This is a genomic window from Vagococcus jeotgali, assembly GCF_035918315.1.
GTDB classification, from domain to species: Bacteria; Bacillota; Bacilli; order Lactobacillales; family Vagococcaceae; genus Vagococcus; species Vagococcus jeotgali.
Genome location: NZ_CP142146.1, coordinates 634,388 through 749,730, shown reverse-complemented (window position 1 = coordinate 749,730; position 115,343 = coordinate 634,388). Strand labels below are relative to the sequence as shown.

General features: G+C 33.7%; 104 protein-coding genes, 13 tRNA genes, 3 rRNA genes and 8 pseudogenes (2 of these 128 running past the window's edge). 36 read left to right on the top strand and 92 right to left on the bottom strand.

The features are described from left to right. The 6 genes from atpE to secG form a co-directional block, all read right to left on the bottom strand. Positions 1 to 44: the 5' portion of an ATP synthase F0 subunit C gene (atpE, locus tag VSF34_RS03900; protein ID WP_326717748.1), read on the bottom strand. 169 nt of this gene lie to the left of the window's left edge; the window shows 44 of its 213 coding nt (coding positions 1–44); its start codon is at positions 42 to 44; the stop codon falls past the left edge of the window. A 46-nt stretch (positions 45 to 90) separates the two neighbouring features. Beyond that, on the bottom strand, positions 91 to 813 hold the full coding sequence (gene atpB, locus VSF34_RS03895) for a F0F1 ATP synthase subunit A (RefSeq protein ID WP_326717747.1): 723 nt from the start codon (positions 811 to 813) through the stop codon (positions 91 to 93). Positions 814 to 1,058: 245 nt separating this feature from the next. Beyond that, on the bottom strand, positions 1,059 to 1,523 hold the full coding sequence (smpB, locus tag VSF34_RS03890; RefSeq protein ID WP_326717746.1) for an SsrA-binding protein SmpB: 465 nt from the start codon (positions 1,521 to 1,523) through the stop codon (positions 1,059 to 1,061). 12 nt (positions 1,524 to 1,535) lie between these two features. Further along, positions 1,536 to 3,893: a ribonuclease R gene (rnr, locus tag VSF34_RS03885; protein WP_326717745.1), complete on the bottom strand. Its 2,358-nt coding sequence runs from the start codon at positions 3,891 to 3,893 to the stop codon at positions 1,536 to 1,538. 9 nt (positions 3,894 to 3,902) lie between these two features. Further along, positions 3,903 to 4,649, bottom strand: coding sequence for an alpha/beta hydrolase (locus VSF34_RS03880; RefSeq protein ID WP_326717744.1), 747 nt, complete (start codon positions 4,647 to 4,649; stop codon positions 3,903 to 3,905). Positions 4,650 to 4,719: 70 nt separating this feature from the next. Next, positions 4,720 to 4,956, bottom strand: coding sequence for a preprotein translocase subunit SecG (gene secG, locus VSF34_RS03875; protein ID WP_326717743.1), 237 nt, complete (start codon positions 4,954 to 4,956; stop codon positions 4,720 to 4,722). A gap of 159 nt (positions 4,957 to 5,115) precedes the next feature. Here secG and VSF34_RS03870 point away from each other — a divergent pair, with 159 nt between their 5' ends. Together VSF34_RS03870 and VSF34_RS03865 are read left to right on the top strand one after the other, a co-directional pair. Beyond that, the gene (locus VSF34_RS03870) at positions 5,116 to 6,501 is read left to right on the top strand and encodes an ISNCY family transposase (protein WP_326716316.1); all 1,386 of its coding nucleotides are present in this window, start codon (positions 5,116 to 5,118) and stop codon (positions 6,499 to 6,501) included. A 211-nt stretch (positions 6,502 to 6,712) separates the two neighbouring features. Beyond that, positions 6,713 to 8,022, top strand: a pseudogene (locus VSF34_RS03865) (ISNCY family transposase). A 145-nt stretch (positions 8,023 to 8,167) separates the two neighbouring features. Here VSF34_RS03865 and VSF34_RS03860 read toward each other — a convergent pair. Further along, positions 8,168 to 9,792: pseudogene (locus VSF34_RS03860) on the bottom strand (glycoside hydrolase family 13 protein). A gap of 300 nt (positions 9,793 to 10,092) precedes the next feature. Between VSF34_RS03860 and VSF34_RS03855 the strand changes: the two are divergent. After that, positions 10,093 to 11,325: an ISL3 family transposase gene (locus VSF34_RS03855; protein WP_326718014.1), complete on the top strand. Its 1,233-nt coding sequence runs from the start codon at positions 10,093 to 10,095 to the stop codon at positions 11,323 to 11,325. A gap of 508 nt (positions 11,326 to 11,833) precedes the next feature. Continuing rightward, complete coding sequence (locus tag VSF34_RS03850) at positions 11,834 to 12,892, top strand: IS30 family transposase (RefSeq protein ID WP_326716671.1); 1,059 nt, start codon at positions 11,834 to 11,836, stop codon at positions 12,890 to 12,892. A 76-nt stretch (positions 12,893 to 12,968) separates the two neighbouring features. Here the strand turns inward: VSF34_RS03850 and VSF34_RS03845 are convergent. The 4 genes and pseudogenes from VSF34_RS03845 to VSF34_RS03830 all read right to left on the bottom strand — a co-directional run. After that, positions 12,969 to 13,715, bottom strand: a pseudogene (locus VSF34_RS03845) (PBSX family phage terminase large subunit); the annotation flags it as partial. Then, the gene (locus VSF34_RS03840; protein WP_326717742.1) at positions 13,705 to 14,130 is read right to left on the bottom strand and encodes a terminase small subunit; all 426 of its coding nucleotides are present in this window, start codon (positions 14,128 to 14,130) and stop codon (positions 13,705 to 13,707) included. The gene VSF34_RS03840 and the pseudogene VSF34_RS03845, both read right to left, overlap by 11 nt. Before the next feature lie 657 nt (positions 14,131 to 14,787). Continuing rightward, complete coding sequence (locus VSF34_RS03835; protein ID WP_326717741.1) at positions 14,788 to 14,970, bottom strand: hypothetical protein; 183 nt, start codon at positions 14,968 to 14,970, stop codon at positions 14,788 to 14,790. 11 nt (positions 14,971 to 14,981) lie between these two features. After that, the gene (locus VSF34_RS03830) at positions 14,982 to 15,173 is read right to left on the bottom strand and encodes a hypothetical protein (protein WP_326717740.1); all 192 of its coding nucleotides are present in this window, start codon (positions 15,171 to 15,173) and stop codon (positions 14,982 to 14,984) included. Positions 15,174 to 15,465: 292 nt separating this feature from the next. Between VSF34_RS03830 and VSF34_RS03825 the strand changes: the two genes are divergently transcribed. From VSF34_RS03825 to VSF34_RS03800, 6 genes are all read left to right on the top strand, one after another. After that, positions 15,466 to 15,786: a helix-turn-helix domain-containing protein gene (locus tag VSF34_RS03825; RefSeq protein ID WP_326717739.1), complete on the top strand. Its 321-nt coding sequence runs from the start codon at positions 15,466 to 15,468 to the stop codon at positions 15,784 to 15,786. 11 nt (positions 15,787 to 15,797) lie between these two features. Beyond that, positions 15,798 to 16,151, top strand: a complete 354-nt coding sequence (locus tag VSF34_RS03820; protein WP_326717738.1) for an ImmA/IrrE family metallo-endopeptidase — start codon at positions 15,798 to 15,800, stop codon at positions 16,149 to 16,151. A 14-nt stretch (positions 16,152 to 16,165) separates the two neighbouring features. Continuing rightward, positions 16,166 to 16,330: a hypothetical protein gene (locus tag VSF34_RS03815; protein ID WP_326717737.1), complete on the top strand. Its 165-nt coding sequence runs from the start codon at positions 16,166 to 16,168 to the stop codon at positions 16,328 to 16,330. Between the two features lie 92 nt (positions 16,331 to 16,422). Next, positions 16,423 to 16,773 carry a hypothetical protein gene (locus tag VSF34_RS03810; protein ID WP_326717736.1) on the top strand — a complete coding sequence of 117 codons (351 nt, stop codon included), beginning with the start codon at positions 16,423 to 16,425 and terminating at the stop codon, positions 16,771 to 16,773. Positions 16,774 to 16,788: 15 nt separating this feature from the next. After that, the gene (locus VSF34_RS03805; RefSeq protein ID WP_326717735.1) at positions 16,789 to 17,031 is read left to right on the top strand and encodes a DUF5652 family protein; all 243 of its coding nucleotides are present in this window, start codon (positions 16,789 to 16,791) and stop codon (positions 17,029 to 17,031) included. Between the two features lie 84 nt (positions 17,032 to 17,115). Continuing rightward, on the top strand, positions 17,116 to 17,808 hold the full coding sequence (locus VSF34_RS03800; protein WP_326717734.1) for a hypothetical protein: 693 nt from the start codon (positions 17,116 to 17,118) through the stop codon (positions 17,806 to 17,808). A gap of 263 nt (positions 17,809 to 18,071) precedes the next feature. Here the strand turns inward: VSF34_RS03800 and VSF34_RS03795 are convergent, their stop codons facing one another. After that, positions 18,072 to 19,130, bottom strand: a complete 1,059-nt coding sequence (locus VSF34_RS03795; protein WP_326716671.1) for an IS30 family transposase — start codon at positions 19,128 to 19,130, stop codon at positions 18,072 to 18,074. A 126-nt stretch (positions 19,131 to 19,256) separates the two neighbouring features. After that, on the bottom strand, positions 19,257 to 20,042 hold the full coding sequence (locus tag VSF34_RS03790; RefSeq protein WP_326717733.1) for a DUF4393 domain-containing protein: 786 nt from the start codon (positions 20,040 to 20,042) through the stop codon (positions 19,257 to 19,259). Positions 20,043 to 20,110: 68 nt separating this feature from the next. Here VSF34_RS03790 and VSF34_RS03785 point away from each other — a divergent pair. Continuing rightward, positions 20,111 to 20,317 (top strand): annotated as a pseudogene (locus tag VSF34_RS03785) (hypothetical protein); the annotation flags it as partial. Positions 20,318 to 20,438: 121 nt separating this feature from the next. Next, positions 20,439 to 21,680, top strand: coding sequence for an IS256 family transposase (locus VSF34_RS03780; RefSeq protein ID WP_326717732.1), 1,242 nt, complete (start codon positions 20,439 to 20,441; stop codon positions 21,678 to 21,680). A 313-nt stretch (positions 21,681 to 21,993) separates the two neighbouring features. Here the strand turns inward: VSF34_RS03780 and rplS are convergent, their stop codons facing one another. The 15 genes and pseudogenes from rplS to nadE form a co-directional block, all read right to left on the bottom strand. Continuing rightward, positions 21,994 to 22,341, bottom strand: coding sequence for a 50S ribosomal protein L19 (rplS, locus tag VSF34_RS03775; protein ID WP_326717731.1), 348 nt, complete (start codon positions 22,339 to 22,341; stop codon positions 21,994 to 21,996). 115 nt (positions 22,342 to 22,456) lie between these two features. Beyond that, positions 22,457 to 23,200, bottom strand: coding sequence for a tRNA (guanosine(37)-N1)-methyltransferase TrmD (trmD, locus tag VSF34_RS03770; RefSeq protein WP_326717730.1), 744 nt, complete (start codon positions 23,198 to 23,200; stop codon positions 22,457 to 22,459). After that, positions 23,200 to 23,721, bottom strand: a complete 522-nt coding sequence (gene rimM, locus VSF34_RS03765; RefSeq protein ID WP_326718013.1) for a ribosome maturation factor RimM — start codon at positions 23,719 to 23,721, stop codon at positions 23,200 to 23,202. The genes trmD and rimM overlap by 1 nt, the downstream gene beginning before the upstream one ends. 100 nt (positions 23,722 to 23,821) lie before the next feature. Further along, a complete protein-coding gene (locus tag VSF34_RS03760) occupies positions 23,822 to 24,268 on the bottom strand; it encodes a hypothetical protein (protein ID WP_326717729.1) in 447 nt (148 codons plus the stop codon). A 257-nt stretch (positions 24,269 to 24,525) separates the two neighbouring features. Beyond that, positions 24,526 to 25,584: an IS30 family transposase gene (locus VSF34_RS03755; protein ID WP_326717113.1), complete on the bottom strand. Its 1,059-nt coding sequence runs from the start codon at positions 25,582 to 25,584 to the stop codon at positions 24,526 to 24,528. Between the two features lie 70 nt (positions 25,585 to 25,654). Next, positions 25,655 to 26,485, bottom strand: a complete 831-nt coding sequence (locus VSF34_RS03750) for an energy-coupling factor transporter transmembrane component T family protein (protein ID WP_326717728.1) — start codon at positions 26,483 to 26,485, stop codon at positions 25,655 to 25,657. Beyond that, positions 26,482 to 28,187, bottom strand: a pseudogene (locus tag VSF34_RS03745) (ABC transporter ATP-binding protein). Before VSF34_RS03745 ends, VSF34_RS03750 begins: the two are co-directional and overlap by 4 nt. Positions 28,188 to 28,271: 84 nt before the next feature. Then, positions 28,272 to 28,823, bottom strand: a complete 552-nt coding sequence (locus tag VSF34_RS03740; protein WP_326717727.1) for an ECF-type riboflavin transporter substrate-binding protein — start codon at positions 28,821 to 28,823, stop codon at positions 28,272 to 28,274. Positions 28,824 to 28,834: 11 nt separating this feature from the next. After that, positions 28,835 to 29,632: an SAM hydrolase/SAM-dependent halogenase family protein gene (locus VSF34_RS03735; protein WP_326717726.1), complete on the bottom strand. Its 798-nt coding sequence runs from the start codon at positions 29,630 to 29,632 to the stop codon at positions 28,835 to 28,837. A gap of 171 nt (positions 29,633 to 29,803) precedes the next feature. Continuing rightward, on the bottom strand, positions 29,804 to 32,140 hold the full coding sequence (locus VSF34_RS03730; RefSeq protein ID WP_326717725.1) for an HAD-IC family P-type ATPase: 2,337 nt from the start codon (positions 32,138 to 32,140) through the stop codon (positions 29,804 to 29,806). 29 nt (positions 32,141 to 32,169) lie between these two features. Continuing rightward, positions 32,170 to 32,682 carry a GNAT family N-acetyltransferase gene (locus tag VSF34_RS03725; RefSeq protein ID WP_326717724.1) on the bottom strand — a complete coding sequence of 171 codons (513 nt, stop codon included), beginning with the start codon at positions 32,680 to 32,682 and terminating at the stop codon, positions 32,170 to 32,172. Positions 32,683 to 32,750: 68 nt separating this feature from the next. Next, positions 32,751 to 33,191 (bottom strand): hypothetical protein, encoded by a 441-nt coding sequence (locus VSF34_RS03720; protein ID WP_326717723.1) that lies wholly within the window; start codon positions 33,189 to 33,191, stop codon positions 32,751 to 32,753. A gap of 181 nt (positions 33,192 to 33,372) precedes the next feature. Beyond that, positions 33,373 to 36,051: a cation-translocating P-type ATPase gene (locus VSF34_RS03715; RefSeq protein WP_326717722.1), complete on the bottom strand. Its 2,679-nt coding sequence runs from the start codon at positions 36,049 to 36,051 to the stop codon at positions 33,373 to 33,375. A gap of 235 nt (positions 36,052 to 36,286) precedes the next feature. Next, positions 36,287 to 38,023 (bottom strand): LTA synthase family protein, encoded by a 1,737-nt coding sequence (locus VSF34_RS03710; protein ID WP_370659278.1) that lies wholly within the window; start codon positions 38,021 to 38,023, stop codon positions 36,287 to 36,289. A 104-nt stretch (positions 38,024 to 38,127) separates the two neighbouring features. Further along, a complete protein-coding gene (gene nadE, locus VSF34_RS03705; RefSeq protein WP_326717720.1) occupies positions 38,128 to 38,958 on the bottom strand; it encodes an NAD(+) synthase in 831 nt (276 codons plus the stop codon). A gap of 431 nt (positions 38,959 to 39,389) precedes the next feature. On the opposite strand from nadE, the gene VSF34_RS03700 reads away from it, so the two are divergent. The 3 genes from VSF34_RS03700 to VSF34_RS03690 all read left to right on the top strand — a co-directional run bounded on the left by VSF34_RS03700 (position 39,390) and on the right by VSF34_RS03690 (position 42,209). After that, the gene (locus tag VSF34_RS03700; RefSeq protein WP_326717719.1) at positions 39,390 to 39,623 is read left to right on the top strand and encodes a hypothetical protein; all 234 of its coding nucleotides are present in this window, start codon (positions 39,390 to 39,392) and stop codon (positions 39,621 to 39,623) included. A 70-nt stretch (positions 39,624 to 39,693) separates the two neighbouring features. Continuing rightward, positions 39,694 to 40,752, top strand: coding sequence for an IS30 family transposase (locus VSF34_RS03695; protein ID WP_326717718.1), 1,059 nt, complete (start codon positions 39,694 to 39,696; stop codon positions 40,750 to 40,752). Positions 40,753 to 40,967: 215 nt separating this feature from the next. Continuing rightward, positions 40,968 to 42,209, top strand: a complete 1,242-nt coding sequence (locus tag VSF34_RS03690) for an IS256 family transposase (protein WP_326717717.1) — start codon at positions 40,968 to 40,970, stop codon at positions 42,207 to 42,209. Between the two features lie 294 nt (positions 42,210 to 42,503). On the opposite strand, the gene VSF34_RS03685 is transcribed toward VSF34_RS03690, so the two are convergent. The 10 genes from VSF34_RS03685 to VSF34_RS03640 form a co-directional block, all read right to left on the bottom strand. Further along, positions 42,504 to 42,749 (bottom strand): hypothetical protein, encoded by a 246-nt coding sequence (locus VSF34_RS03685; protein WP_326717716.1) that lies wholly within the window; start codon positions 42,747 to 42,749, stop codon positions 42,504 to 42,506. Beyond that, a complete protein-coding gene (locus VSF34_RS03680; protein ID WP_326717715.1) occupies positions 42,709 to 43,110 on the bottom strand; it encodes a helix-turn-helix transcriptional regulator in 402 nt (133 codons plus the stop codon). The genes VSF34_RS03685 and VSF34_RS03680 overlap by 41 nt, the downstream gene beginning before the upstream one ends. Before the next feature lie 284 nt (positions 43,111 to 43,394). Then, positions 43,395 to 43,658 carry a type B 50S ribosomal protein L31 gene (locus VSF34_RS03675; RefSeq protein ID WP_326717714.1) on the bottom strand — a complete coding sequence of 88 codons (264 nt, stop codon included), beginning with the start codon at positions 43,656 to 43,658 and terminating at the stop codon, positions 43,395 to 43,397. Between the two features lie 90 nt (positions 43,659 to 43,748). Continuing rightward, positions 43,749 to 45,020, bottom strand: coding sequence for a transcription termination factor Rho (rho, locus tag VSF34_RS03670; RefSeq protein ID WP_326717713.1), 1,272 nt, complete (start codon positions 45,018 to 45,020; stop codon positions 43,749 to 43,751). 3 nt (positions 45,021 to 45,023) lie between these two features. Further along, positions 45,024 to 46,301 carry a UDP-N-acetylglucosamine 1-carboxyvinyltransferase gene (gene murA, locus VSF34_RS03665; RefSeq protein WP_326717712.1) on the bottom strand — a complete coding sequence of 426 codons (1,278 nt, stop codon included), beginning with the start codon at positions 46,299 to 46,301 and terminating at the stop codon, positions 45,024 to 45,026. A 182-nt stretch (positions 46,302 to 46,483) separates the two neighbouring features. Next, positions 46,484 to 47,350, bottom strand: a complete 867-nt coding sequence (locus VSF34_RS03660) for a class II fructose-bisphosphate aldolase (protein ID WP_326717711.1) — start codon at positions 47,348 to 47,350, stop codon at positions 46,484 to 46,486. Positions 47,351 to 47,500: 150 nt separating this feature from the next. After that, positions 47,501 to 48,976, bottom strand: coding sequence for an aldehyde dehydrogenase family protein (locus VSF34_RS03655; protein WP_326717710.1), 1,476 nt, complete (start codon positions 48,974 to 48,976; stop codon positions 47,501 to 47,503). A 129-nt stretch (positions 48,977 to 49,105) separates the two neighbouring features. After that, positions 49,106 to 49,471, bottom strand: coding sequence for a DUF1622 domain-containing protein (locus VSF34_RS03650; protein WP_326717709.1), 366 nt, complete (start codon positions 49,469 to 49,471; stop codon positions 49,106 to 49,108). 65 nt (positions 49,472 to 49,536) lie between these two features. Continuing rightward, the gene (gene rpoE / locus VSF34_RS03645) at positions 49,537 to 50,118 is read right to left on the bottom strand and encodes a DNA-directed RNA polymerase subunit delta (protein ID WP_326717708.1); all 582 of its coding nucleotides are present in this window, start codon (positions 50,116 to 50,118) and stop codon (positions 49,537 to 49,539) included. A gap of 86 nt (positions 50,119 to 50,204) precedes the next feature. Continuing rightward, a complete protein-coding gene (locus VSF34_RS03640; RefSeq protein ID WP_326717707.1) occupies positions 50,205 to 50,642 on the bottom strand; it encodes a YwiB family protein in 438 nt (145 codons plus the stop codon). A gap of 141 nt (positions 50,643 to 50,783) precedes the next feature. On the opposite strand from VSF34_RS03640, the gene VSF34_RS03635 reads away from it, so the two are divergent. The 4 genes from VSF34_RS03635 to VSF34_RS03620 all read left to right on the top strand — a co-directional run bounded on the left by VSF34_RS03635 (position 50,784) and on the right by VSF34_RS03620 (position 55,163). Next, positions 50,784 to 51,620, top strand: coding sequence for a lipoate--protein ligase family protein (locus VSF34_RS03635; protein ID WP_326717706.1), 837 nt, complete (start codon positions 50,784 to 50,786; stop codon positions 51,618 to 51,620). 17 nt (positions 51,621 to 51,637) lie between these two features. Beyond that, positions 51,638 to 53,005 carry an HD domain-containing protein gene (locus VSF34_RS03630; protein ID WP_326717705.1) on the top strand — a complete coding sequence of 456 codons (1,368 nt, stop codon included), beginning with the start codon at positions 51,638 to 51,640 and terminating at the stop codon, positions 53,003 to 53,005. Further along, entirely contained in the window at positions 52,995 to 53,807 is an 813-nt protein-coding gene (gene yidA, locus VSF34_RS03625) for a sugar-phosphatase (protein ID WP_326717704.1), read from the top strand. Before VSF34_RS03630 ends, yidA begins: the two co-directional genes overlap by 11 nt. 114 nt (positions 53,808 to 53,921) lie before the next feature. After that, on the top strand, positions 53,922 to 55,163 hold the full coding sequence (locus tag VSF34_RS03620) for an IS256 family transposase (protein ID WP_227258472.1): 1,242 nt from the start codon (positions 53,922 to 53,924) through the stop codon (positions 55,161 to 55,163). A 238-nt stretch (positions 55,164 to 55,401) separates the two neighbouring features. Here VSF34_RS03620 and guaC read toward each other — a convergent pair whose 3' ends face one another. Next, complete coding sequence (gene guaC, locus VSF34_RS03615) at positions 55,402 to 56,379, bottom strand: GMP reductase (RefSeq protein ID WP_326717703.1); 978 nt, start codon at positions 56,377 to 56,379, stop codon at positions 55,402 to 55,404. A 157-nt stretch (positions 56,380 to 56,536) separates the two neighbouring features. Next, positions 56,537 to 56,920 (bottom strand): annotated as a pseudogene (locus tag VSF34_RS03610) (IS30 family transposase); the annotation flags it as partial. Positions 56,921 to 57,021: 101 nt separating this feature from the next. Between VSF34_RS03610 and VSF34_RS03605 the strand changes: the two are divergent. Further along, entirely contained in the window at positions 57,022 to 58,191 is a 1,170-nt protein-coding gene (locus VSF34_RS03605) for an IS256 family transposase (protein WP_326716335.1), read from the top strand. Between the two features lie 191 nt (positions 58,192 to 58,382). Here VSF34_RS03605 and VSF34_RS03600 read toward each other — a convergent pair whose 3' ends face one another. The 10 genes from VSF34_RS03600 to VSF34_RS03555 form a co-directional block, all read right to left on the bottom strand. Continuing rightward, positions 58,383 to 59,624, bottom strand: coding sequence for an IS256 family transposase (locus VSF34_RS03600; protein WP_227258472.1), 1,242 nt, complete (start codon positions 59,622 to 59,624; stop codon positions 58,383 to 58,385). Positions 59,625 to 59,743: 119 nt separating this feature from the next. Next, a complete protein-coding gene (locus VSF34_RS03595) occupies positions 59,744 to 60,829 on the bottom strand; it encodes a DUF871 domain-containing protein (RefSeq protein WP_326717702.1) in 1,086 nt (361 codons plus the stop codon). A 109-nt stretch (positions 60,830 to 60,938) separates the two neighbouring features. Then, entirely contained in the window at positions 60,939 to 61,328 is a 390-nt protein-coding gene (locus tag VSF34_RS03590) for a DUF956 family protein (protein ID WP_326717701.1), read from the bottom strand. Positions 61,329 to 61,389: 61 nt separating this feature from the next. Next, positions 61,390 to 62,301, bottom strand: coding sequence for a PTS system mannose/fructose/sorbose family transporter subunit IID (locus VSF34_RS03585; protein WP_326717700.1), 912 nt, complete (start codon positions 62,299 to 62,301; stop codon positions 61,390 to 61,392). Positions 62,302 to 62,322: 21 nt separating this feature from the next. Beyond that, entirely contained in the window at positions 62,323 to 63,141 is an 819-nt protein-coding gene (locus VSF34_RS03580) for a PTS mannose/fructose/sorbose transporter subunit IIC (protein ID WP_326717699.1), read from the bottom strand. 27 nt (positions 63,142 to 63,168) lie between these two features. After that, positions 63,169 to 64,158: a mannose/fructose/sorbose PTS transporter subunit IIA gene (locus tag VSF34_RS03575; protein ID WP_326717698.1), complete on the bottom strand. Its 990-nt coding sequence runs from the start codon at positions 64,156 to 64,158 to the stop codon at positions 63,169 to 63,171. A gap of 33 nt (positions 64,159 to 64,191) precedes the next feature. After that, on the bottom strand, positions 64,192 to 64,698 hold the full coding sequence (locus VSF34_RS03570; RefSeq protein WP_326718012.1) for a PTS sugar transporter subunit IIB: 507 nt from the start codon (positions 64,696 to 64,698) through the stop codon (positions 64,192 to 64,194). Between the two features lie 138 nt (positions 64,699 to 64,836). Continuing rightward, the gene (locus tag VSF34_RS03565) at positions 64,837 to 67,677 is read right to left on the bottom strand and encodes a sigma-54-dependent transcriptional regulator (protein WP_326717697.1); all 2,841 of its coding nucleotides are present in this window, start codon (positions 67,675 to 67,677) and stop codon (positions 64,837 to 64,839) included. Positions 67,678 to 67,745: 68 nt separating this feature from the next. Next, positions 67,746 to 68,612, bottom strand: a complete 867-nt coding sequence (locus VSF34_RS03560; RefSeq protein ID WP_326717696.1) for an ROK family protein — start codon at positions 68,610 to 68,612, stop codon at positions 67,746 to 67,748. A 77-nt stretch (positions 68,613 to 68,689) separates the two neighbouring features. Beyond that, complete coding sequence (locus tag VSF34_RS03555) at positions 68,690 to 70,201, bottom strand: flavocytochrome c (protein ID WP_326717695.1); 1,512 nt, start codon at positions 70,199 to 70,201, stop codon at positions 68,690 to 68,692. A 61-nt stretch (positions 70,202 to 70,262) separates the two neighbouring features. Here VSF34_RS03555 and VSF34_RS03550 point away from each other — a divergent pair, with 61 nt between their 5' ends. The 5 genes from VSF34_RS03550 to VSF34_RS03530 all read left to right on the top strand — a co-directional run bounded on the left by VSF34_RS03550 (position 70,263) and on the right by VSF34_RS03530 (position 75,150). Continuing rightward, positions 70,263 to 71,267: an ISL3 family transposase gene (locus tag VSF34_RS03550; protein ID WP_326717694.1), complete on the top strand. Its 1,005-nt coding sequence runs from the start codon at positions 70,263 to 70,265 to the stop codon at positions 71,265 to 71,267. 230 nt (positions 71,268 to 71,497) lie between these two features. Further along, the gene (locus VSF34_RS03545; protein WP_326716316.1) at positions 71,498 to 72,883 is read left to right on the top strand and encodes an ISNCY family transposase; all 1,386 of its coding nucleotides are present in this window, start codon (positions 71,498 to 71,500) and stop codon (positions 72,881 to 72,883) included. Positions 72,884 to 73,092: 209 nt separating this feature from the next. Next, entirely contained in the window at positions 73,093 to 73,719 is a 627-nt protein-coding gene (locus tag VSF34_RS03540) for a histidine phosphatase family protein (RefSeq protein WP_326717693.1), read from the top strand. 70 nt (positions 73,720 to 73,789) lie between these two features. Beyond that, entirely contained in the window at positions 73,790 to 74,371 is a 582-nt protein-coding gene (locus VSF34_RS03535; RefSeq protein ID WP_326717692.1) for a DUF308 domain-containing protein, read from the top strand. 149 nt (positions 74,372 to 74,520) lie between these two features. Beyond that, on the top strand, positions 74,521 to 75,150 hold the full coding sequence (locus VSF34_RS03530) for an MBL fold metallo-hydrolase (protein WP_326717691.1): 630 nt from the start codon (positions 74,521 to 74,523) through the stop codon (positions 75,148 to 75,150). A 103-nt stretch (positions 75,151 to 75,253) separates the two neighbouring features. On the opposite strand, the gene VSF34_RS03525 is transcribed toward VSF34_RS03530, so the two are convergent. Further along, entirely contained in the window at positions 75,254 to 75,709 is a 456-nt protein-coding gene (locus tag VSF34_RS03525) for a PrsW family glutamic-type intramembrane protease (protein WP_326717690.1), read from the bottom strand. A gap of 254 nt (positions 75,710 to 75,963) precedes the next feature. Beyond that, complete coding sequence (locus VSF34_RS03520; protein WP_326716335.1) at positions 75,964 to 77,133, bottom strand: IS256 family transposase; 1,170 nt, start codon at positions 77,131 to 77,133, stop codon at positions 75,964 to 75,966. Between the two features lie 275 nt (positions 77,134 to 77,408). On the opposite strand from VSF34_RS03520, the pseudogene VSF34_RS03515 reads away from it, so the two are divergent. From VSF34_RS03515 to rpsT, 5 genes and pseudogenes are all read left to right on the top strand, one after another. Further along, positions 77,409 to 78,237 (top strand): annotated as a pseudogene (locus VSF34_RS03515) (undecaprenyl-diphosphate phosphatase). A gap of 146 nt (positions 78,238 to 78,383) precedes the next feature. After that, positions 78,384 to 80,267, top strand: a complete 1,884-nt coding sequence (locus VSF34_RS03510) for a heavy metal translocating P-type ATPase (protein WP_326717689.1) — start codon at positions 78,384 to 78,386, stop codon at positions 80,265 to 80,267. Positions 80,268 to 80,404: 137 nt separating this feature from the next. Then, a complete protein-coding gene (locus VSF34_RS03505) occupies positions 80,405 to 80,944 on the top strand; it encodes a DUF1836 domain-containing protein (protein ID WP_326717688.1) in 540 nt (179 codons plus the stop codon). 3 nt (positions 80,945 to 80,947) lie between these two features. Beyond that, positions 80,948 to 81,802 (top strand): DegV family protein, encoded by an 855-nt coding sequence (locus VSF34_RS03500; protein WP_326717687.1) that lies wholly within the window; start codon positions 80,948 to 80,950, stop codon positions 81,800 to 81,802. Between the two features lie 105 nt (positions 81,803 to 81,907). Further along, a complete protein-coding gene (rpsT, locus tag VSF34_RS03495) occupies positions 81,908 to 82,162 on the top strand; it encodes a 30S ribosomal protein S20 (protein WP_326717686.1) in 255 nt (84 codons plus the stop codon). 55 nt (positions 82,163 to 82,217) lie between these two features. On the opposite strand, the gene holA is transcribed toward rpsT, so the two are convergent. The 13 genes from holA to VSF34_RS03430 form a co-directional block, all read right to left on the bottom strand. After that, positions 82,218 to 83,237 (bottom strand): DNA polymerase III subunit delta, encoded by a 1,020-nt coding sequence (holA, locus tag VSF34_RS03490; RefSeq protein ID WP_326717685.1) that lies wholly within the window; start codon positions 83,235 to 83,237, stop codon positions 82,218 to 82,220. Positions 83,238 to 83,296: 59 nt separating this feature from the next. Then, a complete protein-coding gene (locus tag VSF34_RS03485) occupies positions 83,297 to 85,597 on the bottom strand; it encodes a DNA internalization-related competence protein ComEC/Rec2 (RefSeq protein ID WP_326717684.1) in 2,301 nt (766 codons plus the stop codon). Next, positions 85,587 to 86,066: a ComE operon protein 2 gene (locus VSF34_RS03480; RefSeq protein ID WP_326717683.1), complete on the bottom strand. Its 480-nt coding sequence runs from the start codon at positions 86,064 to 86,066 to the stop codon at positions 85,587 to 85,589. Before VSF34_RS03480 ends, VSF34_RS03485 begins: the two co-directional genes overlap by 11 nt. A gap of 23 nt (positions 86,067 to 86,089) precedes the next feature. Then, positions 86,090 to 86,713, bottom strand: a complete 624-nt coding sequence (locus VSF34_RS03475; protein WP_326717682.1) for a helix-hairpin-helix domain-containing protein — start codon at positions 86,711 to 86,713, stop codon at positions 86,090 to 86,092. Between the two features lie 45 nt (positions 86,714 to 86,758). Further along, the gene (locus tag VSF34_RS03470) at positions 86,759 to 87,811 is read right to left on the bottom strand and encodes a SepM family pheromone-processing serine protease (RefSeq protein WP_326717681.1); all 1,053 of its coding nucleotides are present in this window, start codon (positions 87,809 to 87,811) and stop codon (positions 86,759 to 86,761) included. A 5-nt stretch (positions 87,812 to 87,816) separates the two neighbouring features. Further along, on the bottom strand, positions 87,817 to 88,311 hold the full coding sequence (gene coaD / locus VSF34_RS03465; RefSeq protein ID WP_326717680.1) for a pantetheine-phosphate adenylyltransferase: 495 nt from the start codon (positions 88,309 to 88,311) through the stop codon (positions 87,817 to 87,819). A gap of 2 nt (positions 88,312 to 88,313) precedes the next feature. Then, a complete protein-coding gene (gene rsmD / locus VSF34_RS03460; protein ID WP_326717679.1) occupies positions 88,314 to 88,874 on the bottom strand; it encodes a 16S rRNA (guanine(966)-N(2))-methyltransferase RsmD in 561 nt (186 codons plus the stop codon). A 100-nt stretch (positions 88,875 to 88,974) separates the two neighbouring features. Further along, positions 88,975 to 89,307 carry a YlbG family protein gene (locus VSF34_RS03455; RefSeq protein ID WP_326717678.1) on the bottom strand — a complete coding sequence of 111 codons (333 nt, stop codon included), beginning with the start codon at positions 89,305 to 89,307 and terminating at the stop codon, positions 88,975 to 88,977. Then, entirely contained in the window at positions 89,297 to 89,725 is a 429-nt protein-coding gene (locus tag VSF34_RS03450; protein ID WP_326717677.1) for a YlbF/YmcA family competence regulator, read from the bottom strand. Before VSF34_RS03450 ends, VSF34_RS03455 begins: the two co-directional genes overlap by 11 nt. After that, positions 89,722 to 90,861: a CAP-associated domain-containing protein gene (locus VSF34_RS03445; RefSeq protein ID WP_326717676.1), complete on the bottom strand. Its 1,140-nt coding sequence runs from the start codon at positions 90,859 to 90,861 to the stop codon at positions 89,722 to 89,724. Before VSF34_RS03445 ends, VSF34_RS03450 begins: the two co-directional genes overlap by 4 nt. Positions 90,862 to 90,873: 12 nt before the next feature. Continuing rightward, positions 90,874 to 94,299, bottom strand: coding sequence for a pyruvate carboxylase (locus tag VSF34_RS03440; RefSeq protein WP_326717675.1), 3,426 nt, complete (start codon positions 94,297 to 94,299; stop codon positions 90,874 to 90,876). Between the two features lie 50 nt (positions 94,300 to 94,349). Next, positions 94,350 to 94,634, bottom strand: coding sequence for a DUF1507 family protein (locus VSF34_RS03435; protein ID WP_326717674.1), 285 nt, complete (start codon positions 94,632 to 94,634; stop codon positions 94,350 to 94,352). A gap of 184 nt (positions 94,635 to 94,818) precedes the next feature. Further along, the gene (locus tag VSF34_RS03430; protein WP_326717673.1) at positions 94,819 to 95,430 is read right to left on the bottom strand and encodes a superoxide dismutase; all 612 of its coding nucleotides are present in this window, start codon (positions 95,428 to 95,430) and stop codon (positions 94,819 to 94,821) included. Between the two features lie 177 nt (positions 95,431 to 95,607). Between VSF34_RS03430 and VSF34_RS03425 the strand changes: the two genes are divergently transcribed. Beyond that, complete coding sequence (locus tag VSF34_RS03425; RefSeq protein WP_326717672.1) at positions 95,608 to 96,414, top strand: DUF1189 domain-containing protein; 807 nt, start codon at positions 95,608 to 95,610, stop codon at positions 96,412 to 96,414. Between the two features lie 339 nt (positions 96,415 to 96,753). Here VSF34_RS03425 and VSF34_RS03420 read toward each other — a convergent pair whose 3' ends face one another. From VSF34_RS03420 to mltG, 7 genes are all read right to left on the bottom strand, one after another. Next, positions 96,754 to 97,044: a HesB/YadR/YfhF family protein gene (locus VSF34_RS03420; protein ID WP_326717671.1), complete on the bottom strand. Its 291-nt coding sequence runs from the start codon at positions 97,042 to 97,044 to the stop codon at positions 96,754 to 96,756. A gap of 74 nt (positions 97,045 to 97,118) precedes the next feature. After that, complete coding sequence (locus tag VSF34_RS03415) at positions 97,119 to 97,781, bottom strand: potassium channel family protein (RefSeq protein ID WP_326717670.1); 663 nt, start codon at positions 97,779 to 97,781, stop codon at positions 97,119 to 97,121. Between the two features lie 18 nt (positions 97,782 to 97,799). Further along, a complete protein-coding gene (locus VSF34_RS03410; protein ID WP_326717669.1) occupies positions 97,800 to 98,432 on the bottom strand; it encodes a response regulator in 633 nt (210 codons plus the stop codon). Further along, complete coding sequence (locus VSF34_RS03405; protein WP_326717668.1) at positions 98,425 to 99,498, bottom strand: sensor histidine kinase; 1,074 nt, start codon at positions 99,496 to 99,498, stop codon at positions 98,425 to 98,427. The genes VSF34_RS03410 and VSF34_RS03405 overlap by 8 nt, the downstream gene beginning before the upstream one ends. Beyond that, complete coding sequence (gene liaF, locus VSF34_RS03400) at positions 99,495 to 100,226, bottom strand: cell wall-active antibiotics response protein LiaF (RefSeq protein ID WP_326717667.1); 732 nt, start codon at positions 100,224 to 100,226, stop codon at positions 99,495 to 99,497. The genes VSF34_RS03405 and liaF overlap by 4 nt, the downstream gene beginning before the upstream one ends. A 149-nt stretch (positions 100,227 to 100,375) precedes the next feature. Continuing rightward, positions 100,376 to 100,846 (bottom strand): transcription elongation factor GreA, encoded by a 471-nt coding sequence (greA, locus tag VSF34_RS03395; protein ID WP_326717666.1) that lies wholly within the window; start codon positions 100,844 to 100,846, stop codon positions 100,376 to 100,378. Positions 100,847 to 101,028: 182 nt separating this feature from the next. Beyond that, a complete protein-coding gene (gene mltG, locus VSF34_RS03390; protein ID WP_326717665.1) occupies positions 101,029 to 102,270 on the bottom strand; it encodes an endolytic transglycosylase MltG in 1,242 nt (413 codons plus the stop codon). A gap of 204 nt (positions 102,271 to 102,474) precedes the next feature. Here mltG and VSF34_RS03385 point away from each other — a divergent pair, with 204 nt between their 5' ends. Both VSF34_RS03385 and VSF34_RS03380 read left to right on the top strand, forming a co-directional pair. Further along, on the top strand, positions 102,475 to 102,810 hold the full coding sequence (locus tag VSF34_RS03385; protein ID WP_326717664.1) for a zinc ribbon domain-containing protein YjdM: 336 nt from the start codon (positions 102,475 to 102,477) through the stop codon (positions 102,808 to 102,810). A gap of 28 nt (positions 102,811 to 102,838) precedes the next feature. Next, positions 102,839 to 103,312: a hypothetical protein gene (locus VSF34_RS03380; protein WP_326717663.1), complete on the top strand. Its 474-nt coding sequence runs from the start codon at positions 102,839 to 102,841 to the stop codon at positions 103,310 to 103,312. Between the two features lie 42 nt (positions 103,313 to 103,354). Here VSF34_RS03380 and VSF34_RS03375 read toward each other — a convergent pair. Beyond that, positions 103,355 to 103,427 (bottom strand) — tRNA-Thr (locus VSF34_RS03375). Positions 103,428 to 103,629: 202 nt separating this feature from the next. Between VSF34_RS03375 and VSF34_RS03370 the strand changes: the two genes are divergently transcribed. After that, positions 103,630 to 104,181, top strand: coding sequence for a P-loop NTPase family protein (locus VSF34_RS03370; RefSeq protein WP_326717662.1), 552 nt, complete (start codon positions 103,630 to 103,632; stop codon positions 104,179 to 104,181). A 92-nt stretch (positions 104,182 to 104,273) separates the two neighbouring features. On the opposite strand, the gene VSF34_RS03365 is transcribed toward VSF34_RS03370, so the two are convergent. Further along, a complete protein-coding gene (locus VSF34_RS03365; protein WP_326717661.1) occupies positions 104,274 to 104,786 on the bottom strand; it encodes an adenine phosphoribosyltransferase in 513 nt (170 codons plus the stop codon). Continuing rightward, entirely contained in the window at positions 104,783 to 107,104 is a 2,322-nt protein-coding gene (recJ, locus tag VSF34_RS03360; RefSeq protein WP_326717660.1) for a single-stranded-DNA-specific exonuclease RecJ, read from the bottom strand. Before recJ ends, VSF34_RS03365 begins: the two co-directional genes overlap by 4 nt. 139 nt (positions 107,105 to 107,243) lie before the next feature. Between recJ and VSF34_RS03355 the strand changes: the two genes are divergently transcribed. Further along, complete coding sequence (locus tag VSF34_RS03355; protein WP_326717659.1) at positions 107,244 to 108,122, top strand: polysaccharide deacetylase family protein; 879 nt, start codon at positions 107,244 to 107,246, stop codon at positions 108,120 to 108,122. 114 nt (positions 108,123 to 108,236) lie between these two features. Here VSF34_RS03355 and VSF34_RS03350 read toward each other — a convergent pair whose 3' ends face one another. Then, the gene (locus VSF34_RS03350; protein WP_326717658.1) at positions 108,237 to 108,857 is read right to left on the bottom strand and encodes a lysozyme family protein; all 621 of its coding nucleotides are present in this window, start codon (positions 108,855 to 108,857) and stop codon (positions 108,237 to 108,239) included. A gap of 175 nt (positions 108,858 to 109,032) precedes the next feature. Further along, positions 109,033 to 110,202, bottom strand: coding sequence for an IS256 family transposase (locus tag VSF34_RS03345; protein ID WP_326716335.1), 1,170 nt, complete (start codon positions 110,200 to 110,202; stop codon positions 109,033 to 109,035). 321 nt (positions 110,203 to 110,523) lie between these two features. Between VSF34_RS03345 and VSF34_RS03340 the strand changes: the two are divergent. After that, positions 110,524 to 110,709: pseudogene (locus tag VSF34_RS03340) on the top strand (transposase); the annotation flags it as partial. A gap of 143 nt (positions 110,710 to 110,852) precedes the next feature. Here VSF34_RS03340 and VSF34_RS03335 read toward each other — a convergent pair. From VSF34_RS03335 to VSF34_RS03265, 15 genes are all read right to left on the bottom strand, one after another. Next, positions 110,853 to 110,936, bottom strand: a tRNA-Leu gene (locus VSF34_RS03335). A 5-nt stretch (positions 110,937 to 110,941) separates the two neighbouring features. After that, positions 110,942 to 111,012, bottom strand: a tRNA-Cys gene (locus tag VSF34_RS03330). A 15-nt stretch (positions 111,013 to 111,027) separates the two neighbouring features. Beyond that, a tRNA-Gln gene (locus tag VSF34_RS03325) sits at positions 111,028 to 111,099 on the bottom strand. 21 nt (positions 111,100 to 111,120) lie between these two features. After that, positions 111,121 to 111,193: transfer RNA gene (locus tag VSF34_RS03320), tRNA-His, on the bottom strand. A 14-nt stretch (positions 111,194 to 111,207) separates the two neighbouring features. Next, a tRNA-Trp gene (locus VSF34_RS03315) sits at positions 111,208 to 111,278 on the bottom strand. Positions 111,279 to 111,285: 7 nt separating this feature from the next. Further along, a tRNA-Tyr gene (locus VSF34_RS03310) sits at positions 111,286 to 111,366 on the bottom strand. Between the two features lie 3 nt (positions 111,367 to 111,369). Beyond that, positions 111,370 to 111,442: transfer RNA gene (locus VSF34_RS03305), tRNA-Phe, on the bottom strand. Between the two features lie 5 nt (positions 111,443 to 111,447). Next, positions 111,448 to 111,520: transfer RNA gene (locus VSF34_RS03300), tRNA-Asp, on the bottom strand. Between the two features lie 33 nt (positions 111,521 to 111,553). Next, positions 111,554 to 111,625, bottom strand: a tRNA-Glu gene (locus VSF34_RS03295). Between the two features lie 25 nt (positions 111,626 to 111,650). Then, positions 111,651 to 111,740 (bottom strand) — tRNA-Ser (locus VSF34_RS03290). Between the two features lie 28 nt (positions 111,741 to 111,768). Further along, positions 111,769 to 111,842 (bottom strand) — tRNA-Asn (locus tag VSF34_RS03285). A gap of 10 nt (positions 111,843 to 111,852) precedes the next feature. Next, positions 111,853 to 111,968, bottom strand: a 5S ribosomal RNA gene (gene rrf / locus VSF34_RS03280). A 77-nt stretch (positions 111,969 to 112,045) separates the two neighbouring features. Continuing rightward, a 23S ribosomal RNA gene (locus VSF34_RS03275) occupies positions 112,046 to 114,962 on the bottom strand. A gap of 184 nt (positions 114,963 to 115,146) precedes the next feature. Continuing rightward, positions 115,147 to 115,219 (bottom strand) — tRNA-Ala (locus VSF34_RS03270). A gap of 71 nt (positions 115,220 to 115,290) precedes the next feature. Continuing rightward, positions 115,291 to 115,343: ribosomal RNA gene (locus tag VSF34_RS03265) — 16S ribosomal RNA — on the bottom strand; it runs 1,512 nt beyond the window's last position. The 16S, 23S and 5S rRNA genes sit together here with 12 tRNA genes alongside, the layout of an rRNA operon.

Here is a 115,343-nt window from a genome sequence, read left to right as displayed (position 1 = left end):
ATTGAAGCTCCAAATACTGCGATTGCTGCTGCAAGGTATTGCATGTTGTTTTCCTCCTAGAATATAAAACTTATTTGTTTGATATGTTTGTTAATGTTCTTCTGTCTCAACTTTATGTGAAATGTAAACCATCATTAAAGTTACAAAGATAAATGCTTGAACAGCCCCAATAAATAATGAGAAGGTCTGCCAAATGACTTCAAGCGGTAAAGCTAAGATAAATTTCGTAGGGCTACTTGCTCCTAGATTTGCAATCAAGGATAGTAAAACCTCTCCAGCAAAAATATTACCGTATAAACGAAGTCCTAACGTTAAAACGTTTGTAAATTCTTCAATTAGCTTAATCGGTAATAAAATTGCAGTCGGTTTCATAAAACTATTCACAAAATAATTTTTGATACCTTGTTTTCTAATACCGTAGTAGTTAGATAACACGATGGCAGTTAGCGCAAGTGTTAAAGTCACCAAAGGATCTGCCGTTGGACTTTTCCATAACGTCACATCGTCTGGTAAAATTGTTATTTTAATCACTAAACCTAAAAGGTTAGAAACTAAAATAAACATAAAGAATGTAAAAGCTAACAAATGATATTGTGCTACTTCTTTCTTCTGAACGTTATCTGAAACAATTCCTCTTACAAAATCAATAATGTACTCTAAGACATTTTGTTTCCCCTTAGGTTTCATCTGTAAGTTACGACTGCAAAAATAGACAATGGCAAATACTAATAAACATGTTAATACAGTCATTATCACAACAGTACCGTCAAAGGTTATCCCACCAATGGTAAATAGCCAGGATTGTTCTTCCACTTATTTCACCCCTTTTCCTTTCTAAAATCGACCTAATAAGAAGAATAACTCTTCTGTATTATAAACAAATAGACCAGTTGCCTGGTATATTTATTTATTGGATTCAAAAATCTTCTCCAACGAAACTATAATAACACCAAATGATTAATAACACAAAAAAATTTCCAAAGGTTTTACTAAGTTTTAAATTGATCATTAAATGAAAAAAAGACAATTTTACAACTGTCTTTTCCTTCATTATTTTACTATTTTTGCCTCTCACGCATCATTCGATTGATTTCACGATTCATATCTTTACGCTTTAAATCTTCCCGCTTATCATACTGTTTTTTACCTTTAGCAAGACCAAGTAACACTTTGGCAAAACCATCTTTTATATAAACTTTAAGAGGAATTAGTGTTATTCCTGTATTTTTCATTTCATTATTTATCTTCATAATTTGTTTTTTATGAAGCAATAATTTTCTTGTGCGCAGAGGATCATGGTTGAAGATATTCCCTTGTTCATAGGGACTTATATGAACATTCATTAAATAAAGTTCCCCGTCCCTAACTCTTGCAAAACCATCTTTCAAGTTTATTTTACGTTGTCTAATAGATTTTATTTCTGTACCTTTTAGTACAATACCTGCCTCAAACGTCTCTAATATAGCATAATCATGACTCGCTTTACGATTTTGGGCAATTAAATTTCCGTCACCTTTAGGCACTGATATTCACCTCTATTTTTTTCTATCTTTTGATTTATTTTTCTTTTTTGCCGATTTATAGAATGGTTTTTTCCCTTTTTTATTGGAGTTTTTATCTTCTCTTTCTTTATTTCCTTGATTAGAAGTTTTTCCTTTTCTTCTTGGAGAACTTTCTCTTGTTTTTCTTTTTCTATCTCTCGTTGGTACCTCGATTGAATCAGTTAACGTTTCAGAAGATAACAGTTCAAAATCAATTTCTCTTGTTTCTGCATCAGCTTTAATAACTTTAATTCTTACCTTTTGTCCAAGTTTATAAACTTTACCAGTTCGCTCCCCAACTAAAGCCATATGATTTTCAATAAAATGATAATAGTCATCAGTTAATTGGTTCACATGAATCAAGCCCTCGACAGTATTAGCTAACTCAACAAACATTCCAAATTTGGTAATTGCCGTAATAATACCATCAAATTCTTCTCCAACTTTATCTTCCATAAATTCAGCTTTTTTAAGTTTATCTGTTTCTCTTTCAGCCTCAACAGCCCGACGCTCCATTTTCGAGCTGTGATCAGCAATCTCAGGAATAGTATCTTCCCACTTTTGTTTTAACTTATCAGATACTTTTTTACCTTGATAAGATTTAATCAATCTATGAACAATTAAATCTGGGTAACGTCTAATAGGAGAAGTAAAATGAGTATAATCCTCAGCTGCTAGACCATAATGACCACTTGGGTCTTCAGAATACTTAGCTTGTTGCATACTACGAAGTAACATCATGCTCACAACTGGCTCTTCTGGTTTTCCTTGGACACTATCTAGTACTCTTTGTAATTCCTTTGGAGAGACTTGTTCCTTACTACCTTTGACCATAATACCAAAATGAGTCATAAATTCTAAAAATCGTTGGATTTTTTCTTCTTTTGGATGTTCATGGATTCGGTAAATAAAAGGTAACTCTAAATCGGTATAAGTTTTAGCTACTGTTTCATTGGCTGCTAACATGAATGATTCAATCAAACGCTCAGCTACTTTTCTTGTTCTCAGTTTGATATCAACTGGTCGTCCTTCTTCATCAACAACAATGTAGGCTTCTCTATCTTCAAAAGCAATCGCACCACGTTTCATACGCATCTCTTCTAGGATATGATGTAATTCAGCCATATCATGATACATTGGAACAAATTCTTGATACTTCGCAATTGTCTCTTCATTAGTTCCTTCAATAATTTCATTAACTTCATCATAAGTCATTCGAGCTTTTGAGTGAATCACAGTTTCAAAAATATCATGAGAAACTACGTGTCCTTCTTGGTTAATTTCCATTTCACAAGCCATAGCAAGTCTATCCACGTTAGGGTTTAGTGAACAAATACCATTAGATAATTTTCTTGGTAACATTGGAATAACTCTATCTGTTAAGTACACACTTGTTGCTCTATCACTTGCTTCTTGATCAAGCGACGTTCCTTCAGTAACATAATGGGTCACATCTGCAATGTAGACACCTAGGAAGTAATTACCATTATCTAGTTTTTTAACTGTTACGGCATCATCTAAATCTTTCGCATCAGCCCCGTCAATAGTAATAATCATCTTATCACGTAAATCAACGCGACCTTCCATATCTTCTGCTCGCACAACATCTGGCAACTTTTCTGCTTCTTGTATTGTCTCATTATCAAATTCTGTTGGTATCCCTAATTGTAAAACGATTGATAAAATATCCATACCTGGATCATTTTTATGACCGATCACTTGTTTAATTAGACCTTCAAAACTGTTAGTATACCCTTCTTCTGGGTAATGCGTCACTTCCACAGCCACCACACTACCATCATCTGGTAAAATACCACCTGGAGCGGTAAACACTTTGTAATTTCCTAGTTTTTTATCTTTAGGAGTCACAACACCTGATAGGCCTGTTTCTTGTTGTTCACTTTCAGTAAACAAGGTAAATATGCCAACAATCTGAGTGAATCCTCGTTCAATAATACGTGTGACTCTACCTTCTGGCCCCTTATCTTCTACCGGATTGCCAGGATTTAATATCTCCACTTCAACTGTGTCACCATTTAAAGCATAAGCGGTATTTTCCTTACTAACAAAGACATCTGATTCCTCACCTTCAATGGCAATGAAACCAAACCCACGCTCATTGGCTAAAAATGTCCCCGTTAAAGCTTCTTTTTTAGCTACTAATTTTACTTTGCCTTTTTGACTAAAGGCAACTAATTTCTCACGCTCCATTTGAGCAATAATTTGTACTAATTCTCTGAAATCATCACTTTTTTGTAGTCCTAACATCTCTGATAGTTCTTCAATTGAAAATGACTTCTTTTTACTTGAAGCCATTGCCTCAATAATATTTGTTTTAATTGTTTTTTCCATAGTTTTCTCCTACTTCCAAGGTAACTGATGAATAAAATGAATGACATCTTTTTCAAATTTAAACTTATCTTTACTTATTGTAATCACATGTGTACTATTTGGATACCAATGTGTTTCAACTAATGCGTGAGTCAATTTACTTGCTGCTTTATAAACAGCTTGAGCATTAATTAACTCATCTTTTCCAGATTGAGCTAGAAAAATTGGTTTTTCCACATAATGTAAAGATAGTTCTACCGTTTCTGTTACCTGATTTATCTCTTTCATCTGTTTTTTTAATGGTTCTTTTATGTTTTCTATTTTGTTAGCTAGCTCAATACCAGCTAAGCCTGATTGACCATAAAGGTACTCACAATATTTTAAAAAGCTTGGGTAAATATTAATCATCTCATCTGGGACTAAAGGAGAAGAAAATGATCCTCCCCCAACAAAAATATCAGGGTAAGATTCTATTAATTTCATCGCATACACACCACCCATGGATAAACCAAATACTGCAATGTCATCATGACCTTCACTCACTAAGAAATTCATCGCTTCATGAGCATCACTTAGCCAGTCATCTCCAGTTTGGTTCAAAATATTCATAGGGTCTTGTGTTCCGTGTCCTGAAAACATGGGTGTATATATTGAGTAGCCTTCTCGCTCGATTTTCCTAGCTAGAGACCTAACATCATTGGGGCTACCTGTATAAGCATGAAAGATTAATACTGCTTTATTGCTTTTTTTGATATATAAAGATTCTGGTTTCAACATCATCTTCCTCTCTTTTTATATCATTGTACCAATAAAAAAGTCCCCTGTCATAACAGGAGACTACATGATATTATTTTGAGGATAAAAAGGCTAAACCAATAGCCACTGCTACCCAAGCAACACCTAATACCGTTGTTGCTCTTTTCATAAATGCTTCAAATCCACGTGCTTTTGCTTTACCGAACAATTCACTTGCCCCACCTGAAAAGGCACTAGCAGCGCTGTTTTGTTTACTTGGTTGCATGATAACTGCAATAATAATTAATACGGATAAAATTAACATTACAGTCAGTAAGAATTGATACATAATAACTCTCCTCATCTTGGTCATATAATTATCTATTCATTATATCATACTTTTTTTTATTTGCCAATTATCATTCGAAAGTGATAATGTCCTAAGTAGGTCGAAAGACAAAATGTCCCAAAATGATAAAATAACTTTATGAAAAGGATAAATCTAACAATGAATGAAACCAAAAAGTATCAAGTTATTAAAGCTGTCGCTGAAAATAAAAAACAAAAAAAGAGAGCTAGTGTTGAACTTAATTTATCTATACGACAAATTAACCGTTTAGTGAAATCATACAGGGAAAATGGTAAATCAGCATTTGTCCATAAAAATCGAGGGAGAAAAAATAAGCACTCTGTGCCTGAAAAAGTAAAACAACAAATAATCACTAGTTATCAATCGTTTAGTATTAAACCAAATATTAGGCATTTTACTGAAATACTGAAAAACGACCATCATATCTGTTATACAGATACTACAATTAGAAGCATCCTGTACAAAGCAAAAATACTTTCACCAAAGGCTCAAAAAAAGACAAAAAGAAGACTCAAACAATTAATAAAGCAAGAAGGTCAACAAACCAAACAATCAGAGAACCTATTGGTTCCAAGAGCTGAAGACTACCTAGAACTCCCTGAAAAGACCCATCCTAGTCGACCTAGAAAAAAATACAAAGGAGAATTAATTCAATTAGATGCTAGTTCATATAATTGGTTTGGAAATCAAATAACTCATCTTCATTTAGCTATTGACGACGCATCAGGTAATATTGTTGGCGCTTATTTTGACCAACAGGAAACGCTCAATGGTTATTACCATGTTCTTCATCAAATTCTGACAAAACAAGGGATTCCTGCCACTTTTCTAACAGATAAACGAACCGTCTTTGAGTACAACAGAAAATCAACAAAAGCTGTAGAAGAAGATACGTTCACGCAGTTTGGGTTTGCTTGTCATCAATTAGGTATTGACATAAAAACATCCTCTATTCCTCAAGCGAAAGGTCGTGTAGAACGTTTAAATGGGACAGTGCAATCAAGATTGCCTGTTGATCTTGAGATAGCAAATATACATTCTATAGAGGAGGCTAATCAATTTCTATCTGTATGGATTCGAAAGTTTAATCGACAATTTGGTCACAAAACTGCAGAAAGTGTTTATGAAACTTCTCCTACAACAGCTGAAATTAATTTATTACTAGCTACTGTCTCTCATCGTATAGTCGATAATGGCCATCATATTAAGTATCAAAATAAATTTTATCTTCCAATGGAAGGTAGTAGCGACAAATATTTTACAAGAAAAACAAAAGCATTAATTATAAAAGCTTTTAACGGGGAGATTTATGTTAATATAGCAGAAAAAATTTATCCTACTAGACGATTAAAAACCCACGAGACCTATTCAAAAGAGTTTGATGGGGTTTCTTCAGATATAAAAAAAGAAAGACGCAAGTACATTCCACCACAGTCACATCCGTGGAAACTTGAGTCTTTCAAAAGGTATCTTCAAAGTATTGACCGTACTATCGAAGAATATGAGGCTGAAAAAACAGCCTGAAACAAAAAGTACCTTATTTTACCAATAATGGTCACATTAGTGCAAGTTTTACGCAGTAAAGATTGCGCTAATGTGAGCCCTCATTTTGGGACATTTTTATGTTCGATTGACATATTTCGATTAAACAAATATACAATCCTATATCATTCGAAAGTGATAATGTCCTAAGTAGGTCGAAAGACAAAATGTCCCAAAATGATAAAATAACTTTATGAAAAGGATAAATCTAACAAGGAATGAAACCAAAAAGTATCAAGTTATTAAAGCTGTCGCTGAAAATAAAAAACAAAAAAAAGAGAGCTAGTGTTGAACTTAATTTATCTATACGACAAATTAACCGTTTAGTGAAATCATACAGGGAAAATGGTAAATCAGCATTTGTCCATAAAAATCGAGGGAGAAAAAATAAGCACTCTGTGCCTGAAAAAAGTAAAACAACAAATAATCACTAGTTATCAATCGTTTAGTATTAAACCAAATATTAGGCATTTTACTGAAATACTGAAAAACGACCATCATATCTGTTATACAGATACTACAATTAGAAGCATCCTGTACAAAGCAAAAATACTTTCACCAAAAGCTCAAAAAAAGACAAAAAGAAGACTCAAACAATTAATAAAGCAAGAAGGTCAACAAACCAAACAATCAGAAAACCTATTGGTTCCAAGAGCTGAAGACTACCTAGAACTCCCTGAAAAGACCCATCCTAGTCGACCTAGAAAAAAATACAAAGGAGAATTAATTCAATTAGATGCTAGTTCATATAATTGGTTTGGAAATCAAATAACTCATCTTCATTTAGCTATTGACGACGCATCAGGTAATATTGTTGGCGCTTATTTTGACCAACAGGAAACGCTCAATGGTTATTACCATGTTCTTCATCAAATTCTGACAAAACAAGGGATTCCTGCCACTTTTCTAACAGATAAACGAACCGTCTTTTAGTACAACAAAAAATCAACAAAAGCTGTAGAAGAAGATACGTTCACGCAGTTTGGGTTTGCTTGTCATCAATTAGGTATTGACATAAAAACATCCTCTATTCCTCAAGCAAAAGGTCGTGTAGAACGTTTAAATGAGACAGTGTAGTCAAGATTGCCTGTTGATCTTGAGATAGCAAATATACATTCTATAGAGGAGGCTAATCAATTTCTATCTACTGTCTCTCATCGTATCGTCGATAATGGCCATCATATTAAGTATCAAAATAAATGTTATCTTCCAACGGAAGGTAGTAGCGACAAATATTTTACAAGGAAAACAAAAGCATTAATTATAAAAGCTTTTAACGGGGAGATTTATGTTAATATAGCAGAAAAAATTTATCCTACTAGACGATTAAAAACCCATGAGACCTATTCAAAAGAGTTTGATGGGGTTTCTTCAGATATAAAAAAAGAAAGACGCAAGTACATTCCACCACAGTCACATCCGTGGAAACTTGAGTCTTTCAAAAGGTATCTTCAAAGTATTGACCGTACTATCGAAGAATATGAGGCTGAAAAAACAGCCTGAAACAAAAAGTACCTTATTTTACCAATAATGGTCACATTAGTGCAAGTTTTACGCAGTAAAGATTGCGCTAATGTGAGCCCTCATTTTGGGACATTTTTATGTTCGATTGACAATTTCGATTAAACAAATATACAATCCTACTATTTTAGTCTAAAATAGTAGCAGCAAAAGCTTGCCAAGGCTGAAGAGTCATCTGTTTAAGATTATTAGGAGTTGGCATGTTTTCGATTAACGTCTCATCCACGACCATATCTATTTGACACTCCGTCACCTCATCAGACAAATTGACTACAACTAAATAGTGTCACCTAAATATGTTCTTGTATAAGCAAATACGTTATCAGGTGTATCTTCAATTAAAGAGTATTCTCCTCGTACAATGACTGGATTGTCCTTTCTTAACTGGATTAACGTTTTATATGTATAAAATATAGAATCAGCATCATGTAATGCTTGCTCTACGTTGATCTTAGAGTAATTGGGATTAACATGTAACCAAGGTGTCCCTGTTGTAAATCCACCATTTAAAGTAGCATCCCACTGAATAGGTGTTCTAGCATTATCTCTTCCCTTAGCATTAATAGATTTCATTATTTCCTCTTTGCTGTATCCCTTCTTCAAGCGATCAGCATACATATTACGGCTTTCAATGTCTTCAACTTCTTCTATTGAAGAAATAGGATAGTTAGTCATCCCGATTTCTTCACCTTGATAAATATAAGGTGTTCCTTTCATCATATGAAGTAAAATAGCAAAGGCCTTAGCACTTTCTACTCGCCACGTATCATCATTTCCCCAGCGTGAGACAATTCTAGGTAAGTCATGATTGTTCCAAAACAAACTGTTCCAACCTTCATCTCCAAGAGAGGTTTGCCATTTAGATAAGACTTCTTTCAACTCTTTTATCTCTAGAGGTCTTAAGTCCCATTTATCTTTCCCATCTTGTTGATCAAGACCTACATGCTCAAACTGAAACACCATAGACAACTCTTCTCTACTTGGATTAGAATATAATTTGGCAATTTCAGGAGTGGCACCCCAAGTTTCACCAACAGTCATCACATCATGCTGACCAAAACTTGCTTGATTCATCTCTTTTAAATAATCATGAAGTTTCGGTCCATTACCTGTAATTAATTCATCTGGTAATTTACCAACTAAATCAATCACATCCATTCGAAAACCACCGACACCTTTATCTAACCAAAAGTTCATCATATTATAAACACTTTGTCTTACCTTCTCATTTTCCCAATTTAAATCTGGTTGACGCTTACTAAATAAATGTAGAAAATACTGCCCACTTGCTTCATCAAACTCCCAAGCGCTCCCACTAAACGTTGAACCAAGCTCATTAGGGACATCACCATCAACTGGATCACGCCAAATATAATAATCACGATAAGAATTCTCTTTACTTGATTTTGCTTCAATAAACCAAGGGTGCTCATCTGAGGTGTGATTAACAACTAAATCCATAATAATACGTATGTTTCGTTTCCTTGCTTCATCAATTAACTCTTCCATATCAGCCATTGAGCCAAACTCTTCCATAATATCTTGATAATCACTAATATCATAGCCGTTATCGTCATTAGGAGATTTATAAACTGGACTCAGCCAAATAGCAGTAATTCCCAAATTTTCTAAATAGTCTAAACGAGAAATTATCCCTTTTAAATCACCAATTCCGTCACCATTTGAATCTTGAAAACTTCTTGGATAAATTTGATACACGACAGCTTCTTGCCACCAATTCGTCTTTTCCACTATGCATCTACCCCTTTTAATATAATCAACCAACTTGTGAACAACCGATTGTCTATTTTTATTTTAAAATATATCATTATTATTAAGATTAAACAAGATTATTAAGGGAATCGGTTGCAAAAAAATGGATCTATAATAAATCGTGTTGATGGATAGTTTCCATTAATACGATTTTTTGTTTTTAAATACAAAAAGGAACATCCAAACATGATAAAATAAAGTCGCCAAAAACCAAATGATCAGGAGGATGTTCCCATGGATAATCATACTAGAAAATGACTTAATTTAACAGACAAATCTATTATTTTTGAAAAAGATTGGTTAACTGAGGCTACTATTAGAGGTAGACGCTCAAATATAATAAGGGGAAGACTAACGTCTCCAGACAGAATATGCCCCTCTTGTCATCAGAATACGTGTGTTAAAAATGGTACTTATACTACTAAAACACAACTACCGGAGTTTAATAGGGTCACAACTTATTTAGAACTTAAAAGAGAACGATATCTATGTAAAGAATGCCATACAACATTCAGTGCTGATACTGCGTTAGTCGATGACTATTGTCATATATCGAAAACATTAAAGTATCAAATCGCCTTAGATTTGAAAGAAGATCGTTCAAGAAAAGAGATTGCTAGATTTCATCATGTTTCTGATAACACGGTACAACGTGTTTTATACGACTTTACCAACCACTGTCTAACCAACTTTCAACATCTACCAAAAGTACTATGTGTCGATGAATTTAAATCAACTAAGTCATGTCAATCTGGTATGAGCTTTATTTGTGCTGATGCTGAAAGTAAAAAGATTATTGATATTTTACCAGATAGACGCCTCTTCTCTCTTATTAAGTACTTCCTGAAATACTCCAGAAAAGAGCGGTTAAAAGTGAAGTTTCTCGTCATGGATATGAATGCCAACTACGGTGGCCTTCTTAAAACTATATTTCCACATGCAGAGATTGTGACAGATAGATTCCATATCATTCAGCATATCAATCGTTCTTTTAATCAACTAAGAATAAAAGAAATGAATCAATTAAAACGTTATGATAATGAAGAAGCAAAACAATACCGGAGAATAAAAAAATATTGGAAACTATTTTTAAAAGACTCTAGTCAATTAAGTGCCACTACATATAGTAATTATCCTCTTTTCAATAAAAGTATGACACAAGTTGGTGTCATTGAAGAACTTCTTTCCTATAACTCAACTATAAAAATCGCATATGATTATATACAAGAGTTAAAATATGCTTATGAAACAAAGGATTCAGACTTATTTTTAGAATTAACCCATTCTATCTCTAATGAGCTTCCTAAGGAATTTAAAGCCAAATTCAAAACATTCCGAACCTTCAGGCAGGGTGTTACCAATGCTTTAAATCATTCTTATTCAAATGGTTTTTTAGAAGGAATTAACAACCGAATCAAAGCTATCAAACGAACAGCCTATGGTTACCGAAATTTCTTAACTTTTAAGCGACGGATTTTCCTTATTCAAGGCCAATCATTTCAATTTAATTAAAAAGAAGAAGGAGGAAAAATCCCCCTTCTTCTAATGCCCTTATTTTATCAATTTTTAAATATCAACACGATTTGACGAAGAGCCTCATTAATAACGAATTATTAACGACGGATTTCTTTGATTCTTGCAGCTTTACCGTGTAATGCACGGTAATAACCCATTAATTTTTTCATTATTCAAAAACTGTCCAAACAGTTGTCATATAAAGGTTTATAGCTATTTTTAAAGTCTATTAACTTTCAACTATATTTCAATTATGTTTACTTTTCTGCCCCTTATTTGCCCCTTTTTAGAAGTTAGTAGTTTGAAGCAGATATTTTAGATGAAATGTACGAATATAATTCTATTATTTAACCAAAAAAATAAGGCTAATCTCAATTAAGAGACTAGCCTTTTAATTTGCTTAGTTGTAAAATCAAGTTAGCCACTCTAAAATAATAAAAAAACACCATGGTAAAAATTCGTGTATCATTAAAGTAACTACCCAACAACGAAAGGAATTTTTATCATGGTGAAAATTAAGAATAACACAAAGACATCTAGTTATAAACATCTTTCCTTAAAGGAAAGGCAGCTTATTGAAGTTTGGCATAATATGGGAGACTCTAATAGAGAAATTGGTAGACGATTAGGCCGACACCATCAAACAATAAGTAATGAGCTTAAACGAGGAACGACCACGCAAATCAAAGAAAATAAGAAACCTAAACAACTCTATTTTGCTGATACGGGGCAAGCTAAATACATAGAAAACAGGAAACGCTGTGGTTCGAAATCTAAGCTAGTTAGTGCTGTTGATTTTATTAATTATGCTTGTAAACAAATGATAGACTTTAATTGGTCACCAGATGCAATTGTTGGCTTTATCAAGTCTTTAGGGACTTGGGATAAACCTATTGTTTCTACTAAGACACTTTATAACTATATTGATAAAGGTTTTTTACCAGTCAGAAATCATCATCTCAAGATGAAAGTTAGACTATCACCTAAAAAGAAAAGAAGTCGTCAGCATAAAAAAGCTCTTGGAAAATCAATTGATGAACGACCTAGCAAAATTGATTCTAGACAAGAGTTTGGTCATTGGGAAATAGACAGTGTCATTGGTTCAAAATCTAAAGATGATAATGCTCTACTTACACTTGTTGAAAGAAAAACTCGCTACATGATTACTGTTGTTCTAGATGATCATACTGAAGAGTCTGTTAGTTACGCTATTAAACAGTTAAAATATGAGTTTGGAAGAGCCCGATTTAGTAGCATATTTCAATCGATTACTGCTGATAATGGCAGTGAATTTAGCTCACTTGATGATACTCTGCAACAAATGACTGATATCTACTTTGCTCACCCTTATTCATCTTGGGAACGAGGAACAAACGAAAGACATAATGGTTTATTACGGCAATTTGTTCCGAAAGGAACGCCTATCTGTCACTACTCAAAGCAGTTCATACAACTGGCTACTGAAAAAGTTAATCTTTTGCCGCGTAAAATTTTAGACTATAGACAACCAGCAACATTATTTTTAGAAGAAATTCAAAATCTAAAGATCAAAACATGTTGGTAAGTAAGGGGTTCAATAAAATAACACTGATATTTAGATATTTTTACCAGAGTGGCTAACTTAATGTTGCAATTTAGAATTTCTTTTCGTATGTAGGAAACACTAGCTTATCTAAAGTAGCAAACTCACCAAGCGCATATATTCGGTAGTATGCCGGGTTGCGTTCTGCTAATTCTTCTATCGTTTGCCTAACTTCCTCGTCTAGAAAGTGATTATTCTTATAACTCGTATGATAGATAACAACTCGATTGGGATCTAACTTCACGCCTTTTTCAAAAAAATGTTTATATACCCAATTCGTTTTTGATACTGGGTTGAACATCAAATATATTTGTCTTTGTTTATGCTTTTTCTCACGTAAACGTAAAGTTAATTGTGTGTAGTCTTCTAAAGTAAACTCAGTTGCCTCTTCCATTACAACGTCAGACACACCTTTAATAGATTTAATCTCCTCTGGGTCATCCATGCCTTTAAAAAGAAACGTTGCGCCGTTTGGAAGCTCTATTCTATAATCAGTCATATTAACCTTGCATTTATCTAAAATCTTTAAATCTGCAAGGCATGACTTCACATCTTCAAATATAGAATCTTTAATCGTTGAGCCTACTTTTCTTAAGAAGAGAACTTTTCTAGGGTAGTTCCATTCTTTGCAAGCTTTAATAACTACCTTTTGAACAACTCCGTGTGACTTTCCACTTGAAGCTCCACCGTAATGAATTTCAGTAAACTTCGAATAATCAAAAAGCACGTTGTAAATATCTTTATTGAATACCTCAGCTGGTTTAGGAAACTCTAGGATTATTTTAGGTTTGTGTTTAATCGCCATCCCACTCACCAACCTTAATAACGATATCCCCTTGTTGTAAATCAACTTTATCGGTGAACAATGCGTAACGTTTCCCAATATCCACTGCTGCTGCTCGTCTTGTTTGTACACTAGGTTTTAAGTCAACTACTTTTTGATAACCGTCACCATCTAAAATGCTGACTGGCTCAGTCACTTCACCACGCATCACGCTAGTTAGAAATTCCATAACTTCTTGAGCGTCTGCGGTGCGTTCGTTTTTTATTTCTTCTAGCCTTTCATCGATATAAAATTTTATGTGAGGTTTTGTGAGGTTTTCGTAGCCTGTTTCTTTCGCTGTTTTTTTACTATAACCAGCTTTTATTGCTGCTTCTTTCGCATTACCTGACTGAATATAATAATCACAAAACTTCTGCTGTTTTTGAGTTAGCTTCACATCATTCACCACCTTTCTAAAATAAAAACACACTAACCTTTGACAGTTAATGCGCTTAAGATATTGATATGTCGTAGGTAAGGATTTGAACCTTACATAGAATAGATTTTCTAATCAACGGGCAGCAGCCTAACTGACTTCCCCTAACGGTTCCCCTGGATACAATATATCTCGCCGAGTCGTACTATCCCTTATGTCTAAGCGTCTACCCATTCCGCCACTACGACTTGCTAACCTGTCCGAATGACTATAAACCTAGTCGTAACTCCTAGTGGGCTGATTGCCACAATTATAGCCGATTAGCAAAATACACTCGCGCCGAACGGGATATTCCCATTCCTATTGTGTGCATTGTCCATAATCGGTGCGCTAAACCACACTGACCTTTGATAATCAGCGTGGTAAAGGTATTTATATGAAAAAAGTAAGAGCTAACAAGCTCAGTTGACAAGACTATATTTAATCTAATCAACTCAACTTGTTAGTTGAGCGTCACTCCTTTCCTTTTTAGTTGATCAAGCTAGAAAAAGTGAATGACTGAACGTGAGCAGTTAAGTAACTAACTAATGATTTATATTTTTGTTACAATATCATAATAAACGATTTTTAGTCGGACAGGTGAGAGTGAAGATTTCTATAAGCTTTTAACAATTTCTACTACATTGTTCCTAGCTGGAATAACATACATCCGACAACAATACCGAGAATAAAAACCAAAGCCGAATCTTTGATTATTTCGATTGTATTATATTTATTAATCTCATTAGCCTTATTAACTTCTGCCAAAGTTTTAAGGCTTTTTGATATTTCTTTGAGAACATCTAACGGTTCTTCGTCCATCTCTACACCTCCTACCTGATTTTGTAATATTCTATAATTGCTGTTAACGTGTCGTGAGCTTTCTTACTTTTGTTTTTTCCTGTTAGATAATCGTTTAAATCTTGCTTAGGAATATCAAAATAAGTTGCTACAGTTACAAGTGATATATCTCTTTCATCAAAATATTTACGAATTTTATCTCTAGCTGTTGATGTGTCCGGCATTTACATAACCCTCCTTTTATATATTTGTAAGTTAAAACGATAGAAAATATGTATATATTCGTTGACTATTTTTATACAATCGTATACTATATATGTATAGTTAAATAAGCCTTTAAACCCTTTGTTAATGCCTAAAACTTCCGCCAAGACGTTTTATAGTAAGGTGTTTTTAGTTTGCTTTTTTTCTATCAAATTAACTTACAAACTTATAATAATACGTTCAGATACTTTTGTCAACACAAAAATACTTGTTTGTATACTTTTTGTTTGTAGAAGGATGGGGAGTATTGATATGACGCTGTTTGAGAGAATAAAACAATTGTCAGAAAAACGAAATAAAAATGTAAAAGAAGTAGCTATAGATTTAGGATTTAGCGAAAATCTATTTTATAAATGGAAAACCAGTGATCCAAAGGCTGTAGATTTAGAAAAAGTAGCCGACTACTTCGGTGTTTCAGTAGACTACTTGCTGGGACGTGAAACAGAAGTAAAAACAGAAAAAGACCTAGACGACATGATAGACAATGCCATGTTCTACGATGGTAAACCTCTGTCTGACACAGATAGAGAAATTGTTAAAGCTTATTTAGAGGGAAAATTCGGAAGCAAGTAGAGGTGTTTTCATTGAAGAAACTAATCAAATGGCTGGGAACAGAAAATATCCACGTTGATTTTTTGGACATGGATAAAGCCGGAATGTGTGTCATAGACGAAAGAATGATACTTGTTAGCTCCAAAATCTCCGAATTCGAACAAATCAAAATCATCTATCACGAATTGAAGCATTTTGAACATAAAGATTATAAAGAATTATATAAAAAATTTGTTTATCATTCAAAACTAGAGTATGAAACCGAAGATAATGTTGTGAAACACTTTATAGAAGATTCTGGTCATGAGTACAATTATTCACTGTTATTGGAAGAGTTTGATATTGGTATGGGTTATGATACTAAATACCAAAGATTCGCAAGATAAAGGAGGATATTGTGATGGAAGAAGAAGTGAATTTTGATTCTATGAATGATATTGAAAAAGCACTAGATAGTATTATTACATATCATGGTGATCCTATATCCGAACAAGAGAGAAATATGATTAAGGTTTACCTATCAAAGAAATATCTTAAACAACAGGAGGATAAAAATGACTTTTAAAGAAGATTTTTTAGAAAACATGAACGATAGCATATCAGAGCTAGAGTTTGAATGATAGAGACAATTATATGAAAAAGATATTTAATTTATCCATGCTCACACTATTGTTTATAGGATTGGTTGGTTGTACTAATCTTGAATTTTTACACAAGAATGAAACACCACCTATATCAATTACCAAAGCAGAAGTTACAGGTAATCAATTGGAGATTGTTTACCAATGGAATGATAAAGATACTAAGCAACCAGACCTATCTTTTACCGCAACACAAAATAAAACAGCATTAGAACAAGTTGAAAATAAAAAATATAACTTATCAAACGAATCTAAGGGCGACTCAATCATTTTCAATTTAAAAAATCATAACGATCCAGTTGTAATTAAGTCATTTACTATTGATGGTCCTATACCAAACGGAGAGTCCACAATAGATTTAAATTAAAAGGAGAATAAAACAATGGAAACAATCACAGCGGTTTTCAACCCAAATAACCCATTATTATATATCGTGCTTATCTGGTCACTTGCATGGAAAGGGACTGCTTTATGGAAAGCTTCAAGGAATAATCAAAATATTTGGTTTATTTGTTTATTCATAATTAACACAGTCGGTATATTAGAGATTATCTATATACTATTTTTCCAACGTAATAAAAATATTGATAGAAGTTCTCGCCGACTTAAAAATAGAAACAAATAAAAAAACACGCCACCCTCCGACCAGAGAACATGACGTGCTGAAGTATAAACTCCAAAAACATTATAACATTTTGGAGGGGTAGAAATGAAAAAAATATTAATTAGTTTAGGATTTTTGAGTATTTTTTTAGTAGGTTGTTCTAAGTCTGAAATCACCGAATCTAAAATTATCCAAAGTGACGGTATATACAATTACTATAAAGGGCAAGCTAATGAAAAAATTGAGTCTATAACTTTGACGACTCAAAATGGGACAGTTATAGATGGACAAGTTAATGGTACTGAGTTTATGACTAGTTCTCCTGCTTTATTAACTAACGAAAAAACTCTAGTTGTTATTAATTTTGAAAATGGGGATATTCTTGAAGAGAATATTGATTTTCCAAAAAGAAAATCGATAGATAATTATAAAGATTTCGCTATGAAGATGAATCTTTTTATTTCTGAAATTAACGAAAATGCAAAAACAAGATTTCCTGAATCTCAATCTGATGGAACTTCTATAATTTCATTAGAAAACAACGTCACTACTAATGTAAATATACAAGACGGTCAAATTATTGGTGTCAATTTATCAACAACGGGAGATGCTAATAAAGAGATGGCTACTATATTAGCGGCGTTTCAAACTATATATCAATCTAATAATGATGGAGTTGCAGAAGCATATAATAATACGCTCGAAACGAAGCGAACCAACTCTTTTTCTTCTGGCGGGTTCCTATTCACATTTAGTTACAATGGTGAAAACTTATTTGCTGACATAATAAAAGAATAAAAAATAAGCACTCCCTCAAGTTTGGCGACCGGAGGAGTGCTTAACCAAAAAACTCTATCTAAGATAGGTCTCTTTAATATACCTATTCTAGCATAGAAAGGAGGTGATGAACAAGCTCTCAGTCTATCAGTGTTGTTGACCGCAGCGAAAGGTAGATTAAAATGGCAAAACCAATAAAACAAAAAAGTTCTAAATTGCAACATTAAGTTAGCCACTCTGGTAAAAATATCTAAATATCAGTGTTATTTTATTGAACCCCTTACTTACCAACATGTTTTGATCTTTAGATTTTGAATTTCTTCTAAAAATAATGTTGCTGGTTGTCTATAGTCTAAAATTTTACGCGGCAAAAGATTAACTTTTTCAGTAGCCAGTTGTATGAACTGCTTTGAGTAGTGACAGATAGGCGTTCCTTTCGGAACAAATTGCCGTAATAAACCATTATGTCTTTCGTTTGTTCCTCGTTCCCAAGATGAATAAGGGTGAGCAAAGTAGATATCAGTCATTTGTTGCAGAGTATCATCAAGTGAGCTAAATTCACTGCCATTATCAGCAGTAATCGATTGAAATATGCTACTAAATCGGGCTCTTCCAAACTCATATTTTAACTGTTTAATAGCGTAACTAACAGACTCTTCAGTATGATCATCTAGAACAACAGTAATCATGTAGCGAGTTTTTCTTTCAACAAGTGTAAGTAGAGCATTATCATCTTTAGATTTTGAACCAATGACACTGTCTATTTCCCAATGACCAAACTCTTGTCTAGAATCAATTTTGCTAGGTCGTTCATCAATTGATTTTCCAAGAGCTTTTTTATGCTGACGACTTCTTTTCTTTTTAGGTGATAGTCTAACTTTCATCTTGAGATGATGATTTCTGACTGGTAAAAAACCTTTATCAATATAGTTATAAAGTGTCTTAGTAGAAACAATAGGTTTATCCCAAGTCCCTAAAGACTTGATAAAGCCAACAATTGCATCTGGTGACCAATTAAAGTCTATCATTTGTTTACAAGCATAATTAATAAAATCAACAGCACTAACTAGCTTAGATTTCGAACCACAGCGTTTCCTGTTTTCTATGTATTTAGCTTGCCCCGTATCAGCAAAATAGAGTTGTTTAGGTTTCTTATTTTCTTTGATTTGCGTGGTCGTTCCTCGTTTAAGCTCATTACTTATTGTTTGATGGTGTCGGCCTAATCGTCTACCAATTTCTCTATTAGAGTCTCCCATATTATGCCAAACTTCAATAAGCTGCCTTTCCTTTAAGGAAAGATGTTTATAACTAGATGTCTTTGTGTTATTCTTAATTTTCACCATGATAAAAATTCCTTTCGTTGTTGGGTAGTTACTTCAATGATACACGAATTTTTACCATGGTGTTTTTTTATTATTTTAGAGTGGCTAACTTGATTTTACAACTAAGCAGATAGAATTGATAAAAAATTAAGGAAATAAAAGTTTAGCCAATTCTAGACCTAAGTGAGTAAGTTCTAAAGAATGTTTATTGACAATAGCTTTCTCTTCATCAAAATTGGGATCATTAAAACTATCTAAATTTACTTTCTCATTTTCAACGTAGTCATACAAGGAAATAAAATGAGGGGCTGCCCAATGTTTTCCTTCATTGATACGAATAAGGTTAGAAGCTTCCAATAAAGATAGTGATAATTGTTCATCTTGAAGTATTCGTTTATCATTTAAAATTAATATGTAATCTGCAGCTCTCCTAGAAGAACGGGTATTTATATTTTCAATATCTACTGATATAACAGGTACCCTTCCTAGATTATTTTGGTAAATAGTTTGGAAGAGTTTCGCTTCATTTGAACTCATATTTGCTAAAATATCAGAATATTTTGGAGAAATAAGCGAATTTGTTCTTGAATCCAAACTGTTTGAAATTAAATTAGAGAAAGCTTCTCTCATAATATCTTCATTAAGCTGATATTTTGAATCTTCTAGAGCTTTAAAGGTTATACCTATTTTTGAATCATCTCTGTTTTCTTCAGGAATATCATTAATTTTACTATTTAGTTGTTCTTCGAAGTCTTTTAGTTCTTTTTCTTTAACTAAATTAAATTTTCTGAGAGGACCAAGAGTTGCATGACCTAAAGCTTCAATGACATCTTTAAAAGCAGAACCTATAGATGTTGCACCAGGTGTTAATAATGCATCAGTTGTTTTTTCAGGCAAAACATTAATTTTAATAATCGACTTCTCATCAGTCATAAAAAACACTCCTTTACGTTTTTAAGTTAATCATATCATAAATAAATAATAAGAAAGTAGGAAAATAAATGACAGAACAAGTAAGTTTTAGCCCAGAGGTTAAGAAAGTAACCAATAAATCAAACGGAAATATAGAGGTGTTATTAGTCGTCAGCAACTCATCATTAAAAGGTAAGGCTGATGACTTAAATGAATTTTTAGGCAAGACAGTCAATATCGTGATTGTCCCTGAAAGTTACAGTTACACAGTACCTTTTGATAATTCAAAAAGCAATTTCCTAATAATTAGTGGCATCTGAGAGTGTAATATAAACCGTGTAAGTAACCTACCATCCTAGGTAGTGGGTTGCTTCGCGGTTTTTCTTTTTTTACAATAGATTAAAGGAGTGGTAAGTCATGACAAAAAAGAAAAAAGATCAAAAATCAGCGAAGTTAGCTCAATCAATTATTGATGCCTATCAACCAGAATCGGTTGAAGACATGCAAGAAGCCCTAAAAGATATTTTTGGACCGATGTTTGAAGCAATGCTTCGTGGAGAATTAGATAATCATTTAGGTTATGAGAATCAGTCAAAACAAGAAAAAGAAACTCAAAACAGACGGAATGGATATGGAAATAAAAAATTAAAAACAAGTTTTGGTGAATTAGACATTCAGGTTCCTAGAGATAGAGACGCTTCTTTTGAGCCAGAAATTATTCCTAAAAGAAGCAGAGACGTTTCAAGTATTGAAGGAAAAGTTCTTTCTATGTATGCCAAAGGCATGAGTCAACGAGATATTGCCTCGACAATTGAAGATATTTATGGTTTTACTATTTCTCATGATATGGTGTCGGATATCACAGATCAAATATTACCAGAACTTGAGGAATGGCAAATCAGACCTCTGGCCAAATGCTATGCCTTCTTGTTTGTCGATTGTATGTATGTCACTCTAAGAGAAAATTATGAAGTGAAAGAATGTGCGGTGTATACAATTCTTGGTTATGATTTAAAAGGAAATAAAGAAATTCTAGGTCTTTGGCTAAATCAAACAGAATCGAAAAATAGATGGATGCAGATTTTTGATGAGATTAAAGAGCGTGGCGTTGAAGATATTTTGTTTATTTCAATGGATGGTGTATCAGGGCTTGAAAATGGAGCCAAAGCTATTTTCCCAGGTGTTGTCGTTCAACGTTGTCTGGTCCATTTAGTTAGAAATGCCCTTCGTTATGTGCCAAGTAAAAGTTATAAAGAGGTTTGTAAGGATATGAAGTCTTTTTACAGTGCCTCCTCTTTAAAAGCGGCTCAAACAGCTTTTGATACCTTTCAAACAAAGTGGGCAGTCTATCCTGGAGCTATTGATGTTTGGAAAAGAAATTTCCACCATGTCGAACAATTATTTGATTACGGCTCAGCTATTCGAAAAATAATGTACACGACAAATGCTGTAGAAAGTGTTCACTCTAGTTTCCGCAAGGTAACTAAAAAAGGAGCTTTCCCTAATGAGAATGCCCTTCTTAAGCTATTATATCTTCGAGTGAAAGAACTTCAAAGTAAATGGGAAGGTGGGCATGTTCATAATTGGGCTATGGTGCTTAACCAATTAACGGTCAACGACTCTTTTTCAAAACGTGTCGAAAAATATAATCGTTACTAATCAAAATAAGTGAGACATATAAAATTTGACAACGAGTCTCTCGTCCTGCGATTTTTTATCGGGACAAGAGGTTTATTAAAAATACCCTCTTATTCCTAGAGATTATCACAGGACGACTCATTGTCAAATTGAGTTTCTATTTTTATTTTTAAGGAATTTACACACTTAACTTGACAAACCCCTATTGCCCCTTTTCTGCCCCTTAGCCTTTTTTAATAGAGTATTACCAATTTTTATACTGCCGATTAAATAACAAACAAAACAAAAAAGAAGCCTATATTTCAAGGCTTCTTCATTCATTAATAACGAATTATTAACGACGGATTTCTTTGATTCTTGCAGCTTTACCGTGTAATGCACGTAAGTAATAAAGTTTAGCACGACGAACTTTACCATGACGAACAACTTCGATTTCAGCAACACGTGGTGTATGTAATGGGAATGTACGCTCAACGCCAACCCCACCAGAAATTTTACGAACTGTATAAGTTTCGCTAATTCCAGCGCCACGACGTTTGATAACAACGCCTTCAAACATCTGAATACGTTCACGAGTACCCTCTACAACTTTAGCATGAACACGTACAGTGTCCCCTGGTCTAAAGTTTGGGATGTCAGTGCGTAACTGTTCACTTGTAATTTCTTGAATTAATGGATTCATTCTATTTTCTCCTTATTCTTAAATATTCATATGAGTCTATCACAGCGGAATATTTTGATAGATGAGCTGATGCTCACTAAAACATGATATCATACTTCATAATCTTCGTAAAGCTTTATTTCATATTTTCTTCGTTTTTAATTTCCTCTAATAACCTAGACATCTCTTTAGTTAACTCTATTTTTTCTAGCATATCAGGTCGTCTTAATAAAGTTCTACGTAGGGACTCTTTTAACTGCCACTCTTCAATTAATTTATGATTACCATTGGTTAAAACATGAGGAACTTCCATACCTTCATAAACAGCTGGACGAGTATATTGAGGGTGCTCTAAAAGCCCTGTTGAGTGGGAATCTGTTTTAGCAGAATTTTCATTCCCTAATACTTCTGGTAATAACCTTATTGTTGCATCAATCATCACCATAGCACCTAACTCTCCCCCAGTTAAGACGTAATCCCCAAGTGATACCTCATCTGTTACAAGAGACCTAATACGCTCATCATAACCTTCATAATGGCCACAAATAAATACTAAATGATCTTCACGAGAAAATTCTTCAGCCATATTTTGATCAAAAGGCTTACCTGCTGGATCAAGTAAAATCACTCTTGGTTTACTACTTACTGCTTCTTCTTTAATAACAGTTAATCCATCATGAATTGGCTGTACTTTTAAAAGCATACCAGCCCCACCACCATAAGGGTAATCATCAACTTGCTGATGTTTATTTGTTGAGAAATCTCTAAAATTTCTTACTTTAATATCTAGTAAGTTTTTTCCAATTGCTTTTCCAATAATCGACTCACTTAACAGACCGTCAAACATTCTTGGAAACAAAGTTAATACATCAATCCTCATTAATCCACTAACCCTTCTGGTATTTCAACAATAACTTTTTTATTTTCTTTATCAACCGCTAATACAACTGATTCGATATAAGGAATTAAGATATCTTTTTTACCTGGTTGGTTTTGTTTAATCACCCAAACATCATTAGCTCCAGGTGATAGAATTTCTTTAATCACGCCTATCTTATCTCCAGCTTCATCAAAAACTTCTGAACCGATAATTTCATGATAATAAAAAGCATTATCTTCTAACTCCCCAATTTCTTCCACGCTAATTTTTAAGATACCATCACGATATTTCTCAACATCATTAATTGATGGATGATCTTCAAAGCTAACTACATCAAATGATTTATGCTTTCTATGACTTTTAATGACTAGCTCAATCGGAGCTAAACCTTCTTGAAATAGATATAATACATTTCCTTTTTTATAACGCTCTTCAGCAAAATCTGTTTGTGACACCACACGAACTTCACCTTTTAGCCCTTGTGTATTAACAATCTTACCTACATTTAAATATTCCATTATCAAATTACCTCGCTTTTTATCATTTCATTCATTATAACATTTATCTCTTATTTATGTTGCTCGCAGCATAAAAAGAGTACTGGCCAATATGACCAATACTCTAATTTAATAACTCAATTGATTCTATAGAATCTCCAGGTATTTGTGGAGGAATAGAAAAAGTCATAGCTGGCTGAGGTTTTAGTATAAACTCTACCATTGAACCTTTTCTTATCTCGTCAGAATTTTTTACCTTATCAAACATCTCTTTTGATACATTTAATACAACACCATTTGAGTTAATAATATCTTGAATATTTTCTGGATCATTAATCACATCAACTGTCTCAAATGATAACGTAACAGTATCATCAGAAGTTGTTGGATTTGCTAATAATTTACCTTTAAAAGCTGGATCTTTGGATTTCACATTGGCCTTTTTTGAATCAGACACGATTTCCCCTGTTTTCTTTGTATTATGGTTTCCTGATTCTTGATTAGAAGCAGCGCACCCTCCAATAATCATTAAACATGAGGCTAAAACCACACCTAGTGCTCTTTTTTTCATGAAATTTCCTCCCGTCATCCGTTTCCTTATCTGTTATTCTAATGGTTAAATATTACTTTTTTATGACCAAACTTTAGTATTTTATATAAATTTACCTATTATTTTTGTTATTATATATATTTGGGTTAGATACTAAAACGGATTATAAAATCTTCCTTGATTAACTTTAACTAAATATAAACTCTAAATTGCAACATTAAGTTAGCCACTCTGGTAAAAATATCTAAATATCAGTGTTATTTTATTGAAACCCTTACTTACCAACATGTTTTGATCTTAAGATTTTGAATTTCTTCTAAAAACAATGTTGCTGGTTGTCTATAGTTTAAAATTTTACGCGGCAAAAGATTAACCTTTTCAGTAGCCAGTTGTATGAACTGCTTCGAATAGTGACAGATAGGAGTTCCTTTCGGAACAAATTGCCGTAATAAACCATTATGTCTTTCGTTTGTTCCTCGTTCCCAAGATGAATAAGGGTGAGCAAAGTAGATATCAGTCATTTGTTGCAGAGTATCATCAAGTGAGCTAAATTCACTGCCATTATCAGCAGTAATCGATTGAAATATGCTACTAAATCGGGCTCTTCCAAACTCATATTTTAACTGTTTAATAGCGTAACTAACAGACTCTTCAGTATGATCATCTAGAACAACAGTAATCATGTAGCGAGTTTTTCTTTCAACAAGTGTAAGTAGAGCATTATCATCTTTAGATTTTGAACCAATGACACTGTCTATTTCCCAATGACCAAACTCTTGTCTAGAATCAATTTTGCTAGGTCGTTCATCAATTGATTTTCCAAGAGCTTTTTTATGCTGACGACTTCTTTTCTTTTTAGGTGATAGTCTAACTTTCATCTTGAGATGATGATTTCTGACTGGTAAAAAACCTTTATCAATATAGTTATAAAGTGTCTTAGTAGAAACAATAGGTTTATCCCAAGTCCCTAAAGACTTGATAAAGCCAACAATTGCATCTGGTGACCAATTAAAGTCTATCATTTGTTTACAAGCATAATTAATAAAATCAACAGCACTAACTAGCTTAGATTTCGAACCACAGCGTTTCCTGTTTTCTATGTATTTAGCTTGCCCCGTATCAGCAAAATAGAGTTGTTTAGGTTTCTTATTTTCTTTGATTTGCGTGGTCGTTCCTCGTTTAAGCTCATTACTTATTGTTTGATGGTGTCGGCCTAATCGTCTACCAATTTCTCTATTAGAGTCTCCCATATTATGCCAAACTTCAATAAGCTGCCTTTCCTTTAAGGAAAGATGTTTATAACTAGATGTCTTTGTGTTATTCTTAATTTTCACCATGATAAAAATTCCTTTCGTTGTTGAGTAGTTACTTCAATGATACACGAATTTTTACCATGGTGTTTTTTTATTATTTTAGAGTGGCTAACTTGATTTTACAACTAAGCACTAAATATAAACTAATAATCAATAGTATAATAGATAAAATTACTGCAATAACGTCAGATTTATGAAAAGATTCTCCAGCATACCAAGTTTTTTTCTTTTTTTGACCAAAACGTCTTAACTCCATCGCCGTACTAACGACTTCAATTCGATCTAAACTAGATAATATTAAAGGAAATACAATTTGTAAAGCGCCTTTTAACCGCTGATGTAGGGAAGCTTTTTTACTCATTTCAAAGCCTCTTGCTTGTTGTGAGGCAGAAATTTCAAAATAAGAGTCTTGAATGTCTGGAATATAGCGTATAGCTAGAGAAACCGCATAGCTTGCCTTATAACTAATTCCTAGTTTATTTAAACTTGCTGCAAAAGAACTGGGATTAGTAGTTAATATAAAAATAAGAACAAAAGGAACCGTACTAACATATTTTAACAATAAGTTTAATTCATAAAATAATTGTTGCTTAGTTAAAGTAAAACGCCCAAATCCTTCCCAAACCATATCGCGCCCTCCGTAGATACTAACACCATACTCTGGTGAAAATAAATACACAGCAATTAAATTTAAAATTGAAAATAAGGCAATAAATTTAACAATAAATGAAATATCTTGCCACTTTATTTTAGATATTTTAAACAAAATAACTGATAATAAACTCATTCCTATTAGAAATCTTGTATCGTATGTTGTCATGGAAGCAATCGATACTAAAATAAGCATGATAAGTTTTGTAGTACCATTTAGTCTATGAATCACGGTGTCACCTGGAATATAACCTAACACTTGATGCTCATTCATATGCCTCTTACCTCCCGGTCATACATAGTAAACTGCTCAACAAATATGTCTGGATGCTCAAGATCCATCTGTTTGGCTAAGGTGTATAAACTAGTTTCTTTTAAAGAAGCCTTATCTACCTCATCAGATGAAGTCAAAAGTTTAGTTGGGGTCGTATCTTTAAATATTTTCCCATCATGCAGTACTACTGAGCGATTAGTATACTCTAACATCAAATGCATGTCATGGGTAATCATGACAATAGTTGTTCCATTTTTGTTTAATGCTTCTAAAAATGCCATCATCTCAGTATAATGTTTCAAATCTTGACCTGCTGTAGGTTCATTTAAAATAATCATTTCAGGTTCTAAGACCAATATAGCTGCAATAGTAACTCTTTTTTTCTGACCATAACTTAGAGCTGAGATTGGCCAATTTCTAAAAGGATATAAACCACAAATTTTTAACACATCATCCACCCGTTGATTAATTTGCTCCTCAGGTACTCCTCGCAATACTAAACCTAAACTAACTTCTTCACGAATTAGTTTTTTAGAGATCATTTGGTTAGGATTTTGCATCACAAAACCTACTTTATCAGCCCTCTCCTTGATTGATAAAGTTTGAAAATTTTCACCTTTCCAAGTCATCTTACCTTCTGCTAAAACAAACCCACAAATAGCTTTGGCTAAAGTAGACTTACCTGCGCCATTTTTTCCAACTAAACTAATCATTTCACCTTGGTAAATATTTAAGTTGACATCATTTAACAGGGGAGCAGCTTGCTGATGATAAGTGTAATTCAAATCACTTAATGATAGTAATAAATCTTGTTTTTCCTGTCTGTCTGTCTTTTTTTGCTCTTTAGACCATTTTTTCAAATAAGGTGCTACTACTTGTTTATCCAAGTCAACGACTGATGATAAGTCAGCAACATCCTCAAGAGGAACTTTAGCATATTTTAATGCTGTCACATACAAAGGTTCTCTAATAACTTGTTTCTCTAAAACATCACTATGTAATAACTCATTAGTTGTCATGTTTGCCACAATCCGGCCTTCGTTAAAGCAAATCACTCGGTCAACTGGACGATATAACACATCCTCTACTCTGTGTTCAATAATAATGGTTGTATTGTTCGTAAGCGAGTGAATATTGTCAATCATCTCAATAGCTTCTAAGCCGGATTTTGGGTCTAGGTTAGCTAATGGCTCGTCAAACAACAGGATGGGGATTCGTCGACTAAAACTCCAGCCATAGAGACACGCTGCTTTTGTCCACCAGATAAATCTTGTGGTTTGTGTTTACCAAAACCACTTAAATCTACAGCATCCATCCATTTAGCTACTATTTTATGCATCTCTTTTTGATTAACAGCATCATTTTCCAAAGAAAAAGCAATATCCTCTCCTACAGTCATACCAATAAACTGGCCATCGGTATCTTGTAACACAGTCCCCACGTCAAATGAAAGATCAAAGAGTGACTGATTTAAAATATTTTTCCCATTAATCAGTACCTCACCTGTTAACTCCCCTTTATAAATATTTGGAATTAAGCCATTTAGACAATGTCCAAAAGTAGATTTTCCACTACCACTTGCACCAATAACTAACACTTTCTCACCAGGAAATATTTCCACATTAAGGTCAAAGAGAGTTGGTTCTGATTGGCTATGATATTTAAATGTTACATCCTTAAATGAAATAATTGGTTTCTCCATATCTCTTCTCCTAAACTGAAAGAAAGAGGTTGGCTAAAAAGCCCCCCTCAATTTTGATTTTTATTAGTTAAATCCATTTTATTACTAGTCTTTTGAAAGACTACCTTTTTTAGTTCGGCTGGCAGCGTAAGCTTTCATCAATAATGTTCCTACAACACCAACGGCAATAGTATTAACAAAAAAGCTTAATACACCTTGAGTGAATACTTTATTAGCTGGCTCTGCGTAAATTAAAATATCCAAGACTGGAGCAATACCAATCCAAATAATAGCATTTGCTACCACTTGCCAAATATTAAAATGAATCATTTGTTTTTTACTTAATTCGCCTTCTTCTAGGTTTATTTTACGTCCAATAATCCCTAGAGCATAACCTAGGATACCTGAGCAGATAATCCAAGACCACCAAGCACTACCATAAGTTGTAAAATCCTTAATTGTGTGGCCAATAAATCCAATTAAAAAACCAGCAACAGGCCCGTACAAAACACTCATTAAAGCCAAAAATCCATAAGCTACTTGAATTTCAGTATTTGGAATACCTGTTGGAATAGCGATAAATTTAAATAAGATGACAAATACTGCTGTACCAATACCAACTGCTACAATATCCTTTACTTCTAAACTTTTTTTCATTTATGATACTCCTATTCAAAAATAATTTTTGGTGCTTTTCTAATTTCAATTAACCAGTCATTTCCTGTACCGATATTATATAAGTCTGAGAATGAGTCTTGATTGATAGCTATTCCTAAATTCACAAGTGAATTAACATAAACTAAAAGCTCTCCAATATTGACATCAGCAAATGAACGAGTGAACTTCATGATATTTTGATAAACTTTTTTATTTTCATGATAAATCGTCACCTGTAGATTATCACCACAATTAATATTTAAATCTTTTAAAAAATGTGATGGGATATTCGTCCATAAAGAGCCAAATCTCACATCTAAAACATCAATACTACCTTTAATAATTGTTCCATCAATGACTGATTCCATAATTGGCATAGCTTCAATGTCAGCTACATCAATGATTTGACCTAATTCTTCAAAAATTACTTGCCCACAAGCAAGTCTTGCTCCGTTATATGTATAAACATCTCTACCATGAAAAGTGTGACTCTCTTCTGAACGAGGTAATCTAGAGCTTATTTCATCAATCACTCTGACTTCTTTAATCCCGTCATAATGAATGATGTGAGTTAGAGAGCCATTGTCTGGTGTGATAATATAGTGACCTGACAAAGTTTCTACGGCTATACTTTTTCGTGTGCTTCCAACTCCTGGATCCACCACTGAGACAAATACACTACCTTGTGCCCAATATTTAACAGTCTGATACAATCTATATGATGCTACCCAAATATCATAAGGAGGGATGTCATGTGTCAAATCTTGCACAACCACATCCTTACTTACTGTATGAGCTACCCCGTACATAGCACTTACTGCTCCATCAACTAAACCAAAATCTGTTTATAACACTAAATAATTCCCCATTATCGTACCCACCATTTCTTTAATATAGAAACTATTCTAACGATGAATGTTCATTTTTTTAACAAAAAAATTCTATTTAATATGGTTTTTTTATGAATAGTTCGCCTTTATCTATTTTTTATCAAACAACCAGGTAACACCTTTTTTTATTGTGTAAAAAATAGGAACGGCTATGATCATTAACGGAACATAGACAAGGGCAAACTTAATCGTAAATAGATCTACTAAAGAGAATATTCGCCCAAAGAAAATAAAAATACTGATAAATAAAACAAAAAGAACACTAATCATAGTTTTAATTTTCCAAGTTAATGGCTTAGCTATTTCACGTAACACTATAAACCCAACAAACCCTGTTAGCCATACGGTAACAGTTGATTTTTCTGGGTATGTCCAGTGAAATATATTACCCCAGACTTCAATAGTCAATGTCATAATAACAACTGTGATACCACTAGAAATAGGTGGAATTAAGACATTCCTTAAAAATTTACCCTTAATAGGTGACGTATTAGGTCTTAGAGCTAGGAAAAACGATGGGATACCTACTGTTAAAGCATTAATCGGACTTAGTTGAATAGGTTGAAATGGATAAGCAGAACTTAGAAAAATATAAACAGCAGCCAATAATAAAGAATAAACAGTTTTAGTTAGATAAAGAGAAGCTACCCGTTGAATGTTATTAATGACTTGTCTTCCTTCTGAAACAACACCAATTAAAGAATCAAAGTTTGAATCCAGCAACACAAAATCTGCAATCCCTTTAGCTGCATCACTTCCATTAGACATAACAATACTACAATCAGATTGTTTCAATGCTAGAATATCATTGACCCCGTCTCCTGTCATCCCCACAACATGTGACTCATCTTGTAAGGCAATCACTAGCTTTTTCTTCTGCTCTGGAGAAACTCGACCAAAAATTCGGTAATCTTTAACAATTTGAGGAATATCTTGATCTGTTACCTGACTCATATCAATGGCCACACCAGTCTTATCAACTCCAGCTCGTTTAGCTATTTGTGAGACAGTTTCTGGATGATCTCCTGAAATAATACAAATATCAACTTTCTCACGTCTAAAATAAGCTAGTGTTGCAGGGGCTTCTTTTCTAATTTCATCTTCTAAATAAATAAAACCTAATAATTCTAAATCCTCTGGTAGTTCCTGACTTAATTCAAATTGTTTACTTTTAGCAACTGCCAAAATCCGAAGCCCTTGAGCCATTGCTTCTTTCATTTTAATTTGTTGAGCATCTGTAAAGGATTTAAACAAGTACTCCGGGGCACCAATATAAAAAGATTCACCTACATTATTTTTAATTGCACTCCATTTTCTAGCTGAAGAGAAAGGAATTTGACTAACAACAATAAATCCTTCTTCTTCTTCTCTAAAATACTGCATTAAAGCTGTTCCTGTAGCATTGTCTTCTTTAAGCCCATGCACAATAGAGCTGACTAATTTAGAAAACTCTGTTAAAGAATGATCACTTTGATTAATCACTTCTGCTTCGACCACTTTCAAATTTCCACTTGTCAGTGTGCCTGTTTTGTCTAGACAAAGTACATCCACTCTAGCTAATGTCTCAATAGCTCCCATAGTCTGTACTAAAACTTGTTGCCTACTTAACTTTATAACACCAACAGCCAAGGCTACAGTTGTCAAAAGGATTAACCCTTCTGGAATCATTCCAATAATAGCAGCAGTGCTTCCTAAAATAGCCTCATCTAATAAAGCACCACTAGTGATGCTTGTAAACATCAACAAAGCCCCAAGAGGAATAATAATAACTGTTAAAATACGAATCAAGCGTTTCATCATAAAAATTAATTCACTATATAACCCCTTTGACTGCTTAGCTTCAATACTTAGTTTGTAACTGTAGCTCTTCTCACCAACACTTACTGCTTGGATGATACCATGACCACTTATTATAAAACTTCCTGACAAAATATCAGAACCATTAACTTTAATAATTGGATCAGATTCACCAGTTAACTGTGATTCATCACACTCCATACCTTCTGTTTCAATTACCACACCATCAACAACTACTTGCTGACCACGTCTTAGCATAATTAAATCATCTTTAACAACCTCATTTTGAGGAATATCTTGGTACTCATACTCCCTAATAACAGTTACCTTTGCTTCATTTAATAAGCTAAGTTTATCAATATTTTTTTTAGCACGCATTTCTTGATAAATACCAACTGCAGTATTAGTAATAATAACACCAAGAAATAATAAATTTTTATAACTACCTGTATAAATAATAAAACCTGCTATAACCAAGTTAATAAAATTAAACAAAGTCACACTATTATCAAAAAATATTTGTTTTAAGGAGCGTGTTGTCGAAGGAATTGATTGATTTACCTCACCCCGTGCTACTCTATCCAATACTTCTTCTTCTGTTAACCCTGGTAACATTTTCTTTTGACTCATACTATGAGCCTCCTCACTGGTTTTGCAATTTAAGGAAATCTATATAAATTAAATAGCTCCTTATTAAACTCATCATTTGTAACAGGGACACTGGCTATAAATTCAAACCCTACTCGCTCGTAAAGTTTAGATAGCATTTCCTTTTGAGCCATACAATCTAAACAAATGACTTGATTGTTATTATGAACATATGTCATGGTTTGATGAAGAAATTCATCAGCAACTCCTTTACCAACAGCTTCATTAGATAAAGCTAGTTTATGTAGGTAACAAGCACCTGGTATAAGTTCTTGATTCTCCCAAAGCATTCTATCCCAAGTATTTGGTGTGTCATATAAATATAATAAACCTAATATAGTCTCATTCTCCTCAATCACCCAGACATGCCCTTGTTCTACTTGTTTCTTTAAATTAGCTTTTTCTTCACCAAGTAAAACAGTAGCCCACTGGGTTGATCCTGTTTCTTTTATGCGATTAGCAGCTTCATATTGAATCATATTTAATCTATCTAAATCAGATATTATTGCTAGACGTGTCTTCATCACTATCTCCTCTTTAACTTAAAAAAATTTGAAAAAAAAGAGATGACTAATCATCTCTCTTCTGGTTATTAGCCCTTCATAACAAGTTGTGTGATACGTTGAATACAGAATGAAATCACATCAGTTGACTCATCTTGTTTTAGTTCTGATTCATTAAACATGTCAATGTCAACACTTGCACCTTCTGCATCAATTGAGTCCACCATTAATTGACAAGCATTAACATATTCTTCATATGCTTTTTCTAATTTTCTGTGGATACCCATTACTTGAATAGGTGCTTTTGAGTGCGTTAATCTATTTGCAACAACACGATACTCCTCAGTTCCCTCAGCAAAAGCAGCTTTAACTTTTGTTAATTCTTCTGAAGTTAAGTCTGATAATGTATTGTTATCAATAGCATTTCTTACAGCCTCAAAAGAGTCATTTGTTTTTTCTCCAACACTTTCTGATTCTGTCACAACATCATTAATGATTTGTAAATATTCTCTTACGTTTACTTTTTTCAAAATAATCCCTCGCTTTTCGTCATTCCCTATCATTCTACCTGTTTTATTTATAAATTTAAAGTAAAAAACGATAATTTCACAAATATTTATGTCATTTTTCACCTAATAGTAAATTAATCAAAAAAACTACCTAAGAAATGAATAATACATCACCTCTTAGGTAGTTATCTTTTACTTTGATTTAAGCATCTTTATAAATTGTTTTTCTTTGGACCCATTTTACGATTTCAACAATTGGAATAATCGCAAATGAACCAATTAAGACTACCAACCACTGTGCACCATCTAAATGAGCTACTTTAAATAAATCATTAAATCCTGGAATAACAATGGTCGAAGCAAGTAGGACAAATGATAAAAGAATCGCATAGTTGAAGATTTTATTTTTAAATACCCCAACAGTAAAGATTGATTTATGAACAGATTTCACGTTAAATGCATGGAATAACTGAATCAAGCCTAGTGTTGCATAAGACATTGTCAACGCATCAGCATGAATCGCATCATATCCTGTATGGACTGGAAACTCAATAGCATACCAATAAACACCTAACGTTAATGCTGCCTCTAAAATACCTTGATAGATAATACTACTCAACACACCACCAGAGAATAAATCAGAATCACGTCCACGAGGTTTTAACTTCATTAAACCTTTTTCAGCTGGCTCAAGACCTAGAGCAATTGCTGGGAATGTATCTGTTACTACGTTAATCCATAATAAATGAACTGGCAGTAGCGTATCCCACCCCATCATCGTTGCAATAAATAACGTTAATACTTCACCTAAGTTGGCTGCAAGTAAATACTGTACAGTTTTTTGGATATTTGAGAAAACTTTACGACCTTCTTCAACAGCCACAATAATAGTTGAGAAATTGTCATCAGCCAGTACCATATCACTGGCACCTTTTGAGACTTCAGTTCCTGTAATTCCCATACCAATACCAATATCAGCAGTTTTAAGAGCAGGAGCATCATTAACTCCGTCACCTGTCATAGCTACAACTTTGCCATCTTTTTGCCATGCTTTTACAATTCTTACCTTGTGCTCTGGTGACACCCTAGCATAAACGGAATATTGTTCAATAGCACTTGCTAACTGCTCGTCACTCATCTCGTTTAGCTCGCCACCTGTAATCACTGCATTGTGTTGCCCTTCTTTTAAAATACCTAAACGTACTGCAATTGCTTCTGCTGTATCGCGGTGGTCACCTGTAATCATAATCGGTCTAATACCAGCTTCTTTAGCAACACGCACTGCTTCTGCGGCTTCTTTTCTCTCAGGATCAATCATCCCAACTAAGCCAGAGAAAATCAGATCTGTTTCAACACTCTCACTTGACAACTCATTTGGAATCTCGTCAACAATCTTATAAGCCATAGCTAACACACGTAAAGCTTGTTTAGCTAAACCTGTATTAGTTTGTAAAATCAAATCTTCCTCAGCCTTGTCCATTGGCTGAATCACACCATTCACATCATATGACACACAGCGTTTTAATAATTCATCAGGAGCACCTTTAACAGCTACAAAGTAACGTCCATCATCCAGTTTATGGAACGTTGACATTAATTTACGTTCAGAATCAAATGGTACTTCAGCTAAACGTGGCTCTTTAGTTAATTGCTTCTGAACATCAAACCCATGATCCATACCGTATTTCACTAAAGCAGTCTCTGTTGGATCCCCAATTAAAACGTCTCCATCAGAAATTTTAGTATCATTACAGTAAGTCATAATTTTAAGTGTTGTATTATCAACCGGCATTGTTTCTGATACTTCAATCACACCATTATTTGTAAAAACAGCCTCAACTGTCATTTGGTTAAGTGTTAATGTTCCAGTTTTATCAGAACAAATAATATCAGTACTACCTAACGTCTCAACAGCAGGTAACTTTCTAACTAAAGCATTTCGTTTTGCCATTTTTTGAGTACCTAAAGCTAGGATAATCGTTACAATAGCAGGTAATCCTTCTGGAATTGCTGCTACAGCTAAAGATACAGATGTTAATAACATTTCCATCCAATCATGCCCACCACGTAACATACCAACTGCAAACATGATAATACAGATAATAATAATCACAATAGATAATACTTTACCTAATTTATTTAGATTCTCTTTTAACGGAGTATTAGTCTCATCAGACTGAGCTAACATGCTAGCAATTTTACCAACCTCAGTATTCATTCCAGTTCCTGTAACAACACCAATACCACGACCATAAGTTACATTACTGTTCATATAAGCCATATTAATACGATCACCAATACCGATATCTTGTTTTTCTAAAGTAATCGCTTCTTTTTCAACAGGCACAGACTCACCTGTAAGCGCTGCTTCTTCTATCTTTAATGATGCCACTTCAATTAGACGCATATCAGCAGGGATCACATCCCCTGCCTCAAGTAAGACAATATCTCCAGGAACTAAATCTGTACTCTTAATTGTTTTTGTTGTATCATCACGTCTTACATTAGCATTTGGTGTGGACATATCTTTTAGTGCTTCAATTGCTTCTTCGGCTTTTGCTTCTTGTACCACTCCAAAAATTGCCATAATGAACACAACAACTATAATCATAATCGCCTCAACTTGATCCCCCATAAAGAAAGATAATACAGCTGCAGCTAATAAAATCAATATCATAAAATCTTTAAACTGATCTAAAAATTTACTAAATAAGCTCTTTTTCTTCCCCTCATATAGTTGGTTATGTCCGTACTCTCTTAATCGTTTTTCAGCTTCTTTCGTTGATAGTCCCTTAGAGCTAGTATCTAATTTGTCTAAGACGACCTCTTCTGATTCAATGTAGAATGGATCATTTAGCTGCTTTTTTCTTTGTTCTGACATCTTGTTTTCCCCTTTCCTTTTAAGCATACATAAATTCAATAAAAAGAGACTTATGTATGTGTTATACATACATAAGTCTCACCAATTAAGACAACACCAGAAGTAGTCTCTTACTCCAGAATGGTGGCGTTGTCGCAGTATGTATACTGCCAGTTACTCCCTTATGAATAATTCTCATAAAGTATATCATGAGTTTTTGAAAGTTTCAATCATAACGTATTGTTTAAAATAACAATTAATTTACTACATCAAACAGCTGATTCCCATATCTTTCACCACTTATAGTGTCATACATGACAAGCCTATAATCTTCTAACACTCCATTTTCCTTTTCAGGTAAGTTGATGTCTTCTTGCCATTTATTATCGTATAAATACATCCTCTTCTCAAATGCTGGCATAATATGATATAGCTCTAACATCAAAGCATTAAAGCCTGTTTGCTTCATTCCAGGAGCTTGAGTCATAAGACTAGAAAAATAAAATGGGCTTAATGTTTCTACTTGAGGTGATATTTTCTGTTTCGTATCATAAATAAAGTATTCAGTTAAATGAGTCTTAATTGGTTCATTTTCTTTAACAATCTCTTCTGGATAAATAGAAGGTAAATGATCTCCCCAGAATACTAGAATCGTTCGTCTATCTAACTGATTCAAGTCCTCAACTAACTTACCTAAAGCCTCTGAAGTATAGGCAATATCTTGTGCATAATTTGTAATAGACGGATCATTCCATCCATCTTTCAATTCATAATCAGAGTGAGTATACTTAGTATTATAAGGCATGTGAGTCTGCATCGTCACCAAATGAGTAAACACTGGTTTGTCAGATGTGGATAAAATATCCAGTACATCATTAAAAGCTGATTCATCTGAAATATAACCATTAGGACTTAATTTTTCTTGATGGGTCATGGTTGATTCATCTAAAAATCTGTTAAACCCTAAAACATTATAAACATCCTTTCGCTTATACATAGATGTATTATAAGGATGTATAGCTACCGTTTCATACCCTTGATTAGAAAGGTTAGATACAACAGAGGGAAATGATTTTTGTTTAGGTAACATCATCGTATAAGGTGTGGTCATTTGAGAATTTAGTACTTCCATGGAAAAACCAGTTAGAGCTTCAAATTCAATGTTAGCTGTACCACCACCATAGTTTTGTGACAACATCTCTCCAGAATACAAAGACTGACTAGCAATCTCTTGAAAAGGTTTGATTGGATTTTTATTTAAATCAATACCTGCTAAATTATTTGGATCTGAAAAACTCTCTGACATTAAGAAAATGATATTAGGTTGTTCACTATTTGGTGTCAGTTCATTTGCCTCATTTGCCTGCTTATTATATTTATCTACTATGGCCTCCATTTTTTCTTTTGAATAGTCCTCTGGCTTATCCATGGCTTCTACTGATAAATTATATAAAAACCCCCCCATAAATCCTGTGTTATAATAATTCATCTTTTGACTATAAGGTATCCATAAAGCCGTTTTATCATAGGCTTTTCTAAGTAAATTATTCGGTTTATTGAAATTATCAATGTAAATAAGTGAAGAAAAGGATAAAGTAAAAATAATTAATCTCACAATTTGGGTGTTTTTAGATAATTTTCTTGATTTATAAATCGAATAAGCAAAAAGAGCGATTATAGCAAAAATCAAAATCATAGCAATCACAAAATAAAAGGTTCCTATCATATCTTTTAACATCGTCCACTCAATGATCATTTTTAAATCATCTGGATAAATCGGCTCCATTCGCTTACTCATTTTTTCAAAATTAGCGATTCCCAGAAGTAGGATGGATAAACCATAAAAGCTATTTCCTACTAAAAAGGATCCACTAAATGCAATCAAAAAAGCATCTAGTATCAGTAAGACCAGTGTTCCTAATAAAAATTTCTCTACATGCCAACTTGTAGCAAATTTGTAGGCTAAATGCATATCCCAGTTATTTTGACTCATTTGTAAGTAAAAATTACTTATATAAACCAAAATTAAAGTAAATACTACTTTAGTCACAGGATGTTTTAGAACTTTTAACGTTGTTTGAAACCATTTTTCTTGTTTTATTTTTTCCAAAACGTATCTCCTAAAGTAATTGGTAAATGACGTTTATGCTCAGCTTTTTTATACCATGATTCAATGATTATTTTATCCTTAGATGATACTTCTTTTCCTTCTAAATAATCATCAATCGCCTCGTAAGTCACACCAAGAGCATCCTCATCAGCAATCATTGGTTTATTTTCTTCAAGATCTGCTGTTGGAATTTTTTCATATAATGCTTTAGGTGCTGACAATTCTTTTAGCAAGGCTCTACCTTGACGTTTATTTAGACCATATAAAGGTAAGATATCAGCAGCACCATCACCAAATTTTGTAAAAAATCCTGTTAAATTTTCAGCTGCATGATCTGTTCCAATAACAGCTCCCTTAAATTGACCTGCAATAGCAAACTGAGTCACCATACGCTCCCGAGCCTTGATATTTCCTTTATTAAAATCTGTCATATCTTCACCTGTTGCCACTTTCAACTCATTAGCTAAGGCATCGACACTTGATTTAATATTCACTACAAAAGACTCATCTGGATTAATAAACCTAATCGCACTCTTGGCATCCTCTTCATCATTTTGTAAGCCGTATGGTAACCTAATAGCGATAAATTTATACGCCTCATCTTTAGTTTCTTCACGTATTTCAGTAATCGCCATTTGACTGATTTTTCCAGCCAAAGTCGAATCTTGACCGCCACTAATTCCTAAAACAAAAGACTTTAAAAAGGGATGTTTCTTTAAATATTCTTTTAAAAAATCCACACGTTCTCTTATTTCTTCTTTAGGATTAATGTTTGATTTGACTTGTAGTTCTTCTTTGATTTTACTTTGTAATGTCACAATTAATCACACTCCTTAATTATAAAATATATTATAGCATAAAGGATTTTAAACAGGACTGAGATCACAAAAAAATCAAAAAAAGGAGGTATTATCCTCTAAAATGAATAACTGTCTTACTTTTTCTTTTGCATGATGAGAGCTAGCACTAGTGGTATCAATGTCACAACATGTAAAAGTAATGGCGTACCTACTAGCCACATGATAAAAGCACTACTCTGACTATCAGCAAAAGTTTGGATACTAGAGCTTAACACTGAAATGAATAGAAAGATAAGAAACAGAACGAAAAAAACGAGAGATGACTGATTATACTTCATATAAAAGACTCCTTTTAAAAATTATTTTCTTAACTATAACCACTAATTAGTGAATTGACAAACTATTTTTATAAGGATATGATGAGTTAAAAATTAGAAAAGAGTGAGATTGTGAGAGAAAAAGATAAATCAGAAGCTTTTATAAAGGATCGCTTGGGATTAAAGGGTAAATTAGTCGTCATCTTTTGCTTGTTTTTCTTATGGTTAAGATACAGCCATAATCTAGGTGTGATGATTAAGTTTTTTGATATTATGATTGTGATTTCTATTGCAACTATTATTTATGAGTTAATTAACTATAAAAAATTGCTTAGTTGTAAAATCAAGTTAGCCACTCTAAAATAATAAAAAAACACCATGGTAAAAATTCGTGTATCATTGAAGTAACTACCCAACAACGAAAGGAATTTTTATCATGGTGAAAATTAAGAATAACACAAAGACATCTAGTTATAAACATCTTTCCTTAAAGGAAAGGCAGCTTATTGAAGTTTGGCATAATATGGGAGACTCTAATAGAGAAATTGGTAGACGATTAGGCCGACACCATCAAACAATAAGTAATGAGCTTAAACGAGGAACGACCACGCAAATCAAAGAAAATAAGAAACCTAAACAACTCTATTTTGCTGATACGGGGCAAGCTAAATACATAGAAAACAGGAAACGCTGTGGTTCGAAATCTAAGCTAGTTAGTGCTGTTGATTTTATTAATTATGCCTGTAAACAAATGATAGACTTTAATTGGTCACCAGATGCAATTGTTGGTTTTATCAAGTCTTTAGGGACTTGGGATAAACCTCTTGTTTCTACTAAGACACTTTATAATTATATTGATAAAGGATTTTTACCGGTCAGAAATCATCACCTCAAGATGAAAGTCAGATTATCACCTAAAAAGAAAAGAAGTCATAAGCATAAAAAAGCTCTTGGAAAGTCAATTGATGAACGCCCTAGCAGAATTGATTCTAGAAAAGAGTTTGGTCATTGGGAAATAGATAGTGTCATTGGTTCAAAATCTAAAGATGATAATGCTCTACTTACACTTGTTGAAAGAAAAACTCGCTATATGATCACTGTTGTTCTAGATGATCATACTGAAGAGTCAGTTAGTTACGCTATTAAACAGTTAAAATATGAGTTTGGAAGAGCCCGATTTAGTAGCATATTTCAATCGATTACTGCTGATAATGGCAGTGAATTTAGCTCACTTGATGATACTCTGCAACAAATGACTGATATCTACTTTGCTCACCCTTATTCATCTTGGGAACGAGGAACAAACGAAAGACATAATGGTTTATTACGACAATTTGTTCCGAAAGGAACGCCTATCTGTCACTACTCAAAGCAGTTCATACAACTGGCTACTGAAAAAGTTAATCTTTTGCCGCGTAAAATTTTAAACTATAGACAACCAGCAACATTGTTTTTAGAAGAAATTCAAAATCTTAAGATCAAAACATGTTGGTAAGTAAGGGGTTCAATAAAATAACACTGATATTTAGATATTTTTACCAGAGTGGCTAACTTAATGTTGCAATTTAGAAACTATAAAAAATTTATAAAGAGTAAAAAAACAATAAGAGAGAGAGTGTAATATAAACCGTGTAAGTAACCTACCATCCTAGGTAGTGGGTTGCTTCGCGGTTTTTCTTTTTTTACAATAGATTAAAGGAGTGGTAAGTCATGACAAAAAAGAAAAAAGATCAAAAATCAGCGAAGTTAGCTCAATCAATTATTGATGCCTATCAACCAGAATCGGTTGAAGACATGCAAGAAGCCCTAAAAGATATTTTTGGACCGATGTTTGAAGCAATGCTTCGTGGAGAATTAGATAATCATTTAGGTTATGAGAATCAGTCAAGACAAGAAAAAGAAACTCAAAACAGACGGAATGGATATGGAAATAAAAAATTAAAAACAAGTTTTGGTGAATTAGACATTCAGGTTCCTAGAGATAGAGACGCTTCTTTTGAGCCAGAAATTATTCCTAAAAGAAGCAGAGACGTTTCAAGTATTGAAGGAAAAGTTCTTTCTATGTATGCCAAAGGCATGAGTCAACGAGATATTGCCTCGACAATTGAAGATATTTATGGTTTTACTATTTCTCATGATATGGTGTCGGATATCACAGATCAAATATTACCAGAACTTGAGGAATGGCAAATCAGACCTCTGGCCAAATGCTATGCCTTCTTGTTTGTCGATTGTATGTATGTCACTCTAAGAGAAAATTATGAAGTGAAAGAATGTGCGGTGTATACAATTCTTGGTTATGATTTAAAAGGAAATAAAGAAATTCTAGGTCTTTGGCTAAATCAAACAGAATCGAAAAATAGATGGATGCAGATTTTTGATGAGATTAAAGAGCGTGGCGTTGAAGATATTTTGTTTATTTCAATGGATGGTGTATCAGGGCTTGAAAATGGAGCCAAAGCTATTTTCCCAGGTGTTGTCGTTCAACGTTGTCTGGTCCATTTAGTTAGAAATGCCCTTCGTTATGTGCCAAGTAAAAGTTATAAAGAGGTTTGTAAGGATATGAAGTCTTTTTACAGTGCCTCCTCTTTAAAAGCGGCTCAAACAGCTTTTGATACCTTTCAAACAAAGTGGGCAGTCTATCCTGGAGCTATTGATGTTTGGAAAAGAAATTTCCACCATGTCGAACAATTATTTGATTACGGCTCAGCTATTCGAAAAATAATGTACACGACAAATGCTGTAGAAAGTGTTCACTCTAGTTTCCGCAAGGTAACTAAAAAAGGAGCTTTCCCTAATGAGAATGCCCTTCTTAAGCTATTATATCTTCGAGTGAAAGAACTTCAAAGTAAATGGGAAGGTGGGCATGTTCATAATTGGGCTATGGTGCTTAACCAATTAACGGTCAACGACTCTTTTTCAAAACGTGTCGAAAAATATAATCGTTACTAATCAAAATAAGTGAGACATATAAAATTTGACAACGAGTCTCTCGTCCTGCGATTTTTTATCGGGACAAGAGGTTTATTAAAAATACCCTCTTATTCCTAGAGATTATCACAGGACGACTCATTGTCAAATTGAGTTTCTATTTTTATTTTTAAGGAATTTACACACTTAACTTGACAAACCCATAAGAGACTGATCAAAAGTCAGACTCTTATTGTTTTATCTTTTCCATATCTCTTTTCGTGGGAAGTCTTCTGTCAACTGCCTTTTATCATACCCATTTAGTAATGTTGTATCTCAATAAGTGAATACTACTTCATTTATATCAGCTATAGTAGTGTTACGATTTTTAAATTCATCATTCAAATCAATGGTAAAAGCTGATTTTTTGGATATTAATTTTGGTTCTTTATAAATCATTAAATATAAAACATTATTTTCCACCACAGCATCAACAAAATCAATAGACTCAAATTTACCTATGGATATCTCACCAGTTATTTTAGTTGTCCCAGTTAATTGTGCCGTTATCTGACATTTCAATATTTGAAATGTCAGATAACGGCACAATAGTCTTATGACTACCTTTGTAAGTTACCCATGACAAACAAATAATAATGATGATCAAAGGTAATATCACCAATGCAAGAATTTTCTTTAAATTTCTACCCTTCTTAATATCTTTATCCATACTTTTCACCATATCTGATCCCTCCAATAATAAATTATCTAGAGATAGGTCAAATAACTTAGCTAGGAGTATAAGACTTTCAATATCTGGTTTGGTTTTTCCTGTTTCCCAATTTGAAATCGTTTTATTAGATACATATATTTTTTCTGCTAGCTGCTCTTGTGTTAATTGATATTCTTTCCTTTTCGCTTTTAGCATGTGACTTATTATCATCTGCCTTCACCTTCTTTCCCTCGTAATCTATCATTTCTTGGTATATTATTCCTCCTAAAGTCTGTCATAATATCAATAAATACCATTAGAAAATAATTTCAATTCCTTATTTAACAGCATTTCTAGCTTTATACACTTTTTTATCATAGACATTACATCTATTTTATCCCTCTACAATCATTTGAATTTCACAATCACTTACACTTATTTAAAACAAAAAAGAGGATATCCAAAATGGATAACCTCTATAAATATTGGCATAAAAAATTGGAAACGACTGCTGATTACTCTGCAGCGTTTTCGTCTTTGAGACCGTATTTTTTGTTGAAACGATCCACACGTCCGTCTGCTTGTGTAAATTTTTGACGTCCAGTATAGAACGGGTGAGAATCAGATGTAACCTCTACACGGATTACTGGGTAAGTGTTGCCATCTTCCCATACAACTGTTTCTTCAGATGTTTTTGTTGAACCAGATAAGAATTTGAACCCTGTTTGAGTGTCCATGAATACTACTGGTTGGTAATTTGGATGAATGTCTTGTTTCATTAATTTTCTCTCCTTCGCCCTGAATCATTTGCTGAGACAGAGTTATTTAATAACGGTACTATATTAACATGTTACTATTCATTTAGCAAATCATTTTTTAGAAAATGAAACATCTTTAAATGATTCAAAAAACTCGGCATTGTTTTTTGTTTTTTTCATAAAGGTTAACAATTGATTCGTTGAATTTATCGAATCGCCCTTCATATTACGTCTTAATTTCCAAATCTCTTCTAAATGTTTTGGTGACATCAAGAGCTCTTCACGCCTTGTACCTGAGCGCTTAATATCAATCGCAGGAAATACTCGCCTTTCGGATAATTCGCGAGATAAATGAAGCTCCATATTACCTGTTCCTTTAAATTCTTCGTAAATAATATCATCCATCCGGCTTCCCGTATCAACTAAAGCCGTTGCTAAAATCGTTAAACTTCCACCTTCTTCAATATTTCTTGCGGCACCAAAGAATCGTTTAGGTTTGTAAAAGGCAGCAGGGTCAATTCCTCCGCTTAGTGTTCTACCACTTGGAGGAATCACTAAGTTATAAGCTCTAGCAAGACGGGTAATACTATCCATTAAAATAATCACATCACGCTTATCTTCTACTAAACGCAAAGCTCTATCTAAAACAAGCTCAGCGACACGTGTATGATTTTCTGGTTTTTGATCGAAAGTAGAAGACACAACATCTCCCTTGACGCTTCTCTCAATATCAGTAACTTCTTCTGGACGTTCATCAATGAGTAAAACAATTAATTCAGCATCAGGATGATTCGTTGCAATGCCATTTGCAATATCTTTTATAATACTTGTTTTACCCGCTTTTGGTGGAGCAACAATTAACCCACGCTGACCAAAACCAACTGGAGAAAAAACATCTATCATACGAGTAGATAGTTCTTTTTGTGTTGTCTCAAGAACGAGCTGTTTATCAGGATAAAGAGCCGTTAGTGCTGGAAAATGAGGACGCTCTTTTGCATCTTCTGGATTCTTACCATTCACTGTCTCAACATGCATTAAACCATAATAGCGTTCAGACTCTTTTGGTGGACGAGCTTTTCCGGCCACTTTGTCACCATTTCTAAGGCCAAAACGTCTAATTTGAGAAGATGAGATATAAATATCTTCCTTACTAGAAGTATAGTTAATTGGTCTTAAAAAACCATACCCATCACTTGAGACAATATCTAATACACCTTCTACCATAAAAAATCCTTGTTTTTCAGCTTGAGCACGAATAACGGCTAAAGATAGTTCTTTTTTATTCATTTGGCTATAATATGGAATTTTAAAATCCTTTGCATAAGTGTAGATCTCTTTTAGGGTTTTTTGTTCAAGTTCGCCCATTGTTAGGTAATCACGCATTTTCTATCCCTCTTTGTCTATATCTTCTTCCATGTAAATATCAGCACCAAGACCTGTTAGCTTTTCAATAATATTATCATAACCACGTAAAATGTTTTCAACATTTGAAATCTTTGTCGTCCCATCTGCCATAATACCAGCAATCACAAGACAAGCTCCAGCTCTTAAATCACTAGCTGTCACTTCTGTTCCTGAGAGTTTAATGTCATTATGACCATTAATGACAATCATTTTCCCTTCAACAGTAGCATCAGCACCCATACGAGCAAGCTCTGGAATATGATTGACACGCGCTTCATAAATAGTATCTGTTACCATACTTTGTCCATTGGCACGTAACAATAGTGGTGTTAATGGTTGTTGTAGGTCGGTTGCAAACCCTGGATAAGGTACAGTTGTTACATTAATTGGTTTCAAATCATTGGTAGGCTCAACGATGATGCTATCTTCTGTGATTGTCATAGGAACACCCATCTCTTCCAATTTAGAAATAAAGCTCTCTAGATGCTCATGAATCACGTTTTGAACGACAACGCCATCGCCATATGCTGCAGCAAGAGACAGATAAGTACCAGCCTCAATACGGTCAGGAATCATTGAATGACGACAACCTTTTAATTCTTTTACACCATCAATTCGAATTTCATTTGTACCAGCACCACGAATTTTAGCTCCCATGTTATTCAACAGTGTTGCTACATCAATAATTTCAGGTTCTCTTGCAGCATTTTCAATCACTGTACGTCCTTCAGCTTTAACAGCCGCTAACATCACGTTAATCGTTGCTCCGATTGAAACCATGTCCATATAGATTCTAGTACCTTTTAACCCATTTGGAGAATCTAAATAAGTAGCCCCGTGTTCTGTCTTGACTGTTGCACCTAATGACTCAAATCCTTTAACGTGTAAATCAATAGGACGAGGCCCTAAATAACAACCGCCTGGAAGACCAACAACAGCCTCACCAAACTTACCCAATAATGCGCCCATAAAATAATAAGATGCTCTTAAACTATTGATTTTTCCACTTGGCATTGGAATAGATACCATGTTAGTTGGATCAATCACCATACGATTATTCTCAAAAGTTACCTGAACACCCATTATCTCTAAAATCTCTTTTAGTGAGTGAACATCTTGAATATCTGGTACACCTTCTAAAACAACAGGAGAGTCAGCCAAAATGGCTGCTGGGATTAATGCTACAGCACTATTTTTAGCTCCACTAATAGTTACTGTTCCCTTTAATTTTTTTCCACCATTTACCACTAATTTTTTCATATTTAATTGATTTCCTCACTTTATTCTTGAAAAAAGCCGCTTAAATTAAGCAGCTGTCTAATCGATTATTCTATTAACTTATTGTATTCTATCATAAGATGGGCATTAAAAAAAGACATTGATAGTTTCTTGAAAGTAAAAAAGCAATTGATTAAAAAATCAATTGCTTTTTTTAATAGTTATTAAGCTTTATCTTTAGAACCAAACCACTCAATACGTTGTTTAACTAACTCAGTGATTGCTTGAGTTCCAGGAGCTAAGATTTTACGAGGGTCAAAACCTTTACCTTCTAAATCTTTTCCTTCTTCAATATATTTACGTGTTACTGCTGCAAACACTTCTTGACATTCAGTGTTAACATTAATTTTAGAAACACCTAATTCAATAGCTTTTTGAATTTGGTCTAAAGGAATACCTGATCCACCATGTAATACCATTGGTTTGCCATCGATTACAGCACCAATTTCAGCTAAACGTTCAAAGTTTAAGCCTGTCCAGTTTTCTGGATAAGAACCATGAATGTTACCAATACCTGCTGCTAAGAAATCAATACCAGTATCTGACATTGCTTTACATTCTGCAGGATCTGCTAATTCACCAGAACCAATAATTCCGTCTTCTTCTCCGCCAATACTTCCAACTTCACACTCAACAGAAACGCCTTTTGCATGAGCTTTAGCGACAACTTCTTTAGCTTTTTCAATGTTTTCTTCAAATGGTAAGTGAGATCCATCAAACATAACTGAAGTATATCCAATTTCGATACATTCTAGAGCATCTTCATATTCACCATGATCTAAATGTAGTGCAACTGGTACAGTAATTCCCATTGAATCGATTAAGTCTTTCACGATATCGTAACAAACTTTGTATCCACCCATGTATTTTGCTGCACCCATAGAAGTTTGAATCATTACTGGAGAATTAGATTCTTGTGCGCCTTTTAAAATAGCTTGAGTCCACTCTAAGTTATTTGTATTAAAAGCACCTACTGCATATTGACCTTCTCTAGCTTCTTTTAACATATCTGCTGCTGATACTAATGCCATAATTAAATTCCTCCTAATTATATAGTCACCATAATTACTTATGTGTGACAGTTAACTAACAACAATATTTTAACATTGTTCCTGTGATTATGCCAGTGTAATCACAATCTTTTCTAAACTTTCAGAAAATTTCCTTTAAAAAAGAAGAATTTAATATAACCCAAATCCAGCTTCACTTGTATCAATATAAATATTTTTAAATTGGCTATATGAATCTAAAATAGCTTTATGAGTTTCTCGTCCAATACCTGATTTTTTATACCCACCAAATGGTGATCCAGCTGGAATTTGATTGTAAGTATTCACCCAAATACGTCCAGTTTCAATTTGACGACTCACATTTAATGCGGTGTTTATATTTTCAGTCCAAACACCACCACCAAGACCGTAATCAGAATCATTAGCTAATTTAATTACTTCATCAATAGTCTTAAATTTAACAACAACGGCTACAGGACCAAATATCTCCTTACGAGCTACTTCCATATCGTTTGTCACATCTGTTAAAAGAGTCGGCGCTATATAGCAGCCCCGTTCTAGCTCACCATCTAACTTTTTACCACCAGTTAAAATTGTTGCCCCTTCTTTTCGTCCAACTTCAACAGCCTCTAATATTTTTTCCACTTGTCGCTCGTTAACTTGAGCTCCCATTTGTGTGTCTTTATCTAGTGGGTTACCTACAACAACAGCTTCAAATTTCTCTTTTAAGGCACCAACAAATTTGTCATAGATTCCTTCTTGAACAAATATTCTAGATCCTGCACAACACACTTGACCTTGATTAAATAAGATACCTAACTGAGCTCCTTCAACTGCTCTATCAAAAGGCATATCGTCAAAGAAAATATTAGCAGACTTACCACCTAACTCTAGAGTTGCTGGAATTAATTTATCTGCAGCTGCTCTTGCTACTTTATAACCTACTTCTGTAGAACCTGTAAAGGCTAATTTATTAAAGCCTTCATGCTGAAGCATGTAATCACCAGATTTAGATCCTTTTCCTGTGATAACATTTAGTACACCTTTTGGTAACAGTGGACCAATTAGTTTTGTTAATTCTAATAAACTTAGCGATGTAGACGAAGATGGATGAATCACAATCGTGTTTCCTGCAGCTAGTGCTGGAGCAATTTTCCATGCCCCCATTAATAGCGGGAAATTCCACGGGATAATTTGTCCAACAACTCCAATTGGTTCACGTAAGACGATACTTAACGTGTTTTTATCAAATGCCTGAGCTGATCCTTCCTCACTACGAATCACTCCTGCAAAATATCTGAAATGATCAGCACTTAACGGAACATCTATCGACCTAGTTTCTCTTAATGGTTTTCCATTATCTAAAGACTCAATTCTTGCTAAGTACTCCGTGTGCTCATCAATAACATCAGCAATTTTTAATAAGACATTACTCCTATCTACTAAAGACCAATCTCGCCATTCAGGTAAGGCTTTTGTTGCTGCCTCAACAGCCATATCGACATCTTTATCAACAGCATCTACAAAAGTCCCTATCTTTTCTCCATTAACCGGGGAATAACTGTCTAAAAAGTTATTTCCAGCACCATCTGTCCATTTGCCATCAATATATAACTTATGCTCTTGGTATACATCTGAAAAACTCATCTTATCATAACCCCTTTGATTAATTTTATATTTGGTATAGTTAGAATTGTATAGGCTTCCAAAAATTGAGTCAACCCTTTTGATCAACAAAAAAAACAGCCTAAGCTGTTTTTGTTTATTATTTACTTTTCAGCTGCTTTTATTAGAAGCTTTTTCAGCAGTCTTAGCCTCAGCTTCTTCCATTTCTTTTCCTAAGAAGTAAGAAATAGCTGTTCTAATAACAACTACTCCACCAAGTATCAACATATCATCAACTGATGGATTTAAAATTGTCTCAATAATATCAGAGGCAATTAAAACCTCTAAACTAAGTAGAATATAAGATCCTAAATATAGCTTAATTTTATTATGTTTCATAGAAATCTCTTGAGTACTTCCTGAGCTGAACTCATTTTTAAAGAAATCAAAAGCTGCCTTCACAACCCCAACTAACAAAATTAATACTGAGAAGGAATTTAAAATTAAAATAATTTTTGCAACAATTTCATGTAACATGTTTATTCTCCCTTTTTAGTTATTTAAATAAAAAAGAGTACCCTGAGATACCCTTTTATATAAAATTATAACTCGTCTTCGTCGTCCTCATCTTCATCTATAATCGTTAAGTCTTCTTCAACGCTTTCTGGTACATCATCATCCACATCATTGTCAGCACCGATTTCAGATAAGTCTGTTGTATATTGCTTAATCTCTTCAGTCTCATCTTCTTTAGCTTCATAAAGATCATCTTCATCTTCATCACCTAAATCAGAATCTTCTGGGTCGTCATCGTTATAATCAATAGCATCCTCATCTGTTACGATAAAGGCATTAACTTTTTTACGTTTTTTACGACGCGGTGTTTCTTCTTCATCTTCTTCAACACCTGTTACTTCCTCATCAATCGAGTCAATTGGATACCAGCTACGTAAGCCCCATCTGTTATCTCCTAGTGAAATAAAACTACCATCAATATTTAAATCTGTATAAAATTGTGGTAAGACATCTCTAATTTCGCTATCTGCTTTTCCTAAATAATTTTGAATTTGGTTTACTAAATCAGAAAAATCCATGATGTCTCCGCGTTGCGCTAAAATAGCATGAGCTACTTCAATCATTGATAATTCATTTTTGTTTACGTCCTTGAAAGTTTCTATTTCCAACTGACACACGTCCTTTCACAGTCTACTATTCATCATACAATAAGTGGACTTTCATTGCAATTTAAAATTTATAAATCCTGATTATTTTAAGCTGTAAAAGCAATATTCAAATGATATACACCTATTTTTTCAGTACCAGCAAATAAATCATAATCACAAGTGATATCACCAGAATACGGGTTGTCTTTTAGACTAACATGCATTTTATTGGTAAAAGTTGAGATCATCATAGTCCCGTAAGGTGTGTTATACTGACAATCCTTTTGCTCTTGATAAGCAAAATGAAGCTTCATTCTAACCTCACCTGCACGGATTAACGTCACGTCTCCTGTTGGTAATAATTTAATAGTCACAGGTACTTTTTTCTCAACTCCCTCCATCTCTTCTTCATATCTTAAATACAAGACCTCGCCAATTCTAACTAATTGTCCCTCCACTTCGACTAAAAATTCTTTAAATTCGTTATGCTGAAAGACTTCTGTTTTTATCTTAATTGCAATGGGTGTTGATTTTCTATTTTCCATAAAGCACCTCTTTTTATTTCTTCACATTATTGTGGTATGTTTTTTCATTTTTGTCAAACAATTAAATACTTTCATTATACTTTAAGTTATCCCTTCAAATAGGTATAATACTATACATAAGCACAAAAGGAGTGATGTTTTATGGGTGATAAAATAAAAGCAGTTCAACTGACACAACTAGGATTAGGAAATTCTAAACGTTTTGACCCCTTTATATACACAGATATTTTAGCTGAGTACACTAGTCAAACAAAGACGCCTATTTTTCATTTTTGGACAATGAAAAATCAGGCTATATTAGGGATGCAAGATACAAGACTACCTCACTTAGAGGATGCTTTAAAAGTCATTCATCAATATGACTACTTTCCTGTTGTGAGAAATTCGGGTGGACTGGCTGTTGTGAGTGATGCTGGTATTTTAAATTTTTCTATTATTATGCCACAACCTACAGATAAAGATAAAACGATTAATGAAGGCTATGAGGATATGAAACGTATTATCTCAAGTTTATTTGAATCATTTGGTGTAACGGTTGATTCCTATGAAGTAGTTGATTCTTATTGTCCTGGAGAATATGATTTAAGTATCAAAGGAAAAAAAATAGCTGGAATTGCTCAGCGCCGTATTAAAAAGGGATTAGCTATTATGATTTATTTAAGTATTTCGGGTGACCAACATGCTAGAGGACAAATGATTCAAGACTTTTATAAAAAGGGCTTAAAGGATAAGTTCGCTCAAGAAGGATTTCCTCCAGTCAATCCTGATTCTATGGCTAATATTAACGATTTACTTCAGACTGATTTTTCAGTTTCTGATATCAAAGAAGATATTTTAACAATATTAAGTCAAACATTTGATTTTGACAAAAATTCTCAACAGGCTTTTGACGATTTTCTACTATCAGAAGACTTTCAAATAAGCTATAATAAACAATCTCAACGAATGACACAACGAAATGAAAAAATTATTTTTTAACTAGAAAGGAGCCTGTAATGAATGAGACAATGATGTTTGAAAAAGTTTTTCGTGATCCTATCCATCATGACATCCAAGTAGAACACCCAATTATATTAGAGCTAATCAACTCTAAAGAATTTCAACGCCTAAGAAGAATCAAACAACTTGGAACGACATCTTTAATTTTCCATACAGCAGAACACTCACGTTTTGGGCATTCCTTAGGTGTTTACGAGATAACAAGACAAATTCTCAACTTCTTTACAAGACAATATCCAAAAGATCTTTTAGGAGATTATGGTTGGGATGACACAGAAAGACTTGTCACTCTATGTGCTGCACTACTTCATGATGTGGGACATGGTCCTTATTCTCACACTTTTGAATCAATTTTTAAAACGAATCATGAATTATTAACAATCGATATTATTACTAATGAAGAAACAGAAATTAACCAAATACTTAAAAAAGTTTCCTCGACTTTTCCATTTGAGGTCGCTAGTGTGATTCAAAAAAATTATCCAAATCAACAAGTTGTCCAACTGATTTCTAGTCAAATTGATGCTGATCGAATGGATTATTTGCTTAGAGATGCTTATTTTACAGGGACTGAGTACGGTACTTTCGACCTCTCCCGTATACTTAGAGTAATCAGACCACATAAAGATGGTATTACATTCAATGCTAGTGGGATGCATGCTGTTGAGGATTATATTGTGAGCCGATATCAAATGTATATGCAAGTTTATTTTCATCCTGTGTCTAGAGGGATGGAGGTTATTTTAGATAAATTACTAAAGCGTGCTAAGGAGCTTTATTTAATTAGACCAAACTATTTTGAAAAATCCTCACCTTTAATGGTTCCTTTTCTAAAAAACAACTTTAACCTTGAAGATTATCTTGATTTAGATGATGGGGTGTTGACAACAAGTTTTCACATGTGGAGTAAATCATATGATCCTGTATTAAGTGATTTAGCTAAACGCTTTTTAAACCGGAAGCCGTTTAAGTCAGTTGCTTATACAGATGAAACAAAAAAAGAATTGGATTTAATGCGAGAATTGATTGAGCAACAAGGCTACAATACAGACTATTATACAGCGGAACAGTCAAGCTTTGACTTACCCTATGACTTTTATAAACCAAGCAAAGAAAATAACAAAACACAAATTGAATTAATTCAGCCAGATGGTTCTCTTATAGAATTATCAAGAACTAGTGATTTAGTCGCCTCACTTGCCGGTGAGAATAAGGGAGATCAACGCTTTTATTTCCCAAGTGAGATGTTAGCTATAAAAAGTGATACCTATACGCTATTTGAAGATGATATGGAAACATTTAATAACATGATTCAAAATGGTGCAATAAAAAAGACAAAGGAAGTAAACACTCATGACAATTAAATTAATAACAATCGATATTGACGGAACTTTATTAAACTCAAAAAAAGAATTAACTTTTGAAGTGAAAGAAGCGATAAAAAAAGCTAAACAACAAGGAGTACACGTTGTATTAGCTACTGGTAGACCGACTGTGGGAGTGATGGCGTTTGTTGAGGAACTAGGATTAAACCAAGATGATAACTATGTCATCACTTATAACGGAGCCTTGATTCAAAATGTTGGCACTAAAGAAATACTAAAAAAACATCCATTAACTCATGATGATTATTTAGACATTGAATTAATGTCTAGAAAACTTGGGGTACATTTACATGTTCAAGATAATGATACGATGTATACTGCTAACACAGACATTAGTAAATACACTATTGTCGAAGCGACATTAACTACTATCCCCCTTGAATATAAGCCAGTTTATTTAATGACTGATAAGATTGATATTATTAAAGCTATGATGGTTGAAGATGAAGAACAGCTAGATGAAGCCATTGAACGTCTTCCGCAAGAATTTAAAGAACGTTTTTCTGTTGTAAAAAGTGCCCCATATTATTTAGAAATTCTAAATAAGGAAGCAACAAAAGGAGATGCTGTGAAAGAGCTAGCTGAGTTGCTTAACATTAAACAAGAAGAAATCATGGCTATTGGTGATAATGAAAATGATTTAACTATGATTGAGTATGCCGGTATGGGTGTTGCAATGGATAATGCTGTTGGGTTTGTAAAAGATGTGGCCACTCATGTAACAAAATCTCACGATGAACACGGCGTGGCACATGCCATTAACACTTGGGTTTTAAAATAAATACATACAAAAAAAGAGAGTGTAATATAAACCGTGTAAGTAACCTACCATCCTAGGTAGTGGGTTGCTTCGCGGTTTTTCTTTTTTTACAATAGATTAAAGGAGTGGTAAGTCATGACAAAAAAGAAAAAAGATCAAAAATCAGCGAAGTTAGCTCAATCAATTATTGATGCCTATCAACCAGAATCGGTTGAAGACATGCAAGAAGCCCTAAAAGATGTTTTTGGACCGATGTTTGAAGCAATGCTTCGTGGAGAATTAGATAATCATTTAGGTTATGAGAATCAGTCAAGACAAGAAAAAGAAACTCAAAACAGACGGAATGGATATGGAAATAAAAAATTAAAAACAAGTTTTGGTGAATTAGACATTCAGGTTCCTAGAGATAGAGACGCTTCTTTTGAGCCAGAAATTATTCCTAAAAGAAGCAGAGACGTTTCAAGTATTGAAGGAAAAGTTCTTTCTATGTATGCCAAAGGCATGAGTCAACGAGATATTGCCTCGACAATTGAAGATATTTATGGTTTTACTATTTCTCATGATATGGTGTCGGATATCACAGATCAAATATTACCAGAACTTGAGGAATGGCAAATCAGACCTCTGGCCAAATGCTATGCCTTCTTGTTTGTCGATTGTATGTATGTCACTCTAAGAGAAAATTATGAAGTGAAAGAATGTGCGGTGTATACAATTCTTGGTTATGATTTAAAAGGAAATAAAGAAATTCTAGGTCTTTGGCTAAATCAAACAGAATCGAAAAATAGATGGATGCAGATTTTTGATGAGATTAAAGAGCGTGGCGTTGAAGATATTTTGTTTATTTCAATGGATGGTGTATCAGGGCTTGAAAATGGAGCCAAAGCTATTTTCCCAGGTGTTGTCGTTCAACGTTGTCTGGTCCATTTAGTTAGAAATGCCCTTCGTTATGTGCCAAGTAAAAGTTATAAAGAGGTTTGTAAGGATATGAAGTCTTTTTACAGTGCCTCCTCTTTAAAAGCGGCTCAAACAGCTTTTGATACCTTTCAAACAAAGTGGGCAGTCTATCCTGGAGCTATTGATGTTTGGAAAAGAAATTTCCACCATGTCGAACAATTATTTGATTACGGCTCAGCTATTCGAAAAATAATGTACACGACAAATGCTGTAGAAAGTGTTCACTCTAGTTTCCGCAAGGTAACTAAAAAAGGAGCTTTCCCTAATGAGAATGCCCTTCTTAAGCTATTATATCTTCGAGTGAAAGAACTTCAAAGTAAATGGGAAGGTGGGCATGTTCATAATTGGGCTATGGTGCTTAACCAATTAACGGTCAACGACTCTTTTTCAAAACGTGTCGAAAAATATAATCGTTACTAATCAAAATAAGTGAGACATATAAAATTTGACAACGAGTCTCTCGTCCTGCGATTTTTTATCGGGACAAGAGGTTTATTAAAAATACCCTCTTATTCCTAGAGATTATCACAGGACGACTCATTGTCAAATTGAGTTTCTATTTTTATTTTTAAGGAATTTACACACTTAACTTGACAAACCCCAAAAAAACTTATCAAGGTTTGGGTTTCCCATCCTCTTGATAAGTTTTTTAGCTTTTTTAAAAAATATCTCCATTAAAAATCGAGTTCTTTACAACAACATAATCTACTTTACGAATAGCATCCACATCTTTACCACCGGCATAAGAAATTGACGATTGTAAATCTTGTTGCATCTCCATTAATGTATCATCTAATTTACCTTTGTATTTGATCCAGATTTTTTTACCTTCAACATTTTTGTGCTCACCTTTTTGATGTTCTGAAGCTGATCCGAAGTATTCTTTGTATAATATGCCATCTTCTTCTTTCATCTCACCAGGAGATTCCTCATGTCCTGCAAACAGTGATCCAATCATCACCATTGTAGCACCAAAACGAATTGATTTTGCAATATCACCATGAGTACGGATACCACCATCAGCAATCAGTGGTTTTCTAGCTGCTTTACTACAACGTCTTAACACTGACAATTGCCATCCACCTGTACCAAAACCTGTTTTAAGTTTTGTGATACACACTTTACCTGGACCAATCCCAACTTTAGTCGCATCAGCCCCAGCATTTTCTAGCTCTCTAACAGCTTCTGGTGTTCCAACATTTCCTGCAATAACAAAAGTTTCCGGTAAATATTTTTTCAAATGTTTAATCATATTAATCACAGCATCTGAATGACCATGAGCAATATCAATTGTCACATATTCAGGAATTAAGTTTTCTTCTTTTAATTCTTTTACAAAATCATATTCATTATCCTTTACACCCACACTGATTGAAGCAAATAAACCTTTATCATGCATGTCCTTAATAAAATCTTTACGACCTGCTTCATCAAAACGGTGCATAATATAAAAATAATCATTCTCAGCTAAATGCTCTGCCACACTCTCATCAATAATAGTTTGCATATTGGCAGGAACAACTGGCATCTTAAATGTTCTATTACCTAAAGTGACACTTGTATCACACTCTGATCTACTCTTTACAATACACTTGTTTGGTACTAATTGAATGTCCTCATAATCGAAAATTTTCATTTTCATCCTCCTAAATTTTAAACCAATTTATTTTGGGAATAAAAGACGATCATTGATTAACAAAAATAGTATAATGTTTCTCATTCCTCTGATAATCTACATGAATTATTTATCTAATGCAAGAGATATCGTCTGTTTTTTTATTATTTTTCATTTGTCAAATTAAGCTAGACAAAATGTCATTGTCTACATAGCTCAAAAATACTTCTAATGGTGTTTTATAGTTTAATGATTTTCTAGGAATATTATTTCTTTTGGATGCAACAGATTGAATGAAAGATTCATCAACTTCGTTGAAATCCATTTTCTTAGGCAATCCATCCTTACGCAATAGCCCATTAGAATTTTCATTTAAACCTCGTTGTGAAGGTGTACCAGGGTCAGCAAAGTAGATATCAATATCATTTAAGTTACTGATAGATTTCCAGTTAGAAAATTCTTTGCCACAATCAAATGTGATAGATTTAAACAAGTGATTAGGGCATTTTTTTAACCATTCATTTAAGCTATTCTCAATATCTATAGCGTGTCTCCCGATAGGGTAAAATATTTTGTGTAAATAGAAATTTAGGGTAGAAAAAGAGAAAGTCCATTCTGTAAAATTAAAGTTACGACACAGAAATTTTATAGGAGGACTTTCTCATGACTCATTTTACTACAGAAATAATGGAAACACTAATTAATAAAGGTGATTTAGATGATTTATTTCGTCGTCATTTAGAACTCGCTATCAACTCATTATTACAGGCTGAATTAACAGCGTTTCTTGACTACGAAAAGTATGATAGAGCTGGATTTAATTCAGGTAATTCCCGCAATGGGAATTACTCACGTTCATTTAAAACAGAATATGGAGAATTAAATTTGGTGATTCCTAGAGATAGAAATGGAGAATTTTCCCAACAAACATTACCAGCCTATAAAAGAACCAATGATTCCTTAGAAACTACTATTATTCAGCTATTTAAAAAAGGGATCACTATGTCTGAAATCTCTGATCTAATTGAAAAAATGTATGGTCATTATTACACACCACAAACTATTTCAAACATGAGTAAAATCGTATCTGAAGATGTTTTGGCTTTTAAAGAAAGAACTTTAGAAGCTAAATACTCAGTCATTTTTATGGATGCTACTCATATTCCTTTAAAGAGACAAACCGTATCAAAAGAAGCCGTTTATATTGTGATAGGCATTCGATTGGATGGAACCAAAGAGGTTCTAGGATTTACTATTGCTCCAACCGAATCTGCTTATGTTTGGAAAGAGATACTTCAAGATTTAAAAGATCGTGGTTTAGAAGAGGTTTTATTAGTTGTAACTGATGGTTTAAGTGGTATTCACGATAGTATCCATAGTGTCTATCCAAATGCTCAATTTCAACAATGTTGTGTCCATATCTCTAGAAATATTGCTCATAAGGTTCGTGTTAGTGATCGACAAGAAGTCTGTAATGATTTCAAATTGGTTTATCAAGCAGCTTCAAAAGAAGAAGCTATGAATCAAATAAGTTTTATGATAGATAAATGGAAAAAGCAGTATCCACGAGTAGTTAAATTACTCTTGAATCCTGCTATATTAACTTTCTATAACTTCCCACCATCAATCAGAAGAACTATCTACTCAACTAACTTGATTGAGGGATTTAATAAACAGTTAAAAAAATATACAAAGAGAAAAGAACAATTTCCTAATGAAGAATCTCTGGAGAGATTCCTTGTTTCTCAGTTCAATGAATATAACCAAAAATTTTTAGGCAGAGTACATAAAGGATTTAAGGAAATACAAGATACATTAGAATCAATGTTTTAACTTAAAAAAAGGGTTTGTCAAGTTAAGTGTGTAAATTCCTTAAAAATAAAAATAGAAACTCAATTTGACAATGAGTCGTCCTGTGATAATCTCTAGGAATAAGAGGGTATTTTTAATAAACCTCTTGTCCCGATAAAAAATCGCAGGACGAGAGACTCGTTGTCAAATTTTATATGTCTCACTTATTTTGATTAGTAACGATTATATTTTTCGACACGTTTTGAAAAAGAGTCGTTGACCGTTAATTGGTTAAGCACCATAGCCCAATTATGAACATGCCCACCTTCCCATTTACTTTGAAGTTCTTTCACTCGAAGATATAATAGCTTAAGAAGGGCATTCTCATTAGGGAAAGCTCCTTTTTTAGTTACCTTGCGGAAACTAGAGTGAACACTTTCTACAGCATTTGTCGTGTACATTATTTTTCGAATAGCTGAGCCGTAATCAAATAATTGTTCGACATGGTGGAAATTTCTTTTCCAAACATCAATAGCTCCAGGATAGACTGCCCACTTTGTTTGAAAGGTATCAAAAGCTGTTTGAGCCGCTTTTAAAGAGGAGGCACTGTAAAAAGACTTCATATCCTTACAAACCTCTTTATAACTTTTACTTGGCACATAACGAAGGGCATTTCTAACTAAATGGACCAGACAACGTTGAACGACAACACCTGGGAAAATAGCTTTGGCTCCATTTTCAAGCCCTGATACACCATCCATTGAAATAAACAAAATATCTTCAACGCCACGCTCTTTAATCTCATCAAAAATCTGCATCCATCTATTTTTCGATTCTGTTTGATTTAGCCAAAGACCTAGAATTTCTTTATTTCCTTTTAAATCATAACCAAGAATTGTATACACCGCACATTCTTTCACTTCATAATTTTCTCTTAGAGTGACATACATACAATCGACAAACAAGAAGGCATAGCATTTGGCCAGAGGTCTGATTTGCCATTCCTCAAGTTCTGGTAATATTTGATCTGTGATATCCGACACCATATCATGAGAAATAGTAAAACCATAAATATCTTCAATTGTCGAGGCAATATCTCGTTGACTCATGCCTTTGGCATACATAGAAAGAACTTTTCCTTCAATACTTGAAACGTCTCTGCTTCTTTTAGGAATAATTTCTGGCTCAAAAGAAGCGTCTCTATCTCTAGGAACCTGAATGTCTAATTCACCAAAACTTGTTTTTAATTTTTTATTTCCATATCCATTCCGTCTGTTTTGAGTTTCTTTTTCTTGTCTTGACTGATTCTCATAACCTAAATGATTATCTAATTCTCCACGAAGCATTGCTTCAAACATCGGTCCAAAAACATCTTTTAGGGCTTCTTGCATGTCTTCAACCGATTCTGGTTGATAGGCATCAATAATTGATTGAGCTAACTTCGCTGATTTTTGATCTTTTTTCTTTTTTGTCATGACTTACCACTCCTTTAATCTATTGTAAAAAAAGAAAAACCGCGAAGCAACCCACTACCTAGGATGGTAGGTTACTTACACGGTTTATATTACACTCTCTCTTTTTAGTTTATTCTACTTTATTCATATTCAAACTTGAATTTACTCCAAGGTTTCACGTAATCAAGTAAAAACTGTTCTTGTAACTTAATACGTCCAACCTTATTCTTTCTTTCATCAGAGTGATCCAATAGAGCAATTTGTAACTCATTGTTATATTGTCCAAATAACTTATTACCAATTAAGATGTCTCCTAAAACAAATTCTTCACCATTATCATGTTCACGATTTAACTCTTTATATTTCACTCGAACGTTAGTCGAACGAATAACTAAATCAGTAATATCACCTCGTCTAAAATGTTGATTATCAAATAATATTTCCTTTTCCAGCTCCTGAGTATCTTCCAATAATTCAACATTAAAAATTAATTGATATTTATTCACTTCACTCATTTTCTTTAATTCTTCATCAGTTGCATAAGCATTTCCAATAATGACATCATCTATTAAACCCGTCGCAAATAAGTGTTTCGTTTGGATATCAATCGGTAAATAACGATGCATTTCAAGAGTTGGTAAGCCATCTGTCACTTCCCAAGGACCCATTTTTCCCGATTGAGAAGTAACAAAAGCTGCTGTTCTAATTCCTTGGTTTTTAAACCGCTTAGAACAGGAATTAAAAAAATCTAAAGGAAGAGCTGATCCTTTTTGAGGATAAAAATTATGACAACCATAAATAAATGGTTTATTAGCTTCATAACTTAAAATATTCTCTAAATAGGCTACATCATTACTCATATTCAGTTCTATTATTAAACCATAAGGATTATAAGATAATAAAGCTTCCCGACTTCCATTGAATCCAACATCAAGCCTTAACCCATCTGCTCCTAGCTCACTAAAAAAACTTAAATCTTGATAAGAAATACCTAGATCATCAAATATATTAGGTGCAATATCTAACATGACTTCAAAGCCCAGTTCCCTTGCTTTTTGAATAATATCATAGAATTTATGAAAAGTTTTCTCCCTGCCACCTTCAACTTCTAACATTGACATAAACACACGCTCAAAACCATATGAAGCAGCTCGTCTTAAATAATTAACATCGGTTTTAAAATCACTATGGTCTGGATAAATTGACACACCCAATCTTCTTTTCACTCTCATCAACCTCTCTAACATAATATATAGTCATCTTTCACCATTTTCCTCTAAAAGACAATATGTTATTTTTGTTCAAGGGAATCAAAAAACTCATCAAACTAATTTCTTAATCTGATGAGTTTTTATTCTTGCCAAATTTTGACTGATACGCACGTTTTATAACATCGAAAAACCCTAATGATTGAACCATTCTTTCAGCTGGTACATAAGGTTGTATAGCTCGCAGTAACTCTTTAGGTTTCCTTGATGAAAAAGAGTATGTCCCATTTTGCTTTGTTTGAATGGCATATCTTGGAATCCACTTTCCTTTAAACATCACTGAAGCTAGGACATAATCTACCTCGTCCCATGGAATTTGAATAAATTTACGAGGGTCTCTGTCGTGATAAAATTCAAACCCTTTATCACCAATCATGACCTTACCATAATCAGTCAAACCAGTAAAAGCTGTTGATTCCATAACTAAGTCAATTCGAGTATTAATTGATTGAACCATGTTTCCATCTCCATTTATATCATTTTAAAAAAAGAGGCCGTTTAAACGACCTCAATCTTTTTTATAGTAATCCAATAACGTGTCCTAAGATACCAACGGCGAATAAACCGATGATAATAACAATTGGACTAACTTTTTTCTTAAGTAACCACATACAGAAGAATGTTAATAATAGCGGTACTAAACCAGGAATTAAATCATCTAAGTTTTGTTGTAGTGTTACTGTTTTAATATCAGTTAAAGCTTTACCACTTGCCACTTCTTGGAAGGCCATTTTGATTCCTTCAGCACCTGCAGGTAGTTGGTCCCACTCTACATAAGCACCTTTATCAAGAGGAACACGTGACACGATTGGTTTGAAACTTATTGATACCCAACGCTGAACAAGTGCTGCTAAAACGAACATCCCTAAAATCGAAGCACCTTTAGTGATATCTTGTAGTACACCACCAGATAAATCTTCAGTAATTTTAGAACCTGCTTTGTAACCAAACTCTTGCGTATACCACATAAATGCCCAACGAATTAAGTTCCAAGCCACAAAGAAAATAATTGGTCCTAAGATACTACCACCCATTGCTAAACTAGCACCAAGAGCTCCTAACATCGGACGAACAGTAAACCAGAACACCGGATCACCAACACCAGCTAAAGGTCCCATCATACCAACCTTCACACCCTGGATAGCAACATCATCAACTTCTGATCCATTAGCACGGTCTTCTTCTAAGGCAAGTGTTACACCTAAAATTGGAGAAGCCACATATGGATGTGTATTAAAGAATTCTAAATGGCGTTTTAAAGCTGCTGATTGATCTTCTTTTGTTTTATATAATTTCTTGATAGCTGGAATCATTGAGTAACACCAACCACCATTTTGCATACGCTCATAGTTCCAAGACCCTTGAATAAATGTTGAACGCCAAGCAACGCTCATACGGTCTTTTTTAGTTAATTCTATTCTTTCTGTCATCTCGTCAAGTCCTCCTATTGATTAATAATCGTTCAGAATATCACCTAATGGGTCGCCACTATTGCTACCACCACCACTAGATGATGAACCACCCATTTTAGATAAGTTAATATAAATTAATGCTAATGCTACACCCAATACCCCTAAACCAATTAAAGTGATTTGAGTTAGTGCTGCGACAACAAAACCAATAGCAAAGAATGGCCATACTTCTTTAGTTGCCATCATGTTAATAACCATTGCATAACCAACAGCTACAACCATTCCCCCACCAATAGCCATACCATCATTTAACCATGCTGGCATTGACTCTAAGAAATTTTGAACAATATCAGCTGGGATAAATAGTAAAGCAATAGCTGGGATCATAATACGCACACCTTGCATACAGATAGCAATGATTTGTAAGACTTCGATTTTACGAATATCACCTTTTCCAGCTGCTGAATCCATCATATGTACAATTGGCACAGCTAATGTACGAACAATCATTGTTAAGAAAAGGCCAGCAACAGCTAAAGGAATAGCAATTGCGATTGATGAAGAAATAGCATCCTTCATTGCAATATTGTCAGAACCTAAAGCTTTAACTAAAATAATTGAAGATGCTACAGATGCAAGTGCTGCATCAGGTGCTATTGCTGCCCCAACGTTTGCCCATCCAAGAGCTAACATTTGTAGAGATCCTCCTAAAATAATACCTGCTGTTAAGTTACCTGTTACTAAACCGATTAATGTACATGCCACAAGTGGTTGGTGGAACTGGAATTCATCTAAAACTCCTCCCATACCTGCTAAAAATGACACAAAAATGACTAAAATAATTGATATAACCGACATGATATACCTCCTATGAAATTTATTTTATTAGTTCTTAGCTTGAGCTAATTCACTTTTTGCTTTTTTAAGTAATTCATCCATGTTTGCCTTAGAATCATTTGGTACTTTACGAACATCAAACTTAACGCCTTTTTCTTTCAATGTCTCAAAAGCTTCAACATCTTCTTCATTCATAGAAAGTACTTTGCTGACAACAACTTTACCCAATGTATGAGCCATTGACCCCACATTAACCTCATCAATCTCAACGCCACCTTCTACAACACGAACAACATCTTCTGGATTTTCAAATAAAACTAGTGCTTTTGTTCCACCAAAACGAGGATCTTTTGAAATTTCAATCATTTTTTCAATTGGAATAACATTAGCTCTAACCTCTGGAGGAGCTGCTTGTTCGATTAATTTTTTACGCAAATCATCTTTAGCTACTGTATCAGATACAACAATAATTCGGTTTGGACCAGTTGCTTTTGTCCAAGCAGTTGCTACTTGACCATGTAATAATCTTGAGTCAACACGAGCTAAAACAAATTTGATTTTGCCATCACCAATGACTGTTCCTACAGGAATATCTCCTTGATGAGCGACAACCTCTACTTTTTCTTCAGCAACAGGCTCAAGAGCTTCTGGGCGTACTTTAATACCATCTTTAGCTGTTTCAATAATTTTACTTGCAATCTCATGAGCATTATTAACTGACAGGCGCATTGCATATGCTTCAATTAACATTGGCAAGTTTAATCCACTAACAATCGCCCATGAATCTTTGTGTTCTTCAAATAATGTATTAGCTTGATTAAATGGTGTACCTCCCCATAAATCAACTAAAAATAATACCTCATCTTGTTGATCAAATGATTCAACTGCTGCAATAATCTTAGCTTTTAAGTCATCTGGTCCTTCACTTGGCATTAAAGTTACAGCTTTAACGTTTTCTTGTTCACCAAAAATCATTGATCCTGATTGCATAATACCCTCAGCGAATTCACCGTGACTGGCTAAAACGATTCCTACCATATTTACTACCTCCTAATTAAATTATCAATATTCTTATAATGAGTTTTCCATATGCTTATCTAGTAACTGAATCATATCCACTGAACTCTCCGCAACTACTTTGCGTATTTCAATAGGAATTTCTTTACTATGTAGATAATAAAAGTCTGATATATCTTCCTCATCAACAGCAACAGCATTTGTGATCATCTTTTTCCCACTTTGATAACTCATTCCACCAACATTAATTGAAGGAATAGGTACACCAGCTTCAACAACCCGTCTTACATCTTTAGGATTTGTAAATAAGAGCATAGCTTTAATATCATCTATAAAACGAACGTCTGTTGAGATGTCAATCAATTTGTTAACAGGAATCACATTTACTAAAATATTGGCTGGAGCTGCTTGAGTTAATAACAACTTTCTCATACTATCTTTTGCTACATCATCACTCACAACTAGAATACGATTTATTTTTGAATGTTTGGTCCAAACAGTAGCCACCTGACCATGTATCAGTCTGTCATCTATTCGAACTAAGCGAATATCCATAATAATCCTCCTTTAAGTTTACTCACAGCAAACACTCTACCCAATATAATAGCAATTTTCATGCCAAGTTTCAACAAAGTAATGAAATCAACCTTTTAGACACAAAAAAATACACTATTAAAAGTGTATTCTTAGTGTATTACTTTAGCGTATTAACTGATTCTCAATAATTTTATTCAAATAATACACTTCTGATTCTAAAAACTCGATATTTAATTCCTCCATGATACCATTAAGGCAATCATTTACTTTTTTAGTGTAAGGTGAGTTATTTAACTCTTCTAATTCATCCAAGTCAATTGTTAATTCATTATTTAATAAACATCGCTCAATCATTCCAGCTAAATGCATCGATGTATTGATATAAAAAGTATAGTCCGTCTTAATAAGAAATTCAGTAACTAAGTACTCACATGTTGACCATAATAAATCAATTATTTTATTCGAATTAATAAATGTATAGTGATCATTTAAATATGTTTGACATATTTTTTTGGCTTCATGCTCGGATAAGTCAAGCTCATCTGGCTGCCTGTAATGATGAGATATGATATCTGAAATAATTAATGGACCATCAGGAGAGAATAACTGATCCATTGAAATAAAAGGAACAGTAATATTTGGTTTTTTAATCCCTGTGCTGGCCAATATTTGATAATTTTCCTCAATACTCCTTACTTTTTCATCTAAATCAACAACGGAAGCTGTCAGTACCTCAATATCTTCTTCTACATATTGAGTCAAATAATTATTAATCAACTCTTTCATACGCTGTGCCGTTCCTTTTCCAGAAGCACAAATAGCAATAATAGCCTTTTTACTATGAGGCTTAATGGGCTTTTCTTCTTTTTTCAAAACTAATTCAGAACGATAACCATGAAAATCTAACAAATAGTCATGAAGATCATTTATTTTTGTATCTAATAAATTGGATTTTCTAGCTGCTTCTAATACTAAAGATGTGGTGAGCATATCAACAACTTTGATTTCAATTGTCGTACGCTCAATAATTTCATCTGAAAAAGTGATTAAAGACCCCATATCGACCAATAATAATACCCCACTCCCCTCACTGACATCTTCCACATTTTCAATCACTTTTTCTAAGGCTTCTCTGGGACTCATGTCTAGAGGCATATCAACTGCTCTAATATTGTCAACCTCTAGAAGTTGCATAGCAACTTGGGCCATACTAGAAGCTGTACTCATGCCATGCGCTGCAACAACAATTCCTATCCGTCCATCTTTTTGTGTTTCTTTTAATGATACTAACAGTACGGTTAAATAATTAACTTCTGATTCTGGTAAGATAACATGATGGTTTTTTTCAATATAGGATTTAAATACTAAAGCTAGTTCTCTTTCTTTTGGATAATGAGATATCATTCGGACAATATTTTCATTTTCCTCAGCTTTGATATCCTCCCCACGATTATATCGATTTAAAAAAGAACTAATATGTAACCCCATAGCGTATAAAAAATTAGACTGGAAGTTATAATTTAGTTGGTCTACAGCATAATCATAAATTTGTCTAGTCGTTTCAATTACTTTTCTATCAATAATCTCAGCGAGTTTTGTCTCCGTATCAAAAGTAAACCCATGGCCTCTATAAAAAGATTTTAGGTGAATATTAATGTCTGTTGTAATAAAGTGATTGATAGCATCTTGATTAAAACCATCTTCTTTTAAAAGTGTTGCCTTGTCTCCAATAATATCATACAAATTATAAGGTAATTCATATGAATCTTCTTCATAAATAGATAAAGGTTCATTGGGACTGATTGTTACTTTAGGTTCTAAAAGAGCAGTCAACTCAGAGAGATTTTGACGATCACTAGCTAAATGGATTAATCCATTTTTGATAGAATCATTTAACTCATCCAGCATAATATGGAGCTCTCCCTTATCCATCTGCTTTAGAAAAGCTTGTGCTGTGACCAATTGAACATTTGATTTTAATTGCCCAACATTACCATAGGACACACTTCCAATCAAAGCTTTAATCACATCATCAGTTAGTACAATTCGTCTTTGAATACGTTTTGCTTCAATGCTCATCATCGTACAAACTAAATCAACTTTTTCCTTAGGGCTACGATCTTTAAAACTAGGTAGTTGAATGGTAATGGGAATACGTCTCATAAAAGTATTTAATAAAGCAGAACTAGGGTCTTCTGTTGTGGCACAAATAATCCTCACATTAGCTGAATGTTCTTTTTTTGATTCCCCTAGTTTTGCAAACTTACCATTATCCATGAAGTAAAAAATCATTTCTTGTCCTTCAGGTGGTAATCGGTGGATTTCATCTAGAAATAGAAAACTATTATGAGCTAAACTAATTAGACCATCTTTTTCTTGATCGGCACCAGTGTATGCACCTGCTACATGACCAAAGAGGTGACTCATTAATAATTCTGGGTTATTCGCATAATCAGCACAATTAAAAACAATTAATTCTTTGTTATCATTTATGACATTATTTTGTTTAGCAAATTGATACATAGTATGAGCAAAATAGGTTTTCCCAGAGCCTGTAGGACCAATAATTAAACTATTTAAACCTTTAGGAGGATATAAAATAGCTGCTTTTGCTTGCTCAATAACATTTTTCATACTGCCATTAATACCAATAATTCGCTTAAAAATATCATCAAAGTACATAAATTTATCCGAACTCAGACTAATAATAGGTACTTTGGACTGATCTATCTTAACATCCTCTTGATAACTTTTAACATACTTTGAAAAAGGTTGATGTTTAAAAATAGATTTAGAAACATAACGAACAGGTCTACCATCTATTTTATCTATAACACCTTCTCTGACTAATGTGTTCAAGTCCTTACTAGCATTAGTTCGTTGAATACATAGAGCATCAGAAACTTCTAAGGTTGTCACACCTGAATGCTTAGTTAATTCACTTGGCTCTAATTCTTTTGTTTGATCTTCGACAAATTTATACACACGATCGATTCTTTTCATTAGTAGCCTCCGATACACTTTCTTTTACTTAATACTAGTGTATCATAAAAAAACATAAAAACAATACACTAGATATCACCATAACTATTCTCTTTTAAATATGCTGCTCCTATTAAATTAGCATCGTTTCTAAATTGACATGTTGTAAGTTTGGGAAAAAGAGGGGAACGCTGTCCATTATTCATTATCAAACTAAGATGACGTTCAATATTTGGTATCAGTTCTTCATTATTAGAAATACCTCCACCTAAAATAATTAGTTCAGGATCAATGATATATTGTAAATTATAGATTCCTAAAGCTAAATAATGATATAGCTCTTCTGTTGCCATAATACACTCTTTATCACCAAGTTTAGCTAACTCAAAAACCTCTTCCCCTGTTACTATTTCATCTTTTATAGCAGAAACTTTTCTTGCCATATGTACAGCAGAGCCTAACTGAGCCCACTCTCTTTTACCATCAACTAACATCATACCAAATTCACCAGCAAAGCTGTTAGCTCCTGATTGAATTTGTCTATTATAAATCACACTACCACCAATACCTGTTCCAATAATTAGAAAAATCATATTATCTACTGATTTTCCAGCTCCAAGAATCATTTCAGCCATACTTGCACAAGTGGCATCATTTTCAAAATATATTTTAGTTTTAAAAATCTTGGTCATTGCTTGAACAAAATTATTCTCATGAATAAACCTTAAAGAACTTGCTCCATCTATATAACCTGTTTTATGGTTTGGAATCCCTGGTACACTAAAATGAATACTTTCATACCCCTTATCTTTAACGTGTTCTTGATTAATCTTATGGAACAAATTTAACATATTATCCCATGAGTCAGGTGAAGGATAGGTATCAATCATCTTTAATTCATTTTGCCACCTACCTACTTTAATCGTTGTACCACCAATATCAACAACCAATTTCATACACTTCTTCCTCTCTAATTAAAATAAAAAAACTATACATTTTATTTTTAACATAAAATGTATAGTTTTGCAGTATTCTATTTTACAAATTTAGCTGATTGCTCTCCAGCCTGGCGACCAAATACAATAATATCACCTACTGAATTACCACCAATTCGGTTTGAACCATGTAGGCCACCAGTTACTTCACCTGCAGCATACAAACCTTTAATTGGCTGATTCTTTTTATTTAAGACTTCAGTTTTATCATTAATTTTAACACCACCCATTGTGTAATGAATTCCAGGTCCAATTTTAATAGCATAGTATGGTGCTTTGTTAATTGGTTCATCCATACCTGTTTCACGACTGTGTTTCTCATCTTTTTTATTTTCAACAGATTGATTCCACTGACTTATCGTTGTTTCTAAATGTTTACCATCAATACTTATTTTTTCGGCTAAAGCTTCTAATGTATCAGCTTTTTCAACAAAACCTTGTTTTTCATAAAATTCAATAGCTTTCACACGACCTTTTACACCATCATCAAAGATTAAGAAAGCAGAACTATCTTGTAATTTTTTAATAGCAGCAGATACCTCATCTCGTGTTCCCATCTCGTTAACAAAACGTTCACCTTTTTCGTTAACTAAAATAGCACCTTCACCACGAACGGCTTCCCCAATTAAAATACCATTATCTTGTTGAACAGTTGGATGCACTTGGATTTGATCCATATCAACAGTTTGTCCTCCAAGAGCTTCAATCATCTTAATACCATCACCAGTACTACCTTCTTGATTCGTTGTCACATAGCCTTTTAAATCTGGGTTTTCTTGCTCTAATAGGTCAGCATTAGCTCCGTAGCCACCTGTTGTAACAACAACTGCATCACTGTGGATTGTTTTTTCTTCACCTTCAATCATAACTTTCACACCATCAACTTGTCCATCTTTTTCTGTGATATCAGTCACATCAGCATTGACAAATAAAGGAATTTCTCTTTCATGTACATTTCTAAGTAAACCATGAACTAGATACTCACCTACAGCTGATCCATCTTCTGGTCTATGTGTACGCTTTTCACTCATCCCACCAGTAATTGTTAAATTATTCAATGTAATTCCCATAGAATCTAACCAGTCTATAGCACTAGCAGAATGGTCTACATAATAATGTAGTAACTCTTCATTATTTGTTTCATGTCCACCTTTAAATGTTTCATCATAAAACTTATCATTTGAATCTTTAATTCCTTCAGCTTCTTGGAACTTCGTTTCTGAGGCATTCATACCACTTGATGCCTTTAATGTGTTCCCACCAGCTACTGGCATTTTTTCAAAAATAACAGGATTTTTTCCGTCCTCTTTTGCTTGAATAGCTGCCGACATACCTGCTCCACCAGCTCCAACTATAACAATATCATAGTCATCTTTTAGTTGATCTACTGGTGTGTATTCCTGCTCAGATGCACCAGATACAACATCAGATGTGCTTTCCTTAGTAGTTGAATCTTTCGATACTTTTTCATTATTCTTATTTCCACAACCTGTTACAAAAAACATCATCGTCATGCTTAAGGCTAATGTTTTTATTACTTTCTTTTTCATAACTTACCCCTTTTAATTAATTTATTCACACACTCCGTTATAATACCACTTGATTACTAATTTGACAAATGAAAAACTTAAAAGAGAACGATATCTATGTAAAGAATGTCATACAACATTCAGTGCTGATACTGCGTTAGTCGATGACTATTGTCATATATCGAAAACATTAAAGTATCAAATCGCCTTAGATTTGAAAGAAGATCGTTCAAGAAAAGAGATTGCTAGATTCCATCATGTTTCTGATAACACGGTACAACGTGCTTTATACGACTTTACCAACCGCTGTCTAACCAACTTTCAACATCTACCAAAAGTACTATGTGTCGATGAATTTAAATCAACTAAGTCATGTCAATCTGATATGAGCTTTATTTGTGCTGATGCTGAAAGTAAAAAGATTATTGATATTTTACCAGATAGACGCCTCTTCTCTCTTATTAAGTACTTCCTGAAATACTCCAGAAAAGAGCGGTTAAAAGTGAAGTTTCTTGTCATGGATATGAATGCCAACTACGGTGGCCTTCTTAAAACTGTATTTCCACATGCAGAGATTGTGACAGATAGATTCCATATCATTCAGCATATCAATCGTTCTTTTAATCAACTAAGAATAAAAGAAATGAATCAATTAAAACGTTATGATAATGAAGAAGCAAAACAATACCGGAGAATAAAAAAATATTGGAAACTATTTTTAAAAGACTCTAGTCAATTAAGTGCCACTACATATAGTAATTATCCTCTTTTCAATAAAAGTATGACACAAGTTGGTGTCATTGAAGAACTTCTTTCCTATAACTCAACTCTAAAAATCGCATATGATTATATACAAGAGTTAAAATATGCTTATGAAACAAAGGATTCAGACTTATTTTTAGAATTAACCCATTCTATCTCTAATGAGCTTCCTAAGGAATTTAAAGCCAAATTCAAAACATTCCAAACCTTCAGGCAAGGTGTTACCAATGCTTTAAATTATTCTTATTCAAATGGTTTTTTAGAAGGAATTAACAACCGAATCAAAGCGCTTAGTTGTAAAATCAAGTTAGCCACTCTAAAATAATAAAAAAACACCATGGTAAAAATTCGTGTATCATTGAAGTAACTACCCAACAACGAAAGGAATTTTTATCATGGTGAAAATTAAGAATAACACAAAGACATCTAGTTATAAACATCTTTCCTTAAAGGAAAGGCAGCTTTATCATTCGAAAGTGATAATGTCCTAAGTAGGTCGAAAGACAAAATGTCCCAAAATGATAAAATAACTTTATGAAAAGGATAAATCTAACAATGAATGAAACCAAAAAGTATCAAGTTATTAAAGCTGTCGCTGAAAATAAAAAACAAAAAAAGAGAGCTAGTGTTGAACTTAATTTATCTATACGACAAATTAACCGTTTAGTGAAATCATACAGGGAAAATGGTAAATCAGCATTTGTCCATAAAAATCGAGGGAGAAAAAATAAGCACTCTGTGCCTGAAAAAGTAAAACAACAAATAATCACTAGTTATCAATCGTTTAGTATTAAACCAAATATTAGGCATTTTACTGAAATACTGAAAAACGACCATCATATCTGTTATACAGATACTACAATTAGAAGCATCCTGTACAAAGCAAAAATACTTTCACCAAAGGCTCAAAAAAAGACAAAAAGAAGACTCAAACAATTAATAAAGCAAGAAGGTCAACAAACCAAACAATCAGAGAACCTATTGGTTCCAAGAGCTGAAGACTACCTAGAACTCCCTGAAAAGACCCATCCTAGTCGACCTAGAAAAAAATACAAAGGAGAATTAATTCAATTAGATGCTAGTTCATATAATTGGTTTGGAAATCAAATAACTCATCTTCATTTAGCTATTGACGACGCATCAGGTAATATTGTTGGCGCTTATTTTGACCAACAGGAAACGCTCAATGGTTATTACCATGTTCTTCATCAAATTCTGACAAAACAAGGGATTCCTGCCACTTTTCTAACAGATAAACGAACCGTCTTTGAGTACAACAGAAAATCAACAAAAGCTGTAGAAGAAGATACGTTCACGCAGTTTGGGTTTGCTTGTCATCAATTAGGTATTGACATAAAAACATCCTCTATTCCTCAAGCGAAAGGTCGTGTAGAACGTTTAAATGGGACAGTGCAATCAAGATTGCCTGTTGATCTTGAGATAGCAAATATACATTCTATAGAGGAGGCTAATCAATTTCTATCTGTATGGATTCGAAAGTTTAATCGACAATTTGGTCACAAAACTGCAGAAAGTGTTTATGAAACTTCTCCTACAACAGCTGAAATTAATTTATTACTAGCTACTGTCTCTCATCGTATAGTCGATAATGGCCATCATATTAAGTATCAAAATAAATTTTATCTTCCAATGGAAGGTAGTAGCGACAAATATTTTACAAGAAAAACAAAAGCATTAATTATAAAAGCTTTTAACGGGGAGATTTATGTTAATATAGCAGAAAAAATTTATCCTACTAGACGATTAAAAACCCACGAGACCTATTCAAAAGAGTTTGATGGGGTTTCTTCAGATATAAAAAAAGAAAGACGCAAGTACATTCCACCACAGTCACATCCGTGGAAACTTGAGTCTTTCAAAAGGTATCTTCAAAGTATTGACCGTACTATCGAAGAATATGAGGCTGAAAAAACAGCCTGAAACAAAAAGTACCTTATTTTACCAATAATGGTCACATTAGTGCAAGTTTTACGCAGTAAAGATTGCGCTAATGTGAGCCCTCATTTTGGGACATTTTTATGTTCGATTGACAATACTTATTTTATTTTTTGTAAATTTATATCATTATCATTTTTGATTTTATTTGATATGATAATGTATGTTTAAGTAAAATGACTAGGAGGACAAACATGACAACTTTTTATTGTGTCAGACATGGAAAAACTGAATTTAATCAGCAACATATTTTTCAAGGTGGTCTTGCCGATTCACCCTTGTTACCTGAAGGACAAAAAACTGCTGCTTTAGCAGGAGAATATCTATCTGATGTGACTTTTGATAGAGCTTTTGTATCTCCTCAGAAAAGAGCTCAGGATACAGCAGAAATTTTATTAGCTAATCATGCTGGTGAATTAACTGAGTTTATGACGATAGAAAACTTAAGAGAAATGGAATTTGGAGAATGGGACGGATTACCAGAAGCTAACTTTGAACATCTTTTAGAATTTCAAAACCTTGTTCACAGACCTCATCTTTATAATCCAACAGCATTTAAAGGTGAAGATTTTGAAACTCTAATCACTCGTTTAAAAGAAGTTTTCACAACATTAGCTAAAGATTACCCAAATGATACTATTTTAATTGTCTCTCATGGTCTAGGGTTACAAGCGATCTTAAAGCATTTTGATAATATCCCTTTAGCCGATTTACGATCTGGTGACTTTTTAGGAAACACTAGTATCTCAGTTGTACAAGTCGATCCTACTACAGGAGAATTCGATCTAACACTATGGAATGATACGACACATACTAGCTAAGTTTATGTTTAAACTCTTTTAAATCTATGATAAAATGTTTAAGGTCTATTTTAGGAAAGGAGAATGTCAGATGATAAAAAAACTGAAAAAAGTACAAGATTTAACTAAAAATATTGAATGGCCCTCGGTTTTAATGAGCTTGATTTTTATTGGTCTTGGTATTTTTTTAATAAACCACTTATCATTTACCTATCCTGTAACTGAGCTGAGTATTTTGCTTGGTTTAATAGCTATTTTGAAAGGTTTTTTCAATTTCTATACCTATTCAGTCGTTACAGAAATATCTAAAGAGCAACACTGGCAATGGTCTTTTATCGTTAGTGCAAGTGTTTCTATTTTAACCGGACTACTACTCATCTTCAACTTTTCCAGTAATGGTCTAGTTTTTTATTTGCTAGGTGGCGCTTGGATGATATTTGATACAATTCCTCATATATTAGCAGTCATGGATTATTGTACTAAACACTCAAACACCTATAAAATGCTTTTAACAGCTTATGGTCTATCTATTTTAATGGGTATTGGGTTAATTTTTAACAACATCTATCCTTTAATTGAAACAACGATTTACCTTTCATCATTCTTCTTGATTAATGGGGTTATTTTAATTTGGGATATCTATTCTGTTAATAAGAAACAACGAGCAATGTAGTTTAATAATATCTAATTTTAAGAAGCAGGCCTATGTCTGCTTCTTTTTTACTAACTTTACTTTACTTATATCTCGTATCACAAAAGTGCTTTTTCTTCCCATTATCCATACTTAGGTTATAATGATAGTAAAAGTAAGGAGGTTTTTATATGACACAAATTAAACAAATTCCAACAGGAGCTATTCAGGAGAACTGCTATATTATTTACAACGATCATTCAGCTTTAATTGTTGACCCAGGAGATGATGCCCCGCTTATCCAACAGGTGATTAGTGATTTAGATGTCACTCCTAAAGCTATCATTATTACTCATGCTCACTATGATCATATTGGAGCAGTTGATACTATTAGAAAAACATATCAAATCCCTGTTTATATAGATCCTATTGAAGCTGATTGGTTAACTGATCCAACTCTTAACTTATCTGGATTGGCTAGACATGATGATATGAACAATGTCATAACAGCACCAGCTGAATTTGATTTAAATCATTATGACACATACACTATTGGAGACATGACTTTTAAAGTTGTTCCAACGCCAGGCCATTCCCCAGGTAGTGTAAGTTTTATTTTTGATGATTTTGTTGTCTGTGGTGATGCTTTATTTAGTGGTAGTGTTGGTCGAACTGACTTACCATTTGGAGATTCCAAAGCATTATTAACTAGTATTCAAGAGGAACTATTTACTCTGCCAGATGATATGTATGCTTATCCTGGGCATGGGCCTAAAACAACAATTGGCAAAGAAAAAACTACAAATCCTTTTTTCAATTAAATAAAAAATATGAGGGTGACTGTTAAAGTCATCCTCATATTTTTTCCCTACTAATCATTCATCTCAGTCTGTAGATTCAACTTGATCAATTTTTAGGAATAAATTAATAAAAATAACTAGTTTTCTTATCAAAAGTATGATGAGTAAGTGAATATACGCCAACTACAGCGATTGCTGTATAGGTCCAATGAGAACTAAATGCTCCTGTCAATCTAATTAATGCTTGAGATAATTTTTCAGATTCATCAATCAAATAAGCAAAATCTTCCATAATTTGAAAACCAAGTCCTACTGCTATTCCTGCAAAAAAAGTCACTTTTAATCCTTTTTGCTTAATTAAATACAACGTCCAAAATACTAAAACTGCTTTTAAAAATCCCTCTACAATTGGTGCTGTTAAAGCGTTTGACCACTCCTCTAAAAATGAAGCACCATTAAATAGCTCACCTAATAAGACATCACCAAAATCATTAAAGAAACCACTTATCCAACAAGCAATAAATAAACCACTAAGCAATCCAACTAGCAACACTCTTGTCGGAATTTTCCATTTATTCATTCAAAAAACAAGAAAACTGATTAAAGGAATAATATAAGTTAGGAAGACTAGGCTCCCAGTTAAAATGTCAATGTGACGAGTGCTATTTAAAATAACATCTAGTAAACCAAACATTTCAACATCTAAACCTAAAAATAACAAGTATAAATACAACAATAAACTAACAACATACATTTTACTTTTAACAACTCCTATATTTTTTTGGTTGCGTCAAGAATTATGTGTAAATGGAAAATCCATTCCATTTTTTTAAGTTAAAACATTGATTCTAATGTATCTTGTATTTCCTTAAATCCTTTATGTACTCTGCCTAAAAATTTTTGGTTATATTCATTGAACTGAGAAACAAGGAATCTCTCCAGAGATTCTTCATTAGGAAATTGTTCTTTTCTCTTTGTATATTTTTTTAACTGTTTATTAAATCCCTCAATCAAGTTAGTTGAGTAGATAGTTCTTCTGATTGATGGTGGGAAGTTATAGAAAGTTAATATAGCAGGATTCAAGAGTAATTTAACTACTCGTGGATACTGCTTTTTCCATTTATCTATCATAAAACTTATTTGATTCATAGCTTCTTCTTTTGAAGCTGCTTGATAAACCAATTTGAAATCATTACAGACTTCTTGTCGATCACTAACACGAACCTTATGAGCAATATTTCTAGAGATATGGACACAACATTGTTGAAATTGAGCATTTGGATAGACACTATGGATACTATCGTGAATACCACTTAAACCATCAGTTACAACTAATAAAACCTCTTCTAAACCACGATCTTTTAAATCTTGAAGTATCTCTTTCCAAACATAAGCAGATTCGGTTGGAGCAATAGTAAATCCTAGAACCTCTTTGGTTCCATCCAATCGAATGCCTATCACAATATAAACGGCTTCTTTTGATACGGTTTGTCTCTTTAAAGGAATATGAGTAGCATCCATAAAAATGACTGAGTATTTAGCTTCTAAAGTTCTTTCTTTAAAAGCCAAAACATCTTCAGATACGATTTTACTCATGTTTGAAATAGTTTGTGGTGTGTAATAATGACCATACATTTTTTCAATTAGATCAGAGATTTCAGACATAGTGATCCCTTTTTTAAATAGCTGAATAATAGTAGTTTCTAAGGAATCATTGGTTCTTTTATAGGCTGGTAATGTTTGTTGGGAAAATTCTCCATTTCTATCTCTAGGAATCACCAAATTTAATTCTCCATATTCTGTTTTAAATGAACGTGAGTAATTCCCATTGCGGGAATTACCTGAATTAAATCCAGCTCTATCATACTTTTCGTAGTCAAGAAACGCTGTTAATTCAGCCTGTAATAATGAGTTGATAGCGAGTTCTAAATGACGACGAAATAAATCATCTAAATCACCTTTATTAATTAGTGTTTCCATTATTTCTGTAGTAAAATGAGTCATGAGAAAGTCCTCCTATAAAATTTCTGTGTCGTAACTTTAATTTTACAGAATGGACTTTCTCTTTTTCTACCCTAAATTTCTATTTACACAAAATATTTTACCCTATCATTTTTTTAGAAAACTTACTTTACACAACTAAACTATATTAAGCTAGTTATTATTTAATTTTTATAAAACAGTGACATAACAATCCATTAGAAAAATTTTCATGTTGTTTTTCTGGAAAGTATTGTATAATAATTCTCAATATAATAAAGAAGGTTGGTTTAAGATAAATGGATTTTGTAAATATATTAAAGGTTATCTTTTTAGGAATTGTAGAAGGTATTACAGAGTGGTTACCAATCAGTAGCACGGGACATTTAATTTGATGAATTCATCAAATTAAATGCCTCTAGTGATTTTAAAGAAATGTTTAATGTTGTTATTCAATTAGGAGCCATCTTAGCTGTTGTTATCTTGTATTTCAACAAACTAAACCCTTTTGCTTCAAATAAGTCACAGATAGAAAAAAAAGATACTTGGAGTTTATGGTTTAAAGTAGTCATAGCTTGTATCCCTGCTGGTGTTTTAGGAATTATGTATGATGATTTTTTAGAACTACATTTTCATAAATTTGTTCCTGTTGCTATTATGTTAATTTTATACGGTATTTTATTTATCGTTGTGGAAAATCACAAAAAAGGAGTCACGCCAAAAATTACTACCTTAAACGGATTAACTTATAAAACAGCCTTTATCATTGGGCTCTTCCAAGTATTATCGCTAGTTCCAGGTACTTCACGTTCAGGTGCAACAATTATCGGAGCTATTATTATTGGGTGTTCTAGATTTGTCGCTGCTGAGTTCACTTTCTTTTTAGGTATTCCAGTTATGTTTGGAGCTAGTGGTGTTAAAATTTTAAAATTTATTGCTAAAGGAAATTCATTTGGTACTCCTGAAATTATCATGTTACTACTAGGAGCTGTTGTCGCTTTTATCGTATCTATTTTAGCGATCAAGTTCTTAATGGGATATATTAAGAAACATGATTTTAAAGTCTTTGGATGGTACCGCATTATCCTTGGAACAATTATTTTGATTTACTGGATAACAACTTTATAATTAACTAAAACAAAGAAGATCAGCATTGGATGATCTTCTTTATTTTTTTACGTTTTTATTGATAATGACTATCATTCCTGTTTAGATTATAATCATTCTAATCTAGAAAAAATTATGCTATACTTTTTTTATAGGAGGAATGCATTATGACTAAATTAAAAGACAATAGCACCATGATTGCGACTATTATTTGTGGCATTTTAATGATTGTTGGGTTAATCGTTGATAAAAGTGGCTTTAGCTTTGCTCCAATTATCTATATTATTGGAATGATCATTGGTGGTTTTAAACAAACAAAAGAAGGGCTAGAAGAAACATTTGAAGATAAACGCTTAAGTGTCGATGTCCTTATGGCCCTAGCAGCTATTGGAGCTTGCCTAATCCAATATTATTTTGAAGGAATTATGTTAACTTTTATTTTCTCACTAAGTGGTTCTTTAGAAGAATATACAACAAGTAAAAGTAAAAAAGAGATTGAAAATTTAATGGCTATTCAGCCAGATAATGCTTTTTTATTAGATGACAATGGTGAAACAACAGAAGTTGCTGTTGCAACTTTAAAAATTGGTAATAAATTATTAGTTCCAAAAGGGGCTAGTATTCCAATAGATGGTGAACTTTTAAGTGATTTTGCTTCAATTGACGAAGCTGCTATTACGGGAGAATCTATTCCTGTAGATAAACTAAATCACGATAACGTTTTTGCTGGAACGATTAATATAGGAAATCCCATTACCATGGTAGTCACAAAAGAGTCAAAAGACACACTATTTAGTAAAATTATCCAGCTTGTAGATGAGGCTCAAAATACACCATCCAAAACAGCTAGTTTCTTAGACCGATTTGAAAATGTTTACGTTAAAGCTATTTTAATCATTGTACCTTTAATGATTCTAATTCCATATTTTTTCTTTGGTTGGTCTTGGGATCAAAGTTTTTACCGAGGTATGGTCCTTTTAGTTGTTGCCTCTCCTTGTGCTTTAGTTGCTGCAGCTTCACCTGCAACTCTAGCAGCTATTTCTCATGGTGCTAAAAATGGTGTCTTGTTTAAAGGCGGTGCTTTTTTAGAAACTCTATCTGATTTAAAAGCTATTACTTTTGATAAAACAGGTACTTTGACTAGAGGTATACCTGTTGTAACAGATGAAATTTTCCTAGAGGATAATCATATTGAGCACATTAGTGTCTTATTAGAAATTGAAAAAAATTCAACTCATCCTCTGGCTAGTGCTATCGTTAAACATTATCGTCAAAAATCCGATGATAAGGTTTTAGATTTAACTATTGAAGAGATTGCAGGATCAGGCATGCAAGGGACTCAAAAAGATATTATTTGGCGTGTTGGTAATATTGATTTTGTAACAAATACCGTGATATCAAAAGCTATTCAAGAGGACACTCTACGATTACAAAATGAAGGAAAAACCGTGATTTATTTATCTAAAAATAATCAAATTGTAGCCTTCTTTGGCTTATTAGATGTACCTAAACCTGAAGCAATTGAAACTGTTCACTACTTTAATGAGCAAGGCATTGAAACAACTATGCTTACTGGTGACCATCACCAAACAGCACATGCAGTAGCTAAGATGGTTGGGGTTAATCAAGTCGTTGCTGATTGTTTGCCAGAAGATAAAACTGTCTTTATTAAAAAACAACAAGAAAAATTAGGTACAAATGCTATGGTTGGAGATGGTATCAATGATGCACCTGCTCTTGCTAATGCTTCAATCGGTATTGCTATGGGACAAGGGACAGACATTGCTATTGATGTTGCAGATATTGTACTAATGCAAGATGACTTATCAAAACTGAAAATGAGTCATGAACTTTCTCTTAAATTAAAGAGAATTATTACAGAAAATATCATTTTTTCAATCACAGTGATTGTACTGTTAATCACCTCTAACTTCTTACAAATTATTAATTTACCACTTGGAGTCATTGGTCATGAAGGAAGTACGATTTTGGTTATCTTGAATGGACTAAGAATGTTACGTCCCATACCAAGTAAAAAATATAAAAAATAAAGCAAGAATATACAAGAGCATACCCAAACTGTCATTAAAAAAACATCTTAAATTTTTATTTAAGGTGTTTTTTTCTTATTGTGTTTTCTATAACCTTGTGATATAGTTTTGAAAACTAGATTAAAAGGAGAAGCTATGTGACAACTAATATATCTCACCAATTTTTAAAGGAGTATCATTTACCAACTTGGGATGAGCTACCAAATATTGATGTCTACATGGATCAACTCATTACGATTGTAGAAGATGCTGTTGGTCCACTCTATCATTTCCAGACAACCAAAAAATTAACGCCATCTATGGTAAATAATTATGTTAAATTACAACTCATCCCTAGACCTGTTAAAAAAAAATATCAGAAACAACACATTGCTAGGTTGATTGTTATCACTATTTTAAAACAAGTTTTCGATATTGCATCCATTCAAGAAAGTATTGATATTGAAACTAAAGAAACAAACTCACAAATCGCTTATGATAAATTCTGCCAATACTTTCAAGAAACTCTTGATATTTTCTTGAATAGTAGTACTCAAAAAGTTGAAGCAACATTATATCAGGACATGGCTCCGATTCATTTAGCGTGTATTACTGTGATAAGTAAAATTTTTACTGAAATATCTTTAGCACACTTAATAGCCCATTTAACCCATAATCAGATAGAAAAGGATGATTAATTTATGACTAAACAAATTGCACTACTAGTAGATTCTGCTATGGATATGCCTCAAGAGATTATAGATTTAGGTGGCATCTATACGATTCCTCTTTGTATTAATTACTCAGATGCTACTTACTTAGATAAAGTTGATATAACACCTGAGGAAATATACCAGCGACTTGACAAAGAAATACCAACGACATCTCTTCCTCCACTTGATTTAATCGATCAAACCATTAGACAAATTAAACAAGACGGTTATCAAGAAATATTGGCTATCAATATTTCGAGTGGTTTAAGTGGTACATTTAATGCTATTAGACTTGCTTTACTAGATCATCCTGATATTATTTCAAAAACCATAGATACTAAAAGTATTGGAATTGGTGCAGGTATTCAGGCAGTTTATGCTAAGGAGTTAATTGATAAGCACTACTCTCTTGATTCGATTTATGAAATCTGTGAAGCTCTTACTCACAAAGAACATATTTTCTTTAGTATCCCTACTTTAGAGTACTTAAAAAAAGGAGGGCGTATTGGACTAGTAACATCTATTGTTGGTACTGCTCTCAATTTAAACCCAGTTATTTCTTGTAATGATGAAGGTGTTTATCATACAGTAGCTAAAACACGTGGTAGAAAAAAAAGTTTAAAAAAAATGATTGATCTCGTAAAAAAACAAGTGGAACATAGCACAGACTATCGTTTTGCCGTTGCTTACGGAACAGACCAGGAAGATGCTCAATATGTCTTTGATACATTAAAAAATGAACTCCCGAACTACAGTGACGTCTATTTTGATACAATTAGTCCAGTTTTAGGAGCTCACACTGGGCCAGAGGTCATTGGGGTAACTATTTTAGATTTAAATTAAGAAAGATTCACGTAACTTATTGCAAACTCTCGTGTGTTTCTGTATAATGTGAATGTTGATTGTATAAGATTCATCAATGCAAACTCTATTTCGGAGGTGAAAATAATGCCAAATATCGAATCTGCTATTAAACGTGCACGTACAAGCGAAAAAGCTCACGAAGCTAACTCAGCAAGAATGAGCAAAATGCGTACTGCTATCAAAAAATTTGAAAAATCTGTAGAAGAAAACGCTGATAACCAAGCTGAATTATTAGCTGTTGCAACTAGAGAAATTGATATGGTTAACTCAAAAGGTTTAATCCATCAAAACAAAGCAAACCGTGAAAAATCACGTTTAGCTAAAAAATTAGTAAAATAAAAAACTTGCTTGACTGAATTCTTTGGATTTCTAGTCATCAAGTTTTTTTATTTTATTAAAAAATTGGATTGAGTAAGAATAATTCAAATAGCATTTTTTGATCCATAAAGCCTGTCTTCATTTTATAATCATTTTCTACTAAGTTATCAAATACTTTAAACAATGTTTCTTGGCTAAATTTCTTAGCTTGTGCCACACTAAGTTTAACTCGGTAAGGATGAATTTTTAATACATCCACCATATTGGCTTGTTGGTAGCTTTTATCTAGCATAATTTTAACTTGCAATAATAGTCTAAATTGGCTAATCAAAATGGCATTAATTTTTATGACGTCTTCACCTTGAAGAACTAGTTCTTTATATAACCTAAGTGCCGATTCACTCTTCCCTTCTAAAACAAACGTTAATAAATCAAAAATGCTATGTTCCAAACTTTTTGAAATTAAAGCCTCTATAACTGGCTTCGTTATTTTTTTATCAACTGAAGTTGCTAGAAATAATTTATCCAATTCATTCATCATCTGACTGAGTTTTGTATCAGTTAAATAAATAAATAAATCAAAAGCTTCTCTGGTAATCTCATATCCCTCACTACTAATCGTTTGCTGTATATATTTTTTTGTATCTTGATCGCTCATCTCTGATACATCAATAATCTTAGCCACTTTTTTTAATTCTTTAACTATTTTTTTTCGCTCATCTAATTTTTTGTAATTAGCATTAAAAACTAAAACAGTATCAGGAGAGGGCTGTTTCAAATAAGCAAGAAGCATTTTAATATCATGTTCTAAGTCCGTTTTCTTTTTTTCACCTGTTAGAAAGAAAGGATGATTAATATAAACAATTTTTTTGTTACCAAAAAATGAAACCATCTCTACTTCATTTAAAGCATGTTGAAGTAACTCTTGATCCATATCAAAAGACAATAGATTAAACGCTTCATCTCCTGGAGATAATATATTTTTCTCTAACTCTTTTTTAAATCGCTCTCTCAAATACCGTTCTTCACCTAATAATAAATAAATTGGAGCAAACTCCCCACTGGCTAATGCGGATAAATCTTGTTGAAATCCCATATTATCACTGTTCCCTCTTTTTAAAATATTATCTCTATTTTAACAGATTATCTTAATATTTAACGAATTGTTTTTGTTTTTGACATATTTTTACTAAAATAAAACCAAGTTTGATAAATCATACCATCCTCATCCGTACGGTAAATACTTACTCCTTCACTTTCAAGCGTCTCTAAAGTCTCTTTAGATGGGTGATTGAAATGATTATTAACACCACAGGAAATAAAGGCTTCTTTTGGAGTTATGCGTTTGACAAACTCTTTATGAGTAGAGGTCTTACTTCCATGATGACCTACTTTTAGGTAATCTACTGATAAATCTGCATCTAAATCTCTTAATAACTCTTCCTCACCTTGTCTCTCTAAGTCTCCGGTAAATAAGTAAGACTTATTATGTAACCACATTTTAAAGACAATAGAGTCGTTATTTTGACCATCTGTCGCTACTTTAGGATAAATCGCTTCTAACACCATGTCTTGTTTTCTAAAATAAGTCGGAATGCTTAAACTTCTTACTTCTGTCGTATGTAACGATGTTAACTTTTTTTGAACATTTGGACTATTGATTGTACTTGTTGTTCCTATTACTTGCTGAATTGGTATGTGCTGATGCAAGACATCAATATCTCCAAAATGATCTTCATGAGCATGAGTTAAAAAAACTGTACTTAAACTAGAAACACCTTGGCTTTTTAAAAAAGGGATGAGTGTATATTCCGCATTCCTTCTCTGATTAGCCTTTTCTTGCCAGTCCTCTTTTTTAAAATCTAACTGACCTCCTGTATCAATTAAGTAGTTTCCTCGATGAAAAGGTAATTGAATAAAAATAGCATCACCTTGCCCCACATCAACCACAGCAATCATACCTTGAGGATTAATATATTTAAGACAAACAAGCAACATAAGTGTGATAATGAAATAGGAAAGAAGTTTTTTTATACTTAATTTTTGACTCTCCCATTTTATAAATATGTAAAACTCTATACCAATAACTATCATTAATAACCAAAGTGGTGGTTTCCCAGTAGTCATAGTAAAAAAAGAAACCTTACTAAATTTCAAAGGAAGTTGATGAATTATCATCATCAAGGTCTCTATAATACTAATCAATAGACTAGGTAATAAAGGACTCAAAAGTAATGAAAATAATAACATTGGTAACATAAAACCAAATAGCACAGGTGTTACAAGAAGTGAGAGTAAGACGGATAATACATGTATTTGATAAAAGTAAAAACATATTAAAGGAATTGAGAAAAATGTCAATAGTATCTGAAAATAAATCGATTGTTTTAAATGAGAAAATGAAAGTAACGTTGGTTGAATAAATAAAATCAAAAAACTCAAATAATAACTCAGTTGCCCTCCTACTGTTAGTAGAAGAAACGGTGTGAATAAGCTATGTATCAACAAAGTTATACTGAAACAATCTAGGGCAGATAATTCTAATTCTAACCATTTATTCGTCCTTTTGACTAACTCTTGCATACCTGCTCTAACTACTCCGACTGCAAAGCCACTTAAAGCAAAAAACAGTAAAACAGTAACTATTTCAAAATAACCTGTTATTTCTTTACTGATTCCTATTCGTAATAATAGATGGCGTGTCAATAAAATTAAAAAACTTACATGAACTCCTGATAAAGCAAACAGATGAGATAAACTCAGTTGTTGCCATACTTCTCTAACATCTGTAGATTGTTTTCCTAACATCAAAGTATCCATGTATGAAGCTGTCATAGGTTCGAATGTTTTATGAATATGCTTTGATATCTTTTGCCTGAAACTTGACAACAAAAATAGTGGGTGCCCTAAACTATTATCTAGCCGTCCTACTTTTGAGAAACTCTCAATCTGATAAATCCCATTAACTTGAATAATTCGTAAATACCTCTCATAATCAAACCCATTTAGATTACGTTTTTGACTTGGCTCTATCTGTTTCAAAGTACTCTCAATCACTAGTGGATGTACTACGTTTTCTAAATAAGCTTTTTCATCCATATTTTTTATTTTATACTGAAAATAGTGTTTTTGTTTTGTTTCTAAAGATTGACCTACTCCTTTAATAAAATCTCCATCTATTACTAATGAATCAGGATAAAGTATCACCTCTGCTTTATCAGTCTGTATAATATTGACATCCTTGATATGTTTATTCATAAAAAAAAAGCCTATTGCTAAAAAGCAAGAGACTAGACAGGCCAACAAAACTATTGGCTTTTTTAATGCTATGATTCTAAGAAACAAGAGCCCTGTAAATATCAAAGCTAAATTATGATATTCAAATAAAAATAATAAAGAAATTTGAAAACATGCAACAAGAAAAAAGAGGTAATGCTTAAGCTCTTTAAGACTCATGAGCTAAACCTTTTGCTAATGCATCAAAATAGTTCTTTGACACACTTACTTTGTGAACAGTTGCTCCAGCTTGTTTGATTAAGTTAATGGCATAATCATCGTTACGATAATCTTCCATATAGTGAATTTTTTTGATTCCTGCTTGTAAAATCATTTTCGTACACTGTAGGCATGGAAAATGAGTCACATAAATCTCTGCACCATCTGTTTCTACTCCAAATTTAGCACATTGTAAAATAGCATTCATCTCTGCATGAATCGTTCTGACACAGTGATTATCTACCAAGTAACAACCATCATCAATACAATGAACATCATCTGTTACAGATCCATTATATCCTCCAGCAATAATTCGCCTATCTCTAACAATAGTCGCTCCAACAGAGAGCCTTGTACAAGTACTTCTAAGTGATAATAATAAACTTTGTGCCATAAAATATTGGTCCCAAGGGATACGTTGTGAGTCCATCTTATCTTCCCCTTTCTCTTCATCTATATTGTAATCTGTGATTTCAAACTGTCAAATGTTTTTTCACCAATCCCATCAACTTTTTTTAAGTCTTCAATTGTTTTAAAAGAGCCATTTTCTTCTCTAAATTGAATAATTTTTTCTGCCTTTTTTTCACCTATACCATTTAATGATTGAAGTTCAGAAGCTGATGATGTATTGATATTAATGAGCTTAGAATCTTGCTCAGTTATTGACTTATCACCTGTACTTACTTGGGTTACTAACTCAAATCCCTCCTCCCCTATTTCTGGGATATAAATAACCATTTGGTCAATTAATTTTTCTGCTAAATTAACTTTTTTATCATCAGATGCCTCTGTTAATCCTCCAGCTAGTTTAACAACATCCAATACTCTCATATCATCACTTACTTCATAAACACCAGGTGATACAACAGCTCCTTTAATATCGACATAAAACTTATCACTAATCTCTTCTTCGTTAGTATCACTTGTAATAGAACTAACTTCTGATACGAGCTCTAAAGAACTATCAAATTCTGTTCTATTTTTTGGTAATATCACATACATCATAATTCCTACTAAACAAAATATACTTAAGACTATTAATAATACGAACTTATCCTTAATTTTTTCAATCCACATTATCAGACCTCCCTTACTTTTAATATACGAAAAGACACGACATTTTTACTTTGTCGTGTCTTTTTTTAAGTAATCAATAGCATCTGTTATGTTTGTTATAGGAACAACTTCAATAGATAAATTATTTCTCTTCACAGATTCTTTGGCCTCTTCATAATTTGAAAGGGACTCCCCAGTATCATTAGGAGCTAAAAATATCGTTGCTCCGCTTTGCTCGGCAGCTACTACCTTCTTATCAATACCACCAATTCGACCTACTTGACCTTTGTTATTGATTGTTCCAGTACCAGCTATGTTCCTTTCTTGAGTTAAATCAGTACCTGTTAGTAAGCTATATAATTCTAGGCTAAACATTAAACCAGCAGATGGACCACTTACTTTCTCAGTATGAAATTTAATATCTGGTTTAGTACTTAAACTTGTTTTATCTACAAAACTAATACCGATTCCTTTTTTATGGTTATCTGGTAATTGAACAATATACCCGCTGGCTAGCTTTTCTACATCATGCCGATAATAAGTAATAGTAACTTCTTCATCAATAGCTTTTTTTTGAATATTATCAATAAATTCAACCGAATTTCCCATCGTTTGACCATCTAGTTGTGTCACTAAATCTCCAACTGATAATTGATTCATAAATGATGAATAAGGCTCAACAGACATGACAAAGATACCTTCATATTTTTTATCATACGGAATCCCTGCTAATTCAAGAGCAACTTCCATTGCCTCATGTTGTGAATTTTGCATGTTGTATTCTTGTAAAGCTTGGTATTCTTTTGAATTTTGAGTTCCTAATATTTTTTCTCTAGCAATGACTTCATCATTTTTTTTAAATTGGCTTATCAAAATAAATAACAAGTTGGCTCGCCTCATAGAAACAGTCGTCATCATTAAATTTCCCGAATAGTCATCTGTTTGACCATCTACTGTGATGACATCTCTCAAACTCTCAGCAGAACCTGGAGATTCAATATAATAAGGTAGAGGGACTAGCATTAACAATACAAGTAAAAAAGCTAAAACTGTCGTGACAATTTGTTTTTTAGTGACATAGTGTTGTGTCACTTGAGGATTTTGTCTTCTTTTTTTCATAAATGCTATCCTTTTTTAGAATATCTTTTTAATAAAGCTTGGTTAACTTGTTCAGGGACAAATTTTGACACGTCTCCTTGAAAACTAGCAATTTCTTTTATCATACTAGAAGAGACATTACTAAATTCTTCATCAGCTAATAAAAATACTGTATCAATCTCTTTATCCATTTGCCTATTCATGGAAGCAATATTTTTTTCATATTCATAATCTAGGTTGTTTCTGACACCTCGGATTAAGAAATGAGCATCTAGCTCTTTAGCTATATTAACCGTTAAATCCTCACTTTTAATGACAACTTTCACATTAGCCAAGTGTTCAATAGATTCTTCAATTAATTGCTTTTTTTCATCAGCAGAAAAAAAACTCTTCTTCGTTGTATTAGTAAAAACCCCTACTATTACTTCATCAAACAACACACTAGCTCTTTCTACAGTATTTAAGTGACCATTTGTAAAAGGATCAAAACTTCCAGGGAATAAAGCTATTTTTTTATCCATAGTTATGCCTCCTTTAAATATCTGAAAATCATGATTCTTGTTGCACCATAGACTTGGTCTTTTTTTAAGTACAAGTTGTCTATCTCTTCTGGTAACAAAACGTGTTTATCCATTTCACAAATAACATCTGCTCCATCATTTAATAAAGCTAATTCTTGTAAGTCAAGTAAAATTTGATTTAATTTTTCTTTAGCATAAGGTGGATCTAGAAAAACTAAATCAAAACTTACTCCAGCTTGACTTAAATATGATAAAGCAACCTTGTCTTCCATTTTCTTTACTACAAATGAAGTATTTTGCTTAGTTAAATTGATATTTTCTTGAATAATTTTTACTGCTGCATAATGATTATCAAAGCAATATGCTTTATCAATTCCTCTAGAAACAGCTTCAATGGCCAAATTACCACTACCACTATATAAATCTAGACATGTTCCCCCATCAAAATAAGGCCCAATTCTGTTAAAAATAGAACCCTTTACCTTATCGGATGTAGGTCGTGTATTATCTCCTTTTAAAGATTGTAGCTTTCTACCTTTAAATTCTCCTGCAATAATTCGCATCTTTATACGTCTCCTTATTTTTGTTATCACATGGCTAAAAAGAAAAGCTGGCTAATAAGCCAGCCATCTTTTTTATATTAATGAAACTATATCTTTGTCATTATCCTTCAAATTCTGCCAAGCGAATTTCTGTGTTTTCTTCTTCAAATTCACGAGGTTCTTGATTTTCTTCTTCATTACCAAGGCGATTAGTAAAATTCATATTAATGTCTGGACGATAAGACACATCAACGCTACGAACAAAAAATTGTTTGTTTAATTTATCAATAGTTGACTCCACTTCTTGTTCATTAACATATAAAACCACATATTTCATTTTTTTAGAAGCATAGTGAATATAACCAAAACGTCTGAGTTGACGTAAGTGCTTCAAACTATACACCCAAACAACTAACCCTCTTCTTGGTATCATTTCTAACCCACTAGTTAACATGGCAATTCCCCCCACATCCTCTTTTAGCAAACTCAAAGAAAGGATTTCCTGCATCGACTTTGATTGTCTCAGAAATTGTTTGTGCAATATCTAAGCACATATAGTCTAACATATTTTGCAAAGAAGTTTCACTATATTTAAACTCTGCAATTAACTCGTTTGTATCTACTGCACGCTTAGCTTTTCTCAATGCTCTTCTTTTTTCTTTGAAATCTGGTGCGTATTGTCCGTATTCCTCAATTTCAGTAAATTCTTTTTTCGTTCTTAAAAAGTCAGTTACGATAACATCTACTTCTTTTTCACGAGTCATATTAGTATAGTGATTAAAATAATCACAAACCAGATTCGTTTTTAATATTTCCTCAGTTACAAGATCCACACAGTCCTCTAAATCATACAATGCTTCATTATAAATCACTGACTATCACTACTTTCTATTGTTAAATTATCAACACCTTTTTTTGGCCCAAAAAGGATTAAAAGTTGATGTGAATCAATACTAATACCAGTCAATTCATCACGTTTATCAGTAAGCTCTTTGTATGAAAAACGCTCTCCATACCAATCCATCACTAAGAAAGGAATATCATATACTTGATTAGCATATAAACCACTTATTTTCTTAGAATTAGGGTTTCCTTTTTGAATCACTCTTCGTAATTCATCTTCATTTAGAGCAAAAGATTGATCAGGGATAGCCCTTTTTTCTTCCCACTCAAGTAATCTTTCCTCTTTTTTAAAGATTGACTCTGGGTGCTCACTCAGCTCTCTAAGTGCTTCACGACTAACGTTTGATATATGAGTATCTCTTGCTAAAAGTTTTCTATCATCTTCTTCTCGAAGAGTATTTAATAGACTTAACAACTGATCAGAATAAGCTTGGTTAAATTCCTTTTCCTTATCTGGTGACACATTATTAAGATCATGAGATTTACTTGTAGCATTTTGTGGTGGAATTAAACTAAGTAAAGTCTTCTTATCTAAATAGCGAATACCAATTAATTGACTACTATGATAATCAAAATGTAATAGAGCAAAAGAGTCATTATTGAATGCTACAAGTGGCCGATAATTCATATCATCTTCTGTAAATTCAATACTATAATGTTCTCCTTCAAAGTCAAAGTCAAAATTTGAATAGATTGTTGTAATTTCTGAAATATCAGCCAAAGTCATGCCAAACTGAAAAGGAAGAGTTTCTGTTTCACTTCCTAAAGTAAACACAGACGCAATAACGCCATCTACAACTTCTATTTGATAATAATCACGAGAATTATCTCCATATAATAACCATTTTCTGTTAGGATCTACTTGCCACTCTTCAAGCGGTTTTGGTTTTGTTTTCAAAAAATTACTCTCTGTCATCCCAATATAATTTGCCATGCCTGTAGCATTTAACTCATTATAACTTATAGATTTTTCAACTAAGGAAACATCAATTAACTCCGTACCTTCTTCTAATTTAGGTTGATTATAAGATAAAACGACTGGTTTCATATATACAATCACTAATACTATTAAAAATGCAACTAATAATTCACCAACACGTTTCATCTTGATCACCCTTTAAATTGTTAATTCGACAAGTAAATCTCCTGCTTGAATCGCTTCACCATCACCCACTAGAATACGTTTAACTATACCACTTCGCTTAGCATAAATGGTTGTTTCCATCTTCATCGCTTCTGTGACAATAATCGCATCACCCTTTTGAACTTCTTCTGCGACTGATACTAAAACAGATAGGACTGATCCTGGCATGGTCGCCGCAATATGAGCATCATTAGTTGGTTCTGCTTTTTCTTTCAAGAAGACACTTGATTTTATATTTGTATCTTTCACAACAACCTCACGACGTTGCCCGTTTAAGTTAAAGAATAAAATACGATTACCTTCAATATCAGGCTCACCAATTTCATCTAACGTTAAGATTAACGTTTTTCCTTTTTCTATTCTAACTTCGATATTCTCTCCAGCACGCATCCCCTGGAAGAAAGTAGGGGTTCCTAACAATTCCACGTCACCAAACTGCTTGTTCATTTGAACGTAATCTAAAAAGACTTGAGGGTACATAATATAGCTAATGACCTCTAGATCAGATGGCTGTCTACCTATTTGTTCTTTAAGATCTAATGTTACTTGCTCAAAATCAGCAGGTGGGGTTAAGCTACCTGGACGTACAGTAATTGATGGACGTCCATTTAAAATAATATCTTTTAGTGGCTCAGGAAAACCACCTGTTGGTTGACCTAAATCTCCTTTAAAGAAACTAATCACTGACTCTGGATAACTAAGTTCTCTACCACGTGACATAATATCTTCTTCAGTTAAATTATTTTGTACCATAAATAAAGCCATATCTCCGACAACTTTAGATGACGGGGTAACTTTCACAATGTCTCCAAACATCAAGTTAACAGTTTTATACATCTCTTTTACTTCATCAAATCTCTCACCAAGCCCAACTGCTGCAGCTTGTTGTTGAAGATTAGAATATTGACCACCTGGCATTTCATGTTGGTAAACTTCTGTTTGAGCTGCACTAATACCATTTTCAAATGGCGCATAGTAACGTCTCACATCTTCCCAGTAATGGTTTACTTTTTGGACATTTTCAATATCAAGTTCAAGAGCTCTTGGTCCATTTTTTAGAGCATAATATAAGCTACTCATACTAGGTTGACTTGTCGCACCACTCATTGCACTTATAGAGACATCTACAATATCAACACCTGCCTTAGTGGCAGCTGAATAAGTGATAATCCCATTACCTGCTGTATCATGAGTATGTAAATGAATTGGTAAATCAACTGTTGCTTTTAATTCTGTGATCAAATGATAAGCAGCTTGAGGTTGTAGTAAACCTGCCATATCTTTTAGACCAATGATGTGAGCCCCCATGTTTTCTAAATCCTTAGCCATTTGTTTATAATAAGCTAAATTATATTTAGAGCGTTCAGGATTTAACACATCCCCCGTGTAACAAATAGCACCTTCAGCAATTTTACCTGCATCTCTGATATATTGAATACTTTTTTGCATTTGAGGTAACCAGTTTAGGCTATCAAATATTCTAAATACATCAATGCCTTCTCTAGCTGATAAATTAATAAACTCTTTTAAAACATTATCTGGATAATTTTGATACCCCACAGCATTTGAACCTCTAAATAACATTTGGAATAATGTATTTGGCATTAGTTTTCTTAACTTTCTAAGCCTTACCCAAGGATCTTCACTTAAGAATCTATAAGAGACATCAAATGTTGCCCCACCCCACATCTCTAAGGAGAATAAGTTGGGTAATGCATCTTCTGTGGCTTGTGCAATTCGTTTTAAATCATTGGTTCTTACACGGGTTGCTAGTAAGCTTTGATGAGCATCACGAAACGTTGTATCTGTCATTAAAACTTCTGGTTGCTCCTTCACCCAATCTACAACAGCTTGAGCTCCAGATGTATCAAGTATTTGCTTAGGTGTAACAATTTGTTTTTCAATACGCTCTATTTTAGGCAGTCTTGGCAATTCATTGTGTTGTTTTTCTGTTTTACCAATTCCAGGAAAACCATTAACTGTCACCTCAGCAATGTATTTCATCATTTTATTACCACGGTCTCTATCTTCTGGAAACTTAAACAAAGTAGGTGTGTTATCAATAAATGTTGTTGTCGCCTCACCCTTTGCAAATGTTGGATGAGATAGAACGTTGTATAAAAAGGGAATATTAGTTTTGACTCCCCGAATTCTAAATTCTTTTAGTGCACGTAACATTTTTTGAATAGTCTGCTCAAACGTTATAGCATGTGTACAAACCTTAACTAGTAAAGAATCAAAAAACGGAGAAACAATCGCTCCTGCAAATGCGTTACCAACATCTAAACGAATACCATAACCACCAGGAGATCGATACGTGTCAATTTTTCCAATATCTGGTAAAAATTGATTTAATGGATCTTCTGTTGTGATACGACACTGGATGGCATACCCATGAATATGAATCCCTTCCTGATGAGGTAATAACATATCCTTATGTAAATCTTGACCCATGGCTATTTGAATTTGACTAATAACAATATCAACATCAGTAATAAGTTCTGTAATTGTATGCTCCACTTGAATCCTAGGATTAACCTCTATGAAATAAAAATCATCATTTTCTACTAAGAACTCAACTGTTCCAGCATTCACATAATCAACATGTTTCATTAATCTAACAGCCGCATCACAAATGTCTACTCTTTGTTTGTCACTTAGTGAAATAGAAGGAGCTACTTCTACAACTTTTTGATGTCTTCTTTGTACGGAACAATCTCGTTCAAAAAGATGCAACATGTTACCATGAGTATCTCCTAAAATTTGAACTTCTATATGCTTAGGATTTGAGATGTACTTTTCAACATATACTTCATCACTACCAAAAGCCGCTTTTGCTTCACTTTTAGATCGTTTATAACCATCTTCTGCCTCTTCTTTTGTATAGGCCACTCGCATACCACGACCACCACCACCAAGGGCTGCTTTGATCATAATTGGGTAACCAAAAGTCTCTCCAAAATTTAGAACGTCTTCCAAACTTTCAACTGGTCCATCTGTCCCAGGAATAGCATCTACCCTAGCTGCTTTTGCCGCCTGTTTAGCTTTAATTTTATCACCAAAAATATCTAATTGATGAACTGTTGGCCCAATAAAAGTAATGCCTTCTTCTTCACATCTTTTAGCAAAATCAATGTTTTCAGATAAAAAGCCATAACCTGGGTGAATCGCGTCTGCCTCACACTCTTTAGCTACTCGAATAATATCTTCAATATCTAAATAAGCCTCAATTGGTTTTTTACCAGCTCCAATTAAGTATGCCTCATCTGCCTTAAAACGATGAATAGAACGCTCATCTTCTGTGGCGTACACCGCTACAGTTTCTAAATTTAATTCTGTACAGGCTCTAAACACACGAATGGCTATTTCACCACGATTGGCTACTAATACTTTCTTCATACAAATTCCCCCGATTTTCACACCTATCATTTTTTAAACTAAAGACTATCTCAGTCAACATCTTTAGATTCTTGGTATACATTATTATATACTCGGTTTAATTCTTGTTCTAAGTCAGCAATCAACTGACTTCCGTATTGCTTATCAATTAAACCAATTGATTGTGCAAACTCTATCTGTTTTGAAAAACCAAACATCTGCGTATCAACAACTTCCTCAAAAGCTTTACATTGTGAAATACATTGATAATTTCGTTGGTTAGTTAATAATTTTCTAATTTTTTCTGCCTCTTGGTTTAAAGACAACATAATTGTTTCACGAGATATTTCTACCATTTTCTTGGCCTCCCTTATATCAATACATTGTAACATAAATTTAAAGCTGTTTGGTTAGTCATTTGGACAATTAAAAAAAACATAAAAAAGTAGAAGGATGACTTAAATGTCATCCTTCTACTCACCTATATAAATCATTTTCATCTTTAGAAAATAGTACAGCTTCTCCCAACTATGTCATTGATTATTTTTGAATTTCTTTGTAGCGTCTGTTTACTTCATCCCAGTTAATAACATTAAAGAAAGCTTTAACATACTCTGGACGAACATTGCTATATTTTTTGTAATATGCATGTTCCCACACATCAATACCAAGTAATGGTGTTAATCCATCTGTTAATGGTGAGTCTTGGTTTGGTGTAGACATAATTTCTAATTGACCGTTATTATCAACTAACCAAGCCCAACCTGAACCAAAACGTGATGTTGCAGCTGCTAAAAATTGCTCCTTAAAAGCATCATAGCTACCAAAAGCACTCTCAATAGCACCTTTAATGGCTCCTGTTGGTTCACCACCACCTGTTGGCGACATGATTTCCCAGAAAAATGTATGATTAGCATGTCCGCCGCCATTGTTACGAACTGCTACACGAATATCTTCAGGTACATCATTTAAGTTAATAATTAATTCTTCAATTGTTTGGTTACCCAATTCAGGATAATTCTCAATTGCTGCATTTAAGTTTGTGACATAAGTGTTGTGATGTTTATCGTGATGTAGTTTCATTGTTAATTCATCAATATGTGGTTCTAGTCCGTCATATGCATAAGGTAATTCTGGTAAAATATAAGCCATGTTAAAAATTCCTCCCAAAAATATTATTCTTTGTATCTTCAATATAACATCTTATAAGGGGAAAAACAAAATATCAGCTTGAGTGTCCATTAACAGTCTGTCCTTGTATTTAAAAACCAAACACGTTAAAATGGTAAGATATTAACAAAGAAATATGTATTTACTAAAGGAGTTCTTATGAGTACAATTAATTTAATTAAAGCAAGTTTTACACAACCGAAGTTATTAATGGAAGCCCGCCATAAAAAGGGCTGGCACATTTTTGTCTATATATTAATTCTAGCTTTAGTCTTATCATTACCAGTCATTTATCAAACAACACAAATTACACAATCCATGCAACAAGATGGCGAAGAGATTATAAAAAAAATGCCTGATTTCAAAATCGTCGATAACACTTTAACACCTGATAAAAAAGATTCAGGATTTGTTTATCAAACAAACTCGATTATTTTTACCTTTGATCCAGATGGCAAGCGTAATAAACAAGACATTGCATCTGACGCTTCAGGCAATGCGTTGGTTATTGGTCTATTAAAACATGAAGCAGTCTTGGCTCTTCCACAAATAGGAACAACAACTGATGTTGTAGATAGTAACTTGGTAACCATTCCGTACTCTCTTCCGCAAGTTTCCATGCTAAGTAAAACATTCATCGAACAAATGTTAACTGGAAAAACAAGTGGTGTGATGTGGTTTGGATTAATTCTTATTATTACTTTTGTCATGGTTTTAGTTAACTTTTTAATTGATATCGTATTGTTAACATTCTTTGCTACCTTATTTACAAAATTAAGAATGTTACGTTTAAAATTTACAGATGTTTTTAAAATTTTAATTTATTGTGCCACAGTACCTACTATTTTAACTGTCATTGCTCAATTTATTTGGCCTAGTATTTCTTTTGGATCTATTGGTCTAGCTCTAACTTTGATCATTTATTTTAGTGCCCTTCCAAAGATCCCAAAAATTAAAAAGAAATAAGTTGCTTCCATATATGTAGTGCCCCCCTATGTAGTGCCCCCCTAAAGTTAGACCAAAAAATCTAACTTTAGAGGGGGCACTACACACATCTCAAACGTTTGAGGTGTATTTTTTTATCTTCAAACTACCTATATACATCATTACTTAATATAGTACATCAAAATTTTTACTAAAACATTCATTTAAAATAGCCAAACACAAAAAAACACAAATCTAAAGAGGGTGATTTGTGTTAAGTTTCTTATTAGTATTGTGCTTACCTACCGACTCAACAAAGAACACCTTAAAAGATAATTTATTTTTTTGACTACATAATAAAAAATCTCTGATGACTAATGATTATACTGTGTAGGTATAACGCGGTTCCTCTAAAATTGGATCTAAATCAACGGTTAATATATAGTCTGAAAAAAACCACTCATCTCCGTGTTCAGTAAAATAAGTAATCCCATCTTTATTGACTGCTTCTAAACTTTCCATTGGCTCAACAACTTGAATACCTGTTGAAAAACCAACATGAACATTAGTACTTCCACCATATTTCCCAAAAATACGGAGTGTATCACCTGTTTCTAAATCTAATTCATCTTTAAACCAATTATGTGCTTGATCTGTTATAACAAGTTCCATGATACGTCGCTCCAATCTTATCTATCTGGAAAGTAGTATATCACATTCCATTAAAATGAAAATTTTTTTGCCTACTATTTCATTTTTTCATCTAAATAATCGACATTATCATTATGCCCAACAACCAATAAGACATCATCTTCTAGAATAATTTGATTAGGTGGAGGAGAGACAATTAAATCATTTTTTCCACGCCTAATAGCTACAATCGTCACATTATAATGTTTTCTAAAATTAATCTCTTCAATAGTTTTATTAAAAAATTTACGATAACTCACCTGAATCTCGGCTAATGAATAATCTTCTGATAATTCTATAAAGTCCAACATATTGTTTGAAGTCAGCTTATGACCTAACCTAATTCCCATATCACGTTCTGGATGAACAACTATATCTGCACCCACTTTTTCTAATACTCTAGCATGATATTCATTTTGTGCCTTAGCTACAATATGAGGTACTCCCATCTCTTTTGCCATTAAAGTAACTAAAATACTAGCTTGAATGTCCTCACCAATTGCAACAATAACATAATCAAAATTTCTAAGTCCTAATGACCTTAATGTTGATTCATCTTGAGCATTAGCTAGTACTGTATGTGTTGCAATATTCATGTATTTATTGACCCGGTCTTCACAATTATCGATAGCTAAAACCTCTTGGTCTGATTCAATTAATTCTTTACAAACACTACCACCAAAACGTCCTAAACCGATAATAGCAAATGTTTTTCTCATCTTAATTCTCCTAATTCTTTATTTTACAATCCCATGTTTAAAGGCATAGATAGCCGCCTGTGTTCTGTCATCTACATTTAATTTTGATAAGATGTTTGACACATGAGTTTTCACTGTTTTTAATGTAATAAACAAGTCATCGGCAATTTCTTGATTACTTTTTCCCTCAGAAATAAGTAATAAAATTTCCTTTTCACGATTAGTCAAATCTTCATGTAAGATATGCTCATGTGGTTTTGATAAACGTTCCATCATCTTGCTTGTTACCTCTGGCTCAAGTACCTTTTCTCCCTTATTAGCTGATCTAATAGCATTTGCTATATCTTTAGCAGAAGAAGTTTTCAGTAAGTAACCAGCAGCTCCTGCTTCAATTGCTGGGTATACTTTCTCATCATCAATAAAACTTGTAACAATAATAATTTTAGCTTCAGGCCATTCTGATAAGATTTTAGTTGTTGATTCAATACCATCCATCTCGTCCATGACCAAATCCATTAAAATGACATCTGGTTTTAAATCTATCGCTTTTTCATAGCCTACTCTTCCATTTTCAGCCTCCCCAACAACTTCTATATCTGACTGGATTGACAAATAAGAAGAAACACCAAGACGTACCATTTCATGATCGTCTATTAATAATACTCTAATCATCTAATTTCTCCTTTATAATAGGAATTTTGATTTCAATACTCGTTCCTTGTCCTTTAAAGCTAACAATCCGACATGTTCCACCCATGCCTTGAACTCTTTCTTGAATATTTTGTAAGCCGTAACTTCCAACTTTTTCATCTGATTTATCAAAGCCAACCCCGTCATCAACCACACGAAGTAGTACCATCTGATCAATCTTAGTCAGATAAACCTCTAATAAATCAGCCTTAGCATGTCGTAAGGTATTAGATAATAGTTCTTGAGTGATTCTAAAAATATTATCCTCAATATAATCTGGTAATCTGATATCTTCTACTTGCCAGATTAACTCTATATTAATCTTTGTTTCCAATTCTTTCAATAGCATTTCAATACCTTTTTGTAAGGATTTACCTTCTAGATTAATCGGTCGTAAATGAAGTAGTAAAGCGCGCATCTCTGATTGAGAGGTATTAATAATGGAAGTAATGACTTTTAACTGACTCTCTACAATGTCTGGTACATCTAACTCGTCTAGCAGCTCATTTAAAGTAGATAACATCATAGTTGCAGCAAATAACTGTTGACTGACAGAATCGTGTAATTCTCTAGCAATTCTATAACGTTCTAATTTTATAATTTCTTCTTTAGACTCCCCACTAAATTGTGGCGGAATTGCATTTAATTCTTGAATTTCTTTAGACATGCTCATCATTTTATCTCTAATTAATACAATATCTTGCTCCACATCGGTAATAAGTTCTGTGTCACCATCATGAAGTGTTTGATTAAAAATCACAGTATCATAATTCCCTTTACTTAAAGAATGTACTTGCTCTTCTACTCGGCCATACACATAGTGATTAATCAAATATAAAATGCCAAGCACAATACCACTTACAACAAGGGAAATAATAATGATATAAACTAAAAAGGGAACTTTAAATAACCTTGTTGTAATAAGTTCTAGCATCCACTTCTCTTGCTTTTTAGCATAAAAATATGTGTATAAGGTGATAATCAATACTAAAAAAGTCAAAACAAAAGTGTAGAAAAAAAATAAAGGTCTATTCTTTTTCCCCATCATACACGAATCACCTCAATATCTCCAAACAAGGTACTCGTAATAATTTTTAATCTTCTAGCAGCTTCATCATAATCTTGACTATATAATTTAATGGATTCATTACTTAGCTGATATAACTCATCATCAAATTGAACTGATCCTCTTAAACTTGAATGCTCTAGTAAAATACCTATTCCAGTTGGAACTAAGATACGTGTCCTACCAAAGCCTTTGCGAATGATAACCACATTATCTTCTTTTGGTAATAACGTATTACCTAAATCAATAATAGTATCACCAATACCAACTATCATATTGATATCATCCCATTCATAAGTATCATTTCCAAGACGCTGACTACCAATCCAAGAACGCTTGAAACGTTTGCCTGACTTATTAATTTTACTTGTCGTTTTAATCATTTTAATTTGCTTCTTTTTCGAGGTCATACTATTTAAAATATTAATTCCTGAAAATTCTACACCAACTAAGCCAAAATATAGGATTCCAACAATAATCATTACCCAAATAGCAGGACTACTTAACAGACATAACACACCAACTATTAAAGCTGCTATCATTTGAAATTGATTAAATGATGTTCGTCTTTTTTTGAAGAAAACATAAACTAAGTTTAGAATCGCTATCACTAAGAATACTAATATAGGGATATTACTTGTTAATTGGTACATTGCCCACACTAAAAGTAATAATTCAAAAACTAAAAAAAACTTCCATGAGCTCCTCATCTCTTCAGCTCCTTTTTACACTCTATTGTACTCATATTATAAACAATTATCTCATGGCTTTACTATCCGTCTTTAGACCTAAAAATAGCTAAAACAAAGAAAATACCTAAACTTTTATTTTTACAAATAAAAATCAAGGTATTTAATTACTATGCAATTTTAATAATTTTAACTAACATATCTCCAGCTGGTGTATCAATTGCTACTTCCTCATCTAATTCTCTACCTAAAAGAGCACGAGCAATTGGTGAGTCATTTGAAATCTTTCCAGAGAACGGATCAGCTTCAGCACTACCTACAATTGTATATTCTTCTTCTTCTCCATCTGGTAATTCAATAAATGTGACCGTTCTCCCTAACGAAACAACGCTACTATCTGTATTATCATTATCAATAATCTCAGCAAAACGAATCATATTTTCTAATGATGTAATTTTTCCTTCAACAAAAGCTTGCTCATCTTTAGCAGATTCATACTCAGAGTTTTCTGATAGGTCTCCAAAACTTCTTGCAATCTTAATACGTTCAACGATTTCTTTACGCTTAACCGTTTTCAGCATTTCAAGTTCTTCTTCTAGTTTTTCCTTACCTTCTAAAGTCATCGGATAAACTTTTTCCATAAATCTCACTTCTCCTCAGTAAATTAAATTATAGCTGTCTTATTTGATAAGACAAAGGATGAGCCTTCTTATTTTTTAATCTAAGAAAGCTCATCTATTTTACATAACAAATACAATACCATGCAATGAATTAAATGTAAACATTTAAAACTAAAATGTCTATTTTTTTGTCATTTTACGTATTATTCTACTTTATCATCAATATATTCTTTTTTATAAGCCAAATGCTCATCATATGTCTTAGCATAATAAACCTTTCCAGTTGAAACGTCTGCTAAGAAATATAAATCATCAATTGGATCAGGATTTAATACAGCTTTGATCGCCTGCTCACTTGGATTATTAAATGGACCAGGACCTGTTCCTTTATTTACATATAAATTATACGGTGAGTCCACTAAAGTATCTTTTTCAGATAGATGGACCTTATGTTCATCTTTAGCATAAAGAATAGAAATATCTGATTGTAAAGGCATCTCAATAGCTAATCTATTAAAGAAAACTTGAGAAATTTTACGGCGATCCTCTTCTGTCAGCCCTTCTTTTTCAACTAATGAAGCTAATGTTAAAACTTGTTGAACAGTTAGGTTTTTTTGTTTGATTGTCTCATAAAACGGTGTCATTACTTGATTAGTTTTATCAACCATTTGTGTCACTAAGTCTTCTAAAGACATATCTTGGTAGTAATAATAAGTAGCAGGATATAAATACCCTTCTAACTTATACCTCACATCTTTTGCTTCTTTAGCACTAGTTAATAGCTCTGGATATTTATCAACTAGAACATTGAAATAATCATCATTTTTCATTAATACTAAAAAGTCATCTTCAGTTATGTCTGTATTATCAGCTACAAGTTTAGCAATTTGAGCTACTGTATACCCTTCTGGAATAGTTAGTTTTGCATCTGCTAAACTGATAGGCTCATCTGTTCCCCCATTTTCTAGACTCTCAGAAATTTCATCTAAAGTCATATTAGGAGCCATTTGATAAAAACCTGCTTGAAAATCACTTCTATTATTCATCTTTACATAGTAAGAAAAAACAAGCCCACTTTTAATAACATGATTTTTCTCTAAAATTTGGCCAATATCTTTACTACTGCTACCTATGGGAATCTCTATTTGCACAAGGTCATCATCTTTGCTATTTAGTGGCTTCAAGCTTGTAGTAAAATAGCTATAAAAAGAAAAACTAGCTATACCTAAAACTAACAACAATACGACAACGACTATCCAAACGATTTTTCTAACCATATTATTTTCTTTTTGACGCTTATTAAAACGCTTTTCTATGTCCTCTTTATCATTTAATGTGTCATGAGTTTGTTTGTGCTCCCCATGAATTGACCCTTCATTATCTATTGGCACTTGATGATTTTCATCATCTCCAACTGGATTATAATCATCCTCTTTATCTCTCAAGAAAGGGCCCTCCTTTACTTTAAATTTGCTCCTATCATTATACATGATTATATGCAAATTCCAAACATCATTTTTTATTTTCTATTATGAATTTTTTATTTAATGTCCCCTTGGTGCAGAATATAATATTTTTATACAATAAACTTTATTTTTTTTTAGAAATAAGATACAATAAAGGTGATTTAAAGAAGGGAGGTTATTTAATTGGAAACTCTACCAAATTGTCCAAAGTGTGGCTCTAGCTATACTTATGAAGATAGTTCATTATTTGTTTGTCCAGAATGTGCGCATGAATGGAATGAAATAGAAGAAGTTGAAACAGATGAAGCAGTTGTCAAAGATTCTAATGGTAACGTATTAGTAGATGGTGACTCTGTTACAGTTATTAAAGATTTGAAAGTTAAAGGTGCCAGTCAACCAATCAAACAAGGAACAAAAGTTAAAAACATTCGTTTAGTCGAAGGCGATCATAATATCGATTGTAAAGTTGATGGCTTTGGTCCTATGAAATTGAAGTCTGAGTTTGTTAAAAAATTATAATCTAATTTGAAGAAGGAGATATACTATTATGAACAAGAAAAAGATCAGTGCAATTATTTTATCAATCGCTACCCTATTCTTTTTAGTTGCATGTGGTAATAGCTCTAAAATCTCTAAAAAAGATATTGAAAAACATACTTGGTCAGCAACAGTTGATGGTGAAAAAAATGAGGATATGGCTTTTATCTTCACTTTCACTGATGATACTGTTAAAGCTAAGCTAGATAAAAAGCATACAAACTTCGATAAAATAGATGATGATACCATGTCTAAAGAAGAAAAACAAATGTCTAAAGAGCTAGCTGGTGCTGTGATTGAGAATATGGAGTTAGAAGCTAATTATTCTCTAGAAAACAAAGATTTACATTTAGAAAATCAAAATTATGATTTAAACACAAACTTCATTATCGAAAAAGATGGTGACAATATCAAACTAACTCCAAAAGGTGACAATTCTGATATTAAACCTATTATTTTAGAACCAATTAAAGATTCTAAATAAAAAAACACTCAGTTTCTCGTTAAACTGAGTGTTTTTTGATGAAGCCACTTGTCGGACTTGAACCGACGACCCCCACCTTACCATGGTGGTGCTCTACCAGCTGAGCTAAAGCGGCAAATGAACTTTCGATTTATATCATAACTAGATTAGTCTGAGTTGTCAATAAAAAATATATCATGTTATAATTCTCTCTATTTTTATTGACAATCAGAGTATTTTTAACATGATAATTTAGAAATAACTACAGTCTATTCTTGAAAAATATGAACATATACTGTACGCTTATTTTATGATTATTGAACTGGAGAAAAAATCAAATGAAAATTAGAATTATTGGTTATGCTGGGAGTGGAAAAACGTCCCTCACCTCAAGGCTTCAAACACAATATAATACTCAAGGGATCTCGCTTGATGATTATTTAAAGATAAAAAACAAAGAACATCGCCAATCAGCATTAAATGATCGTTTAAACGCCCTGAACAGCTGGGTTGTGGAAGGTGTTCAAGTGAGCCAGTGGACAATCGAGAGCATTAAACAAGCTGATATAATTGTTGTGCTTGACTACCCGCTAATCATTTCACAATTTCGTGTGACTAAACGAGCATTTCAACAATTTTTTGATTTTAACAGACCTTGGAGCCAAAGAAAACGTGTTTTTAAACGGATGTTTAAATTATATAAATGGAATCGACGTTTTAAAAAAAGGTTACCAACAATCAAAACAAGTCTTTACAAACAATCAGCAAAACTCATTATTCTTGAATCTCCAAAAGATGAAGACAGACTACATAAAGAAATTAAATCTTATATAAGGCATCATCCACAGAAAAAAAGTAGACGAAAAAAAATAAAGAAAAAGACGAAATAATCACATTTTTGTAGTACACCCCTAAAGTTAGACCAGAAAATCTAATTTTAGGGGGACACTACATTTAAAGTGAATTACTTCGTCTTTTTTTATTAAAAGTCCATTAAGGCTAATATATCATAACCCTCAATTTTATCACGGCCATGTAAGTCCATTAACTCAACTAAAAAAGCACATCCCACAACAATACCACCAAGTTGCTCAACTAATTCTATTGTAGCAGCAATCGTACCACCAGTTGCTAGTAAATCATCACAAATAATAACTTTTTGTCCTGGTTTAATCGCATCTTCATGTAATGTTAGTGTAGCTTCTCCGTACTCTAAGCCGTAGCTTACTTCAATGGTCTCACGTGGTAACTTTCCTTTTTTACGTGCTGGTGCAAAGCCAATACCTAACTCATAAGCTACTGGACAACCAATAATAAAACCACGAGCCTCTGGTCCAACAACCATTTCAGCCCCTTTTTCTTTAGCATATTTAACAATTTGACGTGTTGCCTCTTGATAAGCTGCACCGTCACCCATTAGTGGTGAAATATCTCTAAAAACAACACCTTCTTTAGGGTAATTAGGGATACTTGCAATATAATCCTTTAGATTCATTCATTTTCCTCCTGTTTTGATATCCACTGACCGATATCACTTATATTACTGTACAAAAATAATTTTTCCATGTCTATCTTTTCTAAATAGGCTTGATATGTCTGACTCTCTTCAAGAGATTTATTCTCTGGATTATCAACTTTTTTCATCAAACCATCTTCTATTATAACAAATCCTAACTCAAAAAACACTTCTATCATAAAAATTAATAAAGGTTTATCAATCTGTAAATACTGACTAATATCTCCTAGTCTGTTCCTAACATCAATGGAAGACTGGGCATTTATTAGTTTGAATAATTTCCCAAATTCTGCTCTTTTGGGAATGCCAGTTAAATAATGATCTTGCTTAATCTTAATATAAAAATAGATACGGGGGACAATTAACTCTTTAAATACGTAGCTAGCTATCATCATATTATATGGACAATCAACAATGATAACTTCATCATATTTATTAATAATAGACATATCAATATTATCCAAACTATCAAGTAAATAGGTAGTATCATCAGGTTTAAAGTTTGCCATTTCCGTTTCTTCATTGAAGACTAAATAGGCTCTAGAGTGTCCACTATTTTTGTTTTCTGGTATCATTTTCCCTCTGATGTCGAATAATTGAGTATCCTCAATTTTATAATCTTTCAACATAAATTGTGGTTTTTTTAAGCCATTCCACTCATTGATGCTCAGCTGGCCGACAACTTGAATATCTTCTTGCCCTTCAAACTCTACTAGCTCACTTCCTTTACCAAAAGCAATATAGTCAACTTGATGATTTGTCTGACTTAACTGACCTTTTAAGTGAGATAGATCCGAACCAATCTGTTTAGTATTAAGTACTTCACTAGCTTCAACTAAAAAATAAGGCGAAGGATTTTGATTACCAAATGGAGCTAGTTTATTTAGTGATTCAATAAATTCTATTGTAATCATATCAATATCTATTTTTGCATCAATCATCAAATCATCTTTTGTCTGACTTGAAATAGAGTCTCTTAACATTAATTCTAAGTTACTTATCAAAGCTGGTAGCTCTTCTTTATTTAAAGACAAACCAGCAGCCATATGATGACCTCCAAAAGTAATGAGATAATCATCTAAATTAGATAAACAGTCATAAATATTAATAGACTGAATACTTCTAGCTGAACCCTTAGCAATACCAGTAGTTTCATCTATATTCAATATAATTGCTGGACGATTTGTTTCTTGAACGACTTTACTTGCTACGATTCCAAGTACACCTTCATGCCAACCATTTTTAGCTAATACGTAGATAGGTTTATCACCTAGTTGGCTTATCATATCAAATGCTTCTGTTGTTATTTCTTTAACTAGATCTTGTCGCTTAGTATTCATGATTTGAATATCATTAGCTATTTTCTTAGCCTCTTCTTCATCAAACGTTGATAAAAAATCAACACCAATGAAAGCATCTCCTATGCGTCCTAAAGCATTTAATCTAGGAGCAATCTGAAAACTAATCATTTCTGAGGTAGCCTCATGTAAATCAAAAGAAGCAATATCTGCCAAAGAATGTAATCCAATTCGCTCAGTTTGCTTTAATACTTCAATACCAAATTTAACAAGGGTTCTATTTTCTCCAGTTAATGGAACTAAATCAGCTACCGTTCCTATTGCAACCAAATCTAAACTCTCGCTGGGAATTTCTTCTAATAAAGCTGTCGCTAATTTAAAACTAACTCCAACACCAGCTAATTCTTTATCAGGATAATCTCCAAGTGGGTGTCTTGGATGAATAATACTAAAAGCCTTAGGTAACTCCTCTGGTAACTCATGGTGATCTGTCACAATCACATCCACACCTTGCTCAGTGGCAAATTCAATAGCATCGTGACCAGTAACACCATTATCTACTGTTATGATCAGCTCAGCGCCCTCATCTTCTATCAAATGCTTATAAACCTCTTGATTAGGCCCATAGCCATCTTTAAACCTATTGGGTATATAATAATCTACAATTCCACCAATAAGCTCTATCGCCTCTTTTAAGACTGTTGTACTCGTTATACCATCTGCATCATAATCTCCATAAATAAAGATTTTTTGTCCCTCTTGAATAGCTAACTGGATTCTGGTTACAGTTTTTTCCATATCATAAAATAAAAAAGGATCATGAAGATCAGCTAGTGATGGTGTTAAAAAAGAGTCTACTTCCCCAACTTCTTTAATACCTCGGTTATATACTAATTTAGAAAAAATATCAGGATAACCTTCTACTTTCATTTTTTCAATAAATAACTCTCCACCAGAGGTTATTTTTTGAAAATTCCAATTATAATGTGATTCTTTCACACTAACACTTCCCTTTCTATACCAATGCTCTGGTTAAATTCTACCATAGTTTAACATAGCTAGGCTATTTCAACAATTGGACTAAAAGCATTGTATTCAACGAAATCCTTTGATAAGATGATAAAAAAGGAGGACATATATGACGAAGAAAAAAATTTGGTTTTTAGTTTCTCTATTAATTTTAGAGCTAGTTTTAGTAGGCGTATTTTTCACTAAAAAAGACCAACCTAGTGCTGTTGAGATAGATCAGACTTCACAGTCTACTATACAAATAGAAAGTACAGATGTAGAGCCAATCAAAGAAGAACTCCCAGAACATATTGATACAAAAGATTGGATAACATCAGAAGAAACCATATCTTTTCCTATCCTTATGTATCACAGTCTGACAAGTAGTGATGATGGTAATACGCTAAAAGTACCACCTCATGAATTCAAAGAACACATGGAATGGCTAAAAGAAAATGATTATTATACCCTATCTCCTGAAGAAGCTTATATTGTATTGACACAAAATAAAAAACCAAAAGATAATATAGTCTGGGTAACTCTTGATGATGGCTATTTAAATAATTATACTGAGGGGTATCCTATATTTGAAGAGCTTAAATTAAAGGGAACAATCAATTATATTACTTCCAAAACAGATCATGATGCTTATTTTCATGAAAAAGAAATGAAGGAAATGAGTGAAAGTCCTTTTATATCAATTGAAAGCCATACTGTTAGCCACCTAGATTTAAATACTCTTTCCGACGAAGAAATCAGAAATGAATTAGTTCAATCAAAAGATTGGTTAAATCAAGAATTAAATCAAGAAACAACAGTTCTATGCTATCCAGCTGGACGATATGATGAACGTATTGAACAGATTGCTGAGGAAACTGGCTATAAAATGGCCATTACAACAGAACCTGGTTATGCTAGTATAAATGATGGATTATTTGCATTAAAAAGAGTAAGAGTATCACCAGGATATGATAAAGAACAATTTGGTAATTATTTAACTGGTACATAAACTAAAGACGAAGCTTACATTTAATCATGTAAGCTTCGTCTTTAATTTTACTAATCTCTAAATTATGACAAGATATTATCCTTATTTATTAGTTTATAACTATATTAATTACTTCTATTTGTCAAAAAAATTTATTAATTTCATATTTTTTTTCACTAGAGTTGAATAAAAAAAGTTTCCCCCATTAACATACAACTTACCTCCATTATAAAAAAAAGCTTGCTTGTTACGATATGGATAGGTTTTTTTTGTTGTATTACCTAACATAGGTGCCAACACATCCCTAGAATAATTTTCAGCAATTTCTAAAGAATTAACTCCTCCATTGTTGGCAACATAATCAATATAATTTTTACCAAAATTATATGCTTGAACACCAGTCCATAAGTCACCTCCACTATTTAATGATAATTCAATAGATTCACTTAAATGAATAACACCATTTCTGATACTTTCCTCTTGTGACATCACTTTATTTTGCTCACCATATTTACTCTCACTACTTTGCATGATATCAATTTGTTTTCCTTTAGTTTCTGTAAAAATAATACTCAGGACTAAATCCTCATACTCTAACAGGTCCTCTTCCTCGAGTACTTGTTGAACAAGAGGTTTCCATTGAAGTGTTTGCCGAATATAGCTTGTCATTTGAATAATATATAGTGATATCCCAACTATAACTAACACAAGAAAACTAACCACAACACCCTTTAACCATGCTGTTTTCTTATTCACTGTGTACATCTCCTCATTTAAAACTGTGTCTCATTTTTACATATGTTTATCACAATTTCAAGTCTTATACTTTTAAAATAATAATATAATTAAGATAACTTATTTATAGTAGCTTTGTAGTGAAGGTTGCGTCAAGAATTATGTGTAAATGGAAAATCCATTCCATTTTTTTAAGTTAAAACATTGATTCTAATGTATCTTGTATTTCCTTAAATCCTTTATGTACTCTGCCTAAAAATTTTTGGTTATATTCATTGAACTGAGAAACAAGGAATCTCTCCAGAGATTCTTCATTAGGAAATTGTTCTTTTCTCTTTGTATATTTTTTTAACTGTTTATTAAATCCCTCAATCAAGTTAGTTGAGTAGATAGTTCTTCTGATTGATGGTGGGAAGTTATAGAAAGTTAATATAGCAGGATTCAAGAGTAATTTAACTACTCGTGGATACTGCTTTTTCCATTTATCTATCATAAAACTTATTTGATTCATAGCTTCTTCTTTTGAAGCTGCTTGATAAACCAATTTGAAATCATTACAGACTTCTTGTCGATCACTAACACGAACCTTATGAGCAATATTTCTAGAGATATGGACACAACATTGTTGAAATTGAGCATTTGGATAGACACTATGGATACTATCGTGAATACCACTTAAACCATCAGTTACAACTAATAAAACCTCTTCTAAACCACGATCTTTTAAATCTTGAAGTATCTCTTTCCAAACATAAGCAGATTCGGTTGGAGCAATAGTAAATCCTAGAACCTCTTTGGTTCCATCCAATCGAATGCCTATCACAATATAAACGGCTTCTTTTGATACGGTTTGTCTCTTTAAAGGAATATGAGTAGCATCCATAAAAATGACTGAGTATTTAGCTTCTAAAGTTCTTTCTTTAAAAGCCAAAACATCTTCAGATACGATTTTACTCATGTTTGAAATAGTTTGTGGTGTGTAATAATGACCATACATTTTTTCAATTAGATCAGAGATTTCAGACATAGTGATCCCTTTTTTAAATAGCTGAATAATAGTAGTTTCTAAGGAATCATTGGTTCTTTTATAGGCTGGTAATGTTTGTTGGGAAAATTCTCCATTTCTATCTCTAGGAATCACCAAATTTAATTCTCCATATTCTGTTTTAAATGAACGTGAGTAATTCCCATTGCGGGAATTACCTGAATTAAATCCAGCTCTATCATACTTTTCGTAGTCAAGAAACGCTGTTAATTCAGCCTGTAATAATGAGTTGATAGCGAGTTCTAAATGACGACGAAATAAATCATCTAAATCACCTTTATTAATTAGTGTTTCCATTATTTCTGTAGTAAAATGAGTCATGAGAAAGTCCTCCTATAAAATTTCTGTGTCGTAACTTTAATTTTACAGAATGGACTTTCTCTTTTTCTACCCTAAATTTCTATTTACACAAAATATTTTACCCTATCGTAGTGAATCCTATTGATGAATATTTCCATTAATACGATGTCTTGCTTTTTAACATAAAATTGAAAAACTACTTTCTTACAATACGACTGTAAGAATAGCTTATGATGACATTTCGGAATTAAAATATTCCTATGAAACAAATAATTTAGCACTTTTTTAAAATTAACTAACTCTGTTTATACTGAATTATCTAAAGAATTTAAAGTCAAATTCAAAACATTCCAAACCTTCAGGCAGGGTGTTACCAATGCTTTAAATCATTCTTATTCAAATGGTTTTTTAGAAGGAATTAACAACCGAATCAAAGCTATCAAACGAACAGCCTATGGGTACCGAAATTTCTTAACTTTTAAGCGACGGATTTTCCTTATTCAAGGCCAATCATTTCAATTTAATTAAAAAGAAGAAGGAGGAAAAATCCCCCTTCTTCTAATGCCCTTATTTTATCAATTTTTAAATATCAACACGATTTGACGAAGATCCAAAAAAACAACCCGTTGAAGGTTGTTTTTTGTTATATTACCAACTTGAATTTACTTTAATACCGGTGGCCGGGTTCGAACCGGCACGATCTTTCAATCACAGGATTTTGAGTCCAGCGCGTCTGCCAATTCCGCCACACCGGCTAAAAAGGCGGTAACCGGATTTGAACCGATGATAAAGGTGTTGCAGACCTCTGCCTTACCACTTGGCTATACCGCCTTAAAATAAAAAAAACTGGGCTAGCTGGATTCGAACCAACGAGTGACGGAGTCAAAGTCCGTTGCCTTACCGCTTGGCTATAGCCCAAAAGATAATATAAAATATAAAGGCGACTGATGGGAATCGAACCCACGAATGCCGGAGCCACAATCCGGTGCGTTAACCACTTCGCCACAATCGCCATATTTATATTAACAGGGGTAGTAGGACTCGAACCCACGCTGACGGTTTTGGAGACCGTAGTTCTACCACTAAACTATACCCCTTGAAGAATGGAGGGGGGCAGATTCGAACTGCCGAACCCTAAGGAGCGGATTTACAGTCCGCCGCGTTTAGCCACTTCGCTACCCCTCCAAATGGCGCAAGACAGAATCGAACTGCCGACACACGGAGCTTCAATCCGTTGCTCTACCAACTGAGCTACTGCGCCAATAACGGTCCCGACGGGAATCGAACCCGCGATCTCCTGCGTGACAGGCAGGCATGTTAACCCCTACACCACGGAACCATTTTGGTTTTACTATTCACTTTTAAGTAAATATGACCCGTACGGGATTCGAACCCGTGATACCGCCGTGAAAGGGCGGTGTCTTAACCACTTGACCAACGGGCCATTCTTTTGAATCATCTCAATAAAATGGAGAGTAAGGGATTCGAACCCTTGAGACAGTTATCACCGCCTACATGAATTCCAATCATGCTCCTTCGGCCAACTCGGACAACTCTCCGAATTTTACACAAATTAATTTATGAGAACTCCGGCAGTAGGACTCGAACCTACGACATCATGATTAACAGTCATGCGCTACTACCAACTGAGCTATGCCGGAATGATACAAAGCGTAGCAGCGTCCTACCCTCACAAGGGGAAACCCCTCACTACTCTCGGCGCTAAAAAGCTTAACTTCTGTGTTCGGCATGGTTACAGGTGTATCCTTTTTGCCATCACCACTACACTTTTGTATCTATATGAGTGATTATTCACTCAAAACTGGATTTGAAATTAGACAACATATAATCGTCCACCGCTTATGTGGTTAAGTCCTCGACCGATTAGTACTAGTCCGCTCCATGCATCACTGCACTTCCACTTCTAGCCTATCTACCTGATAATCTTTCAGGGGTCTTACTTTCTTAAAGAAATGGGAAATCTAATCTTGAGGGGGGCTTCACGCTTAGATGCTTTCAGCGTTTATCCCGTCCATACATAGCTACCCAGCAATGCCCTTGGCAGAACAACTGGTACACCAGAGGTATGTCCATCCCGGTCCTCTCGTACTAAGGACAGCTCCTCTCAAATTTCCAACGCCCGCGACGGATAGGGACCGAACTGTCTCACGACGTTCTGAACCCAGCTCGCGTGCCGCTTTAATGGGCGAACAGCCCAACCCTTGGGACCGACTACAGCCCCAGGATGCGACGAGCCGACATCGAGGTGCCAAACCTCCCCGTCGATGTGAACTCTTGGGGGAGATAAGCCTGTTATCCCCAGGGTAGCTTTTATCCGTTGAGCGATGGCCCTTCCATGCGGAACCACCGGATCACTAAGCCCGACTTTCGTCCCTGCTCGAGTTGTAACTCTCGCAGTCAAGCTCCCTTTTGCCTTTACACTCTACGAATGATTTCCAACCATTCTGAGGGAACCTTTGGGCGCCTCCGTTACTTTTTAGGAGGCGACCGCCCCAGTCAAACTGTCCATCTGACACTGTCTCCCATCACGATTAGTGATGCGGGTTAGAATGGTCATAACACAAGGGTAGTATCCCACCAGCGCCTCTCTCGAAACTAGCGTCCCGAGTTCTACGGCTCCTACCTATCCTGTACATGTGTCACAAACATTCAATATCAAACTACAGTAAAGCTCCATGGGGTCTTTCCGTCCTGTCGCGGGTAACCTGCATCTTCACAGGTACTAAAATTTCACCGAGTCTCTCGTTGAGACAGTGCCCAAATCGTTACGCCTTTCGTGCGGGTCGGAACTTACCCGACAAGGAATTTCGCTACCTTAGGACCGTTATAGTTACGGCCGCCGTTTACTGGGGCTTCAATTCTTAGCTTCGCAAATAAATGCTAACCAATCCTCTTAACCTTCCAGCACCGGGCAGGCGTCAGCCCCTATACGTCATCTTTCGATTTTGCAGAGACCTGTGTTTTTGATAAACAGTCGCTTGGGCCTATTCACTGCGGCTGAACTTGCGTTCAGCACCCCTTCTCCCGAAGTTACGGGGTCATTTTGCCGAGTTCCTTAACGAGAGTTCTCTCGCTCACCTTAGGATTCTCTCCTCGACTACCTGTGTCGGTTTGCGGTACGGGTCGTTTGCTTCTAACTAGAAGATTTTCTTGGCAGTGTGATATTAGAACTTCGGTACTTTATTTCCCTACACATCACAACTCATCCTTAAAGGAGTAAGCATTTGACTCACTCCAAGACTTGTTACTTGTACGCACATATCCAACAGTGCGCTTCTGTAACCTCCTGCGTCCCTCCATTGTTCAAACAAAACAAACGAGTACAGGAATCTCAACCTGTTGTCCATCGCCTACGCCTTTCGGCCTCGGCTTAGGTCCCGACTAACCCTGGGAGGACGAGCCTTCCCCAGGAAACCTTAGTCATTCGGTGGACAGGATTCTCACCTGTCTTTCGCTACTCATACCGGCATTCTCACTTCTAAGCGCTCCACCAGTCCTCACGATCTGACTTCTGCGCACTTAGAACGCTCTCCTACCATAGAACCAAAAGGTTCTATCCACAGCTTCGGTAATATGTTTAGCCCCGGTACATTTTCGGCGCAAGGGCACTCGACTAGTGAGCTATTACGCACTCTTTAAATGGTGGCTGCTTCTAAGCCAACATCCTAGTTGTTTGTGCACCCTCACATCCTTTTCCACTTAACATATATTTGGGGACCTTAGCTGGTGGTCTGGGCTGTTTCCCTTTCGACAATGGATCTTATCACTCACTGTCTGACTCCCGGACATAAATGAATGGCATTCGGAGTTTATCTGAATTCGGTAACCCAAGACGGGCCCCTAGTCCAAACAGTGCTCTACCTCCATCATTCTTAATTCCGAGGCTAGCCCTAAAGCTATTTCGGAGAGAACCAGCTATCTCCAAGTTCGATTGGAATTTCTCCGCTACCCACACCTCATCCCCGCACTTTTCAACGTACGTGGGTTCGGTCCTCCAGTGCGTTTTACCACACCTTCAACCTGGACATGGGTAGGTCACATGGTTTCGGGTCTACGACAACATACTCATTCGCCCTATTCAGACTCGCTTTCGCTACGGCTCCACTTCTTCAGTTTAACCTCGCATGCTATCGTAACTCGCCGGTTCATTCTGCAAAAGGCACGCCATCACCCATTAACGGGCTTTGACTTCTTGTAGGCACACGGTTTCAGGTTCTATTTCACTCCCCTTCCGGGGTGCTTTTCACCTTTCCCTCACGGTACTGGTTCACTATCGGTCACTAGAGAGTATTTAGCCTTGGGAGATGGTCCTCCCGGATTCCGACGGAATTTCTCGTGTTCCGCCGTACTCAGGATACTCATAGGTGCATTGAAAGTTTCGCCTACGGGGCTTTTACCCTCTTCGGCTGACCTTTCCAGGTCACTTCGACTACTTTCAACAACTACCATGTTTGAGTCCTACAACCCCAACAAGCAAGCTTGTTGGTTTGGGCTTCTTCCGTTTCGCTCGCCGCTACTAAGGAAATCGATTTTTCTTTCTCTTCCTGCAGGTACTTAGATGTTTCAGTTCTCTGCGTCTACCTTCCAGCGGCTATGTATTCACCACTGGATAACATCCTACAAAAGATGCTGGGTTCCCCCATTCGGAAATCTCCGGATCATAGCTTACTTACAGCTCCCCGAAGCGTATCGGCGTTAGTCCCGTCCTTCATCGGCTTCTAGTGCCAAGGCATCCACCGTGCGCCCTTATTCACTTAACCTTTTCTAACCTTACGGTTAGCTACTAATTTTTCGTTAACCAATAATTAGCGATAATTATTGACTAACACATTTCACAGTTCTTTATTAAGAAACTGATCAACGCGGTGTTCTCGGTTTATATTGATATCTAACTTCAACTATCCAGTTTTCAATGAACAAATATTGATGAATTATTTCATCAAATGGAGCCTAGCGGGATCGAACCGCTGACCTCCTGCGTGCAAGGCAGGCGCTCTCCCAGCTGAGCTAAGGCCCCTAATTTTGAGAATAAATCTCTCAAAACTGAACAAAGATAAGACGTAATGTGTTTTCCGTAATATTCCTTAGAAAGGAGGTGATCCAGCCGCACCTTCCGATACGGCTACCTTGTTACGACTTCA

Excerpts from the sequence above, each read along its gene's own strand:
- VSF34_RS03585 (WP_326717700.1), bottom strand. The coding sequence starts at position 62,301 with ATGACAGAAAGAATAGAATTAACTAAAAAAGACCGTATGAGCGTTGCT.
- VSF34_RS03830 (WP_326717740.1), bottom strand. The coding sequence starts at position 15,173 with ATGCCGGACACATCAACAGCTAGAGATAAAATTCGTAAATATTTTGAT.
- VSF34_RS03345 (WP_326716335.1), bottom strand. The coding sequence starts at position 110,202 with ATGACTCATTTTACTACAGAAATAATGGAAACACTAATTAATAAAGGT.
- VSF34_RS03815 (WP_326717737.1), top strand. The coding sequence starts at position 16,166 with ATGGAAGAAGAAGTGAATTTTGATTCTATGAATGATATTGAAAAAGCA.
- VSF34_RS03650 (WP_326717709.1), bottom strand. The coding sequence starts at position 49,471 with ATGTTACATGAAATTGTTGCAAAAATTATTTTAATTTTAAATTCCTTC.
- VSF34_RS03420 (WP_326717671.1), bottom strand. The coding sequence starts at position 97,044 with ATGGAACTTGTTATAACAGATCAAGCACATAATTGGTTTAAAGATGAA.
- VSF34_RS03800 (WP_326717734.1), top strand. The coding sequence starts at position 17,116 with ATGAAAAAAATATTAATTAGTTTAGGATTTTTGAGTATTTTTTTAGTA.
- rsmD (WP_326717679.1), bottom strand. The coding sequence starts at position 88,874 with ATGCGAATTATTGCAGGAGAATTTAAAGGTAGAAAGCTACAATCTTTA.
- VSF34_RS03695 (WP_326717718.1), top strand. The coding sequence starts at position 39,694 with ATGGTGAAAATTAAGAATAACACAAAGACATCTAGTTATAAACATCTT.
- VSF34_RS03750 (WP_326717728.1), bottom strand. The coding sequence starts at position 26,485 with ATGAATGAGCATCAAGTGTTAGGTTATATTCCAGGTGACACCGTGATT.
- liaF (WP_326717667.1), bottom strand. The coding sequence starts at position 100,226 with ATGAGGAGCTCATGGAAGTTTTTTTTAGTTTTTGAATTATTACTTTTA.
- VSF34_RS03410 (WP_326717669.1), bottom strand. The coding sequence starts at position 98,432 with ATGATTAGAGTATTATTAATAGACGATCATGAAATGGTACGTCTTGGT.
- VSF34_RS03470 (WP_326717681.1), bottom strand. The coding sequence starts at position 87,811 with ATGAAAAAAAGAAGACAAAATCCTCAAGTGACACAACACTATGTCACT.
- VSF34_RS03880 (WP_326717744.1), bottom strand. The coding sequence starts at position 4,649 with ATGTTGAAACCAGAATCTTTATATATCAAAAAAAGCAATAAAGCAGTA.
- VSF34_RS03660 (WP_326717711.1), bottom strand. The coding sequence starts at position 47,350 with ATGGCATTAGTATCAGCAGCAGATATGTTAAAAGAAGCTAGAGAAGGT.
- rnr (WP_326717745.1), bottom strand. The coding sequence starts at position 3,893 with ATGGAAAAAACAATTAAAACAAATATTATTGAGGCAATGGCTTCAAGT.
- VSF34_RS03520 (WP_326716335.1), bottom strand. The coding sequence starts at position 77,133 with ATGACTCATTTTACTACAGAAATAATGGAAACACTAATTAATAAAGGT.
- VSF34_RS03430 (WP_326717673.1), bottom strand. The coding sequence starts at position 95,430 with ATGGCTTATATTTTACCAGAATTACCTTATGCATATGACGGACTAGAA.
- VSF34_RS03540 (WP_326717693.1), top strand. The coding sequence starts at position 73,093 with ATGACAACTTTTTATTGTGTCAGACATGGAAAAACTGAATTTAATCAG.
- VSF34_RS03525 (WP_326717690.1), bottom strand. The coding sequence starts at position 75,709 with ATGAATAAATGGAAAATTCCGACAAGAGTGTTGCTAGTTGGATTGCTT.
- rpsT (WP_326717686.1), top strand. The coding sequence starts at position 81,908 with ATGCCAAATATCGAATCTGCTATTAAACGTGCACGTACAAGCGAAAAA.
- greA (WP_326717666.1), bottom strand. The coding sequence starts at position 100,846 with ATGGAAAAAGTTTATCCGATGACTTTAGAAGGTAAGGAAAAACTAGAA.
- VSF34_RS03740 (WP_326717727.1), bottom strand. The coding sequence starts at position 28,823 with ATGAAAAAAAGTTTAGAAGTAAAGGATATTGTAGCAGTTGGTATTGGT.
- VSF34_RS03605 (WP_326716335.1), top strand. The coding sequence starts at position 57,022 with ATGACTCATTTTACTACAGAAATAATGGAAACACTAATTAATAAAGGT.
- secG (WP_326717743.1), bottom strand. The coding sequence starts at position 4,956 with ATGTATCAATTCTTACTGACTGTAATGTTAATTTTATCCGTATTAATT.
- VSF34_RS03440 (WP_326717675.1), bottom strand. The coding sequence starts at position 94,299 with ATGAAGAAAGTATTAGTAGCCAATCGTGGTGAAATAGCCATTCGTGTG.
- VSF34_RS03415 (WP_326717670.1), bottom strand. The coding sequence starts at position 97,781 with ATGAGAAAAACATTTGCTATTATCGGTTTAGGACGTTTTGGTGGTAGT.
- VSF34_RS03600 (WP_227258472.1), bottom strand. The coding sequence starts at position 59,624 with ATGACAAAAAAGAAAAAAGATCAAAAATCAGCGAAGTTAGCTCAATCA.
- VSF34_RS03620 (WP_227258472.1), top strand. The coding sequence starts at position 53,922 with ATGACAAAAAAGAAAAAAGATCAAAAATCAGCGAAGTTAGCTCAATCA.
- VSF34_RS03580 (WP_326717699.1), bottom strand. The coding sequence starts at position 63,141 with ATGTCGGTTATATCAATTATTTTAGTCATTTTTGTGTCATTTTTAGCA.
- rho (WP_326717713.1), bottom strand. The coding sequence starts at position 45,020 with ATGCGTGATTACCTAACAATGGGCGAACTTGAACAAAAAACCCTAAAA.
- VSF34_RS03355 (WP_326717659.1), top strand. The coding sequence starts at position 107,244 with ATGACGAAGAAAAAAATTTGGTTTTTAGTTTCTCTATTAATTTTAGAG.
- VSF34_RS03560 (WP_326717696.1), bottom strand. The coding sequence starts at position 68,612 with ATGAAATTGGTTGTTGATATTGGTGGTACAACGATTAAAGTAGGTAGG.
- VSF34_RS03370 (WP_326717662.1), top strand. The coding sequence starts at position 103,630 with ATGAAAATTAGAATTATTGGTTATGCTGGGAGTGGAAAAACGTCCCTC.
- VSF34_RS03725 (WP_326717724.1), bottom strand. The coding sequence starts at position 32,682 with ATGAAGACACGTCTAGCAATAATATCTGATTTAGATAGATTAAATATG.
- VSF34_RS03655 (WP_326717710.1), bottom strand. The coding sequence starts at position 48,976 with ATGAGTTTTTCAGATGTATACCAAGAGCATAAGTTATATATTGATGGC.
- VSF34_RS03555 (WP_326717695.1), bottom strand. The coding sequence starts at position 70,201 with ATGAAAAAGAAAGTAATAAAAACATTAGCCTTAAGCATGACGATGATG.
- yidA (WP_326717704.1), top strand. The coding sequence starts at position 52,995 with ATGACAATTAAATTAATAACAATCGATATTGACGGAACTTTATTAAAC.
- VSF34_RS03835 (WP_326717741.1), bottom strand. The coding sequence starts at position 14,970 with ATGGACGAAGAACCGTTAGATGTTCTCAAAGAAATATCAAAAAGCCTT.
- VSF34_RS03500 (WP_326717687.1), top strand. The coding sequence starts at position 80,948 with ATGACTAAACAAATTGCACTACTAGTAGATTCTGCTATGGATATGCCT.
- VSF34_RS03780 (WP_326717732.1), top strand. The coding sequence starts at position 20,439 with ATGACAAAAAAGAAAAAAGATCAAAAATCAGCGAAGTTAGCTCAATCA.
- VSF34_RS03680 (WP_326717715.1), bottom strand. The coding sequence starts at position 43,110 with ATGATAATAAGTCACATGCTAAAAGCGAAAAGGAAAGAATATCAATTA.
- VSF34_RS03365 (WP_326717661.1), bottom strand. The coding sequence starts at position 104,786 with ATGAATCTAAAGGATTATATTGCAAGTATCCCTAATTACCCTAAAGAA.
- VSF34_RS03455 (WP_326717678.1), bottom strand. The coding sequence starts at position 89,307 with ATGTTAACTAGTGGGTTAGAAATGATACCAAGAAGAGGGTTAGTTGTT.
- VSF34_RS03630 (WP_326717705.1), top strand. The coding sequence starts at position 51,638 with ATGAATGAGACAATGATGTTTGAAAAAGTTTTTCGTGATCCTATCCAT.
- VSF34_RS03405 (WP_326717668.1), bottom strand. The coding sequence starts at position 99,498 with ATGATGGGGAAAAAGAATAGACCTTTATTTTTTTTCTACACTTTTGTT.
- VSF34_RS03380 (WP_326717663.1), top strand. The coding sequence starts at position 102,839 with ATGAACAAGAAAAAGATCAGTGCAATTATTTTATCAATCGCTACCCTA.
- coaD (WP_326717680.1), bottom strand. The coding sequence starts at position 88,311 with ATGGATAAAAAAATAGCTTTATTCCCTGGAAGTTTTGATCCTTTTACA.
- VSF34_RS03675 (WP_326717714.1), bottom strand. The coding sequence starts at position 43,658 with ATGAAACAAGACATTCATCCAAATTACCAACCAGTAGTATTCATGGAC.
- VSF34_RS03530 (WP_326717691.1), top strand. The coding sequence starts at position 74,521 with ATGACACAAATTAAACAAATTCCAACAGGAGCTATTCAGGAGAACTGC.
- VSF34_RS03480 (WP_326717683.1), bottom strand. The coding sequence starts at position 86,066 with ATGGACTCACAACGTATCCCTTGGGACCAATATTTTATGGCACAAAGT.
- VSF34_RS03710 (WP_370659278.1), bottom strand. The coding sequence starts at position 38,023 with ATGAGTCAAAATAACTGGGATATGCATTTAGCCTACAAATTTGCTACA.
- rplS (WP_326717731.1), bottom strand. The coding sequence starts at position 22,341 with ATGAATCCATTAATTCAAGAAATTACAAGTGAACAGTTACGCACTGAC.
- VSF34_RS03850 (WP_326716671.1), top strand. The coding sequence starts at position 11,834 with ATGGTGAAAATTAAGAATAACACAAAGACATCTAGTTATAAACATCTT.
- VSF34_RS03755 (WP_326717113.1), bottom strand. The coding sequence starts at position 25,584 with ATGGTGAAAATTAAGAATAACACAAAGACATCTAGTTATAAACATCTT.
- VSF34_RS03760 (WP_326717729.1), bottom strand. The coding sequence starts at position 24,268 with ATGAAAAAAAGAGCACTAGGTGTGGTTTTAGCCTCATGTTTAATGATT.
- VSF34_RS03485 (WP_326717684.1), bottom strand. The coding sequence starts at position 85,597 with ATGAGTCTTAAAGAGCTTAAGCATTACCTCTTTTTTCTTGTTGCATGT.
- VSF34_RS03475 (WP_326717682.1), bottom strand. The coding sequence starts at position 86,713 with ATGTGGATTGAAAAAATTAAGGATAAGTTCGTATTATTAATAGTCTTA.
- murA (WP_326717712.1), bottom strand. The coding sequence starts at position 46,301 with ATGAAAAAATTAGTGGTAAATGGTGGAAAAAAATTAAAGGGAACAGTA.
- VSF34_RS03870 (WP_326716316.1), top strand. The coding sequence starts at position 5,116 with ATGAATGAAACCAAAAAGTATCAAGTTATTAAAGCTGTCGCTGAAAAT.
- VSF34_RS03575 (WP_326717698.1), bottom strand. The coding sequence starts at position 64,158 with ATGGTAGGAATCGTTTTAGCCAGTCACGGTGAATTCGCTGAGGGTATT.
- VSF34_RS03445 (WP_326717676.1), bottom strand. The coding sequence starts at position 90,861 with ATGAAACGTGTTGGTGAATTATTAGTTGCATTTTTAATAGTATTAGTG.
- guaC (WP_326717703.1), bottom strand. The coding sequence starts at position 56,379 with ATGAAAATTTTCGATTATGAGGACATTCAATTAGTACCAAACAAGTGT.
- VSF34_RS03510 (WP_326717689.1), top strand. The coding sequence starts at position 78,384 with ATGACTAAATTAAAAGACAATAGCACCATGATTGCGACTATTATTTGT.
- VSF34_RS03715 (WP_326717722.1), bottom strand. The coding sequence starts at position 36,051 with ATGTCAGAACAAAGAAAAAAGCAGCTAAATGATCCATTCTACATTGAA.
- VSF34_RS03735 (WP_326717726.1), bottom strand. The coding sequence starts at position 29,632 with ATGTACGGGGTAGCTCATACAGTAAGTAAGGATGTGGTTGTGCAAGAT.
- VSF34_RS03805 (WP_326717735.1), top strand. The coding sequence starts at position 16,789 with ATGGAAACAATCACAGCGGTTTTCAACCCAAATAACCCATTATTATAT.
- VSF34_RS03690 (WP_326717717.1), top strand. The coding sequence starts at position 40,968 with ATGACAAAAAAGAAAAAAGATCAAAAATCAGCGAAGTTAGCTCAATCA.
- VSF34_RS03425 (WP_326717672.1), top strand. The coding sequence starts at position 95,608 with ATGAGTACAATTAATTTAATTAAAGCAAGTTTTACACAACCGAAGTTA.
- VSF34_RS03545 (WP_326716316.1), top strand. The coding sequence starts at position 71,498 with ATGAATGAAACCAAAAAGTATCAAGTTATTAAAGCTGTCGCTGAAAAT.
- VSF34_RS03795 (WP_326716671.1), bottom strand. The coding sequence starts at position 19,130 with ATGGTGAAAATTAAGAATAACACAAAGACATCTAGTTATAAACATCTT.
- VSF34_RS03635 (WP_326717706.1), top strand. The coding sequence starts at position 50,784 with ATGGGTGATAAAATAAAAGCAGTTCAACTGACACAACTAGGATTAGGA.
- trmD (WP_326717730.1), bottom strand. The coding sequence starts at position 23,200 with ATGAGGATTGATGTATTAACTTTGTTTCCAAGAATGTTTGACGGTCTG.
- VSF34_RS03565 (WP_326717697.1), bottom strand. The coding sequence starts at position 67,677 with ATGAAAAGAATCGATCGTGTGTATAAATTTGTCGAAGATCAAACAAAA.
- VSF34_RS03590 (WP_326717701.1), bottom strand. The coding sequence starts at position 61,328 with ATGGTTCAATCAATTAATACTCGAATTGACTTAGTTATGGAATCAACA.
- VSF34_RS03825 (WP_326717739.1), top strand. The coding sequence starts at position 15,466 with ATGACGCTGTTTGAGAGAATAAAACAATTGTCAGAAAAACGAAATAAA.
- VSF34_RS03730 (WP_326717725.1), bottom strand. The coding sequence starts at position 32,140 with ATGAGTCAAAAGAAAATGTTACCAGGGTTAACAGAAGAAGAAGTATTG.
- VSF34_RS03535 (WP_326717692.1), top strand. The coding sequence starts at position 73,790 with ATGATAAAAAAACTGAAAAAAGTACAAGATTTAACTAAAAATATTGAA.
- VSF34_RS03640 (WP_326717707.1), bottom strand. The coding sequence starts at position 50,642 with ATGGAAAATAGAAAATCAACACCCATTGCAATTAAGATAAAAACAGAA.
- VSF34_RS03790 (WP_326717733.1), bottom strand. The coding sequence starts at position 20,042 with ATGACTGATGAGAAGTCGATTATTAAAATTAATGTTTTGCCTGAAAAA.
- VSF34_RS03810 (WP_326717736.1), top strand. The coding sequence starts at position 16,423 with ATGCTCACACTATTGTTTATAGGATTGGTTGGTTGTACTAATCTTGAA.
- holA (WP_326717685.1), bottom strand. The coding sequence starts at position 83,237 with ATGGGATTTCAACAAGATTTATCCGCATTAGCCAGTGGGGAGTTTGCT.
- VSF34_RS03435 (WP_326717674.1), bottom strand. The coding sequence starts at position 94,634 with ATGGTAGAAATATCTCGTGAAACAATTATGTTGTCTTTAAACCAAGAG.